Source organism: Streptomyces sp. NPDC107654 (assembly GCF_055639035.1).
Genome location: NZ_JBVKBI010000004.1, coordinates 280048 through 395390, shown reverse-complemented (window position 1 = coordinate 395390; position 115343 = coordinate 280048). Strand labels below are relative to the sequence as shown.

Sequence of the window (115343 nt, the reverse complement as noted above, 5' to 3'; positions counted from 1 at the left end):
GCTGTCGTCGTCATGGGTCCATGCTGGCCGGGAGGGCCCGGGGCGCGGCAGTGTCGGGGGTCCTCCGTGCCGGATGACAGATGTCATGCGGCCGGGGTGACGGACGTGCCGAGGGGGCGCCCCCGGGGAGGGCGCCCCTCGAAACAGGCGGCTAGCCGGGGTTGGTGTCGATGACCCCGACCCGCTCGGCCGCCGTCTTGCCGCGCAGCGCCTTGCGCAGGGCGGCGACCACGTCCTGCGGCAGCACACCCCGCTTCCCGGTCGCGGTCTGGATCCGTACGCCGTCGAAGGTGCTGCCGTAGGCCGCCTTGAGCGCCTTCAGGTCGTACGTGTCCACGAGTTTGCCGTCGACCGCCTTGAAGCTGATGATCTTCGGCAGGGACAGCGGGCCGAACGGGATGCTGTGCACCGCGTCGGTCTGCACCCGGACGAGGCCGGACATCGCGGGCTTCGCGAAGTCGTTCATCACCCGGTCGACCTCGGCGTTCGACACCGTGGGCTGCTTGGTGGTGGTCGGCACGGTGACCGGGGCCGCGGTGTCCGTCTCCACCAGCCTGCGGTAGGCCTGTTCGACCGCGTCGGTCGCGCGGCCGGCGTCGATGGCCTGGCCCGCCTTGCCGTAGACGGCCACGGCCTTGCCGGAGCGGAACGTGATGGTGCCGTCGGTGACCGAGCCGGAGCCGCCGCCGGCCTGCTGCAGGGCCGCCTGCAGCTTCTCCTCGTCCACCGGCATGGCCGGCTCGACCACGCGCTTCTGCCCGAAGAGCGAGCCGACGACGTGGACCGGGTTGTAGTCGCTCTTGGCGGCCTCGCTCACCGTGGCCTGGTAGTCGAACTGGAGGCCCGCGTTCCCCGGCGCGAGGCTGACCGTCCTGCCGCCCACGGACAGCTTCAGCGGCTTGTTCACCCGGCTGCCGAAGGCGTCGTCCAGCTTCTTGACGGCGTCGTCACGGGTGCCGCCGCCGATGTCGACACCGAGCACGGTGGTGCCCTTGGGCACGTCGGTGCGGTTCATCAGCAGCCCGGCGCCGTAGGCACCGCCCGCGAGGACGACCACGCCGACGGCGAGCAGCATCAGCTTGCTGCGGCCCTTCTTCTTGGGCTTGGCCGCCTTCTTGGGCGCGGCGGCCTGCTCCGGCCGCGGCGCGGCGGGCGCGGCCGGGCCGCCGGGCTGGGTGCCGAAGGGGGGCTTGCCCGCGTTCGGGACGACCGGGATGCCGCTGGTGACGGTGTGCCCGGAGACGTTGTCGGCGGCCGGGGAGCGGTAGCCGGGCGTGCCGGGCTCCGGGGCCGGCTTCTGCGGGGTGAGGATCGCGGTGTCGTCGCCGAACCCGCCCCCGGGGCCGCGGCCCGCCGGACCGGCGCCGGGTCCGCCCCGGCCGCCGGGACCGCCGGCCGGGCCGTCGAGGTCGGCGATGTCGGTGAGGGCGCTGCGGGCCGGCGGGGTGCTCCGGCCGGGGAAGCCGGCGACCGCCGGGCCGTCGAAGGGCTCGCCCGGCCCCCTGCCGGGGCCGCCGCCGGCGGCCGGCGGGACGAGGGTGCCGTCGCCGGTGACCGGGCCGCCGGTGGGACCGGCCGGACCCTGCGGGCCGCCGGTGCCGCCGTGGCCGCCGGGTCCGTTGAAGCCGCTGGCGCCGCCGGGGCCGCCGTGCCCGTGGGCACCGCCCGTGGCACCGGCGAAGCCGTCGCGCCCGTGCGCGCCGGCCGCACCGCCACCGAAGCCGTCCTGACCGGCGGCACCCGACGCACCGGCGCCGAAGCCGTCCTGGCCGGCACCGTCCGGGTGGCCTTCCGCGAAGTACGGCAGGCCGTCCCGGCGGGGCTCGCCGGAGCCCGCGGGGCCCGGGCGGGAGCCGCCGGACAGCGGGCCCGCGGTCAGCGCCTCGGTCACGTCGAAGGAGCCCGTGCCGCCGCCGTGTCCCGGGGCGACGGGGCCGCCGGTGGCGCCGGGCAGGCCCTTGCCGTTCGAAGCGCCGGAGCGGGGGCCGCCCGGCACGCTCATGGAGCCGACCACACCGCCGGGACGGCCACCGCCGGGGCGCGCGCCGGTGGTACCGGCGGCGCCGGAGGCTCCCGGACCACCCGGACGGCCGCCCGGCACACCGGACGGCGCGGCGGATCCGGCGGATCCCGAGGGCGCGGTGGATCCCGCGGGCGCGGCGGACGCGGCGGAACCCCCGGGGATCCCGGCGCCGTTCGTGCCGCCACCGCCCGGACCGCCCTTGGGGGCCGAGGACTTGCGGGGCGCGAACCAGTCGCTGGTCTTCTCCTCCGCCTGGGCGCCGGACTCCGCCGGGGCCTCGGGGGCGGCAGCGGCGGGCGTCCGGTCGGCCGCGGGCCGCGGCTCGGCGGCGGGCGCCTCGTCCGCGGAGCCCTCGCCGTCCCCGACGGGCTTGCGCATGACGACCGGCGGGATGGGCCGGGACCCGGGGATGTTGATCCGGATCCGGGTCGTCAGCGTGGTCTCGGTCTTCTTCTCCTCCGGGCGCGTGCCCGAACGGCCCGCGCCCGTACCGTCGTCGGAAGCCAAGGGGGTCCCGTACGGCGGCGTGCCGGAGGGGTATGCGGCTCCGCCGCGCCCGTTGGGCCCGGAGGACGGAGTGTCAGTTTCACGACTCAAGGCAGGTTCTCCCGGTTGGCTCCGCCGCCCGTCACGACCTCACGCGGGCAGCTCGGCGGCGCGCACCACCATACTGGCCACTTATGGCGCTTATCCCATGACCGCCGAGGAAACCCACACTGGACTCGCACGTGCGCCGCACGGCGAAGTGGTACGTCACTTGCCAAGTCGGGCTCAGTCGCCGCGAGGTTGCCGTACGGCGCCGATGGTGGCGCAGATCACAGCGAGGGCCATGCCGCCGAGCAGGAAGAGGTAGGAGCCGCCGCCCGCGCCGAACAGGAAGTCGCCCTCCGGGCGCGTGGTGGTGAGCAGGATGACGGCGACGATCCAGCCCGCCGCCGGCGCGACCGCCCCGCCCCGGCTCGCGGTCGCGTACCCCCCGCCGAGGAACAGTCCGGCGGCGCCCGCGAGGGCGAGCAGCAGCCCGCCGGGGAACCAGGCGGCCTGCACCAGGGCCCCGGCGAGGCCCGTGACCGCGCCGAGCAGGAGCAGGCCGAGGTGGGCGAGGGCCCGGCCGGCGGAGGGCGGGCGGAGCGGCTGGGCGAGCAGGGAGCCGTTTCCGCCGCCGCTCACGACGCCTCCCCGGGGCCGAGGTCCAGGCCGGCGAACAGGTCGGTCTCCCCGCGCTGCCCCGGGCCGCGCACCAACTCGTAGTACTCGGTGGTGAACAGGGGCTGGGCGAGTGCGTTGGAGAGCGCGAAGTACGGTTCGGCCACCTCGATCTGGGTGGCGTGGGCGCGCATCGCGGCGGCCTTGGCGGCGGCGTGGGCGGTGCCGTCGACCGCGGCGGTGATCCGCTCGTCGTCCACCACGCCGGGTACGTCGTCCAGGTCGGCGCCCTTGTCGAACGGCAGAGCGGGCAGCTCGTCCCGGAGGCGGGCGAACGCGGCCTCGGCGACGGAGCGCGGGACGCGGTTCCAGTACACCTTGGCGACCGGGTGGCCGCGTTCGGCCGCGAGGTCGACCGCGCGCATGGCGACGCGGTGGGCCTGGATGTGGTCCGGGTGGCCGTAGCCGCCGTGGTCGTCGTAGGTGACGAGGACCTGCGGGCGGACCTCCAGGATCACCTCGGCGAGCAGGCCGGCGGCCTCGTCGAGGTCGGCCTGCCAGAAGCAGTCGGGGTCGTCGTTGTCGGCCAGGCCCATCATCCCGGAGTCGCCGTACCGCCCGGCGCCGCCGAGCAGCCGGACGTCCCCGACGCCGAGCGCGGCGGCGGCCGCGGCCAGCTCGCCGCGCCGGTGGGCGCCCAGCGCCGGGCCCGTCAGGTGCCGCAGCTCCGGCGGGATGACCTCGCCCCGCTCCCCCAGGGTGCAGGTGACCAGCGTCACCCGGGCACCCTCGGCCGCGTACCTGGCCATGGTCGCGCCGTTGTTGATCGACTCGTCGTCCGGGTGCGCGTGCACCAGGAGAAGGCGCCGGGAGGACAGTTCCGTCATGGGGACCACCCTACGAGGTCCCCGTGCCGGTCCCCGGGACGGCGGCCCGGACGGCGGCCGTCAGAACTTGATGCTGCCGATCATGCTGGCGACGTTGGTCGTCAGCTCGCTGATCGTGGGAGCGACCGTCGAGGAGGCGAGATAGAAGCCGAGCAGCATGCAGACGACCGCGTGGCCGCCCTTCAGCCCCGACTTCTTGATCAGCAGGAAGACGATGATCGCCAGCAGCACAACCGCCGAAATCGAGAGTGCCACGGCGGCTCACCTCCAAAGATCCCAGGGACGCGGGTTCTAGATCAGTTGAGCAAATCCATGCAGACGCCAGCAGGTTCATACCCACTCTGCGGTAGTGATCATAACTATCCGTACTCGCGCATCGGTCGGCGCACAGCCGCACAAGGGGGCGCATGGCCAATATGGTCGGGGGTATGACGACCGAGGCTGACTCCTTCCCCCGTCGGTACGCCCGGACCCAGCGGTTCACGCTCGGCGCGCCGCGTGCGTTCACCGTGGCGCCCGACGGTTCGCGTGTCGCGTTCCTGCGTTCCGGCTCCGGCACCGACCGGGCCAACTCCCTGTGGGTACTGGATCTCCCGGAGGGCACGGAGCGGCTCGCGGCCGACCCGCGCGTGCTGCTCCAGGGCGCCTCCGAAGAGCTCTCGGCCGAGGAGCGGGCGCGCCGCGAGCGCAGTCGCGAGGGCGGGGCGGGCATCGTCGGCCTCGCCACCGACGGTGCCGTGGAGTTGGCGTCTTTCGCCTTGTCAGGGCGGCTTTTCACAGCGGAGCTGCGGGCCGGTACGGCGCGTGAACTCCGCGTCCCCGGACCGGTGATCGACCCGCGTCCGTCTCCCGACGGGCGGCACGTCGCGTATGTGGCGGGGGGTGCGCTGAGGGTGGTGGGCGCCGAGGGGGACGGCGACCGGGCGCTGGCAAAGCCGGAGTCGGCGGACGTCTCCTACGGCCTCGCGGAGTTCGTGGCGGCCGAGGAGATGGGGCGCTCGCGGGGCTTCTGGTGGGCGCCGGGGTCGGACCGGCTGCTCGTGGCGCGCGTGGACGACACGCCGGTGCGGCGGTGGTGGATCGCGGATCCGGCCCACCCGGAGCGTGAGCCACTCAACATCCGGTACCCCGCGGCGGGCACTCCGAACGCGGACGTGCGTCTGTACGTACAAGGACTGGACGGGACCCGCACCGAGGTGGTCTGGGACCGTACGCGCTATCCGTATCTGGCGCGTGTGCACTGGTCAGAGGCGGGGGCGCCGCTGCTGCTGGTGCAGGCGCGGGATCAGCGCAGCCAGCTCTTCCTGGCCGTGGACCCGGAGTCCGGGGCCACCCGGATGGTGCACGCCGACGAAGATCCAACTTGGCTGGAACTTTTCGCTGGTGTGCCCTGCTGGAGCCCCTCCGGGCAGCTGGTCCGCATCGCGGACGAGGCCGGCGCACGGGTGCTGACGGTCGGCGAACGGCCTTTGACCAGCGGCCAGTTGCACATTCGGGCCGTTCTGGACGTGGGCCCGGAGGACGTACTGGTTTCCGCCTCCTCCGGTCCGGAGGCCGAGGCGCCGGAGATTGGCGAAGTCCATGTGTACCGGGTGAACGAACTGGGCGTGGAGCGCCTGTCGCAGGAGCCCGGCGTGCACTCGGCGGTGCGCTCCGGGAACGTGACCGTCCTGGTGTCCGCCGCACTGGACCGGCCGGGGGCGCGGGCGCAGGTGCTGTGTGACGGGAAAGCGACGACGACTGTCCGGTCGTACGCCGAAGATCCGGGTTTGTCCCCGAGGGTGACCCTGATCCAGGGGGGCGCACGCCGAATTCCATGCGCCGTGCTTATGCCACGGGACTACCCCGATGACACTCCCCTGCCGGTCCTCATGGACCCCTACGGCGGCCCGCACGGCCAGCGGGTGGCCGCCGCGCACAACGCCCACCTGACCTCGCAGTGGTTCGCCGACCAGGGCTTCGCGGTGGTCGTCGCCGACGGCCGGGGCACCCCGGGCCGCTCGCCGGCGTGGGAGAAGGCGGTCCGGGACGACCTGGCGGACGTCGTCCTCCAGGACCAGGTCGACGCCCTGCACGCGCTCGCCGAGCGGTACCCGCTGGACCTCGACCGGGTGGCCGTCCGGGGCTGGTCCTTCGGCGGCTACCTGGCGGCACTGGCGGTGCTGCGCCGCCCGGATGTCTTCCACACCGCCGTGGTCGGCGCGCCGGTCACCGACCTCCGGCTGTACGACACCCACTACCAGGAGCGCTACCTCGGCGACCCGAACGAGCAGCCGGAGGTCTACCGCCGGAACTCGGTGATCGACGACGCGGGGCTGGTCGACCCGGCCGAGCCGCACCGCCCGATGATGATCATCCACGGGCTGGCGGACGACAACGTGGTCGTCGCCCACTCGCTGCGCCTGTCCTCCGCCCTGCTGGCCGCCGGCCGCCCGCACGAGGTGCTGCCCCTGTCCGGGGTGACCCACATGACCCCGCAGGAGACGGTCGCGGAGAACCTGCTCCTGCTCCAGCTGGACTTCCTCCGGCGCTCCCTGCCCCGGCCGGGCGGCCGGGCGTGAACCGCGCCACCGCACAACCGCGTTAACACGCAGGCAACTTCACGGAAGCCGTACCGATATACGGACACGCGAGGCTGGTCAGCGTACGGCCGTGCGGGTGCCGTGTACGGGCCGGGGTGCACCATGTCACCCCGGCCCGTTGCCGTTCGGCCGCGGCTCCTCCGGCGGGACCACCCGCCGCTCCTCGGCGAAGTGGCACGCCGAGGCGTGCGCCGCCGGGCCGGAGGTGTCGCGGAAGGCCTCCGGGACGGCCAGCGCCGGGACCTCCCGGGCACAGCGCTCGCGCGCCTTCCAGCACCGGGTGCGGAAGCGGCAGCCGGAGGGGACGGCCGCCGGGGAGGGCACGTCACCGGTGAGGATGATGCGCTCCCGGCGGTCACGGACCTCCGGGTCGGGAACCGGCACGGCGGAGAGCAGGGCCTGGGTGTAGGGGTGGGTCGGATGGTCGTAGATCTCGCTGTCGCGGCCGGTCTCCACGATCCGGCCCAGGTACATCACCGCGACCCGGTCCGAGATGTGCCGAACGATCGACAGGTCGTGCGCGATGAAGACGTACGACAGCTCGAACTCCGACTGGAGCCGGGCGAGCAGGTTGACCACCTGGGCCTGGACCGAGACGTCCAGCGCGGAGACCGGTTCGTCGGCGACGATGATCTCGGGACGCAGCGCGAGGCCCCGGGCGATGCCGATGCGCTGGCGCTGGCCGCCGGAGAACTGGTGCGGGTAGCGGTTGACGTACTCCGGGTCGAGGCCGACCACGTCCAGCAGCTCCCGCACCCGGCGGCGCCGGTCGCCCTTGGGGGCGGCTTCCGGGTGGATGTCGTAGGGCTCGCCGACGATGTCGCCCACCGTCATGCGCGGGTTGAGCGAGGTGTACGGGTCCTGGAAGACCATCTGGATGTTCCGTCGTACGGCCTTCAGGGCGCGGCCGGACAGCCGGGTGATGTCCTCGCCCTTGAACCGGATGGAGCCGGCCGTCGGACGCTCCAGGTGGCACAGCAGCCTCGCCACCGTCGACTTGCCGCAGCCCGACTCGCCGACCACGCCCAGGGTCTCCCCCCGGCCGAGCGTGAAGTCGACGCCGTCCACGGCCTTCACCGCGCCGATCTGCTTCCCGAAGAGGACGCCCCGGGTCAGGGGGTAGTGCTTGACCAGGCCGCTGACCTCCAGGATCGGCTCAGTGGTCGTGGTCATGCAGGCACTCCCTCCAGAAGTGGCAGGCGCTGCCCCGGCTCTCGTCCACCGCGTACAGCGGGGGCTCGTCGGTGCGGCACACGTCCCGGGCGAGCGGGCAGCGGGGGTGGAAGGAGCAGCCGGGCGGGACGTGCGCCAGGTTCGGCGGGAGGCCCTTGATGGCGTAGAGCTGCTGTCCCTTCTGGTCCAGCCGGGGGACGGAGTCCAGCAGGCCGCGGGTGTAGGGGTGGGCCGGGGCCTTGTAGATGTCGTGGACGGGGGCGGACTCGACGATCCTGCCCGCGTACATCACCGCGATCCGGTCGGCGACGTCCGCGACGACGCCGAGGTCGTGGGTGATGAGGATCAGCCCCATGCGGTACTCGCGCTGCAGTTCCGCCAGCAGGTCCATGACCTGGGCCTGGACCGTGACGTCGAGGGCGGTGGTCGGCTCGTCGGCGATGACGAGCGCGGGTTCCAGGGCCAGCGCCATGGCGATCATGATGCGTTGGCGCATGCCGCCGGAGAACTGGTGGGGGTAGTCCCGCACCCGCTGCGCGGCGGCCGGGATGCGCACCCGCTCCATCAGCTCCACCGCCCTGGCCCGGGCGTCCTTGCGCGACATGCCCCGGTGGACGACGAACATCTCGCCCAGCTGGTCGCCGACGGTCATGACGGGGTTGAGGGCGGACAGCGCGTCCTGGAAGATCATCGCCATCCCGGCGCCCCGGATCCTCCGCCGCTCCTCCTCCTTCAGCGTCAGCAGGTCCCGCCCCTGGAACAGGATCCGCCCGCCCGTGATCCGCGCCGGAGGGGTGTCCAGGATGCCCATCACGGCCTGCGCGGTGACGGATTTCCCCGACCCGGACTCCCCGAGCACGGCCAGCGTCTCCCCCGCGTCCACCCCGAAGCCGACCCCGTCGACGGCGCGCGTGACGCCGTCCCGGGTCCGGAACTCCACCCGCAGGTCCCGCACGTCGAGCAGCATGCCCGCCATCACCTCGCCTCCGCGCGGAAACCGGCACGGACCACGTGACCGGACGCACCACCGGAGCCGGCACCGACACCGACACCGACGCGCCCGGGGAGCACAGCCGGGTGCCTGCCCGCACCACCGCCCCCGGCCCCGGATTCGCCGCACGTGCTTCGCTCTTCCCGCAGCATCCGCGCCGTCACCTCAGCTTCGGGTCGAGGGCGTCGCGGACCGCGTCGCCGAGCATGATGAAGGCCAGCACGGTCACCGCGAGGGCGCCGGAGGGCCACAGCAGGGCGTGCGGGGCGTTGCGGATGTACGGGGAGGCGGCGGAGATGTCGATGCCCCAGGAGACGCTGGGCGGTTTGAGGCCGACGCCGAGGTAGGACAGGGTCGCCTCCAGGGCGATGTAGGTGCCGAGCGCGATGGTCGCGACGACGATGACGGGGGCCACGGCGTTCGGGGCGATGTGCCGCAGCAGAATGCGGGTGTCGGAGGCGCCGAGGGCGCGGGCGGCCTGGACGTAGTCGTGCTGCTTGGCGGTGATGACCGAGCCGCGCGCGATGCGGGAGATCTGGGGCCAGCCGAGCAGCACCATGAACCCGATGACCGGCCAGACCGTAGTGGAGGTCACCACGGAGAGGAGGACGAGACCGCCGAGGACGACCGGGATGGCGAAGACGATGTCGGTGAGCCGGGACAGCACCGCGTCCCAGACGCCGCCGAAGTAGCCCGCCAGGCCGCCGAGCACCGACCCGAACAGGGCCACACCGAGCGTGGCGCACAGGCCGACCGTGACGGACGTACGGGCGCCGTAGACGGTCCGTGTGTAGACGTTGCAGCCCTGTCCGTCGTACCCGAAGGGCGCGCCGGGGCCCGGGCCGTCCTGGGCCTTCGCCAGGTCGCAGGTCAGGGGGCTGCCGGAGGCGATCGCCGAGGGCCACAGGGAGATGAGGACGAGGAAGAGGATGACCAGGGCGGAGAGGAGGAACACCGGGTTGCGGCGCAGGTCCCGCCAGGCGTCGGACCACAGCGAGCGCGCCCGTTCGCCGGAGGCGGCCGGCCCGGCGCCCTCCGGTTGGCCCGGTGCCCCCTCCAGCGTGGTCGCCTCGCTCGCCGCGAGGTCCATCGCGCCGCCCATGCCGGTGCCGGCGATCGCGCGCTCGGGCTCGTACGGCTGCTCAGGCATAGCGGATCCTCGGGTCGAGTACGGCGTACAGCAGGTCCACGAGCAGGTTGGCGACCAGGAAGACGAGGACGAGCACGGTCACGAAGCCGACGACCGTCTGGGTGTTCTGGCGCAGGATGCCCTGGTAGAGCTGGTAGCCGACGCCGTGGATGTTGAAGATCCGCTCGGTGACGATCGCGCCGCCCATCAGCGCGCCGATGTCGGTGCCGATGAAGGTGACCACGGGGATGAGGGAGTTGCGCAGCAGGTGCCGGGTGACGACCCGGCGCCGGGGCAGGCCCTTGGCGACGGCCGTGCGGACGTAGTCGGACCGCTTGTTCTCGGCGATGGAGGTGCGGGTCAGCCGGGTGACGTAGGCGAGCGAGACGGAGGCGAGGACCAGGCCGGGCACGATCAGCTCGTCGAGGGTGCCGCTGCGCACCGACGGCCTGATCCACTGCCATCTGATCCCCAGCAGCAGCTGGAGCAGCAGACCGGTGACGAAGGTCGGTACGGAGATCACGACCAGGGTCGCCAGCAGCACCCCGGTGTCGACCGGCCGGCCGCGCCGGAGCCCGGTCACGACGCCCAGCGTGATGCCGACGACGATCTCGAAGAGGACGGCCACCACCGTCAGCCGGACGGTGACCGGGAACGCCGTCGCCATCAGCTCGGTGACCGGCTGTCCGTTGAACGCCGTACCGAAGTCTCCGGTGAAGACGTTCCCCATGTAGGTGACGTACTGCTGCCACAGCGGCTTGTCGAGGCCGAACTCCCTCCGCAGCTGGGCGGCCGTCGCCGGGTCGCAGGCCCGCTCCCCGCACAGCCCGGCGACGGGGTCGCCCATCACGTTCACCATCAGGAAGATCAGCAGCGTGGCCCCGACGAACACCGGGACCATCTGGAGCAGCCGCCGGGCGACATAGCGTCCCATCGCGGCTCAGCCGACCTTGATCTCGTTGTAGACGGGCACGCTGAAGGGGTTGAGCGCCACGTGGGACAGCCGGTCGGAGTAGCCGGCGCTGCCGTTCTGGTACCAGAGCGGGATGGCGGCCATGGAGTCGCGCACCACCTCCTCGGCCTTCTGGAAGAGGACGACCGCCTTGGCGCTGTCCGTCTCGGCGTTGGCCTGGTTCACCCGCCGGTCGAACTCCTCGTCCGACCACTTGCCGTCGTTGGAGGACGCGCCCGTGTAGTAGAGCGGCTGGAGGAAGTTCTGGATGAGCGGGTAGTCCATCTGCCAGCCCGCGCGGAACGGACCGGTCATCTTGTGCCGCCCGAGCTGGTTGCGGAAGTCGGCGAAGGTGCCGACGGGATTGCCGACGCAGGCCTTGTCGTCGCCCAGCGCGTTGTTGACGGAGTTGCACACCGCGTCGATCCACTCCCTGTGCGAGCCGGTGTCCGCGTTGTAGGTGAGGCTGAGCCGGCCGCCGGGGATCCCACCCCCCTCCTTGATCAGCTTCTTCGCCCGGGCGGGGTCGTAGTCGCAGGCCGTGCCGCACAGCCCCGCCTTGTAGCCGCCGGCCGTGCCGAGCACCGGGGAGGTCCAGTCGGTGGCCGGGGTCCGCGTCCCGCGGAAGATCGTGTCGGTGATCTGCCTGCGGTTGATCGCCATGGACAGACCGGTGCGGACCTTCTCCATGCCCGGCCGGTTCCAGGCCTTGTCGTAGTAGGGGAAGGCGAGGGTCTGGATGATGCCGGCCGGCGTGTTGATGTAGCGGTCGCCGAGGTCCCCCTTGACGTTCTTCAGCTGGGCGGCGGGGATGTCGTCCACGAGGTCGAGGTTGCCGGCCAGGAGGTCGGTGTAGGCGGTGTTGCTGTCGGTGTAGACGAGGAGGGTCACGCCGTCGTTCCGCGCCTTGTCGGGGCCCGGGTAGCCGTCCCATCTCCTCAGGTACATCTGGGCGCCCTTCGTGTAGGACGCGATCGCGTACGGCCCGTTGCCGACCGGCTTGTTCACCCAGGCCGCGTGGTCGGTGAAGAACAGCCGGGGCAGCGGGGCGAAGGCGGCGTAGCCGAGGGTGTCGGGGAAGCCCGAGAACTTCTGGTTGAGCCGGACGGTGAAGGTGTGGTCGTCGACGACCCTCAGTCCGGAGAGCGTGTCGGCGCGCTGCCCGCCGCTGTCGGGGTGGACCTGGTCGTACCCGTCGATGTAGCCGAAGAAGTAGGCGTTCTTCTGGTTGTTGCGCAGACTCGCCCCGTAGTTCCAGGCGTCCACGAAGGACCGGGCGGTCACCTGCTCGCCGTTGGAGAAGGTCCAGCCCCGCTTGATCCGGATGGTGAAGTTCCGCGAGTCCCGGGTCTCGATGGACCGGGCGAGCCAGTCCTGGGCCCGGCCGGTCCTCGGGTCGTACTTCTTCAGCCCGCGGAAGATCATGTCGAGGACCTTGCCGCCCTGGACCTCGTTGGTGTTGGCCGGCTCCAGCGGGTTCTGCGGATCCCCCCAGGAGGAGGTGAGCACGGCCCCGCCGTTCCCGCCCCCGCTCCAGCCCGCGCCCCCGCAGGCGGTGGCCGCGAGCGCCGTCACCACCGCGCCGACGGCCCATCGGACGTGCGCGCTGCCCCGCATGGCGTGCCTCCTCCCTGAGCCGGGACCGACTTCCGCCCCTGAGCGGAGACCGACTATCGGTCATATAGACACATACCGTGCATATTTCATGCACACCGCCTGATTGAGCCATCTTCAGAGGGGCAGGTCATCCGAATGCAGGCACGACCCGCCCGTCGCACTGATGATCTTGGGCGCCGGGCGCAATAGATCTTCACGCAACGATGCTGAAACGTTGGATTGAGACGCGGCGATGTACGCATTTCGATACTCCACCGTCCGCATATCGAACTCCTTGCCCGTTTAGCCCCATTGGCCCGATGTGAAGCACGGATTGATTACGGCGTGCTACCCGCGTAGCTACGGAACGATCAAGGGAGAGCAAAGAAGGTAAAGAGAAAACCAAGGCGGTCGAGAATTTATTGACCTTGAATGAATTGCGTTGAAAAAGTCCGGCGTAGCCCGTAGGGGAGCGCCCTGCGGAGCCTTGACCCACAAGGCACGGAGCATCATGACCCCCGCAACCCCTTCCCCGGCCGCCCCACTTGAGGTGGCCGACGAGGACAGCGCCGCACCGGCGAAGCTCGGCACCCCCAAGGGCAGCGAAAGCCGCTCTCCGGGACGGCTGGCCTGGACCCGCTTCAAGCGGGACCGGACGGGCGTCATATCCGCCTTTGTGGTGATCTTCTTCTTCGCCATCGGCATCCTCGCGCCGCTCATAGCCAAGCTGTACGGCAAGGACCCGTACACGACCTACGGCATGAACACCCCGGGCCTGCTGAACGAGTTCAACTTCCCCATCAAGCCCAACGGCGGCATCAGCTCCGACTTCTGGTTCGGTGTCGAGCCAGTGCTCGGCCGGGACGTCTTCACCTTCCTGCTCTACGGCATCCGCAACTCGCTGCTGATCGCGGCGGTCGCCGCACTTCTGACGACCCTGCTCGGCGTCGTCATCGGCATCACCGCCGGCTACCTGGGCGGCAAGACGGACTACCTCGTCAGCCGCGTGATCGACATCCTGCTGGCGTTCCCGCAGACACTGTTCTTCATCGCCTTCTGGCCCGTGGTCATGGCGATCTTCGTGTCGCCGGAGGAGAACACGCCGGTCTGGCTGATCGTCACCAGCCTCATCCTGGTGATGACGGCCTTCGGCTGGGCCTCCATCGCCCGACTGCTGCGCGGCGAGGTCCTCGCCCTGCGCGAGCGGGAGTTCGTCGAGGCGGCCAAGGTCACCGGCGCCTCCCCGGCCCGCATCATCTTCAAGGAACTGCTGCCCAACCTGTGGACGCCGATCCTGATCCAGTCCACGCTCCTGCTCCCCACGTACGTCACGGCGGAAGCGGGCCTCGCCTTCGTCGGCGTCGGCCTCTCGGACCCCACCCCCGACTGGGGCGTGATGATCCAGAACGGTGCCAAGTACTACCAGGACGACATCACCTTCATGCTCTTCCCGGGTCTGTCGATGGTGATCTTCGTGGTCGCCTTCAACCTGCTCGGCGACTCGGTCCGCGACGCCCTGGACCCCAAGACCAAGCGCTGACGCGTCATCCCCGGCCACGGCGACGGGGCCCGGCCGGGGTCCAGCACCACTTCGTTCCTTCAGCAGAACAGGCCAGCCATGTCCTTTTCCCGCAGAAACTTCCTGATCGCCACCTCTGTCGCGGCCGCGGGCAGCACGGTGCTGTCCGCGTGCAGCAGCGGTGACGCGGGCGGCAGCGGCACCCCGAGTGCCGGCGCCACGGAGTACACCGGTGCCAAGGTCACCGTCGGCACCGCGGCCGACTCCACCGGCCCGGCCCCGGAGATCCCCGGCGCGAAGACGGGCGGCACGATCCACGGCCTGGCCCCGGACGACTTCTCGCACCTGGACCCGCAGCGCATCTACTACGCGTACAACTCCACCGTCGCGCTGCTGCTGCACCGCTGCCTGACCGGCTACAAGATCGACGCGTCGGGCAAGCAGAAGCTGGTCGGCGACCTGGCCACCGACACCGGCAAGGCCTCCGACGACAACAAGACCTGGACCTTCACGCTGAAGGAGGGTCTGAAGTGGGAGGACGGCAGCGAGCTGACCGTCGAGGACGTCCGCCACGGCTTCGAGCGTGCCTGGGCGCCGTTCGTCACCGAGGGCGCCGACTACGCCCAGCGTGCGCTGACCGGCAAGGGCGGCAAGTGGCGTGATGCGTACGAGGGCCCGTACAAGGGCAAGCACCTCGACTCGATCGTCACCGACAAGGCCAAGCGGACCATCACCTTCAAGCTGGCCGAGTCCAAGCCCGACTTCAACTTCACCCTGGCCATGCACTCCTACGCCGCGGTGCCGGTGAAGCTGGACACCAAGGAGAAGTACGACAAGAAGCCGGTCGCCGCCGGTCCGTACAAGATCAAGGCCCACACCACCGACAAGTCGATGGTGCTGATCCGCAACAAGCACTGGGACCCGAAGACCGACTCGATCCGCAACGCCTACCCGGACGGCTTCGAGTTCCGCTTCGGTGTCGAGACGCTGGACGGCGTGGACCGCCTCATCGCCTCCCAGGGCGACGACGCCTACGGCGTCTCCATCTACAAGGGTGTGCCCGCCGAGCGCATCCAGAAGGTCCTCACCGACCCGGACCTGAAGAAGCGCACCTTCAACGGTCTGATCACCGGCACCTACTTCTACTGGATCAACACCAAGCGCGTCACGGACCTCAAGGTCCGCCAGGCCCTCATCCACGCCTGGCCGCTGCAGCAGATCCGGCAGGTCTACGGCGGCCCGTCCGCCGGTGACTTCGCGACCTCGATCCTCAGCCCCGACATCATCGGCTACGAGAAGACCGATGTGTACAACAAGCTGAAGAAGCCGCAGGGCGACCCGGAGGCCGCGAAGAAGCTGCTGAAGGAGGCCGGCAAGGAAGGCCAGAAGATCGTCTACGCCTTCCCGAACGACCCGACCTACAACAAGACGAAGGTCGTCATCGAGAACGCCCTGAAGGCAGCGGGCTTCACCCCGGTCATCAAGCCGCTGGAGTCCACGGCGTACTACGACCAGATCCAGCAGATCGACAACAGCTACGACGTGATGTGGGGCGGCTGGTCCCCGGACTGGCCCACCGCGTACACCATGGTCCAGCCCCTGTTCGACGGCGACGCGATCGGCAACGGCAAGAACAACGTGTCGCAGACCGACGTCGACTGGATCAACGAGGCCATCAAGAAGAACGCCGTCATCCCGGACCAGCAGGAGGCCGGCAAGGCCTGGGCCGCCCTGGACAAGAGGATCATGGAGGAGGTCGCTCCGATGATTCCCGAGACGTTCCAGCGTCGCTTCTACGTCTACGGCAACAAGGTCGGCGGCGCCCAGTTCGACCCGAACTTCTCCGCGACCCTGCTGTACAAGACCTTCGTCAAGGCCTGACGTACGGCCCCCTAGGCGGGGCGGCACAGGTGCCGCCCCGCCGTCTCACCCCCCTACGGCATCCGTCAGGAAATCCCAACTGCCATGTTCCGCTTCCTCGTTCGCCGGATCCTCGGCGCCGCGGTGATCCTGCTGATCATCAGTGCCCTGGTGTTCGTCCTGTTCTACGCCGCTCCGCGCGACCCCGCCCGCATCGCGTGCGGCAAGGTCTGCACCCCTGAGACCCTGGCCCTGGTGCGGAAGAACCTGGCGATCTCCGACCCGCTCCCGTTGCAGTATTGGGAATGGCTCAAGGGCCTGTTCGTGGGGCGGGACTACAGCTCGTTCGGACACTGCGACGCTCCCTGCCTGGGCTTCTCCTTCCAGAGCCGCGAGCCGGTGCTGGACACCATCCTGGACCGCTTCCCCACCACCGTCTCCCTGTCCCTGGGTGCCGCTGTCGTCTTCCTGATCTTCGGCGTCGGCACCGGCATGCTGGCCGCCGTCAAGCAGGGCAAGCCCCTGGACAAGATCGCCAGCTCCGCCTCGCTGGTCGCGTCCTCGATGCAGATCTACGTCGTCGGTGTCTTCGCCACCTACCTCCTGGTCGACCAAATGCACCTGCTCGACCGGGCCAACTACACGCCGTTCACGGACAATCCGGGCAAGTGGTTCTCCGGCCTGCTGGTGCCGTGGCTGGTGCTGTCGCTGATCTTCACCGCCAACTACACGCGTATGACGCGCTCCCAGATGGTCGAGTCGCTCAGCCAGGACTACGTCCGCACCGCCCGCGCCAAGGGCCTGTCCCGCCGCAGGGTGTTCTTCCGGTTCGCCTGGCGCGGCGCCATGGGCCCGATCGTCACCATCTTCGGCCTCGACCTCGGTGTGCTGCTCGGCGGCGCGATCATCACCGAGTCGACCTTCAGCCTCCAGGGCCTCGGCATGCTCTCGGTGAAGGCGGTCCAGAACAACGACCTGCCGGTGCTGCTCGGCGTCGTGCTGGTCGCCGCCGGCGCGATCGTCGTCTTCAACATCATCGTGGACACCGTCTACGCCCTGATCGACCCGCGCGTGCGCCTCGCTTAAGGAGAGACCCATGAGCACCCCCTTCCTCTCCGTCCGCGACCTCAAGGTGCACTTCTCCACCGAGGACGGCATCGTCAAGGCCGTCGACGGGCTCTCCTTCGACCTGGAGAAGGGCAAGACCCTCGGCATCGTCGGCGAGTCCGGCTCCGGCAAGTCCGTCACCAACATGGCGATCATGGGCCTGCACGACCCGCGCAACACCGCCCTCGACGGCGAGATCCTGCTCGACGACAAGGAGCTGATCACCGCCACCGAGAAGGAGATGGAGCGGCTCCGCGGCAACAAGATGTCGATGATCTTCCAGGACGCGCTGGCCTCCCTGTCGCCGTACCACACGATCGGCGCGCAGATCGGCGAGACGTACCGGAAGCACACCGGCTGCACCAAGCGCGAGGCCCGGGTCCGCGCCATCGAGATGCTGCGCCGGGTCGGCATCCCGCAGCCGGACACCCGGGTGGACGACTACCCGCACCAGTTCTCCGGCGGTATGCGCCAGCGCGCGATGATCGCCATGGCGCTGGTCTGCGACCCCGAGCTGCTCATCGCCGACGAGCCGACCACGGCCCTCGACGTGACGGTCCAGGCGCAGATCATGGACCTGCTGAAGGACCTCCAGCAGGAGTTCGGCACCGCGATCATCTTCATCACGCACGACCTGGGCGTCATCGCGGACATCGCGGACGACGTGCTGGTGATGTACGGCGGCCGGTGCGTGGAGCGCGGGACGAAGAAGGAAGTCCTGAGCGACCCGCAGCACCCGTACACGCTGGGGCTGCTCGGTTCGATGCCGGCACTGGACGGACCGGTCGACGTACCGCTGTCGCCGATCCCCGGCTCGCCGCCCTCGCTGCTCAACCCGCCGTCCGGCTGCCGCTTCCACCCCCGCTGCGCGTTCGCCGACAAGGTGTCCGGCGGGCGCTGCTCCAGCGAGCGCCCCGCGCTGGAGGTCACGGACGGCCGGGGTGCGGCCTGCCACCTGACGCCGGAGCAGAAGCGCGAGTTGTTCACCGACTACGCCGCCGGCCGCACCCACTGACGGATTTCAGACGGGACTTCACCACCATGAGCAGCACCACCCCCCTCCTGGACGTCTCCGGGCTCACCAAGCACTTCCCGATCAAGGGCGGCTTCCCCATCAAGCGGACGGTCGGCGCCGTGCAGGCCGTCGACGGCCTGGACTTCCAGGTCGCCGAGGGCGAGAGCCTGGGCCTCGTCGGCGAGTCGGGCTGCGGCAAGTCGACCACCGGCCGGCTGATCACGCGCCTGCTGGAGCCGACCGGCGGCCGGATCACCTACCGCGGCCAGGACATCACGCATGCCGGCCGCAAGCAGCTGGCGCCGATCCGCTCCGAGATCCAGATGATCTTCCAGGACCCGTACGCCTCGCTGAACCCGCGGCAGACGGTCGGCAAAATCATCGCGGGCCCGATGGAGATCAACGGCATCACCCCGCCCGGCGGCCACGAGAAGCGCGTGCGCGAACTCCTGGAGACCGTGGGTCTGAACCCGGAGCACTACAACCGCTTCCCGCACGAGTTCTCCGGCGGCCAGCGCCAGCGCATCGGCGTCGCCCGGGCGCTCGCCCTGGAACCGAAGCTGATCGTGGCGGACGAGCCGGTCTCGGCTCTGGACGTCTCGATCCAGGCGCAGGTGGTCAACCTGCTCCAGCAGGTGCAGAAGGACCTGGGCATCGCGTTCGTCTTCATCGCCCACGACCTGGCGATCGTGCGCCACTTCTCCCAGCGCGTCGCGGTGATGTACCTGGGCAAGATCGTGGAGATCGCCGACCGCGACGACCTGTACAACAACCCGCGCCACCCCTACACGCGGGCCCTGCTGTCCGCCGTCCCCGAGGCGACGGTGGACGAGGAGCCGAGGGAGCGCATCCGGCTGAACGGTGACGTGCCGTCTCCGATCAACCCGCCGTCCGGCTGCCGTTTCCGCACGCGGTGTTGGAAGGCGACCGAGAAGTGCGCGACGGAGGCGCCGCCTCTGGTGGAGGCGGCGGGCAACAAGCCGGGCCACCTCACGGCGTGCCACTACCCCGAGACGACGGACACCGTCCCCGCTCCGCGCCTCTCCAAGGACGGTCTCACCAAGAACCCCGAGGCGGCGGCCTGACACACCCCTTTCCGTCAGCCGCCCCCTTGCGGAGCGGACTTTCACCGGCCCATTGACCCGAGCCCATGAACGTCCGGTCCCGGGGACGAGGGCCCGCGCCTCCCCAAGGCACGGGCCCTCTTTTTTCTGTGTACGGGGTCCCGCTTTCCTGACACACCGTTCAGCAACCTGTGTCAGACTGCCGCGGTGGTGGATCACGTCTTTGCCGACCTCTCGCTCGCCGCGCTCTACGACCGCCTCAACCCCTGGGGACCGGGGGACGACTTCTACCTCGGTCTGCTGCGGGAGGCCGGGTCCGTGCTGGACATCGGCTGCGGCACCGGTCGGTTACTGCGGCGGGCCCGGGCCGAGGGGCACCGGGGGCGGCTGATGGGACTCGATCCGGCCGCCGCGATGCTCGTCCAGGCACGCCGGGCCCGACCGGACATCGAGTGGGTCCTCGGTGATGTGCGGGTGCGGCGGTGGGAGCAGGACTTCGACCTCGTCGTCATGACCGGGCACGCCTTCCAGGAACTGCTGACGGACGACGACATCCGGACCTGTCTGCACGCCGTCCGCTCCGCCCTCCGCGACGGCGGCCGCTTCGTCTTCGAGACCCGCAACCCCGCCGCCCGCCCGTGGGAGCGCTGGACACCGGACCGCGTACACGACATCACCGCCGCCGACGGCACACCGGTGCGGGTGTGGCACGAGGTCCAGCCCGACGCCCCCGCCCCGGACCGCGTGCACTTCACCGAGACCTACGCCGGCCCCCGCTGGCCCACCCCCCAGGTCCACCACAGCACCCTCCGCTTCCTGGACGCCGCCGCCCTGAACACCTTCCTGACGGAGGCGGGCCTGACGGTGTCCGAGCAGTACGGTGACTGGGCGCGGGGTCCGCTGACTCCGGCGTCCCCGGAGATCATCACGGTGGCCGGGCGGGCCTGACCGTCAGGTCCGCCAGGCGGCATCCCCGTGCCGAGCGACCTCCTGACGCGTTCCTGACCGGAGTCACGGGGATGGGCCGTCAGCTGTGCCCCAGTACGTTGACCACCCGCCCGCTGGGATCGCGGACGAAGAACCGGCGCACGCCCCACTCCTCGTCCTGCAAGGGGTGGATGATCTCCGCACCGCTCGCCCGCATGACCGCGTAAGCCGCGTCCACGTCGTCCACCTCGACGCTCAGGTCGGGGGTGACAGACGCAGTCTTGTCGCTCGTCATCACGCTGATCTGCGCTCCCGGGCTGGACGGGGACGCAAGCGTCATGATCCAACCGTGGTTCATGACCTCCTCGAAACCCAGCAGGCCGTAGAACTCCCGGCTCTCCCTGGCGGCTTCCGACCGGATGTTGGGCACGACACGGCGAACGGCCATCTACTACTCCAATCAGGAAGGAAGGTGCCGCACACACTAGCCCCGGTCGGCCTGGCCCTCCTCCAACGCCGACAACGCCGGATCCAGCACGATGTCCTCCTCCCGGGCCTCCGTCGTCGGGTCCTCCGGGAAGTGGCAGGCCGTCAGGTGGGCGGTGCGGTTGCCGGAGAGCTGTACCAGCGGCGGTTCCTCGGTCGCGCACCTCTCCTGGGCCTTCCAGCAGCGGGTGCGGAAGCGGCAGCCGGAGGGTGGGGAGATGGGGGACGGTACGTCGCCGGCGAGGCGGATGCGCTCGCGCCCGGCCGTCTCCCCCTCCGTCAGGGTCACCTCGGGGACGGCGGACAGCAGGGCGTGGGTGTAGGGGTGGCGCGGGCGGGTGTAGATGGAGTCGCGGTCGCCCACCTCGATGATCTTTCCCAGGTACATGACGGCCACGCGCTGGGAGAAGTGGCGCACGATCGCCAGGTCGTGGGCGATGAAGACGAACGCGATGCCCAGGTCCTTCTGGACCTGCTGGAGCAGGTTGACCACCTGCGCCTGGATCGAGACGTCCAGAGCCGAGACCGGCTCGTCCGCCACGATCAGCTTCGGCTCCAGCGCCAGGGCGCGGGCCACGCCGATGCGCTGGCGCTGGCCGCCGGAGAACTCGTGCGGGAAGCGGTTGTAGTGCTCCGGGTTCAGACCCACGGTCTCCAGGAGTTCGCGTACGCGCTTCTCGTGGCCGCCGGGCGGGTTGATGCCGTTGATCTCCATCGGACCCGCGATGATCTTGCCGACCGTCTGCCGCGGGTTCAGCGACGAGTACGGGTCCTGGAAGATCATCTGGATCTCGGAGCGGATCGGGGCGAGTTGCCTGCGGTTCGCGTGGCTGATGTCCTGGCCGCGGTAGGTGATCGTGCCGCTGGTGGGCTCCAGCAGACGGGTGATGAGCCGGCCGGTGGTCGACTTGCCGCAGCCCGACTCGCCGACCAGGCCGAAGCTCTCCCCCGCGTGCACGGTCAGGTCGAGGCCGTCGACGGCCTGGACCGCGCCGACCGTACGGCGAATGGGGAAGCCGCCCTTGACCGGGAAGTGCTTGACCAGGCCGGAGACCGCGAGCAGCGGCTCCTGTACCGCGTCCGCGGGGGTCTCCTGAGTGGTGGGGAGGACCAGGTCCTCTTTCATGGCGGTTGTCCTCCTAGCCCAGTCGGGGCCTGATCTCTTCGACGAAGATGGTGCGTTTCTGCTCCGTGCCGAGATGGCACGCCGAGGAACGGTCCGGTGCCGGTGCCAGGAGCGGCCGTTCGGTGACGCAGCGGTCGCCGCCGACGCGGTCCCGGAAGGTGCACCGGGGGTGGAAGCGGCAGCCGGACGGCGGGGTCAGCAGGGAGGGCGGGGCGCCCGGGATCGGGGAGAGCGGGGTGCCGAGGTCGGAGTCCAGCCGCGGCATGGAGTTCAACAGCCCCCACGTGTACGGGTGCTGCGGTGAGCGCAGGACCTCGTCCACCGTGCCGCGCTCCACCGCCCGGCCCGCGTACATCACCATGATGTCGTCGGCCATGTCGGCGATGACGCCGAGGTCGTGGGTGATGAAGACGATCGCCGTGCCGAACTCCCGCTGGAGGTCCTTGAGCAGGTCCAGGATCTGGGCCTGGACCGTCACGTCGAGGGCCGTGGTCGGCTCGTCGGCGATCAGCAGGTCCGGGTCGCAGACCAGCGCCATGGCGATCATCGCGCGCTGGCGCATACCGCCGGAGAACTGGTGCGGGTAGTCGCGGGCGCGCTCCTTGGGATGGGGGATGCCGACCTTGGCGAGCATCTCCACGGCCCGTTCCCAGGCGGTCTTCTTCGAGGCGCCGGTGTGCTTCATGTACGGCTCGGCGATCTGCCGGCCGATGGTGTAGAAGGGCGACAGCGCGGTGAGCGGGTCCTGGAAGATCATCGCCACCCGGTTGCCGCGGAGCTTCTCCATCTCCTTCTCGGTGGCGGTGATGAGTTCCTTGCCGTCGAGGACGATCTCCCCGTCGACCGTGGTGAACAGCGGGTCGTGCAGCCCGAGGATCGTCAGGTTGGTGACCGACTTGCCCGAGCCGGACTCGCCGACGATGCCGAGGGTCTTCCCGCGGTGCAGGTCGAAGGAGAGCCCGTCGACGGCCTTGACGGGTCCGTCCTCGGTGGAGAACGTCACCTGGAGATCGCGCACCGAGAGGAATCCGTCCGGCCCGGTCGGGGCCGGTGCGCCCTCGGCCTTGGTCACTGTGGTCACGTGGCTGGTTCTTCCTAGGAGAGCCGGATGCGGGGGTCGATCCACGCGTAGGTGATGTCGGTCAGGATGTTGATGGCGAGGATGAAGAAGGCGCCGAAGAGCATGACCCCCATCGTCAGCGGCAGGTCCTTGTTGACCGCGCCGTCCACCGCGAGCCGGCCGATCCCCTGCAGGGAGAAGGTCAGTTCGGTGACGACGGCGCCGCCCAGCATGGAGCTGACGTCGATGCCGAGCACGGTGACGATCGGGATGAGCGAGCCGCGCCAGGCGTAGCGCAGGAAGACGTACTTGCGCGACATGCCCTTGGCCCGTGCGGTGCGGACGTGGTCCTCGGCGAGCTGTTCGATCATGGAGGAGCGCGCCATACGGGTGTACTGCGCGGTGAAGATCGTGGCCATCACGCACACCGGGATGGACATGCCGACGAACCAGCCGACCGGGTCCTGGGTGAAGGGGACGTACTTGGGGTCCTCCATCCAGCCAGTGCTGTAGACGAGGATGGTCAGCACGACCGGGCCGAGGAAGTAGATCTGGAAGGAACTGAGCACCATGGACGCGCCGGTGGCCACCTTGTCGACCATCGTGCCGCGCCGGTAGGCGGCGATCATGCCCGTGCCGACGCCGATCAGGAGGAAGACGATCGCACCGCCGGCGGTCAGGGTGAGGGTGAGCGGGAACCGGTCCATGATGGTGCTCCAGACCATGTCCCCCGAGTAGAAGGACACCCCGAGGCAGGGCGCCGAGCAGTGTCCGGTCGGGAAGTCGCGGCCTGTCACGATGCCGGACATGAAGTCCCAGAACTGCTGGGCCAGGGGCAGGTTGAGCCCGAGGGCCTCGCGGATGTCCGCCAGCCGCTGGGGCGAACAGTCCTTGCCGCAGGCCAGGGAGGCGTAGTCGGAGGGCGCGGCCACGAAGAGGAAGAAGGTCGCCGCACCGATGAGGAAGAGCGTGACGAAGGCGCCGACCGCGCGCCGGAGGATGAACTGAAGCATGGCGGGCTGGCTGCTCTCTGCGACAGACGGTGGGTGGAGTGCGCTCGGAGCGGGGGCGCGCCCGCTTTCGGGCGCACCCCCGTCGTCAGCCGCGGATCACGACGACTTCAGGTACAGCCTGTTGATGTCGATGAGGCTGGACACCGAGCCGTAGCGGGCACCGCCCACGTGGGAGCCGGAGATCTGGAACTGCTTCGTGTACCACAGCGGAGCCGCCGGGATCACGTTCTCCAGCAGGTAGTGCTGGGCTTCCTTCCAGGTCTTGGCGGCCTCGGTCGGCTGCTGGGTCAGCGCCTTCTTGATGAGGGCGTCGACCTTGTCGTCCTTGACGTGCGAGTAGTTCGAGGAGCCGTCGGCGACCTGCGAGCCGTCGTAGATCGGTGTGACGACCGTGCCAGGGGACGGCCAGTCCTGGCCCCAGCCGGTGATGTAGATGTCGTACGGGTTCTTCAGCTTGCCGATCTGCTCGTAGTAGCTCGCCGAGTCGACCTCCTTGGCCACGACGTCGAAGCCGACCTTCTCCAGCGCGTCCTCGATGGCGACCTTGCGCTTCTGGCCGGCCTCGCTGTTGGGGTAGGCGAAGACGAGCTTCTTCGCGCCGGCCGGGACACCGCCGAGGATCTCCTTGGCCTTGGCGACGTTGCCCTGCGGGGTCTTCAGCCGGCCGTAGGGGTCGTAGCCCGCCTCGTAGCCGGGGAGCGTCGGCGCGAAGTAGTTCGGGGCGACGTCACCGCCGTAGGCGCCGCCCTCGCCGGCGATGAGGGACTTGGAGTTGACCGCGTAGGTGACGGCCTCGCGGACCTTCTTGTCCTTGACCCGGTCGAGGTTGAAGGTCAGCGTCATGACGTAGGGCTGGTACCCCTTGACCGTGCGCTTGCTGGCGTCGGGGTTGTTGATGACGTCCTGGATCTGGGTGGCCTCGACGCCGTTGGTGAGCTGGATGGCGTTCTTGTTGTCGCCCTCGTCGGCGATCAGGCGCTTGGTCTGGGTGGACTCGGTGACGCCGAACTGGATGGTGAAGCCGTCGACGTACTGGTGGCGCACGGAGTCGGTCTTCGGGTCCCAGTTGGTGTTCTTCACCAGCTTCAGGATCTTGCCGGCCTTGTTCTCTGCGATCTTGTACGGGCCGGTGGCGACCGGCTTCTTCTCGTACCGCTCCTTGGTGTCGCCCTTCGCCGGGACCACGGCGTAGCCGGCCATGGCGAGGGTCTGCGGCAGGTCGGGGCGCGGCTGGTCGAAGTGGAAGACGACGGTCTTGTCGTCCGGGGTGTCCAGCACCGAGGCCGGCAGGTGCTTGCCGTCGAAGCCGCCGCCGGGCAGGTCCTTGCGGTAGTCGGCGCCGCTCAGCCAGGTCTGGAGGTAGGTCGGACCGTCGAAGATGAACTTCGCGTAGAGGCGCTCGATGCTGTGCCGGACGTCGGACGACGTGATGGGGTTGCCGTTCTCGTCCTTGATCCCGTCCTTCAGCGTGAACGTCCAGGTCTTGCCGCCGTCGGTGGCCTTGCCGGAGTCGGTGGCGAGGTCACCGGCGACGGACACGTCGCCCTTGTCGTCCTCCTGGAACTGGGTCAGGCGGCGGAAGAGCAGGTTGGCGACCTGGCCGGCGTCGGAGACGTAGATCTGGCCGGGGTCCAGGTGGGACAGGCCCGCTTCCTGGTACACCGTGATCGTGCCGCCGGGTTTGGCGCCGGGCACCTCCTTGGCCGGGCCGGTCGATCCGGCCGCGTCGGCGTAGGTGACCGCCTTCGACTGGACCGCCGCCTCCTTCTGGTCCTTCCTGGAGTCCTTGCCGGACTTTCCGCCCTCGTTCTTGGAGCAGGCCGTGAGAGCGAGGGAGCCGGCCGTAATGGCGATCACGACGGCACGCGCTCCGCGGGCGCGATGAGACATCATGTGGCGAATCCACCTACCTGTCGTTGTTATCCGTGAGATCTGCCGGGCGCCGGCCGGCTGGGGCCGACGGGGGCGGCAGCCACCCCCCACCCAACGGACGACCTATCGCCCGGACTTGGGGTCGAACGCGTCCCGTACGGAGTCCCCGAGGAGGTTGAAGCACAGGACGAAGATCACCAGCGCCACCCCCGGGAAGAACATGAACGCCGGGTCCTGCTCGGCGTACCGCGCGCCGGCGGCGAAGAGACGTCCCCAGTCGGGTGTCGGCTCGACGAACCCGACGCCCGCGAAGGACAGGAAGGCGATGCTGAGGATGGTGCTGGGCAGTTGGTACGTGAACTGCACCAGGATCGGGGTGACGACGTTGGGCAGGATCTCCTTGCGTACGATCCGCCACGGCGAGGCCCCGGAGACCTTGGCCGCCTCCACGAACTCCCTTTCGCGCAGGGACAGTACGGTCGACCGCACCAGCCGGGCCATGCCCATCCAGCCCAGCAGCCACAGCACGATCAGCATGGCCAGGGCGCGGAAGTAGGTCGGTGTCGCCTCGCGGGGATCCACGAAGAACGAGGTCACGACGGGCATGAAGGCGATGAAGAAGAGCTGTTGCGGGAAGGAAAGGAAGAAGTCGGTGCCACGGCCGATCCAGTAGTCCGTGCGTCCGCCGAAGTACCCCCCGATCAGACCGATCACGACACCGGTGACCATGATGAGGGCGGTGATGCCGAGCGCCATGTACAGCGAGGTGCGCATGCCGTACAGCAGCATGGCGTAGAGGTCGCGGCCGTACTGCGGCTCGACGCCGAACCAGTGGTCTCCCGAGACACCCCCCAAGTAGCCGAGCGGAAGCCCGAATTCGTCGAGGACGGGCTTGTCGGCGTAGGTGGGATCCTGGCCGTACAGGGTGTACGGGTCGGTGCCCGGGAGCTTCGCGAGCAGCGGGGCGAGCAGGGCGATGAGGAAGTAGCCGATCACCACCACGGCGCAGATGACGCCCGTGCGGTCGCGTTTGAAGCGCAGCCACATCAGCTGGCCGGGGGACCGGCCCGTGAGCGTGACGGTTTCGGCTGTCGTCTCCGGCCCGGGTGCGCCGTCGACGACGACCGAAGTCCCGCCGCCCTCCATGTCGATAGGACTTGTCACGGTTCGTCCGTTTCACAGGTATGAGTGTGAGAGGTGCCCGCGTACTCCGAGGACGCGCGTGACCGCAGTCGGACGCGCGTAGTTACTGGGGTTCCCTCCTCATGACTTCACGTGTTCACCGATGAGAGGGGGTTTCCGTCCACCCTCCGACACCCCTGACGGAGGGTCAGACACCCCCTGGTGCTCGTGAGTCGGCGCTGTCCCCACAGCGCGAGACCCATTGACCCGAGCGCTACGCGGCTAACTATCTGCCATGGGTCGACTACCGACCACTGCCCGTAGATCTCAATTCAGTCACAGCTCGCCCGTACATCTTCCAAAATCTGGACAAACTGTTCGCCGGAAGAAGGCGCGAAACGGACTTGTTACCTGGCTATCGGGCGCCGATCTCCGCATGTCGGACATGAGCCCCCCGAAAACGGGTTGCAAAAAGCCCGGATGCCCCCGCCGTGGGGACACCCGGGCTCAAGCGCCGTGGAATCAGCTGTGCTTGGCGCGGCTCGCGGAGCGGGCACGCTCACGCTGGTCGAGCACGACCTTGCGGATGCGAACGGCCTCCGGAGTCACCTCGACGCACTCGTCGTCGCGGCAGAACTCCAGCGACTGCTCCAGCGACAGCTTGCGCGGCGGCACGATCGCCTCGAACGAGTCGGCCGACGACGACCGCATGTTCGTGAGCTTCTTCTCCTTGGTGATGTTGACGTCCATGTCGTCGGAGCGGGAGTTCTCGCCGACGATCATGCCCTCGTACACCTCGGTGCCCGGCTCCACGAAGAGCACGCCGCGCTCCTGGAGGTTCGTCATCGCGAACGCGGTGACGGCGCCGGAGCGGTCGGCGACGAGGGAGCCGTTGTTCCGGGTCGTCAGGTTGCCGAACCAGGGCTCGAAGCCCTCGTGGATGGAGTGGCCGATGCCCGTGCCACGGGTCTGGGTCAGGAACTCGGTACGGAAGCCGATGAGACCGCGGGACGGCACGACGAACTCCATGCGGACCCAGCCGGAGCCGTGGTTGGACATGTTGTCCATACGGCCCTTGCGGACGCCCATGAGCTGCGTGACGGCGCCCATGTGCTCCTCCGGCACGTCGATCGTCATGCGCTCGACCGGCTCGTGGACCTTGCCGTCGATCTCCTTGGTGACGACCTGCGGCTTGCCGACGGTCAGCTCGTAGCCCTCGCGGCGCATCTGCTCGACCAGGATGGCGAGCGCCAGCTCACCGCGGCCCTGCACCTCCCAGGCGTCCGGACGCTCGGTGTCCAGGACGCGCAGCGAGACGTTGCCGATCAGCTCGCGGTCCAGACGGTCCTTGACCTGGCGGGCGGTGACCTTGCGGTCCTTCACGGCCGCCTTCGCGTCCGCGCCCTTGCCGGTGCCGCCCCGGCCGACCAGCGGCGAGGTGTTCGTACCGATGACCATGGAGATCGCGGGCTCGTCCACCGTGATCAGCGGCAGCGCGATCGGGTTCTCCGGGTCGGCCAGCGTCTCGCCGATCATGATGTCCGGGATACCGGCGACCGCGCAGATGTCACCCGGGCCCGCCTTCTCGGCCGGCTTGCGGGTGAGCGCCTCGGTCATCATCAGCTCGGAGATGCGGACGTTCTGCACGGAGCCGTCGCGCTTGATCCAGGCGACGGTCTGGCCCTTGCGCAGCTCGCCCTGCTCGACGCGGAGCAGCGCGATACGGCCGAGGAAGTTGTCGGCGTCCAGGTTGGTGACGTGGGCCTGGAGCGGGGCGTCCTCGTCGTAGGTCGGGGCCGGGATGTGCTCCAGGATCGTGGAGAAGAACGGCTCCAGGCTGTCGCTGTCGGCCGGGACCGTGCCGTTGTCCGGCTTGGTCAGCGAGGCGATGCCGTCACGGCCGCAGGCGTAGACGATCGGGAACTCGATCTGCTCCTCGTCCGCGTCCAGGTCGAGGAACAGGTCGTAGGTCTCGTTGACGACCTCGTCGATGCGCGAGTCGGGGCGGTCCGTCTTGTTGATGCACAGGATGACGGGCAGCCGCTGCTGGAGCGCCTTGCGCAGCACGAAACGGGTCTGCGGCAGCGGGCCCTCGGAGGCGTCCACCAGCAGCACGACACCGTCGACCATCGACAGACCGCGCTCGACCTCGCCACCGAAGTCGGCGTGGCCGGGCGTGTCGATGATGTTGATGGTGATCGGGTCCCCGCCGTCCTTGGGGTGGTACTTCACCGCCGTGTTCTTGGCGAGGATCGTGATGCCCTTCTCACGCTCCAGGTCGTTCGAGTCCATCATGCGGTCGTCGACCGAGTCGAGCTGGTGGGCCGCGAACGCGCCGGCCTGCTTGAGCATGCCGTCGACGATGGTGGTCTTGCCGTGGTCGACGTGAGCGACGATGGCGACGTTGCGGATGTCGTGACGCGTTGACAACGCAGTCATAAGCTGCCGTACTCCCGGAATGGTGAGGATCACCCTGCGCGTACGTCCGTGTCGCGCGGGCCCTGCCGGGCTGGACACGCCACGGCCTCACCCCATGGTACGGGTGCGCCGCCGCTGCGGCTCGCCGGGCTACGTCGGCGCAGCTCGGCCCGGCCCCGGACACACCCGGCGCCGGGGGCCGGGCCGCCCCTCCCCCGCGCTCCGCTCAGCCGCGTGGGAGGGACCTGCGCCGCCCTCGGAGCGGCTGCCGGGGGTGGCTCATTTCGCGGGGCTCGGCGACACCTTCGCCCCCTTCTTCAGGAAGCCCATGTCCTCGTAGACCGGCGTCTGGAAGCCGAAGGCCCCCGCGTTGACCACGTTCTTGCGCGCTCCCACCAGCTGGGGGCGCTGGTACAGCGGGATGGAGCCCGCCGACGCCCAGATGTGGGCGTCGGCCTGGCGGATCAGGTCCCGCTCCTCGTCCTCGTCCAGCGTGGTCGCGGCCTGGTCGAAGAGCTGGTCGACCTGGTCGGTACCGACCCGGGTGTAGTTCTGCTCCACGTTCACCGAGCCGTCCGCGGCCGGGACCGGCTTGGCGTAGACGGGGCGGGCGTCGGTCGCCGGGAAGGCGGAGGACGGCCAGGAGTACAGGGCGAGGTCGTAGTCGCCGGCGGCGATGTGGTCCTTGAAGTAGCTCTCGTCGGACACCTTGGTGATCGTCGTGCGGATGCCGACCTGTTCCAGCATCGCGGAGATCCGCTCGGCGACCGAGTTCAGGGTCTGCGAGCCGGGTCCGGAGGGCAGGACGAAGCGGAGCGTGAGGGGCTTGCCGTCCTTGGCGAGGGGGCCGGCCGGAGCGGCGGCCGGGGCGGCCGTGCCCTTGGGGGCGTAGGCGCCGGGCGCGCCGCCGTGCTTGCCCTCCTGGGCGAGGTGCCGGTCGGGGTGCTCGTGCTCGCCGCCGGGGGACTCGTGGTGCTTGCCCTTGCCGTCGGTGCCGCCGTGCCCCCTTCCGTCGCCGTCGGTGCCGCCGGGCGCCCGGCCGTCGTCGTGCCGGTCGTCGTGGCCCTTGTCGTCCTCCCCGACGATGTACTCGCCGTCGTCGCCTCCGTCCGAGACGTCCGCGTCCTGCTTGTTCCGCTTCTCCTTCTCCTGCTTCTCGGGGCCGGCCGCCTTCTCGCCCTTCTTCTCCTCCTTCAGCGGGCCGCCGCGCACCCAGCCGGCGTCGGCGAGCAGCGCCTGCGCCTCCTTGGCGTCCGGGCCGCCGATCGCGCCGCTGTTGTCGGCGTAGGCGGCCTGCCCGGACAGCGCGAGGTGGCTGCCGACGGGTACGGCGGGCAGCCCCAGCGGGGTGAGCACCAGCCGGGCCAGCTCGGTGCGGTCCAGGGCGCGGGCGACGGCCCGGCGGACCCGTTCGTCGGTGAGGGGGCCGGCGGCGCCGTTGAGGGCGAGCTGGGTGTAGGCGGGCTCCAGGGACTTGCGGACCTCGACGTCCCGCAGCTCCTGCTGCTGCTCCAGGTAGCGGGTGATGGCCTTGCGGAGCTTCTTCTTCCCGGCGTGCGCCTGGTCGGAGCCGAGGCCGTGCTCGACCGCCCACGCGCGCAGCTTCTTCACGGAGGTCCTGCCCCCCGCGCCCTGGAGCGGGGTGGCGGTGCCCTTCGTCCGGTGGGCGAGGCCGATCCGCTGGGCGTCGGTGGAGTCGATCTCGGCGAGGTCCACGCTGCCGTCGGCGAGCGCGGTGGCCCGCTTGTCGCGGGCGACGGCGTGCAGCACGATCTGGTTCAGCTTGGCGGGCTTGCCCCACCAGCGCGGGTTGCGGGTGAGGACGACGTCCTTCTTGGCGGTGTCGACCTTCTCCACCTTGAAGGGGCCGGCGGTGACCTTGAGCTTGCGGCGGGCGCCGTCGTTGAAGGCGTCCGGGGTGCCCATGACGTCCTTCGGGTACAGCGGGGAGAACAGCGACTTCCAGTCGGCGTAGGGGCGGGAGAAGGTGACCCGGACCTGGAGGTCGTTGGCGCCGCGCTCGATCTTGGCGATGCGGTCGTAGCCGGCGTTGCGGGCGGTCCAGTAGGCGCTGTTCTTCCCGGACAGGGCGCGCCACTGGGCGACGAAGTCGGCGGCGCCGATCTCCCGGCCGTCGCTCCAGACGGCCTGCTGGTTGAGCTTGTACAGCACGACCTGGCGCGGCTCGGTCTCGATGACCTTGGCCGACTCCAGATAGGCCGGGTCGGCCACCGGCCGGCCGGCGGAGTCCAGCCGGAACAGGGAGGGCAGCACGGCCTGGGCGACCCGGCTGGTGCCGCTGTCGGCGTCGGCCTGGAAGGTGTTCAGGGTCTCCGGTACGGCGTCCACGGCCCACTTCAGGGTGCCGCCGTCGGCGACCAGGTCCCGGGCGACCGGGGCGATGTCCTGCGGCGCGAGCGGGCTGCTGACCTCGTCGTCGTCACCGCAGCCGGCGAGCAGGGGGACGGCCAGGGCGCCGGCGCCGAGGAAGACGAGGGCCCGCTGGAGACGCCGGGACGGGCTCCCGGTCGTCGGGGAGTGCGCGCCGGCTCCTCGCGCCCCGCGGCGCAGCCGCTGGCCGGTGGTGTGGCCCCGCGCCCCTTCAGGGCGCTGCCCAACGCCGTCGTAGGACATCTCTGCTACCTCCAGGAAGCCACGGGCCTTATGCTCACATTTGTCGGTATATGGAGCTGATCACGTTTGGCGGTATATGGAGCTGATCAGATCTATGCGGCCACTGAAGAGGAAAGGATCCGGCAACGGTGGGCGACACGGCGACGACAGCCGGTAAGCCCACCCGTGCGGCGCAACACACCGGGCGATGCACCCGTACGCCTCGGCCAATCGCTGCACATCCCTTCACACCGGCAGGCCTGAGGCGCAACACTCCAAGGCGCATCAACGTTGCCGTCCATGGCCCGCCGGACCCGCGGAAGCGAGGGCAAGTCATGTCCGTGCACGACGACATCAACGCCGTACAGCGCTGTCTCGACGACCTCCACCGGTCGCTGGGGCGCCTGGAACACCAGCTCGGCAGCGGCGGCCTGGAGATACGCCGGGTCCGTCTGGACGCCGACCACCTGCGCGAGAGCCTGGCCCTGCTCCGGGCCGCCGCCGCGGCCCCGGCCGCGCAGCGCCGGCCCGACCTCGTCACCATCTCCGACGCGCCCTACGACATCAGCCTGTGGACCGACACGGACGACGAGGGACTGGGCGCCCGCGACCGCCGCGCCCCCTGATCAACCGCTACCGACCGGAGTCCTGACTTGGCCACTGGTACGGAACCCCAACAGAACAGCGGCGGCGTACGCGCCCGTACGCGCGCCGCGATCGCCGCCCCGCACCTGCGGACCGACCGCTGGTGGCTGGCGCCCGCCGTCACCGCGGCCGGGCTGCTGGCGTTCGTCGTGTACTCGACGTGGCGGGCCTTCGCGGGCGCCCACTACTACGCGGCGCCGTACGTCTCGCCGTTCTACTCGCCGTGCCTGGCGGAGAACTGCCGGACCATGCGCGGCGGGCCGAACGCCGACCTCTTCGGCGGCTGGTGGGGCATCTCCCCCGCGATCATCATCCTCGTCTTCCCGCTCGGTTTCCGCCTGACCTGCTACTACTACCGCAAGGCGTACTACCGCGCGTTCTGGGCGTCCCCGCCCGCCTGCGCGGTGGCCGAGCCGCACCGCGCGTACACCGGCGAGACCCGCTTCCCGCTGATCCTGCAGAACGTCCACCGGTACTTCTTCTACGCCGCCCTGCTGGTGGCGGGCGTGCTGACGTACGACACCGTGCTGGCCTTCCGGGACGAGCACTACCGGTGGGGGCACATGGGTCTGGGCAGCCTGGTCTTCCTCGCCAACATCGTGCTGATCTGGGCGTACACCCTCTCCTGCCACTCCTGCCGGCACATCGTCGGCGGCAAGCTCAAGCACTTCTCCCGGCATCCCCTGCGCTACCGGGCCTGGCGGTTCGTCGGACGGCTCAACGCCCGGCACATGCAGCTGGCCTGGGCCTCGCTGCTCAGCGTGGCGTTGGCCGACTTCTACGTGTACCTGGTCGCGTCCGGCGTCTTCGACGATCCGAGGTTCTTCTGATGGCAGCGGTGGAACGGCAGCAGTGGGACGTCGTGGTCGTCGGCGCGGGCGGCGCCGGGCTGCGCGCGGCGATCGAGGCGCGCGAGCGGGGCGCCCGTACGGCGGTGATCTGCAAGTCGCTGTTCGGCAAGGCGCACACGGTGATGGCCGAGGGCGGCATCGCGGCGGCGATGGCCAACGCCAACGAGCACGACACCTGGCAGGTCCACTTCCGCGACACCCTGCGCGGCGGCAAGTTCCTCAACCAGTGGCGGATGGCCGAGCTGCACGCGCAGGAGGCCCCGGACCGGGTGTGGGAGCTGGAGACCTGGGGCGCGCTGTTCGACCGGACGAAGGACGGCCGGATCTCGCAGCGCAACTTCGGCGGCCACGAGTACCCGCGCCTCGCGCACGTCGGTGACCGCACCGGCCTGGAGCTGATCCGCACCCTCCAGCAGAAGACCGTCGCGCTCCAGCAGGAGGACTTCGAGGAGACCGGGGACTACGAGTCCCGGCTGAAGGTCTTCCAGGAGTGCACGGTCACCAGGATCCTCAAGGACGGCGACCGGGTCTCGGGGGTCTTCGCCTACGACCGCGAGACCGGACGCTTCTTCGTCCTGGAGGCGCCCGCCGTGGTCCTCGCCACCGGCGGCATCGGCAAGTCCTTCAAGGTCACCTCGAACTCGTGGGAGTACACCGGCGACGGCCACGCGCTGGCGCTGCTCGCCGGCGCGCCCCTGCTGAACATGGAGTTCGTGCAGTTCCACCCGACCGGCATGGTCTGGCCGCCGTCGGTGAAGGGCATCCTCGTCACCGAGTCGGTGCGCGGCGACGGCGGGGTCCTCCGGAACTCCGAGGGCAAGCGGTTCATGTTCGACTACGTCCCGGACGTCTTCAAGGAGAAGTACGCCGAGTCGGAGGAGGAGGCCGACCGGTGGTACGAGGACCCCGACAACAACCGCCGGCCGCCCGAACTCCTCCCCCGCGACGAGGTGGCCCGCGCGATCAACGCCGAGGTGAAGGCGGGCCGCGGCTCCCCGCACGGCGGGGTCTTCCTGGACGTGTCGACCCGGATGCCCGCCGAGGTGATCCGGCGCCGGCTGCCGTCCATGTACCACCAGTTCAAGGAGCTCGCGGACGTCGACATCACCGCGGAGGCGATGGAGGTCGGACCGACCTGCCACTACGTGATGGGCGGCATCGCGGTCGACTCCGACACCGCGGCGGCCCGCGGGGTGCCGGGGCTGTACGCGGCCGGTGAGGTGGCCGGCGGCATGCACGGCTCCAACCGGCTCGGCGGCAACTCCCTCTCCGACCTGCTCGTCTTCGGCCGCCGGGCGGGCTGGCACGCGGCGGAGTACGCGCGGGGGGCGGCCGGCATGCGGCCGGCGGTGGACGACGTCCAGGTCGACGCGGCCGCCGCGGAGGCACTGCGGCCCTTCTCCGCGGAGGCGGGGCGCGACAGCGGGGCGGGGACGCCGGAGAACCCGTACACCCTGCACCAGGAACTCCAGCAGTCGATGAACGACCTGGTCGGCATCATCCGCCGCGAGGGCGAGATGGAGCAGGCCCTGCACAAGCTGGCCGAGCTGCGGGCCCGGGCGCGGCGGGCCGGGGTCGAGGGCCACCGCCAGTTCAACCCCGGCTGGCACCTCGCCCTGGACCTCAGGAACATGCTGCTGGTCAGCGAGTGCGTGGCCCGGGCCGCGCTGGAGCGCACCGAGTCGCGCGGCGGGCACACCCGCGAGGACCATCCGACGATGGACCGCGCCTGGCGCAACGTGAACCTGCTGTGCACCCTCGCCGACCCCACCGGGGGCCTCGCCGCGGCCGACCCGGCCCGGGGCCAGATCCGCCTCGCCCGCGAGACCACCGCGCCCATCCGCCCGGACCTGCTCGCCCTCTTCGAGAAGGAGGAGCTGGTCAAGTACCTCGCCGAAGAGGAGCTGTACGAGTGAGCAGCTACGAGGCCCGCTTCCAGGTGTGGCGGGGCGACGAACGGGGCGGCGGCCTGCGGGACTTCACGGTCGAGGTGAACGACGGCGAGGTGGTCCTGGACATCGTCCACCGTCTCCAGGCCACCCAGGCGCCCGACCTCGCCGTGCGCTGGAACTGCAAGGCCGGAAAGTGCGGTTCGTGCTCGGCGGAGATCAACGGCCGGCCGCGGCTGCTGTGCATGACCCGCATGTCGGTCTTCGACCGCGCCGAGACCGTCACGATCACCCCGCTGCGCGCCTTCCCGGTGATCCGGGACCTGGTGACGGACGTCGGCTTCAACTACGAGAAGGCACGCGAGGTCCCGGCGTTCGTGCCACCCGCCGGTCTGGGCCCCGGCGAGTACCGCATGTTCCAGGAGGACGTGGACCGTGCGCAGGAGTTCCGCAAGTGCATCGAGTGCTTCCTGTGCCAGAACACCTGCCATGTGGTGCGCGACCACGAGGAGAACAAGCAGGCGTTCGCCGGCCCCCGCTATCTGATGCGGGTCGCCGAACTCGACATGCACCCGCTGGACGCGGCGGCCGAGACCGGCCTGGAGCGCAGCCGCGCCGCCCAGGACGACCACGGCCTCGGCTACTGCAACATCACCAAGTGCTGCACGGAGGTCTGCCCCGAGGGCATCAGGATCACCGACAACGCGCTGATCCCGCTGAAGGAACGGGCGGTCGACCGCAAGTACGACCCGTTGGTGTGGCTCGGTTCGAAGATCAGGAGGCGTCCCGCAGAAGGCCGAGCGCCCGCCGGAGATTGAACTCCGCGATCTGCCGCATGGCGTCCCGCTCCGGGAAGTCGCCGTCGAGCAGCCGCAGCGGCCCGGCGACCAGGTTCAGATGGGTCGCGAGCCGGTACAGGGCCATCCGGCCGGGGTCGAGGCCGGGGGCCCGCAGCGCGTCGTAGGCGGGGCCGAAGCGGAGCTGGAGGAAGACGTGCTCCCACTCGGCGTCGAAGTACATCAGCCCCTCGATGTCGATGAGCGCGGGATCGCCGTCCGGGGTCACCAGGACGTGGTCGGGCCCGAGTTCGCCGTGCACGAGGGAGGTGTGGCCGCGCGGTCCGACGGCGGCCCCGAGGTCCCGGACCCGCTCCGTCAGCGCCTCGCGCGCCGCGCGGATGCGGGGGTCCCGCTCGGCGGCGTCCGCGATGTCCCGGACCGCCCGGTCGGCGACGACCCGCGCGCAGGAGCCGCCGAGCGCGGTACCGCCCCGCGCCACCAGGAGCGCCTTGCCGTGCCCGGCGGCCGTGCACTCGCGCAACACCCCGAGCACCCCGGCCAGGCGCTCCAGCGGCACCCGGGCCGCGTCCGGGTCCTCGCGCAGCAGCTGCTCCAGGTTCGCGCCGCGGATGTCCTCCACGACCACCGCGGGCGCGCACAGGTGGACGGCGTCCTCGTCGGCGAGCAGCAGCCGCGGCACGCGGACGCCGAGCGCGGTGAGCCGGTGGTGGGCGGCCAGGAACAGACCGATGCCGGAGGCGTGCGAGAAGCTGTCGCGGAGGTCGGCGTCGGGGCGCCCCCAGTAGTCCTCCTCGGGGGACCAGACGTACGCGATCGCGGTGCCACCGTCGTCGAGGACGAGCCGGTAGACGCCCTTCTTGGAGCCGCCGCGCAGCCGGTGCGCGGCGGCGGGGGTGCGGCCGAGGGCCGCGCGGGCGAGCGGGGCGAGGTCGGCAGGGGTGAGGGGGGCGCGGGCGGGCGTCATGGCGTGCGGACCCAGTCCTTCCGATAGGCGGTCCAGTCCTCCTCCGTGGCGGCGAAGTCGACGTACAGGGCGACGCCGAAGCGGGCACGGTCCGCGTCGGTCCGGGACAGGCCCAGCCGGACGCCCCGCACGGCCGCCGGGACGGTCTCGGCGTGCGCCCAGTGACCGAACCGGTTCTCGTGGTAGAAGGGCAGGCCCATCAGCAGGTCGGTGCCCTCCGGGGTGACCTCCAGGGCGAGGCTGGTCTGCTGGGCCACATAGCCGCCGTACAGGCTCTGCAGCGGCTGCATGGTGTCGTACGACATGACGGCGATCTGGTCCACCCGGCGGGCCACCTGCCCGAAGTACGCCTGCGACCACCACTTGGGGTGGCCGGTGGTGGCACCCCAGAAGGAGTGGAAGGCGGGCAGCGGGTCGATCTGGTGGGCGGCGACGGAGAGCACGGCACCCCGGGCGTGGGTCAGCTCGCGCAGGTCGTCGAGGAGACCGAGGTAGTCGCGGTCGCCGGAGTGCAGGGGTTCGAGGTCGAAGTGGGCGCCCTGGAAGCCGGCGGCGAGGACGGAGCGGGTGGAGTCGAGGACCGCCGCGCGGGTGGCGGGACGGTCGAGCCGCAGCCCCTCCGGGCCCTCGCTCGCCAGTGTGTCGCCGAGCCAGGCCTGGACCCGTACGCCGGGCAGCTCCCGGTGGACGGCCGCCGTCAGCCGGCGGGCCTTCGGGTACGCGGACGCGGGGAGCGTGCCGTCGTGCTCCAGCGGCCCCGCGTGCACGTACAGGTCCCGGATCCCGGTGTCGCGCAGGCGCCGGGCGAGGGCCTTGACGTCCTCGTCGGTCTTCCGTCCGTCCACCCAGGCGTGTCCCAGCCAGAGGGCGTCCTGGTGGCGGGTGCGGGCGCCGGGGGCCGGATCGCCGGTGTAGTTCAGCCGGAGGGCCGTCTCGGCGGTGAGGAGCGGGAGCAGGAGGACGGCGAGGACGACCGAGGCGACGCGGAGGACACGACGACGGCGCGTACGGACCGGTACCCGCCCCGTCCGCTCACCGGCGGTTGCCGACTCGTCGTCCGCCGGGTCCTCGCCGGTCGGGTCCACGGCCGTCGGGTCCACGCCGGTCGGGCCTTCGCCCGCCCGGTCCACGGCCGCCGAGTTCTCGCTGCTCGGCTCCCCGGCCGCAGGCTTCTCGCCGGCGCCGGTCGGGTTCTCGCCCGGCGGGCCCTCGGCCGCCGGGTTTTCGTCCCTCTGGCTTTCGCCCGTCGGGTTTCCGTCCATCCCGTCCCCCTGTCCGTCTGGTCCCCCACCCGTATCCGTCCCGCTCGCGGAGCCGCCTACCTGGCCATACGCTCCACAACGTGACGTCCTCCCTGATCCGGGGCCGGGCCCGGCGCGCCTCCCCCTCGCACATACGGGCGCGGGTGGCGCATGCCGTGCCGGGCGCTCTGGTGGGAGCCGGGTTGCTGGTGTCACCGGTGATGACGGTCGCGGCCCATGCTCCGGTTCCGGTGGCGAGCGTCGCCGCCCCGCGGGGGGACGAGACGTCGGCGGCCGACCTCGTGCTGCCGCTGATCGCCGGGGTCGCGGCCGTGTCCCTGGCCGGGTACGGCTATCTGCGGCGCACCCGGCGGGCCCGGACCCGGACGACTCCGGGCACCGTCCCGGCACAGCCGCCCGCACCCACCCCGGCCGACTCCGAGCGTCAGGCGCGGGCGGCACTGCGGCTGGCCGACGACTGCGTACGGACCAGCGGGGAGGAACTGTCCTTCGTAGGGGAGCTGTTCCCGGAGAAGCAGACGGAGCCGTTCACGCACGCGCTGCGGGCCGCAGAGACGGAGTTGTCCGCGGCGTTCGCGATCTGGCGGCGGTACGAGGAGGGCGTCCCTCAGGAGGCGAGCGCGCGGCGCCAGGCGCTGGTCGGGGTGATCGGCCGCTGTGCGGAGGCCGGGCGCCGGCTGGACGCGGAGGCGGAGGCGCTGGACCGGCTGCGGGGGCTGGGCGAGGACCGGGAGGGCGGGGAACGGGGGGTGGGGGCGGCGCTGGTCGTGGCCGAGGAGCGGTTCCGGGAGCTGGCGGCGCGGGCGGTGACCGCGCAGGGCACCCTGGCGGCCCTGCGGGAGCGGTACCCGCCCTCGGCGGTCGGTCCCGTCGCCGGGTACGTCGAACAGGCCAAGGACCGGCTGGTGTTCGCCACCGCCCGGCTCAACGAGGGCCGCCAGGCCGTCGACGCGGGCGCGCCGCGGCGGGCCGCCCGGCAGCTGCGCGCCGGGGAGGGCGCGGTGATCCAGGCGGGGGTGCTGGTGGGCGGGGTGGAGCGGCTCGCGGCGCGGCTGCGGGAGGCGGCCGGGCTGGTACCGGCGGCGCTGACCGGCGCGGAGGCGGAACTGACCGCGGTCCGGAACAGGACCGGGACCTCGCTGCCCACGGGTGAGCCGCGCCCCCGGACGGCCTACGCCGACGGGGTGCTGGCCGCGGTCCGCGAGGAGCTGACGGGCGGGCCGTACGATCCGCTGGACGCGCTGCGCCGGATCACCCGGGCCGTCGAGCGGTCGGCCGGGGCCGCGCGCGGCGGGGTGCTGGACACGGCGGCGCTGCTCGTGGCGCGTAGTTCCGTGGCCGGGGCGGAGGAGTTCGTCGCGGTGCACCGGGGGGCCGTGGGCACGGAGGCCCGGGCCCTGCTGGCGGAGGCGGTCCGGGAGCTGGGCGCGGGCGACACCGCCCGGGCCGACGCGGTGGCCCGGGAGGCACGGGAACGGGCCGAACGGGACGTGCGGTCCTACGACACCCCCCGCACCGAGGCCCACGCGGCCGGCCTCACCGGCGCCCTCCTCGGCGGGATCCTCCTGCCGGAGGCCCCGGACCCCGGCCGGCCCGCCGCCTTCGGCGGCCCGCAGACCCGCGCGCGCTACGCCCCGTGAGCCGTTCCCGACGCCCCCGGCACCGCGCCCTCCACCGAGTCCGGTGGGGGCGATGTCGGGTCAGAACAGGCTCAGCAGCGCCTCCGCCGGGTCGGTGAGGGTGCCTTCCCCGCCCGGCAGCGGCAGTTCGAACCACACCGTCTTGCCGCGGGGCGTCCGGCGGGAGCCCCAGGCCGCGCTGAGGAGACCGACCAGCTGCAGGCCCCGGCCGCCCTCGTCGGTGTCCCGGGCCCGTCGGCGCCTGGGCTGGACCAGTCCGGCGTCCCAGACCTCGCAGACCAGCGTGCGGTCGAGCAGCAGCCGTAGTCTGATGTCCCCCTCGCCGTACCGCAGCGCGTTCGTCACCAGCTCGCTGACCAGCAGTTCCGTCGTGTCGACCAGCGGTTCCAGGTCCCAGGACAGCAGCTGTCCGCGGGCGTACTCCCGGGCCCGGCCCACGCTGCGCGGCTCCCTCGGCAGGGTCCAGTCGCCGACCGAGTCGGCGGGCAGCCCCTGCACCCGGGCCATCAGCAGCGCGATGTCGTCCTCGCCGTGATGGGTGTCCAGGGTGCTGAGGACGTGGTCGCAGACGTCCTCCAGCGGGCGGGAGGGGTCCGTGAGCGCGCCGATGAACGCCTGCAGCCCCTCGTCCAGGGGGTGGTCGCGGGACTCCACCAGGCCGTCCGTGTAGAGCGCGAGCAGCGCGCCCTCCGGGAGCTCGACCTCCACCTCCTCGAACGGCTCGCCGCCCACCCCGAGCGGCATCCCGGGCGGCACGTCGAGCATGAGTGCCGCCTCCCCGGGCTCGACCAGGACCGGCGGCAGATGGCCGGCGTTGGCGAACGTACAGCGTCTGGTGACGGAGTCGTACACGGCGTACACGCAGGTCGCCAGGTACACCTCCGAGAGGTCGGCGTCCCGGGGCTGTCGGGCCGCCCGGGTCGCCTGCTGGACACCGCCCGGGGTGCCGAGCCCGCGTGCGATCTCGTCCAGCGCCGAGAGGACCTCCGCCGGTTCCAGGTCGAGCAGGGCCAGGGTGCGTACGGCCGTACGGAGTTCGCCCATCGCGACCGCCGCCCGCAGACCCCGCCCCATGACGTCCCCGACCACCAGGGCCGTGCGGTGCCCGGGGAGTTCGATGACGTCGAACCAGTCGCCGCCCACCTCGGTCGCCGCGTTGCCCGGCAGGTAGCGGCAGGCGATGTCCAGACCGGAGGCCTCGGGGTCGCCGGGCGGGAGCAGGGACCGCTGCAGTATCAACGCCCGTTCGTGCTCGCGGCGGTAGAGGCGCGCGTTGTCGATGCAGACCGCGGCCCGCGCCGCCAGTTCGACGGCCAGGTCCCGGTCGCGGTCCCCGAACGGCTCGCTGCCCTTCGTGCGGGCGAACTGCGCGAGCCCCACGACCGTGTCGTGGGCGACCATCGGCACGGCCAGCGTGGACTGCACGAGGCCGCCCTCCTCGGCGGGCACGTGCTGCGGCCGGGCGGTGCGCAACGCGTCCGCGCAGGGCGAGTTGAAGGGGAAGTGGTGGACCGCGCCTACCTCGACGGCTTTCCCGGAGCCGCTGAAGGGTGCCCCGGAGACGGCGCTGGCGAAGGCGACCCGGCGCAGTTCGGCGCTGCCGTCGGCGAGCCCGGGCGGGGCCTCGTCGCCGGCCAGCAGGCCCTGGTAGAGGTCGACGGTGGCGAGGTCGCAGAAGCCGGGGACGACGACGTCGAGGAGCTCGCGGGCCGTGGTCTCCAGGTCCAGGGAGTTCCCTATGCGGGCGCCGGCCTCGTTGAGCAGCGCGAGGTTGCGGCGGGCGGCGGCGGCCTCGCGGGCGGCGGCCCGGCGGGCGGTGATGTCGGTGCCGAGCCAGGCGATGCCGATGGGGCGGCCGGTGCCGCTGTGCACGCGGTAGAGGTTGACCGACCAGTGCCGGCGTTCCTCCGAGCCCGGGACGAAGCCGGTGACGTGCATGTCGGTGATGGACTCGCCGGTCTCCAGCACCCGCCGCAGGGTGGCCGAGACCCGCTCGGCCTCACCGCGGAGCAGATAGTCGTGAACTCCCTTGCCCCGGTGGTCGTCGGGGGTCCCGCCGAAGACGGAGGCGAACCGCATGTTGGCCCGGCGCACCCGCAACTCGGCGTCGATCAGCAGGAATCCGAAAGGGGACTGGCCGAAAATCGCCTGCGAGGCGGCGAGATCGGTCTCGATGCTGCGCAGCGTACGGACGTCCACGACGATGCAGACGGCGGCCTTCTCGCCCTCGGCGGTGCGCGTCGGCATGACGTAGACCTCGGCCAGCCCCTCCTCCCCGCGCGTGCCGTCCGGCCGGTCCGGCATCCGGAACGGCACCACTCCGGTCCACTCGCGCCCGTCGAGGATTTCGGCCATCTTCCGCTGGCCGCGGTCGCGCAGGTCGGGGTCGATGAAGGCCTCTATCGGGTCCATGCCGACGGCGCGTTCGGCGGGGATCCCGAAGAGCTGCTCGGCACGCAGGCTCCACTGGTCGACCAGTCCGCCGGGGCTGATGGAGAAGGAGGCGACCTTGATGTAGTCGTAGATCGAACCGGGCGGACTGCTCTGCCACATGGCGTCACCGGGCGCCGCGGCAGCCTCCGCGGCCTGACTCCTCGCGCCGTCCGACGGGTCCTCGGACTCCGTGGCCTTCGCTGGTATCTCGCTCACGCGAACCGTCCCCTCCAGCTCACCGCGTCCGGCACCGGTCACCGGGGGCGGCTGCCCGCAGTATCCAGCACTACGGCGCCGCACGACACGGTGTTCACGATCACAGCTCGGTCCAGGTGTTTTTCGGACCGGTTCGTGACAACACTTCCACTCTTCTAACCAGGGAACACACCGTCGAACCACCCGCCGCCGGGACGCGTGCGCCCCCGGCGCGCAGGATGGACGGCACGCCGACGGCTGTACACCCCCGTGCCCCCCGCGGCTGCCACGCCGTCACCCGGGCACCGCCAGTTCGAACCAGACGGTCTTTCCGCTCTCGCCGGGACTGGTGCCCCAGCGGCGGGAGGAGCCGGCGACCAGCTGGAGGCCGCGTCCGCTCTCGTCCTCGGGGTCCGCGACACGTTCCCGCGGCGGGTCGGGGAGCGGGTCGGAGACCTCCACCCGCAGCGTGTCGTCGATCCCGGCCGGGCGGACCAGCCGTACGCCGATGGGTCCGGCGGCGTGCCGCAGCGAGTTGGTGACCAGCTCGCTGACCAGCAGCGCGGCGAGATCCGCGAGGCAGTCGAGGTGCCAGCCGTGCAACTGGCCGCGGACCGCCGCGCGGGCGGCGCGCACCGCGCCGGGTTCCGCCGGAAAAGTCCACTCGGCGCAGTCGCCATCGGTGTCGATCACGCCGATCACTTCCCAGGCCAGTGAGCCCACCCATGCCCGGTTTCATGGGGTTAATGGGCACATACCCGATATCGAGGCGGCAGTACCGCGCGAGAGGGCGCACAGTGGCACCTCCGGCGTACGGGGCGGCGCCTCACGGCTGGGGGGTGCGGTGGGCGGCTCGGCGGAACGAGGGCTACGCCTCACCCCGCCACCCGGCCGTCACCTCGCGCACCGCCGGCACGTCCTGGTCCAGCCACGGCACGTCCCACAGTTCGGCCCACGTCAGCCAGCGGAGCTCGTCGTGATCCTCGAGGGGGCGGGGGTCGGGTGAGCCCGGGCGCAGGCGGGCGGTCCACACCTGGAGGACGTACGGCGTGCGCAGCGGCCACTCGCCGGGTACGCGGCCGAGCGGCTCGGCGTCGACGCCCAGCTCCTCGCGCAGTTCGCGCACCAGCGCGTCCTCGGGCCGCTCCCCCGCCTCGACCTTGCCGCCGGGCAGCTCCCAGCGCCCGGCCAGGTCGGCGGGCGCGCTGCGGCGTGCGGCCAGCAGCCGGCCACCGTCGAGCAGGGCGGCTCCCACCACCACGATCCGTTCCGCTCCGGGAGTCATGCGCGTCATGGAGCGGAGCCTACGGGAGCGCGGCGCCCGGTCAGTTCTGCGCGCCGTCCCGGTTCTGGCCGATGCGCTCGACCCAGTAGAGCTGCTTGTGCCCCCGGTCGTCGAGGCTGTCGGCGATCTTCTGCGCCTCCGCGCGGGTCGCGTACCGGCCGACGCGGTAGCGATTGCCGTTGTCGTCCTGCCGTATCACGATCCAGGGAAGGGAGACCGTGCCCTCACTCATGCCCCCCACCGCCCGCGCTCCTTCTCGCACCACCCCACCTGCTTCCCGTCTCGGGTCCCCGCAGTGCCCCGCCCAAGGAAACCGCAATCCGCATATGCCCGAGCGTACGCCCAACCTTCACGCAGCGAATACGACTTTTCACAAAGAGGTACGCAACCAGCCAGAACGCCGGGGGCGCACGGGACCGAATGCGCCGTCCGGAACTTCGTCGGCTCGGGTCGGGGGCACCCTGGGGGAATCGCCGGTCACCTGCGAAGACGGCCGGATCGCTGCGGCGCGCGAGAGGCCGGCGGGGTGCCGGTCCGCAGGGGTGACCGGGCGTGAGGCGCACGAGGGTGTGCGCTAGCTCACGCCGTGGGGGTGCCGGCGTACCGCCCGGGCGGGGGCGGCCACTTGTCGGTCGGGGTCACTTGACGGGCAGGTGGTAGGCGACGCGGTAGCGGTCGGCCGGGATGACGACATCGGCGGTCTCGACCGGGCGGCCGGAGGCGAAGTACGTGCGCTGGACGACCAGGACCACATGACCCGGGACCCCGCCGAGCAGGTGCAGTTCCTCGGCGAGGCCGGGGCGGGCGCCGACCTCCTCGGTGACGTTGTCCACGACGACGTCGATGGCCCGCATGCGCTCGACCACGCCCATCCCGCCGAGCGGCCCCTCCTCGGGCAGCATCACGGGGGTGCGGCCGGTGACGGCGAGGGGCTCCCAGGAGGTGGAGAGCATCATCGGCTCGCCGGCCTCCCGGAACAGGTACTTGGTGCGCATGACCCGGTCCCCGGCCTGGATCGCGAGCCGCTCGGCGATGGCCGCACCGGCCTCCGCCTGCTCGCTGCTGGACTCCCAGGTGCCACGCACCGAGGCGTCGGCCTGCTCCTGCCGGAACGGGGTGGCGCCTCCCGCCGGACGGTATCCGGAGCGGGCCACCCTGCGGGGCACGGGCCGCTCGCGCACGTACGTCCCCGAGCCGGAGCGGCCCTCGACCAGGCCCTCCGCCATCAGCACCTTGCGGGCTTCGAGCGCGACCGTGTCCGAGACGCCGTACTCTTCCCGGATGCGGGCCTGGGAAGGGAGACGGGTGTGGGGCGGGAGTGAACCGTCGACGATCTTCTTGCGGAGATCACCCGCGACGCGCAGGTACGCCGGCTGCTCACCGAAAGTCACTGGCCGCTCCCCTCAGGTTGTACAGACAGCAACAGCCTGGCAACCGTGGGTTGTGCCATGCAAGCAAAGGCCAGAGAATCACTCGATGTGATGACAAAGAGCCGGGGAGGGCTTTACCCAGGCGGTTTCTCCCCCGTATAGGTGTGCTCTCACACCTGGACGCTCGTACCGGCTCCGTCATGGCTGCGCGGGACGGTGGTGGCGAGCCCCAGGGCCGCGCGCACGGCGACCCCCCGCCGGGGCTCGATGAGGTCGAAGCCGGTGTCGTAGTGCTCGTAGAAGGCGTCCGCGTCCTCGGTCTTCGCGGCCTCCGCCCACTCCGCGCGCGCCCGGTCCAGGTCGGCGGCGAGCGCGGCGACCGGCTTGCGGGCTCCGGCCGGCCAGTGGTGCGCGCGCAGCATCCGGGCCTGTTCGCCGAGCGCGGTCGCCACCCGGCCCGCCCACGCCTTGTGCCCGGGCAGGTCGTCCTCCACGTACTTCTCGTCCGGGGCGGTGTCCAGGGCCGCGTTGAGGACGTGCGCGGCCTGCAGATAGGCGACCTGGTGGGCGTCGAGGACGGTCTCGTCGTTGCGCAGCGACCCGGTGAGGTCCTCGCCCTCGTCGGTGGCGCCGAACACGCAGGTGACCTCGCGGTCCCCGGCGGACCAGCTCTCCCCGGTCGGCGACAGGTAGTAGACGTCTACGTCCTCCGGAACCGCCCAGCCGTCCATCGCGTAGCCGTCCTGGAGGCTCCAGCAGCGATCCTCGGCGGTGTCGGCGACCGCGTCGTCGCCGGGATAGGCGCCGCCCGGCAGCCGGAAGGAGGCGAACACCTCCCCGTCGTGCGCGCCGGTGCACGGCACCTCGTCCACGTCGTAGGTGTCCCCGGTCAGCGCACCGTCCGGCGCGTCGAAGCACTCTCCCGTCGAGAGGGAGATCGTCGCGCCCTCGCGTGCGCCCTCCTTGAACCCGTGCCACATCTCCGCCGCGCCGCCCGTGGCGATCAGCAGCGCCCACAGCGCCAGTCCGACCCCGGACAGCACCGCACCGCCGACGGCCAGGCCCGTCCCGCGCTCGCCGCGCCGGCGGATCTGCCGCAGCGCCACCAGCCCGAGGACCAGCCCCACCCCCGGCAGGAAGCACAGCACCCCGAGCACCAGGGACGCGATGGCGAGGCCGTTGACGGGGGCGGGGTGGTTGTACGGGCTGTAGCCCTGGCTCCACGGCTGGTAGCCCGCCGGTTGCGGGCAGGGCGGCGGGCCGTACGGTCCCCGCGGCTGTGACGCGGGGGGCGTGAACGGCCCTTCCGGCTGGTGGGGGCCGGGAGGCGGAGGTATGGACACCGGTACCGTGCTCCTGGGTCGGGCGGCGGCAGCACGGGACCGGGCGGCCGTCCGGCGGCTGGACTGACGTACGACTGCCGCATGGTAAGCGGCACACGAGCGGGGGCGGAATGCGGGTGGGGACGGGGCGGGACGGCGGAACGGGAGCGGAGCCGCCGGCACCCCGGCCCGGTGAGCGGGCCGGGGTGTGGGGACGTACGTGAACGAGGGGGAAGCAGGAGTGGGCAACACCGTGGGGGAACGAGTGAGCAAGGTGACCGAGGAGACGGTCCGGTGCGTGAACGGGCTGACCGCCCGCTGGGGCGGGGCCCTGGCCGAGGGCACGGTGTTCTCCGCGCCGGGTGTCTGGCCGCTGCTGGCCTTCCTCGCCGACGGCGCGGCCGGTCCCGCGCGCGCGGAGCTGGCCGCCGCGCTGGGCGTACCGGCCGAGCGGGCGGCCGGTGCCGGGCGGGAGTTGCTGGCGGGGCTGGCCTCGGTGTCCGGCCTGGACGCGGCGCTCGGTCTGTGGACGCACCACGGGCTTGCCCTGCGCGAGGAGTGGCGGGCCGGGCTGCCCGCCGGCGCCCACGGGGTGTTCGGGGACGACCTCGTCACCGCGCAGGAGCGGCTGGACGCCTGGGCGGCCGAGCGGACCGGCGGGCTCGTGGAGCGGATGCCGGTGACGCTGACCCGGGATGCGCGGATGGTGCTGGCCACCGCCCTGGCGCTGCGCACGACCTGGCGCCAGCCCTTCGCGGAGCAGCCGCTGCGGCCCGGCGCCGGGCCCTGGCAGGGACGTACGCTGCGCGGCCTGCACCGGCGCAGTGTGCGGCCGGACCGGGTGGGGGTGACGGGCACCCCGGACGGCTTCGTCACCGCGCTGACCGTCCCGGGGGACAACGGCGTCGACGTCCACCTCGTCCTGGGCGAGGAGCGCATGACGCCGTGTCAGGTGCTCGCCGCCGGCGTCGGCGTCGTGGAGCGCGGCCTGCCGCTGACCGCGGGCGGCGCGCTGCCGCACGGGCACGTGGGCCCCGGTCTGCACGTGGAGCAGCAGCCGGCCACCGCGCCGGAGCCGAGGACGCTGGACGTGACGACGGTGGCGTACGAGGTGCGGGCCGACCACGACCTGCTCGCCCTGGCGGGTCTCTTCGGCCTCACGACGGCCATGGACACCGGTACCGGCCACTTCCCGGGGGTGAGCCCCCACCCGCTGGCCGTCGGGGAGGCCCGCCAGTCGGCCGTGGCCCAGTTCGGCGCCCTCGGCTTCCGGGCCGCGGCGGTGACGGCCGTCATGCCGGTGCCGGCCGGCGCGGCCCCGCAGTACCGCTACGAGACGACGGTCGTCCGGGTCACCTTCGACCGCCCCTTCGCCTTCCTCGCCGTCGACCGCGACTCCCGCCTGGTGCTGGCGGCGGGCTGGGTGACGGAACCGGCGCCGTACCCGGTCCCGGGTGTCCCGGGTGTCCCGGGGGCCCCGCCGGTGCGGTGACCGGCGGCACCGCGGGCAATGCCAGGTCGCGCGGCCGGAGCGGGGATGCCGGGGCGGGGTGGGTCGCGCAGCACCGCCCCGGCGACCAGGGCGCCCAGGACGAAGCAGGAACCGGCCCGGAAGGCCAGCCGGTACCCCTCGGTCAGGGCGTCCGCAGCCGAGGCAGCCGGCCCCCGCCCGGGCTCAGTCCTCGATCACCGGATTGCACGGCGAGAGGAACGGATCCAGGCGCTCCTCGACCATCCCCCTGCGCATCACGCGCACCCGGAACGCGTTGTCGGCGTTCGGGATGTCGCCGTCGTCCGAGCGGTCGTAGAGCATCCCCCACGAGCCGGGGAACCGGCGCGCGATGTACGCCAGCAGTTCGTCCAGCTGCCCGGCCTCGTAACCGACGTGGTTGGTGTGGCCGGTGGCCGTGACGACGTCCAGCCCGTTGAAGACGTCGAGCGTGACCTTGCAGCTGGAGCCCCAGCGGACCGCGTCGATCCGCGCACGCAGTTCCTCGACACCCGCCTTCAGAGACCGTGAGTCGTCCTCGTACGGGTCCTCGGAGATTCCGAACCAGCCATGGAACTCGTACATGCCCCCACTCCAGCGGAGTCGTGTCGGTCACCGGCTCGACGCCGTACCGGCGTCCGTATTCCCGGAGCTTATCGATCACGCCTGGTCCGGGCGGTCCGTCGAAGTGGAAGTACGGCGTGCGGCCACTCCTGCTTACCGTCGCCCTCATGGAGCAGGCGTCCGGCGATGTCGGGGTCGGCCGCGAGATGACCGTGAAACTCGACGAGCGGAACCGGCCCGAGCCCGATCTGCTGTTGACGACGGCCGATTACGACGCAGACCGCACCTGGTTCGCGCCGGACGGGGTTCGGCTCGTCATCGAGGTCGTCTCACCCGAGTCCGCGCACAGGGACCGCACGGTCAAGCTGCGCAAGTACGCGGAGGCCGGCATCCCGCACTCCTGGCGCGTCGAGGACGAACACGGCGCCCCTGTTGTCCACGTCTACGAACTCGACCAACCGACCGGCGTCTTCGCGCCTGCGGGCATCTTCCGGGGCACCTTGAAGCGCCCCGTGCCGTTCGAGATCAGCCTGGATCTCGACAAGCTCACGCCGTCGGCAGGCAGAAGGGGCTGAGCTTGACGCGGGTTCCCACGAGCCCGGCCCCTTCTGATCTGCAGTTTCCTCGTCAACAGCGTGGTGTTGTGCCATCCGGTCAGACGTTGAAGCGGAACTCCACCACGTCCCCGTCCTGCATCACGTAGTCCTTGCCCTCCATGCGCGCCTTGCCCTTGGCGCGGGCCTCGGCGACCGAGCCGGACGCGAGCAGGTCCTCGAAGGAGATGACCTCGGCCTTGATGAAGCCCTTCTGGAAGTCGGTGTGGATGACACCGGCCGCCTCGGGGGCCGTGGCGCCCTTCTTGATGGTCCAGGCGCGGGATTCCTTGGGGCCGGCCGTCAGGTAGGTCTGGAGGCCGAGGGTGTCGAAGCCGACACGGGCGAGGGTGGCGAGGCCGGGCTCGTGCTGGCCGACGGACTCCAGCAGTTCCAGGGCCTCCTCCTCGTCCAGCTCGGCGAGGTCGGCCTCCAGCTTGGCGTTGAGGAAGATCGCCTCGGCGGGGGCGACCAGGGCGCGCTGCTCGTTCTTGAAGTCCTCGTCGGTCAGCTCGTCCTCGTCCACGTTGAAGACGTAGAGGAAGGGCTTGGTGGTGAGCAGGTGCAGGTCGTGCAGGAGCTCCGCGCGCTCGGTGCCCTGGACGATGCCCTGGGAGAAGAGGGTGTCGCCCTTCTCCAGGATCTCCTTGGCCTCCTCGACCGCCTTGACCTTGGGAGCGAGGTCCTTCTTGATCCGGGACTCCTTCTGGAGGCGCGGGAGGACCTTCTCGATGGTCTGGAGGTCGGCGAGGATCAGCTCGGTGTTGATCGTCTCGATGTCGTCCTTGGGCGAGACCTTGCCGTCGACGTGGACGACGTTCTCGTCCTTGAAGGCGCGGATGACCTGGCAGATCGCGTCGGACTCGCGGATGTTCGCGAGGAACTTGTTGCCCAGGCCCTCGCCCTCGGAGGCGCCACGCACGATGCCGGCGATGTCCACGAAGTCGACCGTGGCCGGGAGGATCCGCTCCGACTTGAAGATCGACGCCAGCTGGGCGAGGCGGCCGTCGGGCACGCCGACCACGCCCACGTTCGGCTCGATCGTGGCGAACGGGTAGTTGGCCGCCAGCACGTCGTTCTTGGTCAGGGCGTTGAACAGGGTCGACTTGCCGACATTGGGCAGGCCGACGATTCCGATCGTGAGCGACACGTTGCGACTTCCCGTTGTTGAGTGGGCCAGGGGCTGCCAGGGGCCAGAGACCGACACTGGCCGATCCACCAGTTTACGGCGTCCCGCGCGCCCGCCTCACGGATGCGGCGAACCCCCGGCCAAGCTCCGCCCACCGGCGTGTCTGGACGCCGATTCGGCACATAAACAGACCTAGGTTGGTCCCTGTGGAGCAACACAGAACGCATCGCCCGAACGACGGACCGCGACGTGGCGTGCCCTCGTCACCTCCGCTGCCGGCGCAGGCACGGCGCCGGCCCGCCGGGGAGCGACGGCCCGCGCCAGGAGCCCGCCACTTGCCGAACCCCCGGCTGACCGGGCTCGGCAGCGGGCTGTTCGCTCTCGCGGCGATGTTCCTGCTCGGCTGCCTGGACGAGCTGCTCTTCGGCGCGTCCCCGGCGGTCTACGGCGTGCTGTTCGTGCCGGTGTGTGTGCTGACCGCGCTGTGGGTGCGCGCCGGGGACGTGCTGAGCGCGCCCGTCGTCGCGCCGATCGCGTTCGCCGTGGGGCTGCTGCCGGTCGCCGAGGGCGGTGGGGGGCTGCTTGGCCGGCTGATGGGGCTGGTCACCGGGCTGGCCACGCAGGCGGGCTGGCTGTACGGGGGGACGCTCGCCGCCGCGGCGATCGTGCTCGTGCGCCGGGTGCGGTGGGTGCGGGGACGCCGGCGGCGCGGCTGACCCCGGACGCCGGGCGTCACACGTCGCGTGCGGAGGCGGCGACGCGGCCCCAGCGCGCCGGCTTGCCCACGGAAGCCGGCGGCCCCAGCGCGCCGGCTTGCCCCCGGACGCCGGGTGCGGTGGGCGCCGTGGATACAGGGTGCGGTGGGTGCAGGGGCGCCGCCGGCCCGGACGGTCCCGCACCCCGTACGCCACACGCCGGACCCCCCGCGGCCGTCAGGCGTGCTGGGCCGCTCTCATCGCCGCGCCCACGATCCCCGCGTTGTTCTGCAGCTGCGCGGGGACGATCTCGGCCTGGATGCCCTCGATGAAGTGCAGGAACTTCTGCGCCTTGCGGCTGACCCCGCCGCCGATGACGAACAGCTCCGGGGAGAACAGCATCTCCACGTGCGCCAGGTACTTCCGGACGCGGTGCGCCCACTGCTCCCAGCTGAGGTCGTGGTCCTCCTTGGCCTTGCTGGAGGCGCGCCTCTCGGCGTCGTGGCCGTTCAGCTCCAGGTGGCCCAGCTCGGTGTTGGGGAGCAGGGTGCCGTCGACGAAGACGGCGCTGCCGATGCCCGTACCGAAGGTGAGAAGGATCACCGTGCCCCGGCGGCCCCGGCCGGCGCCGAACTGCATCTCGGCGACGCCCGCCGCGTCCGCGTCGTTGACCACGGTCACCGGCAGGCCGCCGAGCCGGTCGCTGAACAACGCGCGCGCGTCCGTGTCGATCCAGCTTCTGTCGACGTTCGCCGCCGTACGGACCGTGGAGCCGCCGGTGACCACTCCGGGGAAGGTCAGGCCGACCGGGCCGGTCCAGCCGAAGTGGTCCACGACCTGCCTGACCCCGTCGGCCACGCCGTCGGGTGTCGCCGGGTGCGGGGTGAGCACCTTCCAGCGCTCCTGGGCCAGGTCCCCCCGGTCCAGGTCCACTGGGGCGCCCTTGATCCCGGATCCGCCGATGTCCACGCCGAAGATCTGCATGGCTCCACGTTACGACGGGCCACCGACAGTCATGCCCGGGGCGTCCCGCTCCCGCCGCGCTCGGCGACCAGGGCCGCCGCCTCCTCGCGCAGGTCGCGGCGGAGTTCCTTGGGCAGCGAGAAGGTGATGGACTCCTCGGCGGCCTTGACCAGCTCGACGTCCGCGTAGCCGCGCCGGGCGAGCCACTCCAGGACCTGCTCGACCAGTACGTCCGGCACGGAGGCCCCGGAGGTGACGCCGACGGTGCTCACGCCCTCCAGCCAGGCCTCGTCGATCTCGTCGGCGAAGTCCACCAGGTAGGCCTCGCGGGCGCCGGCGAGCTTGGCGACCTCGACCAGCCGCTTGGAGTTGGAGGAGTTGCGCGAGCCGACGACGATGACCAGCTCGGCCTCGGCGCCCATCTGCTTCACGGCGAGCTGCCGGTTCTGCGTGGCGTAGCAGATGTCGTCGCTGGGCGGGGAGACGAGCCCGGGGAACTTCGTCTTCAGGGCGTCGACGGTCTCCATGGTCTCGTCCACGGAGAGGGTGGTCTGGGAGAGCCAGACGACCTTCGACGGGTCGCGGACCTCGACCTTCTCGACGTCCGCGGGGCCGTCGACCAGCTGGATGTGGTCGGGCGCCTCGCCGGAGGTGCCGATGACCTCCTCGTGGCCCTCGTGACCGATCAGGAGGATGTCGTAGTCCTCGCCCGCGTACCGGACGGCTTCTTTGTGGACCTTGGTGACCAGGGGGCAGGTGGCGTCGATGGTGGCGAGCCGGCCCTGCCGGGCCTCCTCGTGCACCGTGGGGGCGACGCCGTGCGCCGAGAACATGACGATGTTGCCGGGCGGCACCTCCTCCGTGCGCTCGACGAAGATCGCGCCCTTCTTCTCCAGGGTCTGCACGACGTACTTGTTGTGCACGATCTCGTGCCGGACGTAGATCGGGGCCCCGTACTGCTCCAGGGCCTTCTCGACGGCGATCACGGCGCGGTCGACGCCGGCGCAGTAGCCCCGGGGGGCGGCGAGCAGGACACGGCGGCCAGAGGAAGCGGTCATGCGTCCCATCGTAAGGGTGCGTTCGGCGGCACAGGGATCGCTTCCCCGTGCCGCCGCGGGGAAGACTGAGGCGTATGTCCGACACCGGAACGACGGCTTCCACGACCGGCGCGCGGGACGGGCTGCGCCGCGGTCTCGGCTTCCGGGACCTCGTGGTGTACGGGTTGCTGTTCATCGCCCCGATGGCGCCGGTCGGGGTGTACGGCACGCTGGACGCCCGCTCGCACGGCGCGGTGGCGCTGGTGTACGCGGTGGCGACGGTCGCCATGGGGCTCACCGCGTTCAGCTACGCGCAGATGGTGCGGGTCGTACCCCGGGCGGGGTCGGTGTTCGCCTACGCGCGCGCGGGGCTCGGCGACGGTGCCGGGTTCGTCGCGGGCTGGATGGCGATGCTGGACTACGTGCTCATCCCGGCGGTGGCGTACCTCTTCTCCGGCATCGCGATGAACGCGCTGGTCCCCGGGGTGTCCCGGTGGGTGTGGACGGCGCTGGCCGTGGTCGTCACGACGCTGCTGAACCTGTGGGGGGTACGGGCCGCCGCGCGCGTGGGCTTCGCCGTCCTGGCGCTGGAGGTCGTGGTCCTGCTGGTGTTCGCGGTCTCGGCCGTCGTGGTGCTGGCGCGGGACGGGGCGCAGCGGGGCTTGCTGTCGCCGTTGTCCGGGGACGGCACGCAGGGCGCGTTCGCGCTGCCGGCGGTGCTCGGCGCGGTGTCCGTGGCGGTCCTGTCCTACCTGGGCTTCGACGCGATCGCGACGTTCGCCGAGGAGGTCACCGGGGGTTCGGAGAAGGTGGCGCGGGCGCTGCTGTTCTGCCTGGCGCTGGCCGGGGTGCTGTTCGTGGCGCAGACGTACCTGGTGGCGCTGCTGGAGCCGACGACGTCCGCGCGGCTCGCGCACGATCCCGCGTTGCAGGGTTCGGCGTTCTACGACGCGGTGGACTCCGCCGTCGGCACGTGGCTGCACGACCTGGTGGCCGCGAGCAAGGCGATCGGCGCGGCGTTCGCGGCGCTGGCCGGGCAGGCGGCGGCCGGGCGGCTGCTGTTCGCCATGGGCCGCGACCGGAGGCTGCCGCGGGCGCTGGGCCGCACGGACGCCGGGGTGCCGCGGGTGGCGCTGCTGTGCGCGGCGGTGGTCACGCTGGTGGCCGCGGGGTGGGCGGCGCGGCGGGACGACGGTCTGGACCGGCTCGTCTCGGTGGTCGACATCGGGGCGCTGTCCGCGTTCACGCTGCTGCACGCGAGCGTGGTGGGGTACTTCGTGGTGCGGCGGGGGGAGCCGAGCTGGTGGCGGCATGTGCTGGTGCCGGTGGTGGGGGCGGTGGTCACGGTGGCGGTCGTCGTGGAGGCGACCGGCGTGGCGCAGATGGTGGGGGCGGCCTGGCTGGTGGTCGGGGTGCTGGTGCTGCTGGGGCAGCGGGGACGTCGGGATCTTCCGCGGGGGCGGGAGGTTCGTGAGGGGGTGAGGGACCCGGGGCACTGGTGACCGTGCGGGGAACTCACCAGGCGGTCGTTCCCGGCGGCCCGGCCCTTCCCCACGGCGCGCGGCCCCGCTGTCGGTGGTGGCCGTTAGGCTCGCCGCATGGCTGTGAACACGTCCCCGGAGTCCCCCCTGCCCGTCGGCGAGGTGTCGCGGCTGATCGGGGGGTGGATCGACCGGCTCGGCGCGGTGTGGGTCGAGGGGCAGATCACGCAGCTGTCGCGCCGGCCGGGCGCCGGCGTGGTGTTCCTGACGCTGCGCGACCCGTCGTACGACGTCTCCGTCAGCGTGACCTGCTACCGCCAGGTCTTCGACGCGGTCGCGGACGTCGTCGGCGAGGGCGCCCGCGTGGTCGTCCTGGCGAAGCCGGAGTGGTACGCGCCGCGGGGCCAGCTCTCCCTGCGGGCCGCCGAGATAAGGCCGGTCGGTGTCGGCGAGCTGCTGGCCCGGCTGGAGCAGCTGAAGAAGGCCCTCGCGGCGGAGGGCCTGTTCGCGCCGGAGCGGAAGAAGCCGCTGCCGTTCCTGCCGCAGCTGATCGGGCTGGTGTGCGGCCGGGCGTCCGCCGCGGAGCGGGACGTGCTGGAGAACGCCCGGCACCGCTGGCCCGCCGTCCGCTTCGAGGTGCGCAACGTCCCCGTGCAGGGCGTGCACGCCGTCCCCCAGGTCGTGCAGGCGGTCAAGGAACTCGACGCGATCGACGAGGTGGACGTGATCATCGTCGCGCGCGGCGGGGGCAGCGTGGAGGACCTGCTGCCGTTCTCCGACGAGCAGCTGGTGCGGGCGGTGGCGGAGTGCCGTACGCCCGTGGTGTCCGCCATCGGGCACGAGCCGGACAACCCGCTGCTGGACCACGTCGCCGACCTGCGTGCCTCCACGCCGACGGACGCGGCCAAGAAGGTCGTACCGGACGTCGGCGAGGAGCTGGAGCGGGTGCGGATGCTGCGGGACCGGGCGCGGCGCTGCACGGCGGCGTTCCTGGAGCGGGAGCAGCGGGGGCTGGCGCACGCGCTGGCGCGGCCGTCGATCGAGGATCCGCACCGGATGATCGACGAGCGCGCCGACCAGGTGTCCGGGCTGCTCGACCGCGGGCGGCGGACCCTGGGGCACCTGTTGGACCGCGCGGAGTCGGAGCTGACGCACACGCACGCGCGTGTGGTGGCCCTTTCCCCCGCGGCGACACTCCAGCGGGGTTACGCGGTGCTGCAGCGGGCGGACGGGCACGTGGTGCGCGGTCCGGACGAGGTGACGGCGGGCGAGGCGCTGCGGGCCCGCGTCGCGGAGGGTGAATTCACAGTGAAGGTGAGCGAATGACGAGCAAGGTGGACGAGGCGCTCTCGTACGAGCAGGCGCGGGACGAGCTGATCGAGGTCGTGCGGCGGCTGGAGGCGGGCGGTACGACGCTGGAGGAGTCCCTGGCGCTGTGGGAGCGCGGCGAGGAGCTGGCCAAGGTGTGCCGGCGCTGGCTGGAGGGGGCCCGGGCCCGGCTGGACGCGGCGCTGGCCGAGGAGGAGCAGGAGACGGAGCGGACCGAGGACTGAGCGGGGCACGCGCGTTGTGAGGCGGGTCACCGCACCCCCGTTTTAGTTGAAGCTTAAACCTAAGCTGTCGTAGGGTCGTGCCGTCAGCCGGTCCGGGGCTCCGGGCCGGACGCGCATCCGAGGAAGTCACATGTCTCTCGTTCTTGACCCCGCCGCCCAGGACCTGCTGTTCCGTGAGGCCCGCACCGCGAACACCTTCACCGACGAGCCGGTGACCGAGGAGCAGGTCCAGGCGATCTACGACCTGGTCAAGTACGGCCCGACCGCTTTCAACCAGAGCCCCCTGCGCATCACCCTGGTCCGCTCCCCCGAGGCCCGTGAGCGCCTGGTGAAGCACATGGCCGAGGGCAACCAGCCGAAGACGGCCGCCGCCCCGCTGGTCGCGATCCTCTCCGCGGACAACGAGTTCCACGAGGAGCTGCCGGCCCTCTTCCCGCACTTCCCGCAGGCCGCGGACCTCTTCTTCAGCGAGCGTCCGGCCCGTGAGGGCGCCGCCGCGCTGAACGCCGCGCTGCAGGCCGCCTACTTCATCGTCGGCGTCCGTGCCGCGGGCCTGGCCGCCGGCCCGATGACCGGTTTCGACTTCGAGGGCGTCCGCAAGGAGTTCCTGGACGACGACCACACCCCGCTGATGGTCGTCAACATCGGCAAGCCGGGCCCGGACGCCTGGTACCCCCGCTCCCCGCGCCTGGCGTACGAGGACGTCGTCACGACCGTCTGAGCAGCCCGCGTACGCGAAGAGGCCCCCGGCACCGGGGGCCTCTTCGCGTACGCACAGGCGGGGCACCTCGGCCGAGGCTCACCGCAGGACTCACCGCGGGGCTCACTGCATCCTGAGCGCCGCCACCATCGTCCGCAGCTCCTCGAAGGAGCCGGTGCCGGCGACCACCGTCGTGGAGCCGGGCGTGCCGTCGAGGACCAGGGCGTCGTACCGGCCGCCGGTCCAGCGGGTCCAGGTGCGGCCGGCGATCGTCTCGGTCCCCTTCGTCGCCGAGCCGCCCTGGCTGGCCTGGTCGATGAAGTCGGAGGGCTTCTGCGTGGACTGCTCCACCTGCACGTACTGGCCGTCCGGGGTCTGGAAGCCGAGGTGCCAGCGGTCGGACTTCTCGCCCTGGAAGCGTACGGAGGTCGCCTTCCAGGTACTCGGCAGGCCCTCCGGCGCCGCCACCGGGTAGCTCGCCGCCCGGCGGGCCGTGAGCAGCTCGACCCGGTAGTCGACCCGCTTGAGGTCGGGAGAGTGATCGTCGTGCGGGATGGCGAGGAAGTAGACGACCAACGCCGCGATGCCGATCAGGACCAGGGAGATCACCATGTCCCGGGCCGTCTTCTGCTTGCCGTTCGTACCTGCCACGCCCCCTATCGTCGCAGGTGCCCCATGCGCTCATCCGTGGGGTCCCCTGCTCATTTTGTCTGCCCGACGATAGAGTCAGGGTCCAATACCCTCATCCGGCCGTCGTCGTATCAGAAAGGTGCGCTCCGATGACCGAAAATCATCATCTGCCGTCCGAGCTCGACGTTCCCTCCGAAGCTCCCGACCGCAACCTCGCCCTGGAACTCGTCCGGGTGACCGAAGCCGCCGCGATGGCCGCGGGCCGCTGGGTGGGGCGCGGTGACAAGAACGGCGCCGACGGTGCCGCGGTGCGCGCCATGCGGACCCTCGTCTCCACCGTGTCGATGAACGGCGTGGTCGTCATCGGCGAGGGCGAGAAGGACGAGGCCCCGATGCTCTTCAACGGGGAGCACGTGGGCGACGGCACCGGTCCGGAGGTGGACATCGCCGTCGACCCGATCGACGGCACCACGCTGACGGCCAAGGGCATGCCGAACGCGATCGCCGTCCTCGCCGCCGCCGAGCGCGGCGCGATGTTCGACCCGTCCGCCGTGTTCTACATGGACAAGCTGGTCACCGGCCCCGAGGCGGCGGACTTCGTCGACATCAACGCGCCGGTGGCGGTGAACATCCGCCGGATCGCGAAGGCCAAGCGGTCCTCGCCGGAGGACGTCACCGTCGTCATCCTGGACCGGCCGCGGCACGAAGGCCTGATCCGGGAGGTCCGGGAGGCCGGCGCGCGCATCAAGCTGATCTCCGACGGCGACGTGGCCGGCTCGGTGTACGCGCTGCGCGAAGGCACCGGCGTCGACCTGCTGCTCGGCATCGGCGGCACGCCGGAGGGCATCATCTCGGCCTGCGCCGTGAAGTGCCTGGGCGGAACCATCCAGGGCAAGCTGTGGCCCAAGGACGACGCGGAGCGGCAGCGGGCCATCGACGCCGGCCACGACCTGGACCGGGTGCTCACGACGGACGACCTGGTCTCCGGGGAGAACGTGTTCTTCGTCGCGACCGGCATCACCGACGGGGAACTGCTGCGGGGCGTCCGGTACCGGTCCGAGACCGCGCTGACCGAGTCGATCGTGATGCGGTCCAAGTCGGGGACGGTGCGGAAGATCTTCTCCGAGCACCGGCTCAGCAAGCTGCGGGCCTACAGCGCGATCGACTTCGACCGGGCCAAGTAGCGCCCACGGCGAGGGGTCTCCCCCTGGAACCCGGCCCCCGCGCCCCCACGTGGGGAAGCGCCCTCTGTGCGGAGAGGGCGCTTCCTCGTCACCTGGTTCAACCCGCCATGCGGTCCGCCGTCGCCCGTGCGGCCTTCTTCAGTTCCAGGTCCCTGCGGCGGCGCCTCGCCAGGACCACCCGGCGTTCGGCCGCGGTGAGGCCGCCCCAGACGCCGTAGGGCTCGGGCTGCAGGAGGGCGTGTTCGCGGCACTCGACCATGACCGGACAGCGGGCGCAGACACGCTTGGCCGCCTCCTCGCGGGACAGCCGGGCGGCGGTCGGTTCCTTCGACGGGGCGAAGAACAGGCCGGCCTCGTCGCGCCGGCACACCGCCTCGGTGTGCCACGGGGCGTCTTGGTCCCTGTCTCGCGCCGGCACCCGCTGGGCCGGAACGGCAGCGACCTGCAGGGACGAATGCGGCGGTTGCAGCACGGTCTACTCCTGACGACGGCTTCGCGAGCGAGAGACGATGCAGCAAGGCCTACCCGCTGTGCGCGGGCCTATGCACAGAGTTCCCGGCCGCGAGCGCGCGGCGTCACCTTCACGCCCCCGGCCGTCACTGCCGTCAGGGCCGGCACCGTCGTCACTGCGTCACCGCCGTCGGCGCCGTCAGTGCCCCAGATGCCTGCGGAGCTTGCGGTCGACCTTGTCCTGGACCCGGTCCAGGATGTCCGCCACCCGACTGCCCCGCTTGGGCCGCGCCTCCACATTGCCGAGGACGGCCCAGCCGTCGACGTAGACCACCGGCGCGTCGGCGTCGACCGAGTCCAGCGGGCTCACCTCGAAGTTGCCGAGCACCCCGCCGCCGGTGCCGCGCAGCGAGATGTTCTCCGGGACGCGGATCTGGACGTCGCCGAAGACGGAGACCGCCTTGATGACCACCTGCTGGTACTCGAAGATCGCCTCGCTGAGGTCGATCTCGACACTGCCGAACACCGCGTACGCGTGCAGCCGGCGTCCGGCCCGCCAGCGGCCCCGGCGCATGGCGCTGCTGAACACCGCCACCACGTTGGCGTCCGCCTCCGCCGGGATCGCGCCCGGGGTGGGGCGGGGCGGAACGGGCGTGTAGGCGGGAGCGGCCGGTCCCCGGTGGGCGGCCGGCAGGTCGCGGATGAGGACCTCCAGCTCCCCCACCGTCTTGGCGGCCAGCGCCCCGGCCACACGCTCGGCGTGCTCCTCGGCGGTCAGCCGGCCCTCGGCGAGGGCCTCGCGGAGGATGTCGGCGATCCGGTCCCGGTCGGCGTCGGAGGCGCGCAGCTCGGCCGGCGGCGTGGGTGCGCTCTGCTTGTGAAGGTCCACGTCGGCAGCGTACCCAAACACGATAGATCGCGACACCCCCGACTGAGCCTTACCTCACAGGTTCGCCGTCGGCGGCAGGTTCTACGCTGGACGGGCCCGCCGGCGTCGGCGGGCCGCCGTCCGTCAGAGTGAGGAATGGGCTGAGATGCCTGAGTTCGCGTACACCGATCTGCTCCCCCAGGGCGAGGACACCACCCCGTACCGGCTGGTGACCTCCGAGGGCGTCTCCACGGTCGAGGGGCCCGACGGACGGACGTTCCTCAAGGTCGAGCCGGAGGCGCTGCGCAAGCTGGCCGCGGAGGCCATCCACGACATCCAGCACTACCTCCGCCCGGCCCACCTCGCGCAGCTGCGCCGCATCATCGACGACCCCGAGGCGTCGAGCAACGACAAGTTCGTCGCGCTGGACCTGCTGAAGAACGCCAACATCGCGGCCGCGGGCGTGCTGCCGATGTGCCAGGACACCGGCACCGCGATCGTCATGGGCAAGCGCGGCCAGAACGTGCTCACGGCCGGCGAGGACGAGAAGCACCTCTCCCACGGCATCTACGACGCCTACACCAAGCTCAACCTGCGCTACTCGCAGATGGCTCCGCTCACCATGTGGGAGGAGAAGAACACCGGCTCCAACCTGCCCGCGCAGATCGAGCTGTACGCCACCGACGGCGGCGCCTACAAGTTCCTGTTCATGGCGAAGGGCGGCGGCTCGGCCAACAAGTCCTTCCTGTACCAGGAGACCAAGGCCGTCCTGAACGAGGCCTCCATGATGAGGTTCCTGGAGGAGAAGATCCGCTCGCTCGGTACGGCCGCCTGCCCGCCGTACCACCTGGCGATCGTCGTCGGCGGCACGAGCGCCGAGTACGCCCTCAAGACCGCGAAGTACGCCTCCGCGCACTACCTGGACAACGCCCCGGCCGAGGGCTCGCCGCTCGGCCACGGCTTCCGGGACAAGGAGCTGGAGGAGAAGGTCTTCGAGCTGACCCAGAAGATCGGCATCGGCGCGCAGTTCGGCGGCAAGTACTTCTGCCACGACGTCCGCGTGATCCGGCTGCCGCGGCACGGCGCGTCCTGCCCGGTCGCCATCGCCGTGTCCTGCTCGGCCGACCGGCAGGCCGTCGCGAAGATCACCGCCGAGGGCGTCTTCCTGGAGCAGCTGGAGACCGACCCGGCGCGCTTCCTGCCGGAGACGACGGACGAACACCTCGACGAGGCCGGCGACGTCGTCAGGATCGACCTCAACCAGCCGATGGACACGATCCTCGCCGAGCTGGCCAAGTACCCGGTCAAGACGCGGCTTTCGCTGACCGGCCCGCTGGTCGTGGCCCGCGACATCGCGCACGCCAAGATCAAGGAGCGGCTGGACGCGGGCGAGGAGATGCCGCAGTACCTGAAGGACCACCCGGTGTACTACGCCGGCCCGGCGAAGACCCCCGAGGGATACGCCTCCGGTTCCTTCGGCCCGACCACGGCCGGCCGCATGGACTCCTACGTGGAGCAGTTCCAGGCGGCGGGCGGCTCCAAGGTGATGCTCGCCAAGGGCAACCGCAGCAAGCAGGTCACCGACGCGTGCCACGCCCACGGCGGCTTCTACCTCGGCTCCATCGGCGGCCCGGCCGCCCGGCTCGCCCAGGACTGCATCAAGAAGGTGGAGGTCCTGGAGTACGAGGAGCTGGGCATGGAGGCGGTCTGGAAGATCGAGGTCGAGGACTTCCCCGCGTTCATCGTGGTGGACGACAAGGGCAACGACTTCTTCACTTCGCGGGAACCGGAGCAGCCGACGTTCACCAGCATCCCGGTACGGGGCCCCGGCCTGTCCTGAGTCACCCCTAAGACCCTCACACAGACCCCTCGGCGTCGCCGGGGGGTCTGCTGCTGTCCCGCAGGTGGCGCTATGAGCCCCCGCCCCGGTGGCTTGAAGCGCACCCTTGACGCCAGCACGGCAGCATCGGGAGGGTCCGTGCGTAGACGTCCGTGCAATCCGCGTAGCCCGGGAGGCTGCTGTGTCGCTACGGTTCATCGCCAAGGACCCGAACACGGACGGGGCGAACTGCCCCACGGTGTGGGTCGACGAGGAGAAGCAAGAGATCGTGTTGCAGGGTTGGACGGTGGACGAGGCGACGCGCGCCGAGTGCCTGAAGACCGGCCCCATCCCCGACAGTGAGACCGTCGTCCGGCTGCCCATGCGTATGGCCGCCGCCATCAGGGAGGCTTGTGATGCCGCAGACGGCCCCACCGTTCAGTGAGCTGCTGGCGAACTGCCAGCGATCCGCCGTACATCTGGAGATGCGCGACTTCTACGACGACCCCGACGAGGCTCCGCGTGTGGCCGCGTGGAAGGCCGGGCATCGGCCGGACCCTGACGACCGAGCGTCCTGGTGGCGGCCGTGGCTCGACATGGTGTCCGAGGCGGTTTCCCGGGATGTCATCATCCGCCGCGCCCGGATCGTCTCCGAGCCGGTGAGCGAGTACACCCGGTATCTCTACGACGGCACGTTCACCAACATCGCCGCTGGTGAGCAGATCCGCTGGCTTCCCCGGCGGAACGCGTCGGATCTGGCTCTCCCCGGCAATGACTTCTGGTGCTTCGATGACCGGCTGGTGAGGTTCGGCTACTTCTCCGGTGAGGGCGTCTACCTCGGCGACGAAGTGGACGACCGCCCAGAGGTGGTCAAGCTGTGCGCGTCTGCGTTCGAAGCAGTCTGGGACCGGGCCATTCCGCACGACCGCTACAGGATCTGAGAACGCACAGCACCAATGACCCGTTCCCCTTCGTCCAGCGTCCAGGCGGCCCGTGCCGCGCTTGCAGCACGCCTGCGGGATATTCGCCTAGACGCTGGTCTGAAGGCCCGTGAGGTGGCCGTGCAGGCTGGCTGGCACCCCTCCAAGGCGAGTCGGCTGGAGAACGCCGTAACGCCCCCCTCGGACGCCGACATCCGCGATTGGTGCCGCATCTGTGGAACTGACGATCAAGCAGCCGACTTGATCGCCGCGTCCCGCTCGGCAGAGTCGATGTACGTCGAGTGGCGACGGCTCCAGCGCACCGGGCTACGCCGACTCCAGGAGTCGTACGTACCTCTCTTTCAGCGCACCCGAACCTTCAGGATCTACTGCTCCAACGTGGTGCCCGGCCTGCTCCAGACCCCGGCGTACGCAACCGCGCTGCTGACCGAGATCACCGACTTCCGGCAAACGCCCAATGACGTCACGGAGGCTGTAGACGCCCGCATGGATCGGGCGCGGGTCCTCCGCGAAGGAGATCACCGATTCGCCATCCTCGTTGAAGAAGCCGTCTTGCGGTACCGCATTGGCGAAGCCGGAGTCATGGCCGGGCAACTGGGCCATCTGCTGTCGATCATGTCCCTGCCGGCGGTCTCCCTGGGAGTCGTGCCGTTTACCGCCTCAAGACACATGTGGCCGCTGGAGACATTCTCGATCTACGACAGCACACAAGCCCAGGTGGAGTTGCTGACAGCGGCTGTGAATGTCACGGCGCCGTCGGAGATCGAGCAGTACGCGAGAGCGTTCGAACGACTGGCCGAAGCGGCGGTCTACGGGGCCACGGCACGAACCTTGATCACGAAGGCCATCGAGGCGCTCGGCTAACTCGCGTGCAATTTCATAGAACTTCGTAGAGCCCCGATGTGGCCCGTTCCTAGCGTGGTCTGCACGACCAGAGGAGGGGCAAGCGATCATGGCGAGCGACGCAAGAGCCTGGCTGTCTGAGGCGTTCGACCTGTTCGGCAGCAACGGCATGCTACTGGTGTTCCACGACTCGGATGATCCGTTGGGAACGACGGCTGAAGGGGCGGACGCTCCGCCTCATTCGGGAGTGGGCCGTACGACCCTTCGTGAACGGGTCGCCGAGGCCAATGCTCGGAGCCGTGGCGAAATCCTCTGATGGCGCGCACCGACCCGCGCCGCCCAAAAACGATCACTCAGGTTCTCTGGTCGTACGGGGAGTACTGCGGAGCGTGCGCCGGACACCGCGAAGTCTGGTGCCCCATCTGCTTCGGCTTCGAGGGTTGTTCGGGCTGCAACAACCGGCGGAGGGTGCTTTGCCCAACCTGTGCCGGCGGTCGGCTTCTGCCCAGTGTCTAGTGGTCATTTCTCGCTGATCTCCGCCCTTGCGGATCTGAGCCGATCCTCTATCCCCCACGGCTCGGAAGCCCGGCAGGGGCGGGCAACGTCCCGTTCCGCATACAGCGGGACGGTTCAAGAGGCACCATCCAACTGGAGGTATCCAGATGCGTAAGCAGTGGCTCACGGCCGAGGACCCCGGCAACCCGCAGGACGACAGCGACAGCGGCAACAAGCACGGCGGTGGCGGGTCGGACGAGGGTGGCAACACGAACGACGGCCAGGGACCGGCGGACGGCCGCTAGATGACCGAGCAGCACGGAACGGACGCCAGCCCTGAGCGGCTGGCGTCCGCGCTGATGGAGAAGGGTGCCCTGACGTCTGACTGGCTTCCGGCCTTCAAGCGGGCGCCGCGCCACATGTTCGTGCCGGATGTGATCTGGCCGGGTACTGCGGGCGGCAACCGGCAGAAGAGCCGGATCATCCGTTCCGAGGACTCTCGGGCGTGGTGGGACGCCGTTTACACGGACGCGCCGATCACGACGCAATGGGACGACGGCGCCCACACGGGTCCTGATAAGGGCAAGATCCCTTCGTCTTCCAACTCCATGCCCACCATGGTCTTTTCGATGCTCGACGCCCTGAGCGTCCATGAAGGCCATCGGGTTTTGGAGATCGGGACGGGTACCGGCTGGAACGCCGCGCTGCTGTCGCACCGCGTAGGCCCTGAGAACGTCGTCACGGTTGAGGTGGACGAAGCCACGGCGGCGGACGCCAGGAAGCGTCTTCAGGGCGCGGGGTTCGTACCGCTGGCGGTGGTCGGTGACGGAGCAGCCGGATTCGCACTGGAGGCCCCGTACGACCGGGTGGTTGCGACGTGCTCGATTGGCCAGGTCCCTTACGCCTGGATCGGGCAGACGAAGCCGGGCGGGGTGATCGTGGCCCCGTGGGGGCCGACGTACGGCGGAGAAGCGGTCGTGAGGCTCACGGTGAAGTCGGATGGGGCGGCGTCGGGGAAGTTCCTCGGGTCCTCGGCGTTCATGCGGCTTCGCGCCCAGCGCACGGAGCGAAAGCACGTTCGCGAGTATCTGAAGGGCAAGCCGTGGCCAGCCGACGGCGTCAAGTCGAACACGGTTCTCTCCCCAGATGACGTGGGCGACTGGCGCGTCATGTTCGCCATCGGGGTTCAGGTTGCCGACGCGTTCCCGTGGATGGAGTCGTACACGGACGGTTCATACACCCTGTGGCTTCGAGACACGGCGGTTACGTCATGGGCGACGGCTGACTACGAGAGGGGACGAACAGAGTACGAAGTCGTGCAGTCTGGTCCCCGGAAACTGTGGGATGAGGTCGAAAAGGCGTACCGCTGGTGGGAGAAGCAAGGTTGCCCCGGCTTCGAACGTTTCGGGCTCACGGTCACTGTGGACGGCGAAACCGTATGGCTGGATGAACCAGGAAACCCAGTCCCTCCGATTCTTGGCTGATCGGCCAGGGCATATCTGCGCAGCGGAGCGCAGCAGCTAACGGCCCCCGAGGGGGCCTTACTAAGGCCATAAGTCGCCGAGGGCCGTTCAGGCAGCCTCGGTGAACCATTCCCGGTCACCGATCCAGCCCAGGCACTCCGAGGAACGGTCACCCGCCAGGAGGCGGAACGTCGTCTTCGCTCCGCGCTTGCTCCCAACCGTCTCGACTTCGAGCCATCCGGCATCAATCAGGGCCTTTACTCCACGCTCGGCATAGCGGCGAAGGTTCCCGGCCCGGTCCCGCACGCCGACAGCATCGGCAAGCGAACGCCACGGAACAGTCACCTCGGATTCGTCGCCGCAGAGGCGGGCTATCTGCCGGGCCACGGCCTGACCGCTACGCGGCACGCATTGAGCCGCGTCGGCATACCACAGGGCGGCTTGCCCGGTCGGGGTAGCCGTCTCGGCCGCAAGGGCGAACCCACGCTTTCGCAGCTTCACTCTGCGCCCCTTGATAGCGTCCGCGTACTGTTCGGAAAAAGTCATGGGTCACGTTCCCTTTCGGGGATGCAGACACAGAAAAGACCCCGGTTATCCGGGGCCGTTGTGCGGCCTTCTGCGCCTAGGTTTTAACCCGCCGGGGGTGGCGGAATCAAGGAAGAGCGTTTAAACGGCCAGGGGGGCCGAGCGTGGGCATGGAAAAGCCCCCGAAGCGTTTACACGCGACGGGGGCAAGGGTTGGGAGCGCGGGCGGCCCTACCTACTTCCGCTTATAAGCCATCTGCTTCGGCAGAATGTATTCCGCCTCCGGCTCGATCAACCAGTATCCCTCGGGAACTTGCAGCCCGGTATCCTTGGCGATCTCGGCAAGCTCAGGCATCTTGCAGACGACTCGTCGGCTCCCGTCTTCCGTAGCCCCCACCGTCACAGTTATGCCGTGCCGTTGCAGGAACACACGTTTCTGTTCGTCCTCCTTGGTCGTCCACTCTTCGGAGTAGGTCCGCCCCGTCTCTTTCCAGGCCGGGGCATCCTCGGCGGTCTTAATTTCCTCTCTCAGACGTTCAACCTTGGCCGACTGGAATTCGTGTTGCCCCCAGTAGCGTTCAACTTGAACGTCGGTCTTGAACCGTCCAGCTAGGTAGTCAGCTTCCAGTCGGTCTAGCGTCGCCTCGGCCTCGGCAAGCTCGGTCTTGGCCTGACTGATGGAATTACCGGCCCGCTCCATAACCGGGAGCGGGCCGAGAGTGACCTTCACGAAAGTCCCAACAGCCATATCCAGGTCATCGCGCCGAATGCGGCCGGGGTTAGGACACGTTCCGGTGTTGACGTTGTTGCAGGCGTAGTAGTGATGCACGCGCCCGTTCGGCTTCGTCTTCTTGTTGGACGACATCCGGGCGCCGCAACCCTGGCAGGTAGCCACACCGCCCAGCATCGACCGCGAAGGAGTGGACCGCCTAACCGGGCGATCACTCTTGAGCGCGGCCACGAATTCCGACCACTCGGCAAAATCCATCAACGGATCATCCGTGATCCGAACATTCTCGCCGTTCTCGTCTACGACGTTCTCGCCCTTGTACGTGTAGATGCCGGCCACCGTAGGGTTCATGGCTATGGCACGAATCGCGTTGGCAGTCCAGGCAACACCCCTCGGATCTTCCCCCTTCACGATTCGAAGATGATCCCGCCAGGTGGGAACGCCGCGCGCATTCAGATCAAGCGCGATCTTGTACGACGACCAGTCGCCCTTCAGCCGCTCGACGATCTCGCGGAACAGCTCCGCATACGTTGGGTCCTGAACCAGCTTCTTTCCGCCGCCGTCCTGCCGTTCGAAGCGGTACCCGTACGGCTCGACGCCACCGATCCAAACACCCTTGGCCTTACGAGCGGCCGAGCCAGAAAGTGCGCGGGCGCGGATGGTGCCCAACTCGCCCTCGGCAAAGGCGGCGATGATCTGAGCGAACATCTTGCCCATGGGGGTGGACATGTCGATGCCCTCGGTCACGGACACGATGGACTTCCCGTGCTTCTGGCACCACTCGAAGACCTCGGCGAAGTGGCCCGCCTTCCTGCTGAGGCGGTCGAGCTTCCAGACGGCCAACACGTCCCACTCGTCGGCCCGCTCGTTGAACCATGGACCGAGGCCCGGTCGCTTGAAGGGGTGCATCGCCCCGGACACGTCCAGGTCTTCCGCCCAGCCCGCTATGCGACCGTGCACGGCGGGGCCAGCAGTCCAGTGCTCTACGGCCTGCCGCTGCTTCTCGGGGCTGGTGGTGTCGTCCTTGAGGATGGACAGGCGGACAGCGCCCAGGACCCTCGGGTGCTTGATCATGGCGGTGATCGTACGGGGATGCACGCGAGATGAACAAGCCGAACGACTTCTTCCAGGACCCGGCCCCCCAGCCGACCTTCACGAGCATCCCGGTGCGCGGTCCCGGGCTGGCCTGACCGGCCGGGCGGGGTCCGTGGCGCGGACCCCGCCCCGGAGGCGGCCGGGACGGGTCAGTGAGGGATGCAGCCGAACCAGTCCACGGTGTCGCCGTGGGAGAGGTAGCCCAGGCACCTGATGGTTCTGTCGTGCGTGGTCTCGGTCCGGTCGACGCCTCCGTCCAGGTAGTCCGTCCGGTAGTGGGGCTCCACGAGGGTGTCGACCTCGACGGTGTACCAGCGGCGCCCGTCGTCCGGCAGGTCGCAGCCGTGGGCGGTCATGTTGCGGCTGGGGTCGCCGCCGGTCCACACGGGCCGTACGGAGCGTTCGCAGGACGCACGGTGTGCGCGGCCGGCGGCGTCGGCCGTGCCGGCGCCGGTGCCGAGCAGGGCCGCGGCGCCCGTGGCCGCGGCCGCGGTGACACCGAGCAGGCGCTTGAGAGTGGGGTTCATCGGTTGTCCTCCTGCCAGCTGTGGTGACGGCCGGGAGTCGCCACGTCACCTTGAGCCGATGGTCACCCTGATCCGGGGCGTCCGGCGCGGCGGCCGGAGGCGCACTCCCCCGACCCGGTGACGCGGTCATGCCGATGCAGCAGCCGGGCGGCCGGCCCCGCGGCCGTGGGACCTCGCTTCCGCCCGTACGGCCCCGTCCCACCCGTACGCCCGGCGTCCGGAACATCCCCGGCGCGCGGATCGCTGTACCCGGCATGAGCGAATACCGCATCGAACACGACTCGATGGGCGAGGTCCGGGTCCCGGCCCACGCCAAGTGGCGGGCGCAGACGCAGCGCGCGGTGGAGAACTTCCCGATCTCCGGGCAGCGCATCGAGCGGGCCCACATCGAGGCACTGGCCCGGATCAAGGCGGCGGCGGCGAAGGTCAACGCCGGGCTGGGCGTGCTGGACAAGGACATCGCGGAGGCGATCCAGGAGGCGGCCGGTGAGGTCGCCGCGGGAAAGTGGGACGAGCACTTCCCGGTGGACGTGTTCCAGACGGGCTCCGGCACCTCGTCCAACATGAACACCAACGAGGTCATCGCCACCCTCGCCACCGAACGGCTGGGCCGGGACGTGCACCCCAACGACCACGTCAACGCCTCGCAGTCGTCCAACGACGTCTTCCCGTCCTCGATCCACATCGCGGCCACCGGGGCCGTCACCCACGACCTGATCCCGGCCCTGGAGCACCTCGCCGCCTCCCTGGAACGCAAGTCCGAGGAGTTCGCGGACGTGGTGAAGTCGGGGCGGACCCATCTGATGGACGCCACCCCGGTGACGCTGGGGCAGGAGTTCGGCGGGTACGCGGCCCAGGTGCGGTACGGCGTCGAGCGGCTGAGGGCCTCCCTTCCTCGGCTGGCCGAGCTGCCGCTGGGCGGCACCGCGGTGGGGACCGGCATCAACACACCACCCGGGTTCTCCGCCGCCGTCATCGAGGAGGTCGCCCGGGTCACCGGGCTGCCGCTCACCGAGGCCCGCGACCACTTCGAGGCGCAGGGCGCCCGGGACGGCATCGTGGAGACCAGCGGGCAGCTGCGGACCATCGCGGTCGGCCTGACGAAGATCGCCAACGATCTGCGCTGGATGTCCTCCGGGCCGCGCACCGGTCTGGCCGAGATCCGGCTGCCCGACCTGCAGCCCGGCTCCTCGATCATGCCCGGCAAGGTCAACCCGGTGGTCCCGGAGGCCGTGCTGATGGTCGCCGCCCAGGTCATCGGCAACGACGCCACCATCACCACCGCGGGCGCGGCCGGGAACTTCGAACTGAACGTCATGCTCCCGGTCATCGCCAAGAACGTGCTGGAGTCGGTGCGGTTGCTCGCGGGCGTCTCGCGGCTGCTGGCCGACCGGACGGTCGACGGCATCACCGCCGACCGGGAACGCGCCCGGGAGTACGCCGAGTCGTCCCCGTCCGTGGTGACCCCGCTGAACAAGTACATCGGGTACGAGGAGGCCGCGAAGGTCGCCAAGAAGTCCCTCGCCGAGCGGCGGACGATCCGTGAAGTCGTCCTGGAGAGCGGGTACGTGGAGCGCGGTGACCTGACGCTGGAGCAGCTCGACGAGGCGCTGGACGTCCTGCGGATGACGCGCCCGTAACCGGCGGCGAACCTTTCCGGCCACCGCAGGACCACCGTGACGTGCACCGCAGCGTCGTATGCCCGCGGCACCTAATATCTGTGCATGACGGACGACGGAGCGATGACACGAGTGACGGCGGGGCCTGCGGCGTACTGGACCCCGGGCACGCAGATCCTGTGGCGCTACCGGGAGAACGGCGGCGAGCACGTCCACATCGCCCGGCCCGTCACCGTCGTACGCGACGACGCGGAGCTGCTGGCGGTGTGGCTCGCCCCCGGTACCGAGTGTGTGAAGCCGGTGCTCGCCGACGGGACGCCCGTGCACCTGGAGCCGCTGGAGTCCCGTTACACCAAGCCGCGTACGGTCCAGCGGGACCGCTGGTTCGGCACCGGTGTGCTGAAGGTGGCCCAGCCCGGCCGGCCCTGGTCGGTGTGGCTGTTCTGGGACCCGGGCTGGCGGTTCAAGAACTGGTACGTCAATCTGGAGCGGCCGCTGGTCCGTTGGTCGGGCGGGGTGGACTCCGAGGACCACTTCCTGGACATCTCGGTGCAGCCGGACCGCAGTTGGCACTGGCGGGACGAGGACGAGTTCGCGCAGGCCCAGCGGGACGGGCTGATGGACGCGGCGACCGCCGAGCGGGTGCGGGCGGCCGGCCGGGAGGCGGTGGAGGTGATCCGGGCGTGGGGTGCCCCGTTCGCGGACGGCTGGCCGCACTGGCGCCCGGACCCCTCCTGGGCGGTACCTTCTCTCCCCGAGGACTGGGACCGCACCCCCGCGCACATGTCCTCATGAGACCCTTGATGCGCCCCAGGGCAAGAAACGTAGGATCGTCCTCCGCAAGGGCGCGCCAAGGCAACTTGCGGGGCATGCGCCGGGCTTGACCGATCGTCATCGAGGGGCGGCAGGACGTGAACGAGGGGTACCAGGGCACGACCACGAAGGCCGACCCCGCGGGAATTCCGTTCCCGGGGCACGTATTGCGGGTATCGGCATGTCGGCGGGACCAACTGGGCGCCCGGCGTACCCGGCGCTCAGCCCCGGACGGACGGATGCGACACGCGTGACGGAGCAGCCCACCTCCTTCGAACGCCCGCAGTCGGGCGTGGACCCCGCGGAGGCCCGCGGGGCGCTCCTGCGTACCCAGAAACAGGCCGCGCAGCAGCTCGGCACCTCCGGCTTACCCGCGCAGGCCCGGGCCGACGGACCGTCCTCCGGCGCCGGTACGGCCACGGCCTGCGGCAAGGGAACGGACGGCAACGGGAAGGAGCTACCCGTCAACGGCCCCGAGCACTCCCAGCCCGCTTCCACCGAACCCGGCGCCCACCGCCCGCGCCCCGCGCCGGAGGCCATCCCGGCCCAGCCCGGTGCCGACCAGGAGCGGACGGCGGGGGGTCAGGAGCGCCGTACCGGGCGGGGTCTGCCGCCCGGGCGGCCGATGCCCATGCGGCGGGACGGGGACCGGCTGAGGTTCGTGGGCGCGGCAACCCGGCGGATCGCCCGCGGGCTCGACCTGGACGAGATCGTGATGGGGCTGTGCCGGGCCACCGTGCCGACGTTCTCCGACGCGATCCTGGTGTATCTGCGCGAGCCGCTACCGGTCGGTGACGAGCGGCCGAGCGGACCGGTGGTGCTGCGTCTGCGCCGCACGGACCGGATCCCCCAGGAGCGGGACACCGACGGCGTCCTGCTGCCGCCGGCGTTCGAACCGGAACCGGAGCCGTCCGTGCTGTCGGACCTGTCGTCGCTCACCACCGAGCTGTGCGAGGTGCGGCCGGGTGGCGCGCTGAACGAGGTGCTGCGCGGGGTGCGGCCGGTGTTCGCCGACGCGCCCGCCGCCCGGGCCGCGCTGCCGGAGCTGCTCGGCGAGGGGGGTGAGGCGGTCGTACCGGGCGGGCAGCGGGCGATCCTGGCGCCGCTGCGCGGGCGGCGCCGGGTGATCGGCGCGGCCCTGTTCCTGCGCCGCCCGGACCGGCTCGCGTTCGACGGGGACGATCTGCTGGTCGCCGCGCAGCTGGCCACGCACAGCGCGCTCGGTATCGACAAGGCGGTGCTGTACGGCCGGGAGGCGTACATCGCCGACGAATTGCAGCGCACCATGCTGCCCGAGACCCTGCCCCGCCCGACCGGGGTCCGGCTGGCCTCGCGCTATCTGCCGGCGGCGGAGACCGCGCGGGTCGGCGGCGACTGGTACGACGCGATCCCGCTGCCCGGCAGCCGGGTCGCGCTGGTCGTCGGCGATGTGATGGGCCATTCGATGACCTCGGCGGCCATCATGGGGCAGCTGCGGACGACGGCCCAGACGCTGGCCGGCCTCGACCTGCCGCCGCAGGAGGTGCTGCACCACCTGGACGAGCAGGCCCAGCGCCTGGGCACGGACCGCATGGCGACCTGCCTGTACGCGGTGTACGACCCGGTGACGCACCGCATCACGATCGCCAACGCCGGCCATCCGCCGCCCGTGCTGCTGCACCTGGGCGGCCGGGCCGAGGTGCTGCGGGTGCCGCCGGGCGCGCCGATCGGTGTCGGCGGGGTCGACTTCGAGGCGGTCGAGCTGGACGCGCCCGCCGGGGGCACCCTGCTGCTGTACACCGACGGTCTGGTGGAGTCCCGGCTGCGGGACGTGTGGACCGGCATAGAGCAGTTGCGGGAGAAGCTGGCCGCGACCGCGCAGCTGACCGGCCCGGACCATCCGCCGCCGCTGGAAGCGCTGTGCGACGAGGTGCTCGACATGCTCGGCCCGGGCGACCGGGACGACGACATCGCGCTGCTCGCCGCCCGGTTCGACGGGATCGCGCCGAGCGATGTCGCCTACTGGACGCTGGAGCCGGAGGATTCCGCCCCGGGCCAGGCCCGCCGGATGGCCCGGCAGGCGCTCGCCCGCTGGGACCTGGAGGAGCTGACGGACTCGGTGGAGCTGCTGGTCAGCGAGGTCGTGACGAACGCCGTGCGGTACGCGTCCCGGCCGGTGACGCTGCGGCTGCTGCGGACCGACGTGCTGCGCTGCGAGGTCGGCGACGACGTGCCGCAGCTGCCGCGGCTGCGGCAGGCGCGGGCCACGGACGAGGGCGGGCGCGGGCTGTACCTGGTCAACAAGCTGGCCCGGCGCTGGGGCGCGACCCGGCTGAGCACCGGCAAGGTGGTGTGGTTCGAGCTGAACCGGGGCTGACGCCCCCTGGTGATGCGAAGGGCGCCCGGAGCACTGGCTCCGGGCGCCCTTTCCGCTCCGCGTCTACGGGGTGAGCTCGCCGTCGGGGTCGAGCGGGTCCTCCGTGGTGGGCTCCGTCGGCGGCCCGGTGGTGGGCGTGTGGGACGGCGTCTGGGACGGGGTCTGCGACGGCGTCTGCGACGGGGTCTCGGACGGGGTCTCGGACGGCGACTGCGACGTGGGCGGCGCACTGCTGCTCGGCGTCCGCGACGGCGTCTGGGTCGGGGTGTGCGTGTACGTCGGCGTCTCGGTCGGCTCGACCGCCGCGCCCTGTGTGGTGTTCAGGTCGAACGCGGCCTTGTCGGTGACGCCGAAGGTGTACGCGGCCCAGATCTTCGCCGGGTAGCCGCCGCCGTTGATCCGGCCGGGCGGCGGGAGCAGGCCGGTGGCGCCCTTCATGGACACGTGGGCCTTGGTCTTCGGGTCCTCGCCGAACAGGCCGACGGAGGTGACCAGGGTCGGTGTGTAGCCGGTGAACCAGGCCGACTTGTTCTCGTCGGAGGTACCGGTCTTGCCCGCCACCTGCTGGCCGTCGCGCAGCGGGTTCCTCGCCACGGACTCACTGGCCGTGCCGTCGTCCACCACGCCGGTGAGCACCGAGGTGACCGTGTCGGCGGCGGTACGGCTGATCACCGAGCCGCCGACCGGGTTCGGCACCTCCACCGAGCGGCCCTTGTTCTCGGCCGACTTCAGGATGGTCGGGGTGACCTTGTTGCCGTGGTTGGCGAAGGTGGCGTAGATCCCGGCCATCTCCAGGGGGCTGGCGCCCATGGAGCCGAGGGTCTGGGCGGGCACGGCCTGCATGCCCTTGGTGTCCATGCCGAGCTTGTTCGCCGTGCTCATGACCTTGTCCATCCCGACGTCCACGCCCATCTGCGCGAAGACGGAGTTGACGGACTTGTTCATGGCCTCCTGGACGGTGATGTCGTCGTAGTTGGCGTCGTCCTCGTTCGGCGGGGCGAAGCCGACCTTGGTGCCGTGGTCGACGACCGGGCGGCGGCTGGTGCCGTCGTAGAGGGTGCTCGCCGTGATGGGTTTGCCGTCCTGCGTGGTGGCGTTCTGCTCCAGTGCGGCGGCGAGGATCACCGGCTTGAAGGTGGAGGCGGGCTGGTAGTCCCGGCGGGTGGCGTTGTCGAAGTAGTGCCGGTAGTAGTCCTGGCCGCCGTACAGCGCGACGACCTTGCCCGTCCGGGGGTCGACGGAGACGGCGCCGGCCTGGATGTCACCGTCGACCTTGCGCTTCTTCGGGTCGAGCTTGCTGGTGAGCTGGGCCTTGACGGTCTTCTCCAGCGCGGCCTGTTTCTTCGGGTCGATGTTGAGGGTGATGGTCCAGCCCTTGTCGACCACGGCGTTCTCCGCCTGGGACTGGGTCAGGCCCTCCTGCGCCATGAGCCGCTGCTCCAGCTGCTGGTTGGCGAGTTCGACCAGGTAGCCCTTCTGCCCGCCGAGGCCGGGGGCGCCCTTGGGCTCCTTGGGGTAGGGGAAGTGCAGCTCGGCCCGCTTGGACTTGGAGAGCCAGCCTTCCTCGACCATGTTGTCCAGGACGTAGTTCCAGCGCTGCGTGACCAGCCGCTTGCCGGTCTTGCTCGCCACCGCCCAGTCGTACTGGCTCGGGGCCTGGAGCAGCGCGGCGAGGTAGGCGCCCTGCGCGACGCTGAGGTCCTCGGCGTCGACGTGGTAGTAGGCCTGGGCGGCGGCCTGGATGCCGTAGGCGTTGCGGCCGTAGTAGCTGGTGTTGATGTAGCCGGCGAGGATGTCGTCCTTGGACTTCTCGCGGTCCACCTTCAGCGAGATGACCAGTTCCTTCAGCTTGCGCGTGACGGTCTGGTCCTGGTTGAGGTAGTAGTTCTTGACGTACTGCTGGGTGATCGTGGAGCCGCCCTGCTTGCCGCGGCCGAGCGCCGTGTTGATCAGTCCGCGGGCGGTGCCGCGGAAGTCGACGCCGGAGTCGTGGTAGAAGCTCTTGTTCTCGGCGGCGACGAAGGTCAGCTGGACCTTGCGGGGCACCTTGGACAGGTCGACGATCTCGCGGTTGACCTTGCCGTTGCGGGCCAGAATCGTTCCGTCACTGAACTTGTAGACGTTGCTCTGCTGCTGGGCGGCGGCGTTGCCCTGGGGGACGTCCACGTAGAGGTACAGGCCGACGAAGCCCAGGATGCCCAGCAGGCACACCCCGAAGAAGGTCCCGAGGATCTTCTTCCACGTGAACATCCGGCGTATGAGGCTCTTGGCGGGCTTGCCGCCCGCCGCGGGTGCGGACGTGCCGGCCGCCGCGGTTGGGGGGCGGCGGCGCTTGGGCGCCGCGCGGCGGCCACCGCGCTGTCGCGCTCGTCTCTCTTCCGCTCGTCCCATCGGTCCCTACGCTCGCTTCCGTCTCGGGGTCAGCTCCGAAAGCTAACACCCCTCTATATGACAAAGGGCGCCCGATCCGTTCTTTTACGGACGTGACAATCAGCACCCACCCCACCGGATCCGACGGCAATCACCGCCGCAGGGTTGCTCGACGGAAAAAAGTGATATCACTTGGCTAGAACCGCGCTATGCTTCCATCGCGCGCCCGACCGGGCGCCCCGAGAACGGGGGGAACACCCATGACCGACATACCCGAGATGCCCGCTCCGCGCGTGCGCGAGTTCACCGCCCACAGCATCGGCGGCGGACTCGCCCTGCTGCTCGGCCTGATCGGCCTCGGCGCCTCGATCGCGCTGTTCGCGGCCTCCGGGGCGGCCCACTCGCCCGGCGCCGAGGGCGGGCTCATCGCCGGCGGTGTCGTCGTCCTGCTCGCGTCCCTGGTCTCCCTGCGCGGCCTGAACACGGTCGCGCCCGGCCAGGCCCGGGTCGTCCAGCTCTTCGGCCGCTACCGGGGCACGATCCGGCAGGACGGCCTGCGCTGGGTGAACCCCTTCACCTCGCGGACCAGGATCTCCACCCGGGTGCGCAACCACGAGACCGCCGTCCTGAAGGTCAACGACGCCTACGGCAACCCGATCGAGCTGGCCGCGGTCGTCGTCTGGAAGGTCCGGGACACCGCGCAGGCCACCTTCGAGGTGGACGACTTCGCCGAGTTCGTGGCCACGCAGACCGAGACGGCCGTACGGCACATCGCGATCGAGTACCCCTACGACGCCCACGAGGAGGACGGCCTCTCCCTGCGCGGCAACGCCGAGGAAATCACCGAGAAGCTGGCCACGGAGCTCCAGGTGCGGGTCGAGGCGGCCGGCGTGCAGATCGTCGAATCGCGCTTCACGCACCTCGCGTACGCTCCCGAGATCGCCTCGGCGATGCTCCAGCGGCAGCAGGCGGGGGCGGTCGTCGCGGCCCGGCGGCAGATCGTGGACGGTGCCGTGGGGATGGTCGAGGCGGCGCTGGCCCGGATCGCGGAGGCGGACATCGTGGAGCTGGACGACGAACGGAAGGCGGCGATGGTGTCGAACCTGATGGTGGTGCTGTGCGGGGACCGCGCCCCGCAGCCGGTCCTCAACACCGGGACCCTCTACCAGTGACCGACCCTTCGGAGACACCGAGGCGCCGGCCGCAGCAGCGCAAACAGGTGCTGCTGCGGCTGGACCCGGCGGTGTACGAGGCACTGGCCCGCTGGGCCGGGGACGAGCTGCGCTCGGCCAACGCGCAGATCGAGTTCCTGCTGCGCAAGGCGCTGGCGGAGGCGGGCCGCCTGCCGGGGGACACGGGACCGCTGCCGCGGCGCGGCCGCCCGCCGGCCCCGCCCGCACCGCCTGTGCCGGAACCGTGACAATCGGCCCCCACCTGCGGGGCCGCACCGGCAGCCACGCCCTGCACACTCCGCGTATACATCGTGCGTATACACCGTGTGTAGAGTGCTGCCATGTCCATCGGTCACACCCTCCTAGGGCTCCTGGAGTCCGGCCCGCGCCACGGCTACGACCTCAAGCGGGCCTTCGACGAGAAGTTCGGTCACGACCGCCCGCTGCACTACGGCCAGGTCTACTCCACGATGTCCCGGCTGCTGAAGCACGGCCTCGTCGAAGTCGACGGGATCGAGGCGGGCGGCGGCCCCGAACGCAAGCGGTACGCGATCACCGACGCCGGCGTCACCGACGTCGAGCGCTGGCTCGCCACCCCCGAGAAGCCGGAGGAGTACCTCCAGTCGACCCTGTACACCAAGGTCGTCCTCGCGCTCCTCACCCACCGCGACGCGTCCGACATCCTCGACACGCAGCGCGCCGAACACCTGCGCAGCATGCGGATCCTGACCGACCGCAAGCGCAAGGGCGACCTCGCGGACCAGCTGATCTGCGACCACGCCCTGTTCCACCTGGAGGCGGACCTGCGCTGGCTGGAACTGACCGCCGCGCGCCTCGACAAGCTCCGTGAGGCGGTGGCCCGATGACCCCTCCCCCCGGCTCCCTGCTCGCCGCCGAGAACCTGCGCAAGGCCTACGGCCCCACGGTCGCCCTGGACGGCGCCGAGTTCTCCATCCACCCCGGCGAGGTCGTCGCCGTGATGGGCCCCTCCGGTTCCGGCAAGTCGACCCTGCTGCACTGCCTCGCCGGCATCGTGCCGCCCGACTCCGGCTCCATCACCTACGCCGGCCGGGAACTGGCCGGCATGAGCGACGCCGAGCGCAGCGCGCTGCGCCGCAGCGAGTTCGGGTTCGTGTTCCAGTTCGGCCAGCTGGTCCCGGAGCTGACCTGCGTGGAGAACGTGGCGCTCCCGCTCCGGCTGAACGGCCGCCCCCGCAAGGAGGCCGAGCGGGCCGCGCTGACCTGGATGGAGCGGCTGGAGGTGGACGACCTCAAGGGCAAGCGGCCCGGCGAGGTCTCCGGCGGCCAGGGCCAGCGGGTCGCCGTGGCGCGGGCGCTGGTCACCGAACCCCGGGTGGTGTTCGCCGACGAGCCGACCGGCGCGCTCGACTCCCTCAACGGCGAACGCGTGATGGAGCTGCTGACCGACGCGGCCCGCTCCACCAACGCCGCCGTCGTCCTCGTCACCCACGAGGCCCGGGTCGCCGCCTACTCCGACCGGGAGATCGTCGTACGCGACGGCAGGTCCCGCGACATGGAGCGGGCCATATGAAGATCAGGCAGTGGTCCCGGGACCTCGCCCTCGGCATCCGGTTCGCCTTCACCGGCGGGCGCGAGGGCTGGGTCCGGATGGTGCTCACGGCGGTCGGCGTCGGCCTGGGCGTGACGCTGCTGCTGCTCACGACGGCGCTGCCGAACGTGCTGGCGGCGCGGGACCAGCGGGGCGCGGCACGGCAGGACCTCACCTACGGCGCGTCCACGCCGCCCAGGAGCGACCACACCGTGCTGGTCGGCATGACCGACAGCGAGTGGCACGGCAAGGACATCCGGGGCCGGCTGCTCCAGCCCGAGGGCGCGCGGGCGCCGCTGCCGCCCGGCGTCGACCACTTCCCGAAGAAGGGCGAGATGGTGGTCTCGCCCGCACTGAAGGCGCTGCTCGCCTCGGACGGGGCGAAGCTGCTGCGGGAGCGGATCCCGGACCGGATCACCGGCACGATCGGCGAGACCGGGCTGGTCGGTTCGCAGGAGCTGGCCTACTACGCGGGCGCCGACACCCTCGTGGCGACCAAGAACAGCTCGCGTGTGGTGCGGCTGGCCGCGTTCGGCGACCGGCACCCGACGACCGAGCGGGCCGACCCGGTGCTCATCCTGATGACACTGGTGGTGTTCGTCGCCCTGCTGACGCCGGTCGCCGTGTTCATCGCCGCGGCCGTGCGGTTCGGCGGCGAGCGGCGCGACCGCAGGCTGGCCGCGCTGCGCCTGGTGGGCTCCGACAGCAGGATGACCCGCCGGATCGCGGCCGGCGAGGCGCTGGCCGGGGCACTGCTCGGACTGGCCGTCGGTACGGTCTTCTTCCTGATCGGGCGGCAGGTGGCGGGCTCGGTGGAGGTGCTGGGCGAGAGCGTCTTCCCGAGCTATCTGGACCCCTCCCCCGCACTGGCCGCGCTGGTCGCGGTGGCGGTTCCGGCCGCCGCGGTCCTGGTGACGCTGCTCGCGATGCGCGGGGTGGTGGTGGAGCCGCTCGGCGTGGTGCGGACGGCCAAGCCGGCCCGGCGGCGCCTGTGGTGGCGGCTGCTGCTGCCGCTGGCGGGTCTCGGGATGCTGTACCCGATGATCGGCAACGGCCGCAGCCACGGCGACTTCAACCAGTACCTGGTCATCGGCGGTGTGCTGCTGCTCCTGGTCGGCGTCACCGCGCTGCTGCCCTGGCTGGTCGAGGCGGTCGTCGCCCGGCTCGGCGCGGGCGGGCTCTCCTGGCAGCTGGCCGTGCGCCGGCTCCAGTTGAGCAGCGGTACGGCGGCCCGCATGGTCAACGGCATCGCGGTGGCGGTGGCCGGGGCGATCGCGCTGCAGATGCTCTTCGCGGGCGTGGAGAGCCAGTACACGAAGGACACCGGCCGGGACCCGCAGCGGGCCTCGATGGAGATCGACCTGTCGGACCGGTCCCGGGTGGCGGTGGCGGCCCGCGAGTTCGCCCGCACCGAGGGCGTCCGGGCGTCGGTGGCGATCTCCAGCGGAGGACTCGGCGACAAGCGGCACGACCCGGCGACCACCTCGGGGATCACCGTCGGTGACTGCACCGCGCTGCGCGAGCTGGCCCACCTGCCGTCCTGCCGGGACGGGGACGTGTTCGTGCTGCCCGGCAAGGACGACGACGCCGCTCTTCGGGCCTTCAGGCGGCCGGGCCGGCACGGCTTCGTGGACCCCACCTACTCGGAGGGCGAGCCCGGTCGGCAGATCCCCTGGACGATCCCGGCCGGCCTGCGGCACGCCACCGCCCGCAAGGACGCGCTCCAGGAGACCTCGGGCCTGCTGCTCACCCCGTCCGCACTGCCCGCCAAGGCGTGGCCGACGCTGTACCACCAGGTCTACATCCGCCTCGACCTGTCGGTGCCGGACGCGGACGAACACGTGCGTACCACGGCGGCCCGGGTGGACCGCCTGGCCAACGCCTGGCACTGGAGCACGACCCGGCAGGCCACGAAGTTCACCTCCCTGCGCACCGGCCTGTTCGTCGGCGCGGTCTGCGTGCTGGCGCTGATCGGGGCGAGCCTGCTGGTCTCCCAGCTGGAGCAGTTGCGCGAGCGGCGCAAGCTGTTGTCCTCGCTGGTCGCCTTCGGCACCCGGCGCCGCACCCTGGGGCTGTCGGTGCTGTGGCAGACGGCGGTGCCGATCGCCCTCGGTCTGTTGCTGGCCATGGCGGTGGGCCTGACCCTGGGCACGGTCCTGCTGAAGATGACGGACACCGCGGTGACCGTCGACTGGCCGAGCGTGCTGTCCCTGACCGGTGCCGGCGCGGCGGTCGTCCTCACGGTGACGCTGCTGAGCCTGCCGCCGCTGGTACGGCTGATGCGGCCGGAGGGGCTGCGGACGGAATAGGCGGGACTGACGGAACAGGCGTTACCCGTACGCGGGACGAAAGAGGACGCACATGACATCGGGGGCGCGGGACTCGGCGCCGACCTGGGAGGACGACGAGTACTGCCTGCTCGTCAACGCGATCGAGGGATCGCCCCTGTGGTCCCTGTCGGCCGACTGGGCGGACACCGGGGACGAGGCGGAGTGGCGGCGCCACGTCCCGCGCTTCACCTCCCTCATCACCCACTGGCACCGGTCCGGCCTGGTCCGGCTCACCCGGGCCGGTGGCCGGGCGTATCTCCCGGACGCGACCGAGGTTCCCGCGGCCGACGTCCCGTCCGTCCTGGCCGACCCGGCCACCTGGGCCTACCGCGAGGGCGAGGAACGGGTGACCTGCGTCGCCCTGGCCGTGCCCCGCGCCGACGTCACCGGCCCGCCGCCACGGGACCAGCCCGGCTGACGTCCCCGGGGCGCGGGCCGCCGCCCAAGGGGCCGGACGGCCGGGCGGGTGGAGTCAGCGGTCCTCCGCCACGACCCGCACCGGCAGCGCGCGCAGCGCCTCCCGCAAGGCCCCCGCCAGCTCCTCGTACTCCGCGGCCCGGGCCGCTCCCGCGCGCATCGCGAAGGCGACGCGCCGGCTGGGGGCGGGGTCGGCGAAGTAGCCGGTGAGCAGCTGGCTGCTGCGGGCGGTCTCCAGCTTCAGCGCGGTGCGCGGCAGCAGCGTGCAGCCGAGGCCGCCGGCCACCAGCTGGACCAGGGTGGACAGGCCGGCGGCGGTCGTGGTGACCGGGGCGTCCTCGCGGCCGGCCTCCCGGCAGATGTCCAGGGCCTGGTCGCGCAGGCAGTGGCCCTCGTCCAGGAGCAGCAGGTTCAGCTCCTTCAGCGCCTCGCGCGGGATGCCCTCCCGGCCGCCGAGCCAGTGGTCGAGCGGGGTGACGAGCACGAAGTCCTCGTCGAACAGGGGGAGTTCGACCACGCCGGGCACGCCGAGCGGCACGGCCAGCAACAACAGGTCGAGCCGGCCGGAGTTCAGCCCGTCGATCAGGCTGGCGGTCTGCTCCTCGTGCACCTGGAGATCGAGGTGCGGATAGCGCTCGTGGACGAGCCGCAGGACGGCCGGCAGCAGGTACGGCGCGACGGTGGGGATCACACCGAGGCGCAGGGCGCCCGTGAAGGGTGCCCGGACCGCCTCGGCCTCCTCCAGCAGCGCCCCGACCGCGCCCAGCACCGCCTTGGCGCGGACGGCCAGCCGCTCCCCCGCGGGCGAGAGCAGCACCTTGCGGGTCGTACGCTCGAGGAGGGTCACCCCGAGGGTCTCCTCCAGCGCCGAGACCGCGCCGGACAGGGCGGGCTGGCTCATCCCGATGGCCGCCGCCGCGTCGCGGAAGTGCAGGTGCTCGGCCACGGCGGCGAAGGCGCGCAGTTGCGACAGGCTCGGCTGCCTCCGCTTGCCGTTACTCATGGTCACTGATAGCTCCCTCCGATCAACACGACCGAGTGTAGCTATTTCCCTAATCAATGCACCCTGTGCCAACATCGTCAGAGTCCAACCCATGGGAAAGATCCCCAAAAGGGGTCTTTCTTCGCTGCAAGGAGAGCCTGTGCTCACTGTCGGTGACAAGTTCCCCGAGTTCGACCTGACCGCCTGCGTCTCCCTGGAGAAGGGCAAGGAGTTCGAGCAGCTCAACCACAAGTCCTACGAGGGCAAGTGGCTCGTGGTCTTCGCCTGGCCCAAGGACTTCACGTTCGTGTGCCCGACCGAGATCGCCGCGTTCGGGAAGCTGAACGACGAGTTCGCCGACCGCGACGCCCAGATCCTCGGCTTCTCCGGTGACTCCGAGTTCGTGCACCACGCCTGGCGCAAGGACCACCCGGACCTGACCGACCTGCCGTTCCCGATGATGGCGGACCCGAAGCACGAGCTGATGCGCGACCTCGGCATCGAGGGCGAGGACGGCTACGCCCAGCGCGCCGTCTTCATCGTGGACCCGAACCACGAGATCCAGTTCACGATGGTCACCGCCGGTTCCGTGGGCCGCAACCCCAAGGAGGTCCTGCGGGTCCTCGACGCCCTGCAGACCGACGAGCTGTGCCCGTGCAACTGGAGCAAGGGCGAGGACACCCTCGACCCGGTCGCGCTGCTGGCTGGTGAGTGACCCGTGTCGCTCGACTCCCTGAAGTCCCGGATCCCGGACTACGCCAAGGACCTGAAGCTCAACCTGGGCTCGGTCATCGGCAACTCGGAGCTGCCGGCGCAGCAGCTGTGGGGCACGGTGCTGGCGACCGCCATCGCCTCCCGTTCCCCGATCGTGCTGCGTGAGCTGGAGCCGGAGGCGAAGGCGAACCTCTCGCCGGAGGCGTACCAGGCCGCCAAGTCGGCCGCCGCCATCATGGCGATGAACAACGTCTTCTACCGCACCCGGCACCTGCTGTCCGACCACGAGTACGGCACCCTGCGCGCGGGCCTGCGGATGAACGTCATCGGCAACCCGGGCGTGGAGAAGGTCGACTTCGAGCTGTGGTCGTTCGCGGTCTCCGCGATCAACGGCTGTGGCATGTGCCTGGACTCGCACGAGCAGGTGCTGCGCAAGGCCGGCGTGGAGCGCGAGACCGTCCAGGAGGCCTTCAAGATCGCCTCCGTGGTGCAGGCCGTCGGCGTCACCCTGGACGCCGAGGCCGTGCTGGCTGAGTAAGCCGTACGACGAGGGCCCCGCTCACCCCTGGTGGGCGGGGTCCTTCGCGTTCTCCCCCGGGTCCTCGTCCCCGGTCTCCCCGGCGTCCCCGGTCTTCCCCGCATCCCCGGCGTCCTCCTCGGCGGACGCCTGCCCGTGGACCTCCTGCGAGTACTGCCGCAGATAGGCCACCACCGTGTTCGTCACCGCCACCAGCGGTACGGCCACCACCGCGCCGCCGATGCCGGCCACCATGCCGCCGGCGGCCACGGTCAGCACCACCGCGAGCGGGTGGACGCGTACCGCGCGGCCGAGGATAAACGGCTGCAGGACGTGCCCCTCGATCTGCTGGACCGCGAGGACCACGACGAGGGTCATGACCGCGGTGAACACACCCTGCGTCACCAGGGCCACGATCACCGCCAGCGCCCCGGAGGCGACCGCGCCGACCAGCGGGATGAACGAGAACAGGAAGATGAAGACGGCCAGCGGGACGGCCATCGGCACGTCCAGGAAGTAGATGCCGATGCCGATGAAGATGGCGTCGATGAGGGCGACCAGGACCGTGCCGCGGACGTAGGCGGTCAGCGTGCGCCACGCGCGCGGGCCGGCCCCGGCCACGCCCGGGCGGGCCGCGGACGGCACCAGCCTCAGGAACCACTCCCAGATCCGCTTGCCGTCGTAGAGCAGGAACAGCGTCGAGAAGAACACCAGCAGGATGCCGGTGAGCGCCTCGATGATGACCTGAACGCCCTCCAGGCCCGCGGAGGTGATCTGATCGGTGTTGGCGCCGATCGCCTCGCGGAGGTTCTTGGCGATCTGGTTGATCTGCTTGTCGGTGACGTGGAAGGGGCTCTTCAGCAGCCAGTCGCGCAGGTCGTCGATGCCGGACTGGATCTGGCTGGAGAGCGTGTCGATGTTCTCCATGACCTGCCAGGTCACGAACCAGCCCATCAGTCCGATCACGACGAAGCCGGAGATGGCGGTGAGCGCGGTGGCCGGTCCGCGCGGCACCCCGCGCCGGGTGAGCCGGGCGACCGTCGGCTGGAGCAGCGCGGTGACCAGCAGGGCGATGACGAAGGCGAACACCACCAGCTGGACGGCGCTGATGACCCGCATCAGCACCCAGACCGTGCCGGCCAGCACCAGGACCCGCCAGCCGGCCTCGGCGGCGACCCGGACACCCCAGGGCACGGCCTGAGCCGGGTCGGGGCGGGGGCCGCGCGGCGCCGCCGACGGGCGGGCGGGCGGCGGCCCGTCGGCGGGCGGACCGGCGGCTTCGGTGCCGACGGACTCCGCGGAGTCGCCCTGCTCCTTGTCCACCTCGGCGCGGCGCTCGTCCAGGCGCTCGCTCATCTCGGTGAGACCGGCTCCCAGCCGGCCGAGCCACCCTGGCACTCGCGACATGTCCGTCCTCTTCCCCCCGCGTCCCCGGGTACTCGCCATCACTCCCCCGGGGAGCCGTCCGGATACGACCGTACAGGGCGAAAGCCCCTCCCCTGAGGACGGGGAGGGGCTGCGCGAGGTGCGTGAGGGCCGACCGGATCCGGCGCGGCGCCTAGTACCAGTGGTTGGCCTGCCAGAAGGACCAGGCCTGGCACGGGCTGCCGTACCGGCTGTTCATGTAGTTGAGGCCCCACTTGATCTGCGTGGCCGGGTTGGTCTGCCAGTCGGCTCCGGCGGACGACATCTTGGAGCCGGGCAGGGCTTGGAAGAGACCGTAGGCACCGGAGGAGGCGTTCACCGCGCGGTAGTTCCAGCTGGACTCGTGGTCCACGATGTTGCTGAAGCACTGGAACTGGCCGCCGGCCACCATCTGCCGCGCCATCGCCTGGATCTGCGCCACCGTGTAGCTGCTCTGGGTCGGGAAGCTGGAGGAGTCGCGGACGTCGGTGCCGCGGCTGGCCGCCGCCTTCGTCTCGGCGCGCTCCTTGGCGGCCTCCTTGGCCGCCTTCTCCGCCTTCTCGGCGGCTTCCTTCTTCGCGATCGCGGTCTCGGCCGCAGCCTTGCGGGCGGCTGCCTCGGCGTCCTTCTTGGCGCTCGCGTCGGCGGCGATGGCCTGCGCGTCGGCCTGCTGCGTCAGGGACGCGGCCTGGACCTGCGCCTGCTGACCCGCGGGTATGTCCGCGAGGAGCGTGGTGTCGGCTGCCGTCGCCTCGGCGTCGTTGGTCTGCGCGGTGCTGCCCGAGGCAACGCCGACGACGCTTCCGACAGCGGTGACCGCGGTGGCCGAGGCCACTGCGAATCCCCGGACCGAAATCCGGCTCACACGGTTTCCTTCCAGCATCGCCCGCTTCGGTGACCCTGGCGGACGCAATCGTGCCCCTGACACTGGCCTCCCAACTGCGGGGTCACGGGAGGCACGGGCCCGGTGGGCAACTCCCCCATGGGGAGCGCCGCGTGGTGCACGGGCGGCATACGACGAACTCTATGGAGTTGGTGGTGATTCCAGTGGTGCCATACCACCCCCAGGGCTCAACGCCTGGGTGGTGCCCCCAGGGGGTACAGCTGTGTCGTATGCGGGGCCTGACAGGAGTGAGACTCTGCCGTAACCGAACGCCGCGTGGCAATTCTGTGTTGCGTGTGAAAGCTCACATCCCGTTTGGCCCCTGGGATTTCAGGAAAGCTCCACGCGCGAAGGCGCCGCCCGGCTAGGCTCTTGGCCTTTGCCGGACGGCGCCAACTGCCGCTCAGGGCAGGTCAGATGTGGCCGTCCTCCAGCATTTCGGTCACAAGCGCGGCAATCTGGGACCTCTCGGACCGAGTCAGCGTGACATGGGCGAAGAGGGGATGTCCCTTCAGTTTCTCCACGACGGCGACGACTCCGTCATAACGGCCTACGCGCAGATTGTCCCGCTGTGCCACGTCATGGGTGAGCACCACCCGCGAGTTGGCGCCGATCCGGGACAGGACGGTCAGCAGGACGTTCTTCTCCAGGGACTGGGCCTCGTCCACGATCACGAACGCGTCGTGCAGCGAGCGCCCGCGGATGTGGGTGAGCGGGAGCACCTCCAGCATCCCGCGCGCGGTGACCTCCTCGATGACCTCGCGGCTGGTGACCGCCGAGAGGGTGTCGAAGACGGCCTGCGCCCACGGGCTCATCTTCTCCGCCTCGGTGCCCGGCAGATAGCCCAGCTCCTGCCCGCCGACGGCGTACAGCGGCCGGAAGACCATCACCTTCTGGTGCTGGCGGCGCTCCAGGACCGCTTCCAGGCCCGCGCACAGCGCCAGCGCCGACTTGCCGGTGCCGGCCCGGCCGCCCATCGAGACGATGCCGACGTCCGGGTCGAGCAGCAGGTCGAGCGCGATGCGCTGCTCGGCGCTGCGGCCCTTGATGCCGAACGCCTCCCGGTCGCCGCGGACCAGCCGGACGTTGCCCTCGGCGGTGACCCGGCCGAGGGCTTTGCCGCGCTCGGACTGGATGGTCAGACCGGTGTGCACGGGAAGGCCGGCCGCCTCCGGGACGTACACGTGTCCTTCCTCGAAGAGGATGTCCACCTGCTCACCCGGCAGGGTGAGTTCGGTCATCCCGGTCCAGCCGGAGTTCTCCGTGATGGCGAGTTCGGCCCGGTACTCCTCGGCGAGGAGGCCGACCGAGGACGCCTTGATCCTCAGCGGCAGGTCCTTCGACACGACGGTGACGTCGAACCCCTCGGCCTGCAGGTTGCGGGCCACCGCGAGGATGCGGGAGTCGTTGTCCCCCAGGCGGTAGCCGGTGGGCAGCACGCTGGGGTCCGAGTGGTTGAGCTCGACACGGATGGTGCCGCCGAGGTCCCCGATCGGGATGGGGGCGTCGAGACGGCCGTGCCTCACCCGGTACTCGTCGAGCCGGCGCAGGGCCTGCCGGGCGAAGTAGCCGAGCTCGGGATGGTGCCGCTTGGCCTCCAGCTCCGTGACCACCACGATGGGGAGCACGACCTCGTGCTCGTCGAAGCGGGCCAGGGCATTCGGGTCGGCCAGCAGGACGCTGGTGTCGAGAACATACGTGCGCCGGTCTGACTTGTGGCGCTTTGTGCTGGTCACCACGGAAGGACGTACCCCCTCGGATGAGGTCGGGGAGCGACGAAGTGATGCTGGACCGGTGTCTGGCCCTCGCGTACGGCGGGCCGTGAACCGGCCCTCCGCGGCTGCTTCCGTGCCTTGACCGCACGGTCGGGCTGGTGCAAAGGGCCTCCCGGGCGGACGGCTCCCTGCCGCCCGCTGAGATCCGACGCCCGTGGTTCGGGTGTCGACCTGCTTGGTCTATGCCCTCGAACATGCGCCGCCATGCAAATGTGGCCAACAGCGCGCCGGTGAACTCCTTGTGACCGGCCCGGGAATCCGGGTGAACGACGACGCCCCGTCACCGGGCGGCGACGGGGCGGGACGGGGCGGAGCGGGCGGTCAGCCGCCGTAGCGGCGGTGACGTGCGGCGTAGTCGCGCATGGCGCGCAGGAAGTCGACCTTCCGGAACGCCGGCCAGAAGACCTCGCAGAAGTAGTACTCCGAGTGAGCGGTCTGCCAGAGCATGAATCCGGACAGCCGCTGCTCGCCGCTGGTGCGGATCACCAGGTCGGGGTCGGGCTGGGCCCCGGTGTAGAGGTGACGGCCGATCATGTCGATGTCGACGGACTCGGCGAGGTCCTCCATCGACAGGCCCTTGTCGTGCGCGTCGAGCAACATGGAGCGCACGGCGTCGGCGATCTCCTGCCGGCCGCCGTAGCCGATGGCCACGTTGACGGTTATCCCGTCGATGTGGGCGGTGGCCTCCTGGGCCTCCTTCAGCGTCCTCTGCATCTGCGCGGGCAGCAGGTCCATCGTGCCGACGTGGTGCACGCGCCAGCGGCCGTCCGCGGCGAGGGTGCGGACGACGTCCTCGATGATGCCGAGCAGGGGGACGAGTTCCTCCTGCGGCCGGTCGAAGTTGTCGGTGGACAGCAGCCACAGGGTGACGACCTCGACGTCGGTCTCGCTGCACCAGCCGAGGAACTCCTCGATCTTCTCGGCACCGGCCCGGTGCCCGTGGACCGTGCTGGAGCCGGACGCCTTCGCCCAGCGGCGGTTGCCGTCCATGATGACGCCGATGTGCTTGGGCACCTGAGCGTGGTCCAGGTGGCCTTCCACCCGGCGTGCGTAGAGCCTGACGAGCAGGCCGCGCAGCTTGTCGCGCAGGTTCACGTGACCCTCCGGGGGTTGGGCGCGGGGGTGGGCGCGGGGTACGGGGTGCCGGAGCCGTTGAGCCTACCGCTGATCGGGGGTTGGTCATGGCCCGGCCCTGCGGGGGAGCGGGGGTGGGGGGCCTGTGGGGGGCGGGGTGTGGTTCGAAAGGGGGCGGGGCTGGGGGGACTGGGGGTGGGTGCCTGAGGGGGCGGGGCGCGGGGGCTCCAGGGGATGGGAAGCGGGGGGGCCTCAGGGGGACGGGGAGCAGGGGTCCGTGGGACCCGCGGGGGGGGCGGGCGGTTCCCGGGGGAGGCTGCGCGGGCGGTTCCCGGGGGCGGCTGCCCGGAGGAGGGCCCCGGGAGGTCTCCGGGAGGCCGCCCCCTGGAGGTCCCCGGGGAGTCGTCCGGAGGTTCGGGAGGGTTTCGCCGGGCTGCCACGGCGGGGCGTCCCCGCCTGGCCGGGGGTGGGCTCCTGCCGGGGCCTGGGAGGGGGGTCCCGCTGGGCCGGGGAGAAGGGTCCGCCCGGGAAGCGGGTGTCCCTGGCGGTGCCCCGGAAGTTCCGGGGGAAGAAAAACGGGCCGGTCCGTGGGGGGGAGACGGACCGGCCCGAGGGGGGGTTTCCACCATAACCCTTCGTAAGTGATGGTGGGTGCATCGGCGTGCCACAACTACTCTCCGGAATCACCCGGCAACGCCCCGCTGGTCGCGGAAGGGGAGATTCAGAGGCCTTTCCCGGCTCGTTCACAGCGGAATCACAGGTAAATCCGCTGCATACGAATAGATTCGCAGGGATTAGGCCATCTTGGGTGCTCATCGGCGAGTTGCCCGGAGTCCCCCCGACGGGCTACGGCGTCAGCGAATGGCGGACTTGACGCTTCCGCTCCACCACCGCATGAAGATCACCTGGCTCACGGCACCGCGCAGCCCCCTCCACTGCGCGGTACCGGCCGCGCAGCTTTGCTCACGCGAATAACCTTGGTCTGAACTTACGTGACCGGTGAGACTCATGTGAAACCGGAGTGGATAACAATGTGGAAACCCTGAGGGAACTCCCGTCAAACTTTCGACAGAAACCCCGCCGGACAGCCGTCAGCCGCCCGCCTGGGTCCTGGCACGCATTACCGGGCGTCGTCCGCGTTCCGGCTTGCGTACGTCGAAGAGCTGCCGGGCGCTGTGCGCGACGAACGGCCCTTCCTTCTCGATCCGCTCGTGCAGCGCCCGGAGTCGCGGCTCGTACGCCTCGACGGTGAAGCCCGGGACCATCCAGACGGCCTTCCGCAGGAAATGGACGACTGCGGCGATGTCGTGGAACTCCATCCGCAGCCGCTCCGCCCGCAGCCCGGCCACTTCAAGGCCCGCCGCCTCGGCGTCGCCCCGCTCCCGCTCGGGGTCGCGGGCACGGCGCACCTCCTCCGGCTGCGGTCCGAGGAAGTACTCGACCAGTTCGAAGACGCTGCCGGGACCCACGTGCTGGGCGAAGTACGTCCCGCCGGTCCGCAGCACCCGGGCGATCTCCTCCCAGTGCGGGCGCACCGGATGCCGGCTGAGCACCAGGTCGAACGCCTCGTCCGCGAACGGCAGCGGGGCGTCGTCGGGGGCGGCGACCACGACGACCCCGCGGGGCCGCAGCAGCGCCGTGGCCTTGGCCGCGTTCGGCGGCCACCCCTCCGTCGCCGCGACCAGCAGCGGCCGGTCCGGTTCCGCCCGGCCCAGCGCGAAGTCGAGCACCTCCCCGCCGCCGGTCTGGATGTCCAGCACGGCACCGGCCCCGGCCAGCCGCTCCCCCGCCGACCGCGCGTACCCCCACGACGGCCGTGCCTCGCCGGCCCGCCCCTCGAACCACGAGAAATCCCAGCCCTCGGTCGGCGCGTCGGCGCCTTCGGCCAGGAGGTCTTCGAAGGAACGGTGCGCTGTCACACGGCCATGATCTCAGCGGAGGTCCGCCGTTTCCCGCCGATTTCCACGGCCGGCGGACCGCCGGTGGGGGCACTGGGTGTGCCGTGAGGGAAGGTGGCTGCGTTCGCGTCGGCATCCTGTCGACGCGGTCCGTCCGTCGTCCCCTCCATCACCCCCTCCGTCCCCCGGGCTCCTCACCACCCTCCCCGGCGACTCCCCTGAGGACCAGCAGCGCATGTTCGTCCGTGCCGTGGCGGACCGTGCCGGAGTGTTCGAAGCCATGCCTGACCAGGAGCCGTACGGAGGCGGTGTTGCCGGAGAAGGGGTCGGCGTACAGGGGGCGGACCGGATCCAGCTGCAGGAAGAGGCCGAGTGCGCGGGTGCCGACGCCACGGCCCCAGTACGGCCGCCCGAGCCAGTAGCCGACGAACCGGCGTCCGTCCTGCGTCCAGGACACGACGCTTCCGGCGGCCTCCCCGCCGACGGTGACCGTCCGCACCAGGCAGTCGGGGTCGCCGAGCACCCGGTTGCGCCAGTGCGGGAAGAAGCGTTCGCGCGGCCGGGGAGTGAACCTCGACCGCCGGGCGGCCTCGGGGTCGTGCTCATAGGCGAAGAAGGCCTCCAGGTCGTCGTCGACGACGGCCCGCAAGGACACGGTCTCGCGCACGTCGGCGTCGGTCTCCTCAGTCATGCGGGCAGTGTGGCACCCGCCACCGACAACGCCTCCCGACCGGCGACCACGCCCAGTCGCCCGGTTGCCGTCAGGGCAGCAGCGGCCGAACCTCCTCCGCGGCGAACCGCACGAACCCCTCCGGGTCGGGTTCGTCCGCCGTCGGCTGCAGCACGACGGTGTCCGCACCGGCCTCGGCCAGCCCCCGTACCGCCTCGGCCACCACGCCCGCGTCCCCGGCGACCCCCACGCCCGCCGACTCCAGCCCCTCGGCGACGAGTTCGGCGCGCAGCCGGTCCTCGGCGCCGGCGCCCGTGGCGGCCAGCAGGTAGACGACGATCCGGTGGGAGCCGCCGCGCCCGGCCGCCCGCCGCCCCTCCGCCACCAGCTCCCGGGCCCGCCGTACTGCGTCTGCCGAGGTGGCGGCGGTGAGGAGGGTGCCGTCGGCCTTCTCGCCGGAGAGCCGGAGCGTACGGGGTCCGGTGCCGCCCGCGAGGATGTCGACGGGACGCCGCGGGGGCCAGTCGAGGGCCACGTCGTCCAACTGGACGTACCGCCCGCGCACGCTGAGCCGTTCGCCGCGCAGCAGGGCCCGCAGGGCGTCGAGGTGCTCGCCGAGCAGCCCGAGCGGGGAGGCGGCTCGGGCGCCGACCTGCCCCATCCAGTCCTGGACCCCGTGTCCCACGGTCAGGATGGCCCGGCCGGGGAACATCCGCTCCAGCGAGGCGGCCTCCATGGCGGTGACGGCGACGTTCCTGAGCGGCACGGGCAACAGCCCGATCCCGACCCGCACCCGCTCGGTCCAGGCGAGCGCGGCGGCGGCCGTGGACACCCCGCCCTCCAGGAAGCAGTCCTCCCACAGCCACAACTCGTCGAGTCCCGTCGCGTCCGCGACGCGTGCGACGTCCCGCAGTCGCTCGGGAGGAAGCTGGGGGCGGAATACGACACCGAGTCCTGTCATGGCGCTCTTCCTAGTGGGGAGAACGGGGAAGTACAACGCAATTACGCGGGTGGCGAGTTGAGTGCCGGGGGAAGGGGATGGCGGGCATGGGACGCTGGCGGGACGGCCGGGGGCGACTGGTCGTGCGGACGGGCTCCGGAGCGGCGACGGCCGCCGCGGGGGTTCCCCTGGAGATCGCCGCCTCCTACCGGGCCCGGACCAAGGGGCTCCTGGGCCGGGACTCCGTCGAGGGGGCGCTGCTGCTGTCGCCGGCGAGCGGGGTGCACACCTTCGGCATGCGCATCCCGATCGACGTCGCCTACCTGGACCGCCACCTCACCGTCATCGCCGTCCACACCATGCCCCCGGGCCGCCTGGGCCTGCCCCGCCTCCGGGCACGGCATGTGCTGGAGGCGGAGGCGGGGGTGATGGCGGGGTGGGGGGTGGACGTGGGTGTTCGAGTCGAGGTCGAGCCCGAACTATAGGTCTGGGTCGACCGGCGTTCGCCGACCGCTTCCCGCCCCGTGCGGAGATGCCCACAGCCCGTCTTCAGGCGAAAGATCTGCCGTCTCTACAGACATCCGTTTTCTCGACAGCCGCTGTGTAATCAATGATGAGCCGCCTCATCGCGTCGGCGTCCTGGTGATCGGGCGACTGCATCTGGAATGCCGTGAAGATGTGACTTCCCGGGAGCTTCCTGTGCGTACAGCGCCGCGTTTTCCCGAATGCCTCCCAGCCGGAATAGAGGAACCTTCCCCCCTCGGCTTCGTGGGCGAGCCGGGAGTCCGCCTGTCCCCCCACGAAGTACGCGGTGCTGCTGCTCGTCAACCACATCTGGCTGATCTCCACCGCCACGTGGGAGTCGACGCGGAGCTGGCAAGTCCACGACAGAGAGTCGGGAACATCCTTCTTGATGGTCAAGTTTCTACCAGTAGGCATGAAAGGTGCCAGCTCGTCATGGTCGACCGGAATCCCGCACAGGGAGTGGGGGACCGCGTACTCACGCTGCTCCTTGTGGCCACTGCAGCCAGCAACAGCGGCCAGAAGACTGGCGACCACGATCACTGCGACCCCAGAAATGCTTTTCCATTGAAAGCGGAGGGCGTTCAATGACTCTCCTTCATTCACCCCGGAATGTCTGCGGTACTTCCCGGCGTCTGACCGTGAACAACAGCCCAGGAGTTCTGGTAGCCCTGATGGGCAGAATTCCCCGCGTATGCCACAAGGTCCGGACTCAGGTGGTATCGCTTCACAGCTTGTTCTGCCGCCTTTTGTGCGTACGCGGCGTTGCCGTGCAGGCCACGGGCCCAGACTTTTCCTTCGTCGTCCTGAGCGTCATCCGCCGCGCTGCCCTGGACGTCCTGGAACAGCCACTGCAAGGCCGCGCCCGTCGCGGTGCCTGCCGCGCCGCCGACAACCGCGCCGGCCGCGGGGGAGCCGATGAATGACGTTCCTACGCCGACGGCCGTACCGATGCCACCGGAGACCAGGTTCTGATACTGGGCGACAGCATGGTCGAAGGAGTCGTCCTTTCCCTTCGCGACACTGCCGATGGCTTCCATACGGGCCTGGCTGAGGATCCCGGAGACCTCGCCGCTCCTCTCGGCGACGGTCTGAACGAGGAGTTCGTGGTCGCTGGTGAAACGGTGGCCGGCCGGCAGGTCGGGGTTCAGGTGGTGCTGCAACAGATTCGACATGTAGGCCTTCTGGCCGACTTCGACGGCAGCGTATCCCTCGGGGTTCTGCCCCACGGCGAACAGGAACTTGTTCACGTCCCGCCCATCGACATCGGCCGCAGCGCCGTCGATGGGGTAGAGCAGATCCGTGTGCGGCAAGTCGCTGTTGGCGCGGTTGATGTCCGGCAGGTACTCAGAGGCGATCTGGCCCATGCTGTCCGACATGTAGCCGCGATCGGTGAGCAGTTCCTGTTTGTCCGCTGTGGCGGAGACGATCTCCTCGAACAGTTTGGTCTGGGCACTGGTGTGGGCCGGGGTGTCTGCCGTGGGGATCTCGCCCGCCGGGTGGCCGGTGGTCGCCGCCTCCAGGGCCTGGGCCAGGTAGTTCTGGCCGGCGATGCTGTGGACATCGTGGGTGTCGTGGACGTCCATGGGCCACTGCCGCTGCTTGAAGAGATACTCGAAGTTGGAGACGGCCTTCTTGTGGTCGTCGTCCTGCGGGACGAAGTCGTCGTCGAAGAAGTTCGTGGCGGCCGCGGGATTGTTCGCCAGGCCCTTCAGGTACCCGTTGAGCGGATCCCAGCCGCCGTCGGAGCCCTCGTGGTTGAGCCGAGGACAGATACTCGCCTGCCAGGCCACGTTCTTGCCGTCGTGCGTATGGAACCGTTCGGATTTCATCAGCGCGCGGCCGTAATCGGTCATGAACCGATCGTCGAAGTCACCGTTGCGCATCAGGTTGCTCATCACCTGGAAGCCCAGCACTTCGCCGTGGGTACCGACGGGCTTGTTGCCCGACGCGATGACCTGCTGTTTCCACGCCTCCATGCCCGCGCTGTCCGACTGGCTCGCGGTGGCCAGGGTCAGGCTCAGGTTCTTCTGCAGTTCGGCGTACTTGTATCCGCGGTCATAGGCCAGGTGCGCGCCCTCGCGGTCGTCGTTGAGGCCGAGCCAGAACCTCTCCGTCCCCTGGGCGCCCAGCCGCTCGGCGAACTCCTCCGCGAACAAGGGGTCGTCGTGGTACTGCTTCAGGCCGGCGTTGATCTTGTCGAAGTCGGCCGGGGTGAGCTTCGACGGGTCCTTCCTCGCCAGTCTCGCCAGCGCGTCGGCCTCCTGGACGGCCTTCGCGGCCGAGTCCCGGTTCTCGTAGACGACACCGGTGAAGCCGTACCTGCTCTCGTCGACGAGCGCCATGAGGACGTCGGTGGCCGTGCTGTCGCTCTTCGCGGCGTTGCCGAGGATCCTCTGCACCTCGTCGCGCAGGTGCTCCTCGTCCGCGACGCCGTGGTCGGAGACCTTGGTCCCGTGTCCGGCACGGTCCGGATGGACGGCCATGGTGACGGTGAAGCCGCCGTCGCCGGACGGCATCACGGTGAGGTTCTTCTTGCGGCCGTTCTCGATGGCCTGGTGCAGTTGCTCCTTGTAGTGCTTCAGCTCGTCCCGGGTGTCCTGAAGGATCTTGTGGATGGAGGACGCCTCCTTGGTGGCGTCCTCGAACTCGCCGGCGGTCTTGCCGATGAACTCCTTGGAGACGGAGGCGTTGACACCGTGCCAGTCGGCCTTGACCGCCTTGTCGTGCAGTCCGTCCCTCGCCTGCTTCTGCAGGTCGGTCAGGTTGCGGACGAGCAGTCCCCAGTCGTGGACCGCGTCGTCGAGCTGTTTGAAGTCGGCTTGGTAGAGGTCCTCGAACTTCACTCGACGGCCCCGCTCAGTGCTTCTTCTGCGGGTAGTAGACCGGGTTCTTCTCGCCCGGTTCCCCCGCACGGTCGTCGAAACCGGCGTCCAGGGTGTCGATGCTGCTCATCTGGCGCCCGATGTAGCCGTCGTCGCCGGAGTGGATCTTCTTGGTGACGTGCATGTGGTTGGAGATCTGTGCGCACGCGTCCAGCAGCGACCTGAGCTGGTCGTCCCAGCGCTGGGCGACGTGCTTCAGCCCCCTGCCCAGGGTGAAACCCTGCTTCGCGAGGTCACCGGCCGCGGACTCGCTCGCCGACTGTGCCACCCGGGCCTTGTTCCACAGCTGGTCGTAGAGCGAGTGGGCCTCTTTCCCGATGGCCATGAGATCGCTGTTGCCGACCTTCAGGTCGCCGTAGGTACCGCTGCTCGCGTCGATCGGGTCGGCGAGGTGGTTGAGCTGCATGCGCGCGGAGCCGCGCTCCTTCGCGCCGGTTTTGAGCCGTTCCCACTCGTCCCACGCCATGTCAGGGCCTCTCCCCGTAGTCGCTGTCTCCGTGCGGCCGCCGGGATCCCGGGGGCCGGCCCGCGACCCTGTGGTCAGCACCTCAGGGTTCGCGCAGAGTGTCCATGTCCTGTCTGTGCGTAACAGGAGCAACAGCGGCACGATAGCTGAGGCGTTGAGGCGTCACCGGCTCCCGACGCTGTCGGGAGCACAGTCGGCTGGAAAGCGCCGCTGAGGCCGCTTTCGTGCGCCGGCCGGGGCGTATCTGAAAGCGGTCACCGCTGCGGGCGGTCACGGCTGGGTACGGGGGAACGTCACCTCCACGCGGCGGTTCTTCCGCCGGCCCTCCTCGGTCGCGTTGTCGGCGATCGGGTACTGCTCGCCGTAGCCGCGGACGTCGAAGGTGATCGTCGGGCTGTTCAAGTCCTGGTCCAGTACGGCCTGTACGGCGTTGGCGCGCTGCTTGGAGAGGGTGTCGCCGTGGGCGGAGGAGCCGAGGTTGTCGGTGAAGCCGAAGACGCGGACCCGGGTGGCGTTCTGCTTCCTGATCTCCTCGGCGATGGCGGAGATGCGGGACTTGGCCTCCGGACTGATCTTCGCGCTGTCCTTGCCGAAGAGCACCTCCGCCTGGAGCGCGAACGTCACGTCGGCGTTGGTGTCCTCACGTCGCTCCTCCCCGCTCTGGTCCTCCACGACCGACTTGATGTCCAACACCTTGGCCTCGGCCAGCGTGGCGCCCTCGGGAAGCTTCAGGTCCGGATCCGTGGGGTCGACCTTTACCGGGGCGGCGGCGGAGGGTTCGGTACCGGGGGGCTCGCTGGGGCCGGTGTCGTCGGCCATCGCGGGGGTGGCGGACAGGTGCGCGATGAGCAGGAGGGCGGCGGAGGTGAGGGCGAGGCGGGGTGTGGTGGTCACTGGGGCCTCACCCGGAGATCTTGATGGTGGCACTGGCGAAGGTGGGCAACTGGAAGCTGACTTCCGTCGTGCCGGCCGGCGGCGCCGGGAACTGCATGAAAACGGGAACGGTGTCACCCGCCTTGACCGACTGGACGCCGATCGTGGTCAACGGCCGTCCGTCGGTGTCCCGCAGCACGTAGTAGCGCTTCTTCGCCTCAGAATCGACGAGAGTGGCGCCACCGAAGGACTGCCCGTTCTTCATGATCTCTGTCTCGTTACCGGTCAGCTGCGACGAGAGCACGGCATCCTTGCCACTGTCATTCTTCAACTGGGCGTTGACAGTGACAAATCCGCCCGAATCCCGCTGCGCGGACATGATCTTCAGAATCAGTCCATCGGGGCCCCTCAGTTCCGCCAACGGCTTTTCAGGCTGGCCCTCCTGAGCGCTCGCCTGAGAACCGCCCCGCTTGGAGGCGGATGCGGATGCTTCCGGCTTCTTGTCGTCAGTGCCCCCACCGCCACAACCGGCTACACCGACGGCCAAGCCGACAGCAATGGTCATGGCAACCATTCCCCTGCGAGCCTTCGCAGTGAACCGCATGCTCATCGCGCTGCTTCCCTTTTCCATCGTCGTCCGCTTTTCAGTCGGCGGCCAGGTGAACCTCGAAGAGGTCCTCGGGTGCGGGCATGGTCGCTTCGTTGTCCGGGTCCAGCTTCCAAAGCTTGCCGCCACAGGTGAGTTGGGGCAGTCCATCGTCACCACCAGCATCACGGGGATCGCCGGGATCGCCAGAGAACGTACAGCGCGATTCGATGACGGCCGCCGCAGAAGCCTTGGAGTGGATGTCCTCGGTACCCGGGACGACGGAGTCACCGACCGACTTGTTGGTCTCGACATCGACCGTGTACCGCAAGAGCCGCCAATTGCAGTCGTTCAGCGTGGCGTCGTTCTGGGCTGCGAGTTGCTCCGCCCGCCCGCACGGGTTGTCGACAGGCACCTTGCCCTCGAAGACGTCCTGCCACTTGTCCGGGTCGAGTAGGTCGGCGACCCAGGCGGCCGCGAGTTGGTCACGCCCGTTCTGTGCTGCCGCCAGCACCGCGGCATCAGCCGCCGTCTGAGCGCCACCGCGATTCACCGCGGCCTGACCGACCGCAAGATAGACGAACGCAAGAAAGAGCAGGCCCGCCACCACCGTGATGTAGATGGGGAAGGCCTGCCCAGAGTCGCCGTCTGTACGCCGGAGGATCAGGTGATCTCCGTGATCTTGGCTTTGATCTTGTCGAGGATGGTCTTGCCGATGTCCGTCCCCGTGATCGCCAGAACGATCGCGACCACCACCGCGATGATGCCCAGGTACTCGACCGCAGTCTGCCCCCGGTCGCCGCCGTGACGACGCATCGCCTTGACCGTCGTGTTCTTCCAACCGTGCAGGCGAACCTTGGTCGCCACAGCCGTCTTCAGCAATAGATCGCTCACGGTGCTCCCCTCCGGGCTTGCTTCCGACCAAGGCACCGTAGGGCGCTCCCGCAGACTGAACAGAGGGCCCAAGGACCCAACCCCAGGCCCATTTCCTCCCCGGGTTCCCGTCCTGCCGCCGCATTTCAAGCCACCCCCAGCCACTTCGCCGTCGCCTGGGATCTCGTGGTGCTGTGGAGCTTGGCGAAGATGCGGTTGATGTGGTTCTTGACCGTCTTCTCGCTGATGAAGCAGGCGGCGGCGATCTGCTGGTTGGTCATGCCGGACGCGATGAGGTCCATGATCTCCACCTCCCTCGTACTCAGCCGGAACCGCGACCGGAACGACTGTCCCATAGATGGTTGCAGATGCGAAAGGGCCGAAGGTGGTGAATCCGTTGCAGTTGCGAGGTGTTGATTGTCGGTGTGTGCAGGTGCATCTCCTCGGAGATCCTCCAGCAACGCCCTCGCCGCCCCCGGCGTCACATGCGGTCTCCCCTCCCGGACATCCCGCACCGCCCGCACCAACTGCTCCGTCGTGAACTCGCCGTGCACCAGATATCCCCCCGCCCCCAGCCGCAGCGCCTCCCGCACGGTCTCCGTCTCATGGCTGTAGGTGAGCATCATGACGGGGGCCAGCCCCACCAGGTGGGGCAACGCCGAGATTCCGTCGACTCCGGGCATGCGGACGTCGAGGAGGACGACATCGGGCCGGTGACGGACCGCCGCCTCGTACGCCTCCCGGCCGTCCCGTGCCTCCGCCACCACCGTGGTGTCCGGGTGGCCCGACAGCAGGGCCGTCAGGCCGGCGCGGACCACGGGGTTGTCGTCGGCGACCAGGAGCCGCAACGGCGGGGCGGCCGGAGTCGGGGGTGGGAACGGCGTGCTCGCGGTGCCGAGTTCGCCGTGTGACGGCCTTGGGTGGCGTGTGGGCCGCATGGTGCCTCCTCTCAGGGGTTTCCGGGGGCGGGGGGCGACGGGGGGCGGGCGGGCAGGGGGATGTCCAGGCGCACTTCCGTACCGCGCTCGTGCGTACCCCTTCCGATACGGATCCGGGCCCCCGCCTGCGCGGCCCGTTCGACCATGCCGAGCAGGCCGAAGTGGCCGGATCCGCGGAGCCCTTCCAGGGTGGTGCCGGGTGGAAGGCCGGCGCCGTCGTCGTGGATGGTCAGGCGGAGCAGCTGGCCGTCGACCGATGCCCGTACGTCCACCCGGGTCGCGGACGCGTGGCGGTGGGCGTTCTCCAGTGCCTCCGTGGCGATGGCGAGGAGGTGGCGGGTCAAGGCGGGTGGGAGGGGCGGGGTCCCGCCGGGCGAGAAGCCACCGGGCGTGGCCTCGTCGGGCACCGTCCCTCCGGTCTCACCCCGGTCCCCGTGCGTCCCCCTCTGACGGCCGCCCGTCCCCGTCCCGGCCCCGTCCGTCTCCTCCCACGCCCAGCGGCACGTCACCTTGAGGCCGGTTCGGCTGGTGACGTCCGTTGCCTCCCGCTCCAGTGCCTGCCACAGGGCGAACGCCTCGTCCGGTGACTCCGGGACGTCCCGTCGTAGGTCCGTCAGCAGTTCCCGGGACTCCGCCGCCGCCCTGCGGGCCGAGCGGGACACCAGTTCCGCCTGTTCCCTGATGCGGGCCGGGTCGGGGGTCGCGGTCGAGGCCGTGGTGGCCAGGCCGTCCGCCGCCAGGGCCACGCCGTAGAGGGTCTTGGCCACCGAGTCGTGCATCTCGCGGGCCAGGCGTGCGCGTTCCGCGCTCACCGCCTCCGCCGCCGCGAGGCGGGCCTGCACCGTCGTCAGGGCCTGGGTCGCGGCGCCGAAGCGGAGCATCAGGTTGCGCAGGGTCGATCCCATGGCACCGGCGATGACGCACAGGCCGGGCAGCAGCAGGGCCTCGGCGACGGGCGCGTGCCGGTCGGTCTTCAGGGTGGCGTGGACCAGCAGCAGGATCAGGGACTGGAGTGAGGCGAAGCAGGCCGCGCCGCGCCAGCTGTAGACCAGGCCGGCCAGCAGGGGGGTGCAGACGCTGACGTAGGCGAGGGTGGTGTCCGGGCCCGCCGAGACGAGGAGGAAGGAGCCGAAGACGGTGTCCGCGGCCAGCAGGCTGGGGTGGCGCAGGAGGAGGGGGCCGAAGCGTTCCCAGTCGCGGAAGAGGACGTAGGACACCATGAAGGTGACGACCACGGCCGCGCCGACCAGACGGGCGCCCAGGCCGGGGGCCGCGTTGAGGAGGGCCGCCGGGGCCGACACCAGAATCATGGCCAGACGGAAGCCGAAGACCTGGCGGCACATCGCCTGGAGCGCGCGGATCTGGAGCTTCTCGGAGGGCTCGGCCGGGGGGAGCACGGCCGGGTGCGGCGATGCTTCCGACTCCCCGCCGCGTGCCGGCCCGCTACCGTCCGCCGACCCGACACCGTCCGCCGACCCGACACTGTCCGTCGACCCGACACTGTCCGTCGATCCCACACGGTCCGCCGACCCCGCACGGTCCCCCGAACCGATACCGCCCGCCGAACCGACACAGCCCCCCGAACCGGCACCGTCCGCCCACGCACTACCGCTCGCCCACGCCACACCGTCCGCCAACCTCACACGGCCGGCTGACCCGACACCATCCGCCGACCCGCCCCCACCCCCCACCTCGACACCAACCGCCTCGACACCAGCCACCCCGACACCAGCCGCCCCCGTCCCGACGCCCCCAACCAGCCTCCCCCGCAACCACGCCCCGAGACGCCCCCCTCGCCTCCCCAGCTCCCAAAGTGCGCCCCGCGTCCCCACCGCCCAACGCGCCCCCCGCACCCCTCCCCTCCCCACCCCCCGCCCCGTGAGCCCCATGCCCATCCCCGCCACCCCGTCCCTCACTCCCCCGTGAGCGAGCCGAAGTTCACGCCGGAGCCCAGCAGCAGGCCCGCGCCCAGCAGGAGCATCGTCGCCGGGACCATGAACGTGGTGATCATCAGCGTGGCCTTGGGCACCGCGCGCGCGGCCTTGCGGCGGGCGTTCTGGGCGTCGGTGCGGCGCATGTCCTTCGCCAGGGAGACCAGGGTGTCGACGATGGGCGCGCCCAGTTCCTCGCCCTGCTGAAGGGCCGTGACGAACATCGCCACCTGCTCGGAGTCGTTCCGCCGCCTCAGCTCCGCGAAGGCCTGGCGGCGGCTCATGCCGAGGTCCATCTGGCGGAGGGTGATGCGGAGTTCGTCGGCCCACGGCCCCTCGTAGCGGAAGGCGACCCGGTCCAGGGCCTGGCGGAAGCCGAGGCCCGCGCTGACCACCACCGCGAGGACGTCCAGGAAGTCGGGCAGGGTGCGTTCGATGACGTCCTTGCGGACCCGGATGGCCGACCAGAGGCCGACCTCCGTCCAGAAGGCGCCGAACAGGAGGAGGAGTACGGCCACGAACCAGTGGCCGCGCAGGAGGAAGACCAGGAAGCCGACGGCGCCCAGTGCGCCGTAGACCGCGCGGCGGGCCGCGTAGCGGTCGATGGTGAGGCCGCCGGGGTTGCCCGCGAGGTCGATCTTCCGGCGGTACCTGGCCACCAGGCGCGGACCCATCAGGCGCAGCACGGCGGGGGCGTAGCGCATGCCGAGGCGGTCGACGGCCGAGCCGACCGCGCCGGTGCGGGTGGCGCCCACCTCCAGGGCGACGGCGAGGTCACCGGGGAGTTTCGCCTCCGCGCGGTACATGCGGAGGCCGGCGAAGACGCCCCAGACGCCCACGCCCATCAGCAGGGCGAGCAGGTATGCCATCGGGTCACCTTCCTCAGACGTCGATCCGGCTCAGGCGGCGGATGAGCACGAAGCCGACGGCGTACATGGCGAACGCGATGATCACGCAGGCCTGGCCGACCGGGGAGCCGGTCATGCGGTCAAGCGCGCCGTCCTTGACGCCGTTCATCAGGAACAACGCGCCGATCCCCAGGACGGGTACGGCGTACGACGTCATGGTCACCTGGGAGAGCTGGGTGCGGATCTCGCGCCGGGTCTCCTTGCGCTCCTCCAGGGTTTCGGTCAGGTTGCGCAGGGCCGAGACCACCTGGCCGCCCGCCCGGTTCGACAGGACCAGTGTCGTGACGAGGACGACCAGTTCGCGGGAGGGGAGGCGGTCGGCCAGCTCGCCGAGCGCGTCCTCCAGGGAGTGGCCGATGGAGAGCTGGTCGGCGACCTTGGCGAGTTCCTCGCCGGCCGGGGCCTCCAGCTCCTCGGCCGCCATGCCGATCGCGGTGCGCAGGGCGAGGCCGGCCTGGGTGGCGTTGGCCAGGATGCGGGCCAGTTCGGGGAGCTGGTTGATGAAGCGTTCGATGCGCTTCTGACGCTGCCAGTTGAGGAACTGGACCGCCGCACCGATGCCGAGGAGCCCCGCGAGGGGACCGAAGAAGGGGGCCAGGGTGGCCTGGCCGATCACCCAGAGCGCGGCCACGGTCGCGAGCATGGCGGCGAAGAACTCCCCCGGCGTGACGTCCAGGCCGGTCGCCGCCAGGCGCCGCTCCAGCCCGCGGCCGAGGCGGGTGCGGCGCAGCCGCCGGTCCAGGTCGCGGAAGCGGCGGGTGCGGCCGGCCGCGGTCGGTGGGCCGGTGTGGACGAGGCGGTCCACGAGGGCGGCGCGCCGGGCCCGGCCGGAGGCGTGGGCGTGGACGCCGGCCACCGCCAGGACACAGGTCAGCAGCGTCACTCCGGTGGTGAGCCGGACGAGGGTGTGGAGTTCCATGGTCGGGGTCCTACCTGGCTTCTCGGGTGGCTAGCTGGTCGGCGGAGCGGGCGACGCCGAAGGCCTGCGGGAGGGGCTGGCTCGCCATGTAGAGGCGGTCGGCGGTGCGGCGGGGCAGCGGGAAGTAGCGGAAGGCGCCGTGGACACGGCCGTCCGGGGTCATGGGCTGTGCCTCGAAGCGGGCGACGGTGGCCAGCCGGTACGGCTCTGAGCCGTGGCTGTCGAGCAGGGCGATCTCGGTGATGCGGCGGGCGCCGTCGGCGAACCGGGTGAGCTGGACGATGACGTCGACGGCACTGTTGATCTGGTCGTGCAGGGCGACGAAGGGGACCTCGACATCGGACATGGAGGCGAGGGTCTGCAGGCGGGTCAGGGCGTCCTCGGCGCTGTTGGCGTGCACGGTGGCCAGGGAGCCGTCGTGGCCCGTGGACATCGCCTGGAGCATGTCGAGGGACTCGCCGCCGCGGACCTCGCCCACCACGATCCGGTCGGGGCGCATCCGCAGGGAGTTGCGGACCAGGTCGCGGATGGTGACCTGGCCCTTGCCCTCGACGTTCGGCGGGCGTGACTCCAGCCGGACCACGTGGGTCTGCTGGAGCTGGAGTTCGGCGGAGTCCTCGATGGTGATGATGCGCTCGTGCGCGGGGATGAGGCCGGACAGGGCGTTGAGGAGGGTGGTCTTGCCGGTGCCGGTGGCGCCGGAGACGATGATGTTGAACTTGGCCTGCACGAGGCCCGCCAGCAGGTACACCATGTGCTCGTCCAGCGAACCGAAGCCGATCAGCTCCTGGAGGGTGAAGGAGCGGGGGAAGCGGCGGATGGTGAGGATGGGGCCGGTCAGGGACAGCGGCGGGATGATGACGTTGACGCGTTCGCCGGAGGGCAGACGGGCGTCGACCATGGGGTTGGACTCGTCCACGCGGCGGTTGACCGTCGACACGATCCGCTCGATGGTCTGCATCAGCTGGTCGGCGGAGACGAAGCGGAGGGGGAGCTGTTCCACCCGGCCGCCGCGCTCCACGAAGATCGCGTCGGGCCCGTTGACCATGATCTCGGTGATGGACGCGTCCTCCAGCAGCGGCTCCAGGATGCCGAGGCCGAGCGCCTCGTCCACCACCCGGCGGATCAGCTGGGAGCGCTCGACGGTCGACAGGACCGGGCCCTCGCGGCTGATGATGTGCCCGAGCACCCGCTCCAGCCGGGCCCGGCGGTCGGCGGCGGCGAGCGAGCTCATCTCGGCGAGGTCGATCTCCTCCAGCAGCTTGGCCCGGTAGGAGGCGACCAGGTGCCCGTCCTCGCCCCGGCTGCCGTGCTCCTCCGGGGTGCTGATGCGTGCCCGCAGACTCATGGGTCGCTTCTCCTCGGTCGGTGGTCGAGCGGCATGGTGGCGGACTTGGTGGCGGAGCCGAGGTCCCAGACGACGGTGGGGATGTGGACGGTCGCGGTGACGGTGACCGAGTCACCCCCCGGGGCGGCCGCGCAGGACACCGTGAGGCCGCCGCTCACGGCGTCGGCGCAGGCCTGGCCGTACGACTGCCCCAGCGACGCCGCCCGCGCCCCCGCCCTGGCCGCCGTACCGGCCTGCTCGGCGGCGTAGGCGACGGCGCCGATCTGGAAGCCGGCGAGGCCGACGACGAGCAGGACGGGGATGAACCCCAGGTACTCGATGGCGACCTGGCCGCGGTCGCGTCCCGGGTGGCGGTACGGCATCTCAGTGCTTCGCCTCCTCGACGGCTCCCGCGTGGCCGTGCACGGTGACGGGGAAGTCGACGAGGCCGGGGAAGAGGACGGGCACCTTGACGGCCACGTCGGCCGTCACATAGCCGCTCCCGCCGCAGTGGTCCACGCCGGCGCCCTCCCGCCACGCCCCCGACAGGTGTTTCAGCGCGGCCTGTTCGCACACGCCGAACCGCTGCCCCGGTGGTGCCGCCGTCCCCGCCCGTACGCCCTCGTCCGCTGCGTTCCCCGCGAGCGTGTAGGCGTAGCCCACGAGCACGGCCTGCCACATGAGCAGCAGGGTCAGAACGATCAGTGGTGTCATGCCGAGGAACTCGATGCTCACCTGCCCCCGGTCCCCGCCCGGTCTTCTCATGGCAGGTTCACTCCTTCCGCCGCCGCAGACTCACCGGACCCCGCCCGCCGCCGCGGTGGGAGGATCCCTCCGCCGCCTTCACCAGTCCGAGCTCCCCCGCGAGCGCCCACAGGGCCTGCTTGACCGTGCTCCTGGCGTCGAGTTCGTGCACCCGGCCCGCGTCCACCACACCCTGGAGTTCCTTGAAGTTGGCGGGTACGGCCGTACGCGCCAGCGCCGTCCCGGTGATGCGCTGCACCAGGGCGGGCTGGATCTCCGTGTTCCTGGTCTGCCGGTTGACGACCACCGTCGTCTCCTCGGCCTTGCGGATCTGCAGCCGGTCCCACATCCGTACGGTCCGTTTGGCGGCGCGTACGGCGATGACGTCCGGGGTGGTGACCAGCAGCGCGGTGTCGGCCATCTCCACCACGGCGGCCCCGGCGCCGCTCAGCTGGGCCCCGCAGTCCACCACGACGACCTCGTAGCGGGAGCGCAGCGCGCCGACGACCTGGCGGGCGGCGCGGTCGGTGACCTCCTCGCCGCGTTCGCCCTCGCCGGGCGCGAGGAGCAGGGCGAGCCCGGTGTCGTGGCGGAAGACTGCGTCGGCGAGGACGCGGGGCGAGATGTCGGTGATGGCGGCCAGGTCGGCCACCGAGCGGCGGAACTGGACGTCCAGGTACGAGGCGATGTCGCCGGTCTGGAGGTCGAGGTCGACGAGGGCGGTGGCGCGGCCGGAGGCCTGGGCGGCGAGGGCCAGCTGGACTGCGGTCAGTGTCGCGCCGACGCCTCCCTTGGCGCCGCTGACGGTGACGACGGTGCCGCCGACACCGGTGAGCAGCTCGGCGCCGTGCCCCAGGTGCCGTCGTACGCCCGTCGACCACTGGGCGACGGCCTGGACGCGGTGGGCGAGTTCCTCGTACGACAGCGGGAGCGCGACCAGGCCGCGGGCGCCGGAGTCCATGGCGGCGGCGAACAGGCCGGGGCTCGCGTCGGTGGTGACGAGGATGACGCCGACGGCCGGGAAGCGCAGGGCGACCTCGCGGATCAGCTCCAGGGCCGGTACGGGCCCGATGCGCTCGTGGACGACGACCACCTCGGGCAGTTCGTCGAGGGACTCGGCGGCGAGCCGGGCGAGGCCGTCGACCAGCTGGGTGGAGTCGGTGACCGGGGGCTGGGGCTCGGCGTCGGGGAGCTGGCTGAGGAGGGTGGTGAGGGAGCGGACGGCGTCCGGGTCCGTGCCGGCCGGGAGGATCCTGATGGGCATGGCCGCCTCTCACTTGTCCGTCGCGAGTTCGTAGGTGCGGTCCTTGTCGGGGACGCTGGTCTCGCTGCCGGGGGCCACGAGCGCGAGCCGGACGCGCTGGGCGAAGGACTCGGCGTAGGTGATGCGCTGGGCGTCGATGGTGGACAGCGCGAAGGTGATCGGGACGGCCTCGGTGGCCTGCCGGTCCTTGTCCCGGTCCGGGTCGAGGGCGGTGATCTGGCCGACGTCGAGGACGCGGGCGTTGGTCACGATGATCTTCGACTGGTCGGGGTCGCCCTCCTTCCTGCCCTCGAAGGTGGCGTAGACGTTGACGCGCGACCCCGGGGTGATCTTCCCGGCCACACCGGTCGCCGCGTCGATCATGATGGCGACCTCCTGCTGACCGGGCTGGAGGGCGGGCTGGTCCACGATCATGTCGGTCTGGAGCAGGGAGCCGGTGTGCAGCGTGGTCACGGCGATCTTGCCGCGGATCTGCCCCAGGTCGGTGACGGCGTTGCCGGACAGCCACCGCCTCGGCATCCGGACCTTCTCGAACTGGCCCGCCTCCAGCGCGGTGTACGGCTTCACCTCGGACCTGACCCGGTAGGCGGCGACCTCGGGCCCGACCTTGGAGTTCACGTCGTGGATGACGGAGAGCACGCCGGCGAACGCGCCCAGCGCGCACAGGACCGACAGGATCAGGAGTATCACGCCGCGGCGCTGACGGGAGTTCATGAACCGTGCAACCTCATTGGGGGAATCGGTCGAGCGGGATGTGAGGGTCGTGTCCGGGCCGGTCAGGCGGGCGTGCGTTGCTCCAGGGCGCGGGGCGGTTCGTGGGCGGGCGGGGTGGCGGAGCAGAAGACGCAGCGGTCGCCGATGACGTCGAGGCCGCACCAGTGGCAGCTGCTCTGCCGTACCGAGGTGACCAGTTGGTAGAGGACGGACAGGTCGGCGAGGTAACCGCAGAACTCGACCATGCGGCCGGTCCCCCACCACGCCGGTGACTCGGCGGGCAGGGGGACCTCGCGTACGCCGTGCACGCCCCACCGGCTGCCGAGCCCGCCCGCCCAGTCGCTCTGCAACTGCCCCTTGGCGACCAGCAGCCAGGTGCTGAACTCGGGTCCGTCGAGGGTGGCCTCGGGGCCGACCCGGACCAGCTGGGGCTCCGGATGGGCGAGCACGGCGAACTGGCTGCCCGGCACCCAGGAGCGGGCGTGCGCCTTCAGCCCGACCGGGACGCGGTCCAGTTTGGCGACGGAGCCGAGGACGGCGCCGGCGTGGATGTAGTGGGTGAGCAGCCGTGCGGCGGAGGCGAGCACGCCCGGGCTGAGGTCGCAGGAGGCGAGCTGCCGCAGCTGCCGGGCCAGCACGGCGATGCCGAGCGGCGGCAGCGCGGGCCGGAACAGGGCGATCCGGTCGCTCTCCAGCAGCGAGCGCAGGGTGTACAGCCGTCGCACGACCGGCTCCGGGGTGGCCTGGGAGCAGACGACGACCACGTATCCGTACTGCTCGACGAGAGCGTGGAGTTCGGTGAGCGCCGCTTCCAGCGGCCTGCGGTCGATCTCGGCGAGCACGACGGCGGGCATGGTCCGCTCGTCCTGCGCCGGCAGCGCCATGTCGGCGCTGGTCACGGCAATGGCAGTTGGCACGCGCAGCTCCCCGCTCTTCACACCGTCCGGCCCCACCGGCATCACCGCAGTGCGCCAGGACGACTTCATTGCGTGACTACCTGAGCACTGTAACCACGGCCGTATGGCCGGAGAACAGCGTTTGTGAAGCCGGTGTGGAACTCTCCAGCCACAAGTCCCGCCAAACCCGGACAGGTTGAGCGACCACTCTTCGTGCTTCTTGGTCTGGACCTCTTGACACCCCGATTGGTCTGGACCAACTTGGACCCGCACAGCGAAGACTCTCGTGCCCTCCCCTCCCTTCCTTCCTGCCCCGGAGGCTTCAGTGGACCGTGCCCCAGGCATACCCGGATCTCGCAGACGGCGGCTCGCGGCATGGTCCGCCGCCGGCGCCCTGGCCCTCTCGGCCGCGGGCCTCGCCACGGCGGCCCCCGCGTCCGCCGCGGACGTCAACAACGTGAAGAACGCGGGCTTCGAGTCGGGCCTGACCAACTGGACGTGCACGTCCGGCAGCGGTACGACGGTCACGTCCCCGGTCCACGGCGGCACCTCCGCCCTGAAGGCGACCCCGGCCGGCCAGGACAACGCCCAGTGCACCCAGTCGGTGGCGGTCAGGCCCAACTCGACGTACACGCTGAGCGCGTGGGTGCAGGGCGGCTACTCCTACCTGGGCGTGACCGGCACCGGCACCACGGACGTCTCGACGTGGACGCCCGACTCGACATCGTGGAAGCAGCTCTCGACGACGTTCACCACGGGCGCCTCCACGACCTCGGTCACGGTCTACACCCACGGCTGGTACGGCCAGGCCGCCTACTACGCCGACGACCTCTCGGTCCACGGCCCCGACGGCGGCGGAGGCTCCGACCCGGCCCCCACGGTCCCCGCGGCCCCGGCCGGCCTGTCCGTCACCGGTACGACCTCCTCCTCGGTCTCCCTGTCCTGGTCCCCGGTGTCGGGCGCGACGGGCTACAACGTCTACCGGAACGGCACGAAGGTCACGGCGGTGACGGGCACGTCGGCCACGGTGACCGGCCTCTCCGCCTCCACGTCGTACACCTTCCAGGTGACGGCGACCAACGCGGCGGGCGAGTCGGCGAAGTCGGCGACGGCGACGGGCACGACGACCTCCGGCACGGGCGGCGGCGGGGGCGGGACCCTCCCCAAGCACGCGGTGACCGGCTACTGGCAGAACTTCGACAACGGAGCCACGGTCCAGAAGCTGTCGGACGTCCCGTCCTCCTACGACATCATCGCGGTGGCCTTCGCGGACGCGACGTCGACACCGGGCGCGGTGAGCTTCTCCCTCGACTCCTCCGGCCTCGGCGGCTACACGGTCGACCAGTTCAAGGCGGACATCAAGGCCAAGCAGGCGGCCGGCAAGAAGGTCGTCATCTCGGTCGGCGGCGAGAAGGGCTCGGTGTCGGTCAGCGACGCGGCATCGGCCACCAACTTCGCCAACTCGGTCTACTCCCTCATGCAGACGTACGGCTTCGACGGCGTCGACATCGACCTGGAGAACGGCCTCAACGCGACCTACATGACCCAGGCCCTGCGCGCCCTTTCGGCGAAGGCCGGATCCTCCCTGATCATCACCATGGCCCCGCAGACGATCGACATGCAGTCGACGTCGAACACCTACTTCCAGACCGCGCTGAACGTGAAGGACATCCTCACGGTCGTCAACATGCAGTACTACAACAGCGGTTCCATGCTGGGCTGCGACGGCAAGGTGTACTCGCAGGGCACGGTCGACTTCCTGACCGCCCTCGCCTGCATCCAGCTGGAGGGCGGCCTGTCCCCGTCCCAGGTGGGCCTCGGCCTCCCGGCCTCCACCCGCGCGGCCGGCGGCGGCTACGTCTCCCCGACCGTCGTCAACAACGCCCTGGACTGCCTGACGGCCGGCACGAACTGCGGCACCTTCAAGCCGTCCAAGACCTACCCGTCCCTGCGCGGCGCGATGACCTGGTCCACGAACTGGGACGCGGCATCGGGGAACGCGTGGTCGAACCCGGTGGGCGCCCACGTGCACGCGCTGCCGTGACCTGACCCTCCTCTCCCCCGGCGCCCGGACCCCTCGGTCCGGGCGCCGTCGTGTGCGGCGGCCGGACTTGAGCGGTCCGCCCCTATCCGTTTTGCCCCGGCTACCGGCCGGTGCCATGATCCCGGGCATGGCTGAACACGGGGGCGACGCCAACGCAACGGGGAATGTCCGCAGGTCACGGCTGTACGACTATGCGGACGTCGCGGTACCGGACCGGCGACCGGAGACCACGGGCGATCCCGGGCGCAGGCGCCGGGAGTTCGCTGCCCTGCTGGGTGAGTTCCGGCGTACGGCCGTGCTGGTTCCGGTGGACGAGGACGACGCTCCCCTGACGGCGGACTTCGGCGGTGTCCGCTGGATCTACGCCTTCTCCCATGAGCATGCTCTGGCCCGTTTCGCGGTGGCGCGGGGCGAGGGCGGCCGGGACTGGGCCTACCAGCGGTGGCTGGGGGCCCGTTTGCTGGACGCGGTGGTGCCGGCGGTGGGTGTGCCGTGTGGGGTGGCGCTGGACTGCGCGGACGGGGACGACGGCATGGTCTTTCCTCCGGTGCGGGGGATCGTGCCGGACGCGGTGGCGGTGGACGTGGAGGGTGTGACGGGGGATGAGCGGTGAGCGGTGAGGATCTGGCGGCGCAGGGGCTCGGCCTGATCGCCAAGGGGCTGACGGATGCGCTGGGCGAGTTGAAGGAGCTGGGCGGTTTCGGCACGTCCGGGGCGGGCCGCGGTTTCGGCGAGATCGCGCTGTCGGGCCTGGAGCTGGGCCATGAGGGGTTGACGGGTGATTTCACGTCGTTCTGCGAGCGCTGGGAGTGGGGGGTTCGGGCGCTGATCGCCGAGGGCAACGGGTTCGCGGAGAAGACGGGCCTGGCGGCGGGGACGTACTACGAGACCGACAAGTACGTCGAGGGCACGGTGAAGGTCGTGGAGAACGCGGCCGTCGGCAACCCGTACGCCTCGGAGAAGGACGTCGAGAAGATGGGCTACGGCGACATCGCCAAGTCGGGTGCGTACGGCGGTGACGTCGACTACAGCGAGGAATCCTTCAAGAAGGCGTGGGCGAACAGCAAGGAGGGCTGGAAGACGGCCGCGGACGATGTGATGACCTCGCACACCATCGGACCGGTGCCGGGCGTGGGTGTGGGCGACCTGGTCGGTGACGCGGACGCCGGGCAGTCGGGCGGTGAGCGCTGATGGGCATCGGCGATGTCACCAACGCTCTGCTGGGCGGTGCCGAGAACCTCTACGACAAGGGCAAGAAGAAGCTCGGCGAGGGCGTCGACTGGGCCACGGACAAGGTCGGCGACAAGCTGGACGAGTACGGGCTGCACAAGTGGGCCGACGTCGTGGAGGACTGGGGCGACGGCATCGCCTCCGACCTGGGCGCGACCCCCGGCGAGCAGCAGCTCGGCCAGAGCGAGGAAGCCAACGAACTCGTCCACGGCGACCCGGCGAAGATCCGGCAGAGCGCCAAGCACCTGCGTGACTTCCACGGCGCGTTCGACAAGGTCAGCCAGGGCCTGAAGAAGGTCGACTCCTCCGGCTGGAAGGGCGAGGGCGGTGACGCCTTCCGCAGGAAGTTCGGCGTCCACCCCGCCAAGTGGGCGCAGGCGGCCGAGGCCTGCAAGACAGCCGCGGCTGCCTTGGATGCGTATGCCGACACCGTGAAGTGGGCGCAAGGGCAGGCCGGTGAGGCCGTGGAGCTTTACAAGAAGGGCGAGAAGGCGTCCAGGACCGCGTTCGACGCCTACCAGGACAAGGTCCGGACGTACCAGGCGAAGGCGAAGGCGGGCGAGGACCCCGGCCCGGACCCGGGGAAGTTCCACGACCCGGGCAAGGACACCGTCCAGGCCGCCCGGCACAAGCTCGCCGAGGCCCGCAAGCAGCGCAACACCGCCGCCTCCGAAGCCCAGGACAAGGTGAAAGCAGCCGTCGCCCACGCCCCGGCCGAACCCCCGCCCCTGGACCGCCTGAAGGGCGACCTGAAGGACGGCGCGGTGTCCACCGGCATCGAACTCACCCACTTCGCCGGAGGCGTCGCCAAGGGCACCGCCGGCCTGGTCAACTTCGTCCGGGGTCTGGACCCGGCGGACCCCTACAACCTCACCCACCCGGCCGCCTACATGCAGAACGTCAGCATGACGCTCTCCGGCCTGACCTCCACCGCCGCCCACCCCGAACGCACCGCCAAAACCATGTGGGAGGAGTTCCGCAAGGATCCCTCCGAGTTCAGCGGACGCATGGCCCCCCAGTTCCTCCTCGGCGACGGCGCCGGGCTGGAAGCGGGACTGGCCCGGAAGGCGGCGGAAGAGGGCGCCGAGCAGGGGCTGCGCAACGCCGCCCGGAACGCGGTGGAAAAGGGCCCGGAGGACGTCTCCCGGCGGCCGGGCGAGAAGGTCTGCGAAAAGGACCCGGTCGACGTCGCGACCGGGCGGATGGTGCTGCCGCAGACCGACGTCTCCCTCCCCGGCGCTCTTCCCCTGTTCCTCAAGCGGCAGTTCGAGTCGTCGTACCGGCTCGGCGGCTGGTTCGGCCCGACCTGGTCCTCCACCCTCGACCAGCGCCTGGAGATCGACGCGCAGGGCGTCGTCTTCGTCGGCGAGGACGGCCTGGTCCTCGCCTACCCGCACCCGGCCCCCGGTGTACCGACCGTGCCCACCCACGGCCCCCGCTGGCCCCTGGACCGAGTGGACGGCGGTTACACCCTCACCGACCCCGAGACCGGCCACGTACGGCACTTCGCCGACCGCTCCGAGACCCTGGCCGTACTGGAACAGATCGACGACCGCAACGGCAACTGGATCACGTTCGAGTACGACACGACCGGCGCACCCCGTGCCCTCACCCACAGCGGCGGCTACCGCCTGCTCCTGTCGACCGCCGACGGCCAGGTCACCGCGGTGCACCTGGCGGGCGCGGCATCGGACGGCACCGACCAGGAACTGATCCGCTACGGCTACACCGACGGCCACCTGAGCGAGGTCTTCAACTCCTCCGGCCGCCCCACGCGCTTCGCCTACGACGCCGAAGGGCGCATCGTCTCCTGGACGGACACCAACGACAGCCACTTCACCTACGCCTACGACGACCAGGACCGCTGCACCCACCAGTCCGGCGCCGCCGGCCACCTGGCATCGACCTTCACCTACGGGCCGGTCGACCCGGACACCGGCGAGCACACCACCACGATCACCGATTCACACGGCCACACCACCCATTACCTGATCAACCGCCGTTGCCAGGTCATCGCCGAGACGGACGCCGTGGGCGCGACCACGCGCTACGTCCGCGACCGCTACAACCGCCTGCTCTCCACGACGAACCCGCTGGGCCACACGACGACGTTCGAGTACGACGAGGCCGGCAACCTCACACGGGCGGTCCGCCCGGACGGCCGCGAGGCAAGGGCGGAGTACAACGACCTCGGCCTGCCGGCGAAGGTGGTGAACCCGGACGGCACGATGATCCGCCAGACGTACGACGAGAGGGGCAACCGCACGTCGGTCACGGACCCGGCGGGTCAGACGACTCGGTTCACGTACACGGAGGCCGGCCACCTCACGTCGGTGACTGACCCGCTGGGCGCAACCACGACGGTCGTCTGCGACCGCGCGGGCCTCCCGGTGGAGGTGACAGATCCGCTGGGCGCGACCACACGCTACGAACGCAACGTCCTTGGCCTCCCGATCACCATCACGGATCCGACGGGCGCCACGACCCGCCTGGAATGGTCCCTCGAAGGCCGGCTGATCCGCCGCACGGCCCCCGACGGCACCACGGAGACGTGGACATACGACGGCGAGGGCAACTGCACGAGCCACACGGACCCCCTCGGCGGGGTCAGCCGCTTCGAGTACACGCACTTCGACCTGCTGACAGCCCGCACGGGCCCGGACGGAGTCCGCTACGAATTCACGCACGACACCGAACTACGCCTCACGGCGGTGACGAACCCGCAGGGCCTGACCTGGACGTACGAGTACGACGCGACCGGCCGCCTGGTACGGGAGACGGACTTCGACGACCGCGCACTGGAGTACGAGTACGACGCAGCGGGCCACCTGCTCTCCCGACGCAACGCACTCGGCGAGGTGACGTCCTTCGAGCGGAACGAATTCGGCCAAGTACTCCGCAAGGATGCGGCGGGCCGCATCACCACGTACGCCTACGACCTGACCGACCAGCTGGCCCAGGCAACGGGCCCCGACGGTACGACGCTGATGCTGCTGCGCGACCGGTACGGCCGTCTGCGCTCGGAGACGGTCAACGGCCGCACCGTGACGTACACCTACGACGTCCTGGGTCGCCGCACCGGCCGCACCACCCCGACCGGGGCCAGGACGACCTGGTCGTACGACGCAGCGGGCCGCCGCACGGGCATGGTGGCGTCAGGCCGGGCGATCGACTTCGCGTATGACGAAGCGGGCCGCGAACTGACCCGGCACATCGGCGGCACGATCGCCCTGAAGCAGACTTTCGACGCCTTGGGCCGCCTCACCACCCAGTCAGTGACCGGCGCCGGGGGTCAGCGGGTCCAGCACCGGGCGTACACGTATCGCGCCGACGGCAACCCGATCCGCATTGACGACCACCTCTCCGGCACCCGCCGCTTCGACCTGGACGCAACAGGCAGGGTGACCGCCGTCCATGCGGCAGGCTGGACGGAGCAGTACGCCTACGACGAGGCGGGCAACCAGAGCATGGCGTCCTGGCCGTCGGAGCACCCGGGCGCAGAGGCAAAGGGACCGCGCGCGTATGCGGGAACCCGCATCACCCGAGCCGGCAACGTCCGCTACGAACACGACGCCCTCGGCCGCATCATCCTCCGCCAGAAAACCCGCCTCTCCCGGCGTCCGGACACCTGGCGCTACGAATGGGACGCCGAAGACCGCCTGACGTCGGTGGTGACCCCCGACGGCACCCGCTGGCGCTACACATACGACCCCCTGGGCCGCCGCACGGCGAAATTCCGCCTCGCGGACCACGGCGAGACGGTCGTGGAGAGGGTGGACTTCACCTGGGACGGCACAACACTCTGCGAACAGACCACGACATCCCTCGGCCTGCCCAACCCGGTCACCCTCACCTGGGACCACCAGGGCCTGCGTCCGGTCTCCCAGACGGAACGCATCACCGCAGCGGAAGCCCCCCAGCAGGAAATCGACTCCCGCTTCTTCGCCATCGTCACCGACCTGGTCGGCACCCCGAGCGAGCTGGTGGACGAGCAGGGCGGAATCGCCTGGCGCACCCGCAGCACTCTGTGGGGAACAACGGCGTGGTCGACGGACAGCACGTCCTATACCCCCCTACGCTTCCCGGGCCAGTACTACGACCCGGAAACCGGCCTCCACTACAACTACTTCCGCCACTACGACCCCGAAACCGCCCGCTTTGTCACGCCCGACCCACTGGGACTCACGCCCGCGCCACACCCCGTCACCTATGTCCACAACCCCATCACGTGGTCTGATCCCCTGGGGCTGGGACCCTGCCCGAGGGGTGAGCACAGCAATCCCTTCGAGAAGCGTGAAGACGCGGAGAAGGCGGCGTTTGATCTTGCCGGAGTTCCCTACGGTGAAGAGCCCATCGCTCAGTGGGTTGTCACCGGAAACGAGAGATTGAAGCACGCTCCAGGTTACGTCCATTCGCCGGATCCAACCCACTGGGGAAATTTCCGACAATTTGAAACAGAAAGCGGATCACGGGTGGTGGTGGAGCACACTCACGACCCGAAAGGCCCCCACTTCCACGCAGGCAAACCGAAGGTCGACGACACCCGGAACTTCGTGAACTTCGGATGGGACAACTCGAAGGTGCAGCGCCCCGACGGAAAATTTGGCT

104 protein-coding genes and 1 pseudogene (2 of these 105 only partly in view) are annotated in these 115343 nt (G+C 70.7%); 43 read left to right on the top strand and 62 right to left on the bottom strand.

Annotated features, from left to right (window positions below; translation table 11 throughout):
- From ACZ7N4_RS10065 to ACZ7N4_RS10045, 5 genes are all read right to left on the bottom strand, one after another.
- On the bottom strand, positions 1–14 hold the beginning of the coding sequence (locus ACZ7N4_RS10065; protein WP_471355897.1) for an ABC transporter ATP-binding protein. Its footprint begins 916 nt before the window's first position; the window shows 14 of its 930 coding nt (coding positions 1–14); its start codon is at positions 12–14; the stop codon falls past the left edge of the window.
- A gap of 137 nt (positions 15–151) precedes the next feature.
- Complete coding sequence (locus ACZ7N4_RS10060) at positions 152–2620, bottom strand: hypothetical protein (protein WP_471355894.1); 2469 nt, start codon at positions 2618–2620, stop codon at positions 152–154.
- 174 nt (positions 2621–2794) lie between these two features.
- Positions 2795–3193 (bottom strand): DUF6113 family protein, encoded by a 399-nt coding sequence (locus ACZ7N4_RS10055; RefSeq protein WP_471355892.1) that lies wholly within the window; start codon positions 3191–3193, stop codon positions 2795–2797.
- Entirely contained in the window at positions 3190–4056 is an 867-nt protein-coding gene (gene mshB, locus ACZ7N4_RS10050) for an N-acetyl-1-D-myo-inositol-2-amino-2-deoxy-alpha-D-glucopyranoside deacetylase (protein ID WP_471355889.1), read from the bottom strand. Before mshB ends, ACZ7N4_RS10055 begins: the two co-directional genes overlap by 4 nt.
- Positions 4057–4116: 60 nt before the next feature.
- Entirely contained in the window at positions 4117–4311 is a 195-nt protein-coding gene (locus tag ACZ7N4_RS10045) for a hypothetical protein (RefSeq protein ID WP_030346161.1), read from the bottom strand.
- A gap of 173 nt (positions 4312–4484) precedes the next feature.
- Between ACZ7N4_RS10045 and ACZ7N4_RS10040 the strand changes: the two genes are divergently transcribed.
- A complete protein-coding gene (locus ACZ7N4_RS10040) occupies positions 4485–6617 on the top strand; it encodes a S9 family peptidase (RefSeq protein WP_471355886.1) in 2133 nt (710 codons plus the stop codon).
- A gap of 126 nt (positions 6618–6743) precedes the next feature.
- Here the strand turns inward: ACZ7N4_RS10040 and ACZ7N4_RS10035 are convergent, their stop codons facing one another.
- The 5 genes from ACZ7N4_RS10035 to ACZ7N4_RS10015 all read right to left on the bottom strand — a co-directional run bounded on the left by ACZ7N4_RS10035 (position 6744) and on the right by ACZ7N4_RS10015 (position 12500).
- Positions 6744–7811 (bottom strand): ABC transporter ATP-binding protein, encoded by a 1068-nt coding sequence (locus ACZ7N4_RS10035; protein WP_471355883.1) that lies wholly within the window; start codon positions 7809–7811, stop codon positions 6744–6746.
- Positions 7795–8778 (bottom strand): ABC transporter ATP-binding protein, encoded by a 984-nt coding sequence (locus tag ACZ7N4_RS10030; RefSeq protein WP_471355879.1) that lies wholly within the window; start codon positions 8776–8778, stop codon positions 7795–7797. The genes ACZ7N4_RS10035 and ACZ7N4_RS10030 overlap by 17 nt, the downstream gene beginning before the upstream one ends.
- Before the next feature lie 184 nt (positions 8779–8962).
- Entirely contained in the window at positions 8963–9952 is a 990-nt protein-coding gene (locus ACZ7N4_RS10025) for an ABC transporter permease (protein ID WP_471355877.1), read from the bottom strand.
- Entirely contained in the window at positions 9945–10865 is a 921-nt protein-coding gene (locus tag ACZ7N4_RS10020) for an ABC transporter permease (RefSeq protein WP_471355875.1), read from the bottom strand. Before ACZ7N4_RS10020 ends, ACZ7N4_RS10025 begins: the two co-directional genes overlap by 8 nt.
- A gap of 6 nt (positions 10866–10871) precedes the next feature.
- The gene (locus ACZ7N4_RS10015; RefSeq protein ID WP_471355871.1) at positions 10872–12500 is read right to left on the bottom strand and encodes a peptide ABC transporter substrate-binding protein; all 1629 of its coding nucleotides are present in this window, start codon (positions 12498–12500) and stop codon (positions 10872–10874) included.
- 490 nt (positions 12501–12990) lie between these two features.
- On the opposite strand from ACZ7N4_RS10015, the gene ACZ7N4_RS10010 reads away from it, so the two are divergent.
- The 6 genes from ACZ7N4_RS10010 to ACZ7N4_RS09985 all read left to right on the top strand — a co-directional run bounded on the left by ACZ7N4_RS10010 (position 12991) and on the right by ACZ7N4_RS09985 (position 19992).
- Entirely contained in the window at positions 12991–14019 is a 1029-nt protein-coding gene (locus ACZ7N4_RS10010) for an ABC transporter permease (RefSeq protein ID WP_471355869.1), read from the top strand.
- Positions 14020–14097: 78 nt separating this feature from the next.
- Entirely contained in the window at positions 14098–15879 is a 1782-nt protein-coding gene (locus ACZ7N4_RS10005) for an ABC transporter substrate-binding protein (RefSeq protein ID WP_471355867.1), read from the top strand.
- Positions 15880–15963: 84 nt separating this feature from the next.
- Positions 15964–16944 carry an ABC transporter permease gene (locus ACZ7N4_RS10000; protein ID WP_471355865.1) on the top strand — a complete coding sequence of 327 codons (981 nt, stop codon included), beginning with the start codon at positions 15964–15966 and terminating at the stop codon, positions 16942–16944.
- 10 nt (positions 16945–16954) lie between these two features.
- Entirely contained in the window at positions 16955–17980 is a 1026-nt protein-coding gene (locus ACZ7N4_RS09995; RefSeq protein ID WP_471355862.1) for an ABC transporter ATP-binding protein, read from the top strand.
- A gap of 26 nt (positions 17981–18006) precedes the next feature.
- Positions 18007–19065 carry an ABC transporter ATP-binding protein gene (locus ACZ7N4_RS09990; RefSeq protein WP_471355860.1) on the top strand — a complete coding sequence of 353 codons (1059 nt, stop codon included), beginning with the start codon at positions 18007–18009 and terminating at the stop codon, positions 19063–19065.
- Between the two features lie 186 nt (positions 19066–19251).
- Positions 19252–19992 (top strand): class I SAM-dependent methyltransferase, encoded by a 741-nt coding sequence (locus ACZ7N4_RS09985; protein ID WP_471355858.1) that lies wholly within the window; start codon positions 19252–19254, stop codon positions 19990–19992.
- Between the two features lie 79 nt (positions 19993–20071).
- Here ACZ7N4_RS09985 and ACZ7N4_RS09980 read toward each other — a convergent pair whose 3' ends face one another.
- The 8 genes from ACZ7N4_RS09980 to ACZ7N4_RS09945 form a co-directional block, all read right to left on the bottom strand.
- Positions 20072–20419 (bottom strand): VOC family protein, encoded by a 348-nt coding sequence (locus tag ACZ7N4_RS09980; protein ID WP_471355856.1) that lies wholly within the window; start codon positions 20417–20419, stop codon positions 20072–20074.
- A gap of 36 nt (positions 20420–20455) precedes the next feature.
- Entirely contained in the window at positions 20456–21583 is a 1128-nt protein-coding gene (locus tag ACZ7N4_RS09975) for an ABC transporter ATP-binding protein (protein ID WP_471355853.1), read from the bottom strand.
- A 13-nt stretch (positions 21584–21596) separates the two neighbouring features.
- On the bottom strand, positions 21597–22664 hold the full coding sequence (locus ACZ7N4_RS09970) for an ABC transporter ATP-binding protein (RefSeq protein WP_471355851.1): 1068 nt from the start codon (positions 22662–22664) through the stop codon (positions 21597–21599).
- A 14-nt stretch (positions 22665–22678) separates the two neighbouring features.
- On the bottom strand, positions 22679–23656 hold the full coding sequence (locus tag ACZ7N4_RS09965) for an ABC transporter permease (protein ID WP_471355849.1): 978 nt from the start codon (positions 23654–23656) through the stop codon (positions 22679–22681).
- A gap of 96 nt (positions 23657–23752) precedes the next feature.
- Complete coding sequence (locus ACZ7N4_RS09960) at positions 23753–25549, bottom strand: ABC transporter substrate-binding protein (protein ID WP_471355847.1); 1797 nt, start codon at positions 25547–25549, stop codon at positions 23753–23755.
- Between the two features lie 102 nt (positions 25550–25651).
- Positions 25652–26692, bottom strand: a complete 1041-nt coding sequence (locus ACZ7N4_RS09955; RefSeq protein WP_471355845.1) for an ABC transporter permease — start codon at positions 26690–26692, stop codon at positions 25652–25654.
- Between the two features lie 480 nt (positions 26693–27172).
- Positions 27173–29080 (bottom strand): translational GTPase TypA, encoded by a 1908-nt coding sequence (typA, locus tag ACZ7N4_RS09950; RefSeq protein ID WP_471356186.1) that lies wholly within the window; start codon positions 29078–29080, stop codon positions 27173–27175.
- Positions 29081–29347: 267 nt separating this feature from the next.
- Entirely contained in the window at positions 29348–31702 is a 2355-nt protein-coding gene (locus ACZ7N4_RS09945) for an ABC transporter family substrate-binding protein (protein WP_471355843.1), read from the bottom strand.
- 314 nt (positions 31703–32016) lie between these two features.
- Here ACZ7N4_RS09945 and ACZ7N4_RS09940 point away from each other — a divergent pair, with 314 nt between their 5' ends.
- The 4 genes from ACZ7N4_RS09940 to ACZ7N4_RS09925 are packed head-to-tail and all read left to right on the top strand — an operon-like array spanning position 32017 to position 35884.
- Positions 32017–32307, top strand: coding sequence for a hypothetical protein (locus ACZ7N4_RS09940; RefSeq protein ID WP_471355841.1), 291 nt, complete (start codon positions 32017–32019; stop codon positions 32305–32307).
- A 27-nt stretch (positions 32308–32334) separates the two neighbouring features.
- Entirely contained in the window at positions 32335–33156 is an 822-nt protein-coding gene (locus ACZ7N4_RS09935; protein ID WP_471355839.1) for a hypothetical protein, read from the top strand.
- Positions 33156–35093 (top strand): fumarate reductase/succinate dehydrogenase flavoprotein subunit, encoded by a 1938-nt coding sequence (locus tag ACZ7N4_RS09930; RefSeq protein WP_471355837.1) that lies wholly within the window; start codon positions 33156–33158, stop codon positions 35091–35093. Before ACZ7N4_RS09935 ends, ACZ7N4_RS09930 begins: the two co-directional genes overlap by 1 nt.
- Positions 35090–35884 (top strand): succinate dehydrogenase/fumarate reductase iron-sulfur subunit, encoded by a 795-nt coding sequence (locus ACZ7N4_RS09925; protein ID WP_471355835.1) that lies wholly within the window; start codon positions 35090–35092, stop codon positions 35882–35884. Before ACZ7N4_RS09930 ends, ACZ7N4_RS09925 begins: the two co-directional genes overlap by 4 nt.
- Here ACZ7N4_RS09925 and ACZ7N4_RS09920 read toward each other — a convergent pair.
- A complete protein-coding gene (locus ACZ7N4_RS09920; protein ID WP_471355833.1) occupies positions 35841–36830 on the bottom strand; it encodes a phosphotransferase family protein in 990 nt (329 codons plus the stop codon). The two genes, ACZ7N4_RS09925 and ACZ7N4_RS09920, sit on opposite strands and share 44 nt — an antisense overlap.
- Positions 36827–38092, bottom strand: a complete 1266-nt coding sequence (locus tag ACZ7N4_RS09915; RefSeq protein ID WP_471355830.1) for a glycoside hydrolase family 18 protein — start codon at positions 38090–38092, stop codon at positions 36827–36829. The genes ACZ7N4_RS09920 and ACZ7N4_RS09915 overlap by 4 nt, the downstream gene beginning before the upstream one ends.
- Positions 38093–38172: 80 nt before the next feature.
- Here ACZ7N4_RS09915 and ACZ7N4_RS09910 point away from each other — a divergent pair, with 80 nt between their 5' ends.
- Positions 38173–39732, top strand: coding sequence for a hypothetical protein (locus ACZ7N4_RS09910; protein WP_471355827.1), 1560 nt, complete (start codon positions 38173–38175; stop codon positions 39730–39732).
- 60 nt (positions 39733–39792) lie between these two features.
- Here the strand turns inward: ACZ7N4_RS09910 and ACZ7N4_RS09905 are convergent, their stop codons facing one another.
- The 6 genes from ACZ7N4_RS09905 to ACZ7N4_RS09880 form a co-directional block, all read right to left on the bottom strand.
- Entirely contained in the window at positions 39793–42381 is a 2589-nt protein-coding gene (locus tag ACZ7N4_RS09905; RefSeq protein WP_471355825.1) for a SpoIIE family protein phosphatase, read from the bottom strand.
- A gap of 273 nt (positions 42382–42654) precedes the next feature.
- Entirely contained in the window at positions 42655–43083 is a 429-nt protein-coding gene (locus ACZ7N4_RS09900; protein WP_471355823.1) for an ATP-binding protein, read from the bottom strand.
- A 145-nt stretch (positions 43084–43228) separates the two neighbouring features.
- Positions 43229–43654 (bottom strand): (deoxy)nucleoside triphosphate pyrophosphohydrolase, encoded by a 426-nt coding sequence (locus ACZ7N4_RS09895; protein WP_471355821.1) that lies wholly within the window; start codon positions 43652–43654, stop codon positions 43229–43231.
- Between the two features lie 31 nt (positions 43655–43685).
- The gene (locus tag ACZ7N4_RS09890) at positions 43686–43877 is read right to left on the bottom strand and encodes an SPOR domain-containing protein (protein WP_189301997.1); all 192 of its coding nucleotides are present in this window, start codon (positions 43875–43877) and stop codon (positions 43686–43688) included.
- 406 nt (positions 43878–44283) lie between these two features.
- A complete protein-coding gene (locus ACZ7N4_RS09885; protein ID WP_471355819.1) occupies positions 44284–45036 on the bottom strand; it encodes a GntR family transcriptional regulator in 753 nt (250 codons plus the stop codon).
- 149 nt (positions 45037–45185) lie between these two features.
- On the bottom strand, positions 45186–46358 hold the full coding sequence (locus ACZ7N4_RS09880; protein ID WP_471355817.1) for a DUF4190 domain-containing protein: 1173 nt from the start codon (positions 46356–46358) through the stop codon (positions 45186–45188).
- A 232-nt stretch (positions 46359–46590) separates the two neighbouring features.
- On the opposite strand from ACZ7N4_RS09880, the gene ACZ7N4_RS09875 reads away from it, so the two are divergent.
- Entirely contained in the window at positions 46591–47829 is a 1239-nt protein-coding gene (locus ACZ7N4_RS09875; protein ID WP_471355814.1) for a serpin family protein, read from the top strand.
- 183 nt (positions 47830–48012) lie between these two features.
- On the opposite strand, the gene ACZ7N4_RS09870 is transcribed toward ACZ7N4_RS09875, so the two are convergent.
- Positions 48013–48411 (bottom strand): Imm7 family immunity protein, encoded by a 399-nt coding sequence (locus ACZ7N4_RS09870; protein WP_471355812.1) that lies wholly within the window; start codon positions 48409–48411, stop codon positions 48013–48015.
- A gap of 131 nt (positions 48412–48542) precedes the next feature.
- On the opposite strand from ACZ7N4_RS09870, the pseudogene ACZ7N4_RS09865 reads away from it, so the two are divergent.
- Positions 48543–48965 (top strand): annotated as a pseudogene (locus ACZ7N4_RS09865) (Uma2 family endonuclease); the annotation flags it as partial.
- Between the two features lie 79 nt (positions 48966–49044).
- Here ACZ7N4_RS09865 and ychF read toward each other — a convergent pair.
- The gene (ychF, locus tag ACZ7N4_RS09860) at positions 49045–50133 is read right to left on the bottom strand and encodes a redox-regulated ATPase YchF (RefSeq protein ID WP_467926701.1); all 1089 of its coding nucleotides are present in this window, start codon (positions 50131–50133) and stop codon (positions 49045–49047) included.
- A gap of 185 nt (positions 50134–50318) precedes the next feature.
- Between ychF and ACZ7N4_RS09855 the strand changes: the two genes are divergently transcribed.
- Positions 50319–50828, top strand: coding sequence for a DUF6542 domain-containing protein (locus tag ACZ7N4_RS09855; protein ID WP_471355810.1), 510 nt, complete (start codon positions 50319–50321; stop codon positions 50826–50828).
- A 216-nt stretch (positions 50829–51044) separates the two neighbouring features.
- Here ACZ7N4_RS09855 and ppgK read toward each other — a convergent pair whose 3' ends face one another.
- Together ppgK and ACZ7N4_RS09845 are read right to left on the bottom strand one after the other, a co-directional pair.
- On the bottom strand, positions 51045–51791 hold the full coding sequence (ppgK, locus tag ACZ7N4_RS09850) for a polyphosphate--glucose phosphotransferase (protein ID WP_471355808.1): 747 nt from the start codon (positions 51789–51791) through the stop codon (positions 51045–51047).
- A gap of 29 nt (positions 51792–51820) precedes the next feature.
- Positions 51821–52837, bottom strand: coding sequence for a 4-hydroxy-3-methylbut-2-enyl diphosphate reductase (locus tag ACZ7N4_RS09845; protein ID WP_471355805.1), 1017 nt, complete (start codon positions 52835–52837; stop codon positions 51821–51823).
- 65 nt (positions 52838–52902) lie between these two features.
- Between ACZ7N4_RS09845 and ACZ7N4_RS09840 the strand changes: the two genes are divergently transcribed.
- The 4 genes from ACZ7N4_RS09840 to ACZ7N4_RS09825 all read left to right on the top strand — a co-directional run bounded on the left by ACZ7N4_RS09840 (position 52903) and on the right by ACZ7N4_RS09825 (position 56562).
- The gene (locus ACZ7N4_RS09840; RefSeq protein ID WP_471355803.1) at positions 52903–54309 is read left to right on the top strand and encodes an APC family permease; all 1407 of its coding nucleotides are present in this window, start codon (positions 52903–52905) and stop codon (positions 54307–54309) included.
- A gap of 96 nt (positions 54310–54405) precedes the next feature.
- Complete coding sequence (xseA, locus tag ACZ7N4_RS09835) at positions 54406–55614, top strand: exodeoxyribonuclease VII large subunit (RefSeq protein ID WP_471355801.1); 1209 nt, start codon at positions 54406–54408, stop codon at positions 55612–55614.
- Positions 55611–55841: an exodeoxyribonuclease VII small subunit gene (locus tag ACZ7N4_RS09830; RefSeq protein WP_471355799.1), complete on the top strand. Its 231-nt coding sequence runs from the start codon at positions 55611–55613 to the stop codon at positions 55839–55841. The genes xseA and ACZ7N4_RS09830 overlap by 4 nt, the downstream gene beginning before the upstream one ends.
- Positions 55842–55971: 130 nt before the next feature.
- Complete coding sequence (locus ACZ7N4_RS09825) at positions 55972–56562, top strand: malonic semialdehyde reductase (RefSeq protein ID WP_471355797.1); 591 nt, start codon at positions 55972–55974, stop codon at positions 56560–56562.
- Positions 56563–56664: 102 nt separating this feature from the next.
- Here ACZ7N4_RS09825 and ACZ7N4_RS09820 read toward each other — a convergent pair whose 3' ends face one another.
- On the bottom strand, positions 56665–57192 hold the full coding sequence (locus ACZ7N4_RS09820) for a DUF4245 domain-containing protein (protein ID WP_471355795.1): 528 nt from the start codon (positions 57190–57192) through the stop codon (positions 56665–56667).
- A 128-nt stretch (positions 57193–57320) separates the two neighbouring features.
- On the opposite strand from ACZ7N4_RS09820, the gene glpX reads away from it, so the two are divergent.
- Positions 57321–58355, top strand: a complete 1035-nt coding sequence (gene glpX / locus ACZ7N4_RS09815; protein WP_189301935.1) for a class II fructose-bisphosphatase — start codon at positions 57321–57323, stop codon at positions 58353–58355.
- Between the two features lie 97 nt (positions 58356–58452).
- Here glpX and ACZ7N4_RS09810 read toward each other — a convergent pair whose 3' ends face one another.
- Together ACZ7N4_RS09810 and ACZ7N4_RS09805 are read right to left on the bottom strand one after the other, a co-directional pair.
- Entirely contained in the window at positions 58453–58827 is a 375-nt protein-coding gene (locus ACZ7N4_RS09810) for a WhiB family transcriptional regulator (RefSeq protein ID WP_471355793.1), read from the bottom strand.
- A 177-nt stretch (positions 58828–59004) separates the two neighbouring features.
- On the bottom strand, positions 59005–59694 hold the full coding sequence (locus ACZ7N4_RS09805; protein WP_471355791.1) for a DUF1707 SHOCT-like domain-containing protein: 690 nt from the start codon (positions 59692–59694) through the stop codon (positions 59005–59007).
- A 145-nt stretch (positions 59695–59839) separates the two neighbouring features.
- Here ACZ7N4_RS09805 and ACZ7N4_RS09800 point away from each other — a divergent pair, with 145 nt between their 5' ends.
- The 7 genes from ACZ7N4_RS09800 (at position 59840) to ACZ7N4_RS09770 (ending at position 65255) form a co-directional block, all read left to right on the top strand.
- Positions 59840–61513: a fumarate hydratase gene (locus ACZ7N4_RS09800; protein ID WP_471355789.1), complete on the top strand. Its 1674-nt coding sequence runs from the start codon at positions 59840–59842 to the stop codon at positions 61511–61513.
- A gap of 181 nt (positions 61514–61694) precedes the next feature.
- Positions 61695–61937: a hypothetical protein gene (locus ACZ7N4_RS09795; RefSeq protein WP_471355787.1), complete on the top strand. Its 243-nt coding sequence runs from the start codon at positions 61695–61697 to the stop codon at positions 61935–61937.
- A complete protein-coding gene (locus tag ACZ7N4_RS09790; protein WP_471355785.1) occupies positions 61909–62433 on the top strand; it encodes a DUF6879 family protein in 525 nt (174 codons plus the stop codon). The genes ACZ7N4_RS09795 and ACZ7N4_RS09790 overlap by 29 nt, the downstream gene beginning before the upstream one ends.
- Before the next feature lie 15 nt (positions 62434–62448).
- Positions 62449–63297, top strand: a complete 849-nt coding sequence (locus ACZ7N4_RS09785; RefSeq protein ID WP_471355783.1) for a helix-turn-helix domain-containing protein — start codon at positions 62449–62451, stop codon at positions 63295–63297.
- Positions 63298–63385: 88 nt separating this feature from the next.
- The gene (locus ACZ7N4_RS09780; protein WP_471355781.1) at positions 63386–63592 is read left to right on the top strand and encodes a hypothetical protein; all 207 of its coding nucleotides are present in this window, start codon (positions 63386–63388) and stop codon (positions 63590–63592) included.
- A 346-nt stretch (positions 63593–63938) separates the two neighbouring features.
- Complete coding sequence (locus tag ACZ7N4_RS09775) at positions 63939–64076, top strand: hypothetical protein (protein ID WP_199814055.1); 138 nt, start codon at positions 63939–63941, stop codon at positions 64074–64076.
- A complete protein-coding gene (locus tag ACZ7N4_RS09770) occupies positions 64077–65255 on the top strand; it encodes a methyltransferase domain-containing protein (RefSeq protein ID WP_471355779.1) in 1179 nt (392 codons plus the stop codon). It abuts the gene before it with no gap.
- An 87-nt stretch (positions 65256–65342) separates the two neighbouring features.
- On the opposite strand, the gene ACZ7N4_RS09765 is transcribed toward ACZ7N4_RS09770, so the two are convergent.
- The 3 genes from ACZ7N4_RS09765 to ACZ7N4_RS09755 form a co-directional block, all read right to left on the bottom strand.
- Positions 65343–65780 carry a hypothetical protein gene (locus ACZ7N4_RS09765; protein WP_471355777.1) on the bottom strand — a complete coding sequence of 146 codons (438 nt, stop codon included), beginning with the start codon at positions 65778–65780 and terminating at the stop codon, positions 65343–65345.
- Between the two features lie 214 nt (positions 65781–65994).
- Positions 65995–67563 (bottom strand): recombinase family protein, encoded by a 1569-nt coding sequence (locus ACZ7N4_RS09760; RefSeq protein ID WP_471355775.1) that lies wholly within the window; start codon positions 67561–67563, stop codon positions 65995–65997.
- Between the two features lie 170 nt (positions 67564–67733).
- Complete coding sequence (locus tag ACZ7N4_RS09755) at positions 67734–68111, bottom strand: hypothetical protein (protein WP_471355772.1); 378 nt, start codon at positions 68109–68111, stop codon at positions 67734–67736.
- A 254-nt stretch (positions 68112–68365) separates the two neighbouring features.
- Here ACZ7N4_RS09755 and ACZ7N4_RS09750 point away from each other — a divergent pair, with 254 nt between their 5' ends.
- The 3 genes from ACZ7N4_RS09750 (at position 68366) to ACZ7N4_RS09740 (ending at position 72899) form a co-directional block, all read left to right on the top strand.
- Entirely contained in the window at positions 68366–69751 is a 1386-nt protein-coding gene (locus ACZ7N4_RS09750) for a class II fumarate hydratase (RefSeq protein WP_471355770.1), read from the top strand.
- Between the two features lie 84 nt (positions 69752–69835).
- The gene (gene fomD, locus ACZ7N4_RS09745) at positions 69836–70525 is read left to right on the top strand and encodes a cytidylyl-2-hydroxypropylphosphonate hydrolase (protein ID WP_471355768.1); all 690 of its coding nucleotides are present in this window, start codon (positions 69836–69838) and stop codon (positions 70523–70525) included.
- Positions 70526–70793: 268 nt separating this feature from the next.
- Positions 70794–72899 (top strand): ATP-binding SpoIIE family protein phosphatase, encoded by a 2106-nt coding sequence (locus tag ACZ7N4_RS09740; protein ID WP_471355766.1) that lies wholly within the window; start codon positions 70794–70796, stop codon positions 72897–72899.
- Between the two features lie 63 nt (positions 72900–72962).
- On the opposite strand, the gene ACZ7N4_RS09735 is transcribed toward ACZ7N4_RS09740, so the two are convergent.
- A complete protein-coding gene (locus tag ACZ7N4_RS09735) occupies positions 72963–75290 on the bottom strand; it encodes a transglycosylase domain-containing protein (RefSeq protein WP_471355764.1) in 2328 nt (775 codons plus the stop codon).
- A gap of 239 nt (positions 75291–75529) precedes the next feature.
- Here ACZ7N4_RS09735 and ACZ7N4_RS09730 point away from each other — a divergent pair, with 239 nt between their 5' ends.
- The 6 genes from ACZ7N4_RS09730 (at position 75530) to ACZ7N4_RS09705 (ending at position 80759) form a co-directional block, all read left to right on the top strand.
- Positions 75530–76441 carry an SPFH domain-containing protein gene (locus tag ACZ7N4_RS09730; protein WP_471355762.1) on the top strand — a complete coding sequence of 304 codons (912 nt, stop codon included), beginning with the start codon at positions 75530–75532 and terminating at the stop codon, positions 76439–76441.
- Positions 76438–76689 carry a type II toxin-antitoxin system antitoxin gene (locus ACZ7N4_RS09725; protein WP_471355760.1) on the top strand — a complete coding sequence of 84 codons (252 nt, stop codon included), beginning with the start codon at positions 76438–76440 and terminating at the stop codon, positions 76687–76689. The genes ACZ7N4_RS09730 and ACZ7N4_RS09725 overlap by 4 nt, the downstream gene beginning before the upstream one ends.
- 93 nt (positions 76690–76782) lie before the next feature.
- Positions 76783–77307, top strand: coding sequence for a PadR family transcriptional regulator (locus tag ACZ7N4_RS09720; protein ID WP_189301913.1), 525 nt, complete (start codon positions 76783–76785; stop codon positions 77305–77307).
- Positions 77304–77993 (top strand): ABC transporter ATP-binding protein, encoded by a 690-nt coding sequence (locus ACZ7N4_RS09715; protein WP_471355757.1) that lies wholly within the window; start codon positions 77304–77306, stop codon positions 77991–77993. The genes ACZ7N4_RS09720 and ACZ7N4_RS09715 overlap by 4 nt, the downstream gene beginning before the upstream one ends.
- Positions 77990–80320 (top strand): ABC transporter permease, encoded by a 2331-nt coding sequence (locus tag ACZ7N4_RS09710; protein WP_471355755.1) that lies wholly within the window; start codon positions 77990–77992, stop codon positions 80318–80320. The genes ACZ7N4_RS09715 and ACZ7N4_RS09710 overlap by 4 nt, the downstream gene beginning before the upstream one ends.
- 52 nt (positions 80321–80372) lie before the next feature.
- Positions 80373–80759 (top strand): hypothetical protein, encoded by a 387-nt coding sequence (locus ACZ7N4_RS09705; RefSeq protein ID WP_471355752.1) that lies wholly within the window; start codon positions 80373–80375, stop codon positions 80757–80759.
- Between the two features lie 54 nt (positions 80760–80813).
- On the opposite strand, the gene ACZ7N4_RS09700 is transcribed toward ACZ7N4_RS09705, so the two are convergent.
- Positions 80814–81761: a LysR substrate-binding domain-containing protein gene (locus ACZ7N4_RS09700; protein WP_471356183.1), complete on the bottom strand. Its 948-nt coding sequence runs from the start codon at positions 81759–81761 to the stop codon at positions 80814–80816.
- Between the two features lie 139 nt (positions 81762–81900).
- Here ACZ7N4_RS09700 and ACZ7N4_RS09695 point away from each other — a divergent pair, with 139 nt between their 5' ends.
- Together ACZ7N4_RS09695 and ACZ7N4_RS09690 are read left to right on the top strand one after the other, a co-directional pair.
- Positions 81901–82455, top strand: coding sequence for a peroxiredoxin (locus tag ACZ7N4_RS09695; protein WP_467926728.1), 555 nt, complete (start codon positions 81901–81903; stop codon positions 82453–82455).
- Positions 82456–82458: 3 nt separating this feature from the next.
- The gene (locus tag ACZ7N4_RS09690; RefSeq protein WP_014674689.1) at positions 82459–82992 is read left to right on the top strand and encodes an alkyl hydroperoxide reductase; all 534 of its coding nucleotides are present in this window, start codon (positions 82459–82461) and stop codon (positions 82990–82992) included.
- A 21-nt stretch (positions 82993–83013) separates the two neighbouring features.
- Here the strand turns inward: ACZ7N4_RS09690 and ACZ7N4_RS09685 are convergent, their stop codons facing one another.
- The 7 genes from ACZ7N4_RS09685 to ACZ7N4_RS09655 form a co-directional block, all read right to left on the bottom strand.
- Positions 83014–84378, bottom strand: a complete 1365-nt coding sequence (locus ACZ7N4_RS09685; protein ID WP_471355748.1) for an AI-2E family transporter — start codon at positions 84376–84378, stop codon at positions 83014–83016.
- 151 nt (positions 84379–84529) lie between these two features.
- Positions 84530–85240, bottom strand: a complete 711-nt coding sequence (locus ACZ7N4_RS09680) for an aggregation-promoting factor C-terminal-like domain-containing protein (RefSeq protein WP_471355745.1) — start codon at positions 85238–85240, stop codon at positions 84530–84532.
- 431 nt (positions 85241–85671) lie between these two features.
- Entirely contained in the window at positions 85672–86997 is a 1326-nt protein-coding gene (locus ACZ7N4_RS09675; RefSeq protein WP_471355743.1) for a PhoH family protein, read from the bottom strand.
- Positions 86998–87354: 357 nt separating this feature from the next.
- Entirely contained in the window at positions 87355–88128 is a 774-nt protein-coding gene (locus ACZ7N4_RS09670; protein ID WP_471355741.1) for an isoprenyl transferase, read from the bottom strand.
- A 1070-nt stretch (positions 88129–89198) separates the two neighbouring features.
- The gene (locus ACZ7N4_RS09665; protein WP_471355739.1) at positions 89199–90026 is read right to left on the bottom strand and encodes a methyltransferase domain-containing protein; all 828 of its coding nucleotides are present in this window, start codon (positions 90024–90026) and stop codon (positions 89199–89201) included.
- A gap of 148 nt (positions 90027–90174) precedes the next feature.
- Positions 90175–90696, bottom strand: coding sequence for a GNAT family N-acetyltransferase (locus ACZ7N4_RS09660; RefSeq protein ID WP_471355736.1), 522 nt, complete (start codon positions 90694–90696; stop codon positions 90175–90177).
- Between the two features lie 70 nt (positions 90697–90766).
- Positions 90767–91672, bottom strand: coding sequence for an LLM class flavin-dependent oxidoreductase (locus ACZ7N4_RS09655; protein WP_471355734.1), 906 nt, complete (start codon positions 91670–91672; stop codon positions 90767–90769).
- Between the two features lie 50 nt (positions 91673–91722).
- On the opposite strand from ACZ7N4_RS09655, the gene ACZ7N4_RS09650 reads away from it, so the two are divergent.
- On the top strand, positions 91723–92100 hold the full coding sequence (locus ACZ7N4_RS09650; RefSeq protein WP_471355732.1) for a DUF192 domain-containing protein: 378 nt from the start codon (positions 91723–91725) through the stop codon (positions 92098–92100).
- Positions 92101–92164: 64 nt separating this feature from the next.
- Here the strand turns inward: ACZ7N4_RS09650 and ACZ7N4_RS09645 are convergent, their stop codons facing one another.
- The 17 genes from ACZ7N4_RS09645 to ACZ7N4_RS09565 all read right to left on the bottom strand — a co-directional run bounded on the left by ACZ7N4_RS09645 (position 92165) and on the right by ACZ7N4_RS09565 (position 107524).
- The gene (locus ACZ7N4_RS09645; protein WP_471355729.1) at positions 92165–92725 is read right to left on the bottom strand and encodes a hypothetical protein; all 561 of its coding nucleotides are present in this window, start codon (positions 92723–92725) and stop codon (positions 92165–92167) included.
- A gap of 14 nt (positions 92726–92739) precedes the next feature.
- Complete coding sequence (locus tag ACZ7N4_RS09640; RefSeq protein WP_471355727.1) at positions 92740–94983, bottom strand: hypothetical protein; 2244 nt, start codon at positions 94981–94983, stop codon at positions 92740–92742.
- Between the two features lie 13 nt (positions 94984–94996).
- Complete coding sequence (locus ACZ7N4_RS09635) at positions 94997–95488, bottom strand: hypothetical protein (RefSeq protein ID WP_471355725.1); 492 nt, start codon at positions 95486–95488, stop codon at positions 94997–94999.
- Between the two features lie 270 nt (positions 95489–95758).
- Positions 95759–96382: an OmpA family protein gene (locus ACZ7N4_RS09630; RefSeq protein ID WP_471355723.1), complete on the bottom strand. Its 624-nt coding sequence runs from the start codon at positions 96380–96382 to the stop codon at positions 95759–95761.
- 7 nt (positions 96383–96389) lie between these two features.
- Positions 96390–96971, bottom strand: coding sequence for a hypothetical protein (locus ACZ7N4_RS09625; protein ID WP_471355721.1), 582 nt, complete (start codon positions 96969–96971; stop codon positions 96390–96392).
- A 34-nt stretch (positions 96972–97005) separates the two neighbouring features.
- The gene (locus tag ACZ7N4_RS09620) at positions 97006–97614 is read right to left on the bottom strand and encodes a pilus assembly protein TadG-related protein (protein ID WP_471356179.1); all 609 of its coding nucleotides are present in this window, start codon (positions 97612–97614) and stop codon (positions 97006–97008) included.
- Complete coding sequence (locus ACZ7N4_RS09615) at positions 97611–97841, bottom strand: hypothetical protein (RefSeq protein WP_471355719.1); 231 nt, start codon at positions 97839–97841, stop codon at positions 97611–97613. Before ACZ7N4_RS09615 ends, ACZ7N4_RS09620 begins: the two co-directional genes overlap by 4 nt.
- A 125-nt stretch (positions 97842–97966) precedes the next feature.
- Entirely contained in the window at positions 97967–98758 is a 792-nt protein-coding gene (locus ACZ7N4_RS09610; protein WP_471355717.1) for a response regulator, read from the bottom strand.
- An 11-nt stretch (positions 98759–98769) separates the two neighbouring features.
- Complete coding sequence (locus ACZ7N4_RS09605) at positions 98770–100275, bottom strand: sensor histidine kinase (protein WP_471355713.1); 1506 nt, start codon at positions 100273–100275, stop codon at positions 98770–98772.
- Positions 100276–100670: 395 nt separating this feature from the next.
- Complete coding sequence (locus tag ACZ7N4_RS09600; protein WP_471355711.1) at positions 100671–101558, bottom strand: DUF5936 domain-containing protein; 888 nt, start codon at positions 101556–101558, stop codon at positions 100671–100673.
- Between the two features lie 13 nt (positions 101559–101571).
- Positions 101572–102516: a type II secretion system F family protein gene (locus ACZ7N4_RS09595; RefSeq protein ID WP_471355709.1), complete on the bottom strand. Its 945-nt coding sequence runs from the start codon at positions 102514–102516 to the stop codon at positions 101572–101574.
- Between the two features lie 10 nt (positions 102517–102526).
- Positions 102527–103864 (bottom strand): CpaF family protein, encoded by a 1338-nt coding sequence (locus ACZ7N4_RS09590; protein ID WP_471355707.1) that lies wholly within the window; start codon positions 103862–103864, stop codon positions 102527–102529.
- Entirely contained in the window at positions 103861–104226 is a 366-nt protein-coding gene (locus tag ACZ7N4_RS09585) for a TadE/TadG family type IV pilus assembly protein (protein ID WP_471355705.1), read from the bottom strand. Before ACZ7N4_RS09585 ends, ACZ7N4_RS09590 begins: the two co-directional genes overlap by 4 nt.
- Position 104227: 1 nt before the next feature.
- Positions 104228–104608 (bottom strand): TadE family protein, encoded by a 381-nt coding sequence (locus tag ACZ7N4_RS09580; protein ID WP_471355702.1) that lies wholly within the window; start codon positions 104606–104608, stop codon positions 104228–104230.
- A gap of 7 nt (positions 104609–104615) precedes the next feature.
- Complete coding sequence (locus ACZ7N4_RS09575; protein ID WP_471355700.1) at positions 104616–105851, bottom strand: AAA family ATPase; 1236 nt, start codon at positions 105849–105851, stop codon at positions 104616–104618.
- Between the two features lie 9 nt (positions 105852–105860).
- On the bottom strand, positions 105861–106565 hold the full coding sequence (gene cpaB / locus ACZ7N4_RS09570; protein WP_471355697.1) for a Flp pilus assembly protein CpaB: 705 nt from the start codon (positions 106563–106565) through the stop codon (positions 105861–105863).
- Positions 106566–106627: 62 nt separating this feature from the next.
- Positions 106628–107524, bottom strand: a complete 897-nt coding sequence (locus tag ACZ7N4_RS09565) for a hypothetical protein (RefSeq protein ID WP_471356178.1) — start codon at positions 107522–107524, stop codon at positions 106628–106630.
- Positions 107525–107786: 262 nt separating this feature from the next.
- Between ACZ7N4_RS09565 and ACZ7N4_RS09560 the strand changes: the two genes are divergently transcribed.
- The 4 genes from ACZ7N4_RS09560 to ACZ7N4_RS09545 all read left to right on the top strand — a co-directional run.
- Entirely contained in the window at positions 107787–109505 is a 1719-nt protein-coding gene (locus ACZ7N4_RS09560; RefSeq protein ID WP_471355695.1) for a chitinase, read from the top strand.
- 127 nt (positions 109506–109632) lie between these two features.
- On the top strand, positions 109633–110118 hold the full coding sequence (locus tag ACZ7N4_RS09555; RefSeq protein ID WP_471355692.1) for a hypothetical protein: 486 nt from the start codon (positions 109633–109635) through the stop codon (positions 110116–110118).
- Complete coding sequence (locus ACZ7N4_RS09550) at positions 110115–110696, top strand: hypothetical protein (RefSeq protein WP_471355690.1); 582 nt, start codon at positions 110115–110117, stop codon at positions 110694–110696. The genes ACZ7N4_RS09555 and ACZ7N4_RS09550 overlap by 4 nt, the downstream gene beginning before the upstream one ends.
- A protein-coding gene (locus tag ACZ7N4_RS09545) for a putative T7SS-secreted protein (RefSeq protein WP_471355688.1) crosses the window boundary here: on the top strand, positions 110696–115343 show its 5' portion. Its footprint extends 77 nt past the window's final position; the window shows 4648 of its 4725 coding nt (coding positions 1–4648); its start codon is at positions 110696–110698; its stop codon lies off the right edge, out of view. The genes ACZ7N4_RS09550 and ACZ7N4_RS09545 overlap by 1 nt, the downstream gene beginning before the upstream one ends.

Bases quoted from the DNA above. Each gene is read 5' to 3' on its own strand.
- mshB (WP_471355889.1), bottom strand. From the start codon at position 4,056: ATGACGGAACTGTCCTCCCGGCGCCTTCTCCTGGTGCACGCGCACCCG.
- ACZ7N4_RS10040 (WP_471355886.1), top strand. From the start codon at position 4,485: ATGACGACCGAGGCTGACTCCTTCCCCCGTCGGTACGCCCGGACCCAG.
- ACZ7N4_RS10035 (WP_471355883.1), bottom strand. From the start codon at position 7,811: ATGACCACGACCACTGAGCCGATCCTGGAGGTCAGCGGCCTGGTCAAG.
- ACZ7N4_RS10030 (WP_471355879.1), bottom strand. From the start codon at position 8,778: ATGCTGCTCGACGTGCGGGACCTGCGGGTGGAGTTCCGGACCCGGGAC.
- ACZ7N4_RS10025 (WP_471355877.1), bottom strand. From the start codon at position 9,952: ATGCCTGAGCAGCCGTACGAGCCCGAGCGCGCGATCGCCGGCACCGGC.
- ACZ7N4_RS10020 (WP_471355875.1), bottom strand. From the start codon at position 10,865: ATGGGACGCTATGTCGCCCGGCGGCTGCTCCAGATGGTCCCGGTGTTC.
- ACZ7N4_RS10015 (WP_471355871.1), bottom strand. From the start codon at position 12,500: ATGCGGGGCAGCGCGCACGTCCGATGGGCCGTCGGCGCGGTGGTGACG.
- ACZ7N4_RS10010 (WP_471355869.1), top strand. From the start codon at position 12,991: ATGACCCCCGCAACCCCTTCCCCGGCCGCCCCACTTGAGGTGGCCGAC.
- ACZ7N4_RS10005 (WP_471355867.1), top strand. From the start codon at position 14,098: ATGTCCTTTTCCCGCAGAAACTTCCTGATCGCCACCTCTGTCGCGGCC.
- ACZ7N4_RS10000 (WP_471355865.1), top strand. From the start codon at position 15,964: ATGTTCCGCTTCCTCGTTCGCCGGATCCTCGGCGCCGCGGTGATCCTG.
- ACZ7N4_RS09995 (WP_471355862.1), top strand. From the start codon at position 16,955: ATGAGCACCCCCTTCCTCTCCGTCCGCGACCTCAAGGTGCACTTCTCC.
- ACZ7N4_RS09990 (WP_471355860.1), top strand. From the start codon at position 18,007: ATGAGCAGCACCACCCCCCTCCTGGACGTCTCCGGGCTCACCAAGCAC.
- ACZ7N4_RS09980 (WP_471355856.1), bottom strand. From the start codon at position 20,419: ATGGCCGTTCGCCGTGTCGTGCCCAACATCCGGTCGGAAGCCGCCAGG.
- ACZ7N4_RS09975 (WP_471355853.1), bottom strand. From the start codon at position 21,583: ATGAAAGAGGACCTGGTCCTCCCCACCACTCAGGAGACCCCCGCGGAC.
- ACZ7N4_RS09965 (WP_471355849.1), bottom strand. From the start codon at position 23,656: ATGCTTCAGTTCATCCTCCGGCGCGCGGTCGGCGCCTTCGTCACGCTC.
- ACZ7N4_RS09960 (WP_471355847.1), bottom strand. From the start codon at position 25,549: ATGATGTCTCATCGCGCCCGCGGAGCGCGTGCCGTCGTGATCGCCATT.
- ACZ7N4_RS09945 (WP_471355843.1), bottom strand. From the start codon at position 31,702: ATGTCCTACGACGGCGTTGGGCAGCGCCCTGAAGGGGCGCGGGGCCAC.
- ACZ7N4_RS09940 (WP_471355841.1), top strand. From the start codon at position 32,017: ATGTCCGTGCACGACGACATCAACGCCGTACAGCGCTGTCTCGACGAC.
- ACZ7N4_RS09930 (WP_471355837.1), top strand. From the start codon at position 33,156: ATGGCAGCGGTGGAACGGCAGCAGTGGGACGTCGTGGTCGTCGGCGCG.
- ACZ7N4_RS09920 (WP_471355833.1), bottom strand. From the start codon at position 36,830: ATGACGCCCGCCCGCGCCCCCCTCACCCCTGCCGACCTCGCCCCGCTC.
- ACZ7N4_RS09915 (WP_471355830.1), bottom strand. From the start codon at position 38,092: ATGGACGGAAACCCGACGGGCGAAAGCCAGAGGGACGAAAACCCGGCG.
- ACZ7N4_RS09895 (WP_471355821.1), bottom strand. From the start codon at position 43,654: ATGACGCGCATGACTCCCGGAGCGGAACGGATCGTGGTGGTGGGAGCC.
- ACZ7N4_RS09890 (WP_189301997.1), bottom strand. From the start codon at position 43,877: ATGAGTGAGGGCACGGTCTCCCTTCCCTGGATCGTGATACGGCAGGAC.
- ACZ7N4_RS09870 (WP_471355812.1), bottom strand. From the start codon at position 48,411: ATGTACGAGTTCCATGGCTGGTTCGGAATCTCCGAGGACCCGTACGAG.
- ppgK (WP_471355808.1), bottom strand. From the start codon at position 51,791: ATGCAGATCTTCGGCGTGGACATCGGCGGATCCGGGATCAAGGGCGCC.
- ACZ7N4_RS09845 (WP_471355805.1), bottom strand. From the start codon at position 52,837: ATGGGACGCATGACCGCTTCCTCTGGCCGCCGTGTCCTGCTCGCCGCC.
- ACZ7N4_RS09840 (WP_471355803.1), top strand. From the start codon at position 52,903: ATGTCCGACACCGGAACGACGGCTTCCACGACCGGCGCGCGGGACGGG.
- xseA (WP_471355801.1), top strand. From the start codon at position 54,406: ATGGCTGTGAACACGTCCCCGGAGTCCCCCCTGCCCGTCGGCGAGGTG.
- ACZ7N4_RS09830 (WP_471355799.1), top strand. From the start codon at position 55,611: ATGACGAGCAAGGTGGACGAGGCGCTCTCGTACGAGCAGGCGCGGGAC.
- ACZ7N4_RS09825 (WP_471355797.1), top strand. From the start codon at position 55,972: ATGTCTCTCGTTCTTGACCCCGCCGCCCAGGACCTGCTGTTCCGTGAG.
- glpX (WP_189301935.1), top strand. From the start codon at position 57,321: ATGACCGAAAATCATCATCTGCCGTCCGAGCTCGACGTTCCCTCCGAA.
- ACZ7N4_RS09800 (WP_471355789.1), top strand. From the start codon at position 59,840: ATGCCTGAGTTCGCGTACACCGATCTGCTCCCCCAGGGCGAGGACACC.
- ACZ7N4_RS09790 (WP_471355785.1), top strand. From the start codon at position 61,909: ATGCCGCAGACGGCCCCACCGTTCAGTGAGCTGCTGGCGAACTGCCAG.
- ACZ7N4_RS09785 (WP_471355783.1), top strand. From the start codon at position 62,449: ATGACCCGTTCCCCTTCGTCCAGCGTCCAGGCGGCCCGTGCCGCGCTT.
- ACZ7N4_RS09780 (WP_471355781.1), top strand. From the start codon at position 63,386: ATGGCGAGCGACGCAAGAGCCTGGCTGTCTGAGGCGTTCGACCTGTTC.
- ACZ7N4_RS09775 (WP_199814055.1), top strand. From the start codon at position 63,939: ATGCGTAAGCAGTGGCTCACGGCCGAGGACCCCGGCAACCCGCAGGAC.
- ACZ7N4_RS09770 (WP_471355779.1), top strand. From the start codon at position 64,077: ATGACCGAGCAGCACGGAACGGACGCCAGCCCTGAGCGGCTGGCGTCC.
- ACZ7N4_RS09765 (WP_471355777.1), bottom strand. From the start codon at position 65,780: ATGACTTTTTCCGAACAGTACGCGGACGCTATCAAGGGGCGCAGAGTG.
- ACZ7N4_RS09760 (WP_471355775.1), bottom strand. From the start codon at position 67,563: ATGATCAAGCACCCGAGGGTCCTGGGCGCTGTCCGCCTGTCCATCCTC.
- ACZ7N4_RS09755 (WP_471355772.1), bottom strand. From the start codon at position 68,111: ATGAACCCCACTCTCAAGCGCCTGCTCGGTGTCACCGCGGCCGCGGCC.
- ACZ7N4_RS09750 (WP_471355770.1), top strand. From the start codon at position 68,366: ATGAGCGAATACCGCATCGAACACGACTCGATGGGCGAGGTCCGGGTC.
- fomD (WP_471355768.1), top strand. From the start codon at position 69,836: ATGACGGACGACGGAGCGATGACACGAGTGACGGCGGGGCCTGCGGCG.
- ACZ7N4_RS09735 (WP_471355764.1), bottom strand. From the start codon at position 75,290: ATGGGACGAGCGGAAGAGAGACGAGCGCGACAGCGCGGTGGCCGCCGC.
- ACZ7N4_RS09730 (WP_471355762.1), top strand. From the start codon at position 75,530: ATGACCGACATACCCGAGATGCCCGCTCCGCGCGTGCGCGAGTTCACC.
- ACZ7N4_RS09720 (WP_189301913.1), top strand. From the start codon at position 76,783: ATGTCCATCGGTCACACCCTCCTAGGGCTCCTGGAGTCCGGCCCGCGC.
- ACZ7N4_RS09715 (WP_471355757.1), top strand. From the start codon at position 77,304: ATGACCCCTCCCCCCGGCTCCCTGCTCGCCGCCGAGAACCTGCGCAAG.
- ACZ7N4_RS09710 (WP_471355755.1), top strand. From the start codon at position 77,990: ATGAAGATCAGGCAGTGGTCCCGGGACCTCGCCCTCGGCATCCGGTTC.
- ACZ7N4_RS09705 (WP_471355752.1), top strand. From the start codon at position 80,373: ATGACATCGGGGGCGCGGGACTCGGCGCCGACCTGGGAGGACGACGAG.
- ACZ7N4_RS09700 (WP_471356183.1), bottom strand. From the start codon at position 81,761: ATGAGTAACGGCAAGCGGAGGCAGCCGAGCCTGTCGCAACTGCGCGCC.
- ACZ7N4_RS09685 (WP_471355748.1), bottom strand. From the start codon at position 84,378: ATGTCGCGAGTGCCAGGGTGGCTCGGCCGGCTGGGAGCCGGTCTCACC.
- ACZ7N4_RS09660 (WP_471355736.1), bottom strand. From the start codon at position 90,696: ATGACTGAGGAGACCGACGCCGACGTGCGCGAGACCGTGTCCTTGCGG.
- ACZ7N4_RS09650 (WP_471355732.1), top strand. From the start codon at position 91,723: ATGGGACGCTGGCGGGACGGCCGGGGGCGACTGGTCGTGCGGACGGGC.
- ACZ7N4_RS09635 (WP_471355725.1), bottom strand. From the start codon at position 95,488: ATGGCGTGGGACGAGTGGGAACGGCTCAAAACCGGCGCGAAGGAGCGC.
- ACZ7N4_RS09625 (WP_471355721.1), bottom strand. From the start codon at position 96,971: ATGAGCATGCGGTTCACTGCGAAGGCTCGCAGGGGAATGGTTGCCATG.
- ACZ7N4_RS09610 (WP_471355717.1), bottom strand. From the start codon at position 98,758: ATGCGGCCCACACGCCACCCAAGGCCGTCACACGGCGAACTCGGCACC.
- ACZ7N4_RS09600 (WP_471355711.1), bottom strand. From the start codon at position 101,558: ATGGCATACCTGCTCGCCCTGCTGATGGGCGTGGGCGTCTGGGGCGTC.
- ACZ7N4_RS09595 (WP_471355709.1), bottom strand. From the start codon at position 102,516: ATGGAACTCCACACCCTCGTCCGGCTCACCACCGGAGTGACGCTGCTG.
- ACZ7N4_RS09590 (WP_471355707.1), bottom strand. From the start codon at position 103,864: ATGAGTCTGCGGGCACGCATCAGCACCCCGGAGGAGCACGGCAGCCGG.
- ACZ7N4_RS09585 (WP_471355705.1), bottom strand. From the start codon at position 104,226: ATGCCGTACCGCCACCCGGGACGCGACCGCGGCCAGGTCGCCATCGAG.
- ACZ7N4_RS09580 (WP_471355702.1), bottom strand. From the start codon at position 104,608: ATGAGAAGACCGGGCGGGGACCGGGGGCAGGTGAGCATCGAGTTCCTC.
- ACZ7N4_RS09575 (WP_471355700.1), bottom strand. From the start codon at position 105,851: ATGCCCATCAGGATCCTCCCGGCCGGCACGGACCCGGACGCCGTCCGC.
- cpaB (WP_471355697.1), bottom strand. From the start codon at position 106,565: ATGAACTCCCGTCAGCGCCGCGGCGTGATACTCCTGATCCTGTCGGTC.
- ACZ7N4_RS09565 (WP_471356178.1), bottom strand. From the start codon at position 107,524: ATGCCGGTGGGGCCGGACGGTGTGAAGAGCGGGGAGCTGCGCGTGCCA.
- ACZ7N4_RS09555 (WP_471355692.1), top strand. From the start codon at position 109,633: ATGGCTGAACACGGGGGCGACGCCAACGCAACGGGGAATGTCCGCAGG.